General features: G+C 70.2%; 108 protein-coding genes, 1 tRNA gene and 4 pseudogenes (1 of these 113 only partly in view). 45 read left to right on the top strand and 68 right to left on the bottom strand.

The window, feature by feature from the left end; all coding sequences use genetic code 11:
- Window positions 1-233 precede the first annotated feature (233 nt).
- Window positions 234-431: pseudogene (locus tag CES90_RS51965) on the top strand (hypothetical protein); the annotation flags it as partial.
- 168 nt (window positions 432-599) lie between these two features.
- Here CES90_RS51965 and CES90_RS16140 read toward each other — a convergent pair.
- The 9 genes from CES90_RS16140 to CES90_RS16100 all read right to left on the bottom strand — a co-directional run bounded on the left by CES90_RS16140 (window position 600) and on the right by CES90_RS16100 (window position 5,182).
- Window positions 600-1,007: a gas vesicle protein K gene (locus CES90_RS16140; RefSeq protein WP_189783295.1), complete on the bottom strand. Its 408-nt coding sequence runs from the start codon at window positions 1,005-1,007 to the stop codon at window positions 600-602.
- Window positions 988-1,278, bottom strand: a complete 291-nt coding sequence (locus CES90_RS16135; protein WP_189783414.1) for a gas vesicle protein — start codon at window positions 1,276-1,278, stop codon at window positions 988-990. Before CES90_RS16135 ends, CES90_RS16140 begins: the two co-directional genes overlap by 20 nt.
- 2 nt (window positions 1,279-1,280) lie before the next feature.
- Complete coding sequence (locus CES90_RS16130) at window positions 1,281-1,739, bottom strand: gas vesicle protein (protein WP_189783294.1); 459 nt, start codon at window positions 1,737-1,739, stop codon at window positions 1,281-1,283.
- On the bottom strand, window positions 1,736-2,776 hold the full coding sequence (locus CES90_RS16125; protein ID WP_189783293.1) for an SRPBCC family protein: 1,041 nt from the start codon (window positions 2,774-2,776) through the stop codon (window positions 1,736-1,738). The genes CES90_RS16130 and CES90_RS16125 overlap by 4 nt, the downstream gene beginning before the upstream one ends.
- Entirely contained in the window at window positions 2,769-3,254 is a 486-nt protein-coding gene (locus tag CES90_RS16120) for a hypothetical protein (protein WP_229913841.1), read from the bottom strand. The genes CES90_RS16125 and CES90_RS16120 overlap by 8 nt, the downstream gene beginning before the upstream one ends.
- A 70-nt stretch (window positions 3,255-3,324) precedes the next feature.
- Complete coding sequence (locus tag CES90_RS16115) at window positions 3,325-3,576, bottom strand: gas vesicle protein GvpG (RefSeq protein ID WP_229913840.1); 252 nt, start codon at window positions 3,574-3,576, stop codon at window positions 3,325-3,327.
- A gap of 29 nt (window positions 3,577-3,605) precedes the next feature.
- A complete protein-coding gene (locus CES90_RS16110) occupies window positions 3,606-4,331 on the bottom strand; it encodes a GvpL/GvpF family gas vesicle protein (protein ID WP_229913839.1) in 726 nt (241 codons plus the stop codon).
- Window positions 4,332-4,334: 3 nt separating this feature from the next.
- Window positions 4,335-4,802, bottom strand: coding sequence for a gas vesicle structural protein GvpA (locus tag CES90_RS16105; RefSeq protein ID WP_229913838.1), 468 nt, complete (start codon window positions 4,800-4,802; stop codon window positions 4,335-4,337).
- A gap of 41 nt (window positions 4,803-4,843) precedes the next feature.
- Window positions 4,844-5,182, bottom strand: coding sequence for a gas vesicle protein GvpO (locus CES90_RS16100; RefSeq protein ID WP_229913837.1), 339 nt, complete (start codon window positions 5,180-5,182; stop codon window positions 4,844-4,846).
- Window positions 5,183-5,367: 185 nt separating this feature from the next.
- Here CES90_RS16100 and CES90_RS16095 point away from each other — a divergent pair, with 185 nt between their 5' ends.
- Window positions 5,368-6,063 (top strand): RNA polymerase sigma factor, encoded by a 696-nt coding sequence (locus CES90_RS16095; protein ID WP_189783291.1) that lies wholly within the window; start codon window positions 5,368-5,370, stop codon window positions 6,061-6,063.
- Window positions 6,060-7,217, top strand: a complete 1,158-nt coding sequence (locus CES90_RS16090; protein ID WP_189783290.1) for a CU044_5270 family protein — start codon at window positions 6,060-6,062, stop codon at window positions 7,215-7,217. The genes CES90_RS16095 and CES90_RS16090 overlap by 4 nt, the downstream gene beginning before the upstream one ends.
- 46 nt (window positions 7,218-7,263) lie before the next feature.
- Here CES90_RS16090 and CES90_RS16085 read toward each other — a convergent pair whose 3' ends face one another.
- On the bottom strand, window positions 7,264-8,247 hold the full coding sequence (locus tag CES90_RS16085) for a quinone oxidoreductase family protein (RefSeq protein WP_189783289.1): 984 nt from the start codon (window positions 8,245-8,247) through the stop codon (window positions 7,264-7,266).
- 96 nt (window positions 8,248-8,343) lie between these two features.
- On the opposite strand from CES90_RS16085, the gene CES90_RS16080 reads away from it, so the two are divergent.
- The gene (locus CES90_RS16080) at window positions 8,344-8,685 is read left to right on the top strand and encodes an ArsR/SmtB family transcription factor (protein ID WP_189783288.1); all 342 of its coding nucleotides are present in this window, start codon (window positions 8,344-8,346) and stop codon (window positions 8,683-8,685) included.
- A gap of 119 nt (window positions 8,686-8,804) precedes the next feature.
- Here CES90_RS16080 and ppc read toward each other — a convergent pair whose 3' ends face one another.
- Window positions 8,805-11,537, bottom strand: a complete 2,733-nt coding sequence (gene ppc, locus CES90_RS16075) for a phosphoenolpyruvate carboxylase (protein ID WP_189782787.1) — start codon at window positions 11,535-11,537, stop codon at window positions 8,805-8,807.
- A gap of 406 nt (window positions 11,538-11,943) precedes the next feature.
- Between ppc and CES90_RS16070 the strand changes: the two genes are divergently transcribed.
- Entirely contained in the window at window positions 11,944-12,984 is a 1,041-nt protein-coding gene (locus tag CES90_RS16070; RefSeq protein WP_189782788.1) for an acyl-CoA desaturase, read from the top strand.
- Window positions 12,981-13,658, top strand: coding sequence for a TetR/AcrR family transcriptional regulator (locus tag CES90_RS16065; RefSeq protein WP_189782789.1), 678 nt, complete (start codon window positions 12,981-12,983; stop codon window positions 13,656-13,658). The genes CES90_RS16070 and CES90_RS16065 overlap by 4 nt, the downstream gene beginning before the upstream one ends.
- Before the next feature lie 206 nt (window positions 13,659-13,864).
- Here CES90_RS16065 and CES90_RS16060 read toward each other — a convergent pair whose 3' ends face one another.
- The 5 genes from CES90_RS16060 to CES90_RS16040 form a co-directional block, all read right to left on the bottom strand.
- Window positions 13,865-15,937, bottom strand: a complete 2,073-nt coding sequence (locus CES90_RS16060) for a glycosyltransferase family 4 protein (protein WP_189782790.1) — start codon at window positions 15,935-15,937, stop codon at window positions 13,865-13,867.
- 470 nt (window positions 15,938-16,407) lie between these two features.
- The gene (locus CES90_RS16055; RefSeq protein ID WP_189782791.1) at window positions 16,408-17,256 is read right to left on the bottom strand and encodes a PaaX family transcriptional regulator; all 849 of its coding nucleotides are present in this window, start codon (window positions 17,254-17,256) and stop codon (window positions 16,408-16,410) included.
- Window positions 17,257-17,313: 57 nt separating this feature from the next.
- The gene (locus CES90_RS16050; RefSeq protein ID WP_229913784.1) at window positions 17,314-18,693 is read right to left on the bottom strand and encodes an MFS transporter; all 1,380 of its coding nucleotides are present in this window, start codon (window positions 18,691-18,693) and stop codon (window positions 17,314-17,316) included.
- 113 nt (window positions 18,694-18,806) lie between these two features.
- Window positions 18,807-19,166, bottom strand: coding sequence for a VOC family protein (locus CES90_RS16045; protein ID WP_189782792.1), 360 nt, complete (start codon window positions 19,164-19,166; stop codon window positions 18,807-18,809).
- Complete coding sequence (locus CES90_RS16040) at window positions 19,163-19,978, bottom strand: trans-aconitate 2-methyltransferase (protein WP_189782793.1); 816 nt, start codon at window positions 19,976-19,978, stop codon at window positions 19,163-19,165. Before CES90_RS16040 ends, CES90_RS16045 begins: the two co-directional genes overlap by 4 nt.
- A gap of 131 nt (window positions 19,979-20,109) precedes the next feature.
- Between CES90_RS16040 and tamR the strand changes: the two genes are divergently transcribed.
- Complete coding sequence (gene tamR, locus CES90_RS16035; protein WP_189782794.1) at window positions 20,110-20,607, top strand: MarR family transcriptional regulator TamR; 498 nt, start codon at window positions 20,110-20,112, stop codon at window positions 20,605-20,607.
- Here the strand turns inward: tamR and CES90_RS16030 are convergent.
- Window positions 20,566-21,363 carry a LuxR C-terminal-related transcriptional regulator gene (locus CES90_RS16030; RefSeq protein WP_189782795.1) on the bottom strand — a complete coding sequence of 266 codons (798 nt, stop codon included), beginning with the start codon at window positions 21,361-21,363 and terminating at the stop codon, window positions 20,566-20,568. The genes tamR and CES90_RS16030 overlap by 42 nt on opposite strands.
- Window positions 21,364-21,626: 263 nt before the next feature.
- Here CES90_RS16030 and CES90_RS16025 point away from each other — a divergent pair, with 263 nt between their 5' ends.
- Window positions 21,627-22,070 carry a GNAT family N-acetyltransferase gene (locus CES90_RS16025; protein ID WP_189782796.1) on the top strand — a complete coding sequence of 148 codons (444 nt, stop codon included), beginning with the start codon at window positions 21,627-21,629 and terminating at the stop codon, window positions 22,068-22,070.
- 15 nt (window positions 22,071-22,085) lie between these two features.
- Here the strand turns inward: CES90_RS16025 and galK are convergent, their stop codons facing one another.
- From galK to galT, 3 genes are all read right to left on the bottom strand, one after another.
- Window positions 22,086-23,249 carry a galactokinase gene (gene galK / locus CES90_RS16020; protein ID WP_208921423.1) on the bottom strand — a complete coding sequence of 388 codons (1,164 nt, stop codon included), beginning with the start codon at window positions 23,247-23,249 and terminating at the stop codon, window positions 22,086-22,088.
- Window positions 23,250-23,332: 83 nt separating this feature from the next.
- Entirely contained in the window at window positions 23,333-24,295 is a 963-nt protein-coding gene (gene galE, locus CES90_RS16015) for a UDP-glucose 4-epimerase GalE (protein ID WP_189782797.1), read from the bottom strand.
- The gene (gene galT / locus CES90_RS16010) at window positions 24,292-25,353 is read right to left on the bottom strand and encodes a galactose-1-phosphate uridylyltransferase (RefSeq protein ID WP_189782798.1); all 1,062 of its coding nucleotides are present in this window, start codon (window positions 25,351-25,353) and stop codon (window positions 24,292-24,294) included. The genes galE and galT overlap by 4 nt, the downstream gene beginning before the upstream one ends.
- Before the next feature lie 137 nt (window positions 25,354-25,490).
- Here galT and CES90_RS16005 point away from each other — a divergent pair, with 137 nt between their 5' ends.
- The 3 genes from CES90_RS16005 (at window position 25,491) to CES90_RS15995 (ending at window position 28,153) form a co-directional block, all read left to right on the top strand.
- Window positions 25,491-27,170 carry a sodium:solute symporter family protein gene (locus CES90_RS16005; protein ID WP_189782799.1) on the top strand — a complete coding sequence of 560 codons (1,680 nt, stop codon included), beginning with the start codon at window positions 25,491-25,493 and terminating at the stop codon, window positions 27,168-27,170.
- A gap of 33 nt (window positions 27,171-27,203) precedes the next feature.
- Window positions 27,204-27,515, top strand: coding sequence for a hypothetical protein (locus tag CES90_RS16000; RefSeq protein WP_189782800.1), 312 nt, complete (start codon window positions 27,204-27,206; stop codon window positions 27,513-27,515).
- A 95-nt stretch (window positions 27,516-27,610) separates the two neighbouring features.
- The gene (locus CES90_RS15995; protein WP_189782801.1) at window positions 27,611-28,153 is read left to right on the top strand and encodes an MOSC domain-containing protein; all 543 of its coding nucleotides are present in this window, start codon (window positions 27,611-27,613) and stop codon (window positions 28,151-28,153) included.
- Window positions 28,154-28,205: 52 nt separating this feature from the next.
- On the opposite strand, the gene CES90_RS15990 is transcribed toward CES90_RS15995, so the two are convergent.
- Together CES90_RS15990 and CES90_RS15985 are read right to left on the bottom strand one after the other, a co-directional pair.
- Complete coding sequence (locus tag CES90_RS15990; protein ID WP_189782802.1) at window positions 28,206-29,090, bottom strand: hypothetical protein; 885 nt, start codon at window positions 29,088-29,090, stop codon at window positions 28,206-28,208.
- Window positions 29,091-29,122: 32 nt separating this feature from the next.
- Window positions 29,123-29,548, bottom strand: a complete 426-nt coding sequence (locus CES90_RS15985; RefSeq protein WP_189782803.1) for an ATP-binding protein — start codon at window positions 29,546-29,548, stop codon at window positions 29,123-29,125.
- Between the two features lie 233 nt (window positions 29,549-29,781).
- Between CES90_RS15985 and CES90_RS15980 the strand changes: the two genes are divergently transcribed.
- The 4 genes from CES90_RS15980 (at window position 29,782) to CES90_RS15965 (ending at window position 32,306) form a co-directional block, all read left to right on the top strand.
- The gene (locus CES90_RS15980; RefSeq protein WP_189782804.1) at window positions 29,782-30,633 is read left to right on the top strand and encodes a helix-turn-helix domain-containing protein; all 852 of its coding nucleotides are present in this window, start codon (window positions 29,782-29,784) and stop codon (window positions 30,631-30,633) included.
- Window positions 30,634-30,641: 8 nt separating this feature from the next.
- The gene (locus tag CES90_RS15975) at window positions 30,642-30,848 is read left to right on the top strand and encodes a DUF397 domain-containing protein (RefSeq protein ID WP_189782805.1); all 207 of its coding nucleotides are present in this window, start codon (window positions 30,642-30,644) and stop codon (window positions 30,846-30,848) included.
- 10 nt (window positions 30,849-30,858) lie between these two features.
- Window positions 30,859-31,047: a DUF397 domain-containing protein gene (locus CES90_RS15970; RefSeq protein ID WP_189782806.1), complete on the top strand. Its 189-nt coding sequence runs from the start codon at window positions 30,859-30,861 to the stop codon at window positions 31,045-31,047.
- A gap of 71 nt (window positions 31,048-31,118) precedes the next feature.
- Window positions 31,119-32,306 (top strand): serine hydrolase domain-containing protein, encoded by a 1,188-nt coding sequence (locus tag CES90_RS15965; RefSeq protein WP_229913785.1) that lies wholly within the window; start codon window positions 31,119-31,121, stop codon window positions 32,304-32,306.
- Between the two features lie 157 nt (window positions 32,307-32,463).
- On the opposite strand, the gene CES90_RS15960 is transcribed toward CES90_RS15965, so the two are convergent.
- The 5 genes from CES90_RS15960 to CES90_RS15940 form a co-directional block, all read right to left on the bottom strand.
- Entirely contained in the window at window positions 32,464-33,159 is a 696-nt protein-coding gene (locus CES90_RS15960; protein WP_189782807.1) for a helix-turn-helix transcriptional regulator, read from the bottom strand.
- A 282-nt stretch (window positions 33,160-33,441) separates the two neighbouring features.
- Complete coding sequence (locus CES90_RS15955) at window positions 33,442-35,325, bottom strand: outer membrane protein assembly factor BamB family protein (protein WP_189782808.1); 1,884 nt, start codon at window positions 35,323-35,325, stop codon at window positions 33,442-33,444.
- Between the two features lie 60 nt (window positions 35,326-35,385).
- Entirely contained in the window at window positions 35,386-37,137 is a 1,752-nt protein-coding gene (locus CES90_RS15950; protein ID WP_189782809.1) for an outer membrane protein assembly factor BamB family protein, read from the bottom strand.
- Between the two features lie 369 nt (window positions 37,138-37,506).
- Window positions 37,507-39,318 (bottom strand): ABC-F family ATP-binding cassette domain-containing protein, encoded by a 1,812-nt coding sequence (locus CES90_RS15945; protein WP_189782810.1) that lies wholly within the window; start codon window positions 39,316-39,318, stop codon window positions 37,507-37,509.
- Complete coding sequence (locus tag CES90_RS15940; protein ID WP_229913786.1) at window positions 39,318-39,893, bottom strand: DUF2269 domain-containing protein; 576 nt, start codon at window positions 39,891-39,893, stop codon at window positions 39,318-39,320. The genes CES90_RS15945 and CES90_RS15940 overlap by 1 nt, the downstream gene beginning before the upstream one ends.
- A gap of 246 nt (window positions 39,894-40,139) precedes the next feature.
- Between CES90_RS15940 and CES90_RS15935 the strand changes: the two are divergent.
- A pseudogene (locus tag CES90_RS15935) lies at window positions 40,140-40,886 on the top strand (S8 family serine peptidase); the annotation flags it as partial.
- Between the two features lie 75 nt (window positions 40,887-40,961).
- On the opposite strand, the gene CES90_RS15930 reads toward CES90_RS15935, so the two are convergent.
- The 7 genes from CES90_RS15930 to rsmI form a co-directional block, all read right to left on the bottom strand.
- Complete coding sequence (locus CES90_RS15930; protein WP_189782812.1) at window positions 40,962-42,332, bottom strand: acyltransferase family protein; 1,371 nt, start codon at window positions 42,330-42,332, stop codon at window positions 40,962-40,964.
- Window positions 42,333-42,399: 67 nt separating this feature from the next.
- Entirely contained in the window at window positions 42,400-43,329 is a 930-nt protein-coding gene (locus tag CES90_RS15925; RefSeq protein ID WP_189782813.1) for a 4-(cytidine 5'-diphospho)-2-C-methyl-D-erythritol kinase, read from the bottom strand.
- Window positions 43,326-44,255 (bottom strand): 16S rRNA (adenine(1518)-N(6)/adenine(1519)-N(6))-dimethyltransferase RsmA, encoded by a 930-nt coding sequence (gene rsmA / locus CES90_RS15920; RefSeq protein ID WP_189782814.1) that lies wholly within the window; start codon window positions 44,253-44,255, stop codon window positions 43,326-43,328. Before rsmA ends, CES90_RS15925 begins: the two co-directional genes overlap by 4 nt.
- Before the next feature lie 110 nt (window positions 44,256-44,365).
- Window positions 44,366-45,790, bottom strand: a complete 1,425-nt coding sequence (locus tag CES90_RS15915; RefSeq protein ID WP_189782815.1) for a resuscitation-promoting factor — start codon at window positions 45,788-45,790, stop codon at window positions 44,366-44,368.
- 153 nt (window positions 45,791-45,943) lie between these two features.
- Window positions 45,944-46,819 carry a TatD family hydrolase gene (locus CES90_RS15910; RefSeq protein ID WP_189782816.1) on the bottom strand — a complete coding sequence of 292 codons (876 nt, stop codon included), beginning with the start codon at window positions 46,817-46,819 and terminating at the stop codon, window positions 45,944-45,946.
- Between the two features lie 52 nt (window positions 46,820-46,871).
- Entirely contained in the window at window positions 46,872-47,273 is a 402-nt protein-coding gene (locus tag CES90_RS15905; protein WP_189782817.1) for a hypothetical protein, read from the bottom strand.
- 359 nt (window positions 47,274-47,632) lie between these two features.
- On the bottom strand, window positions 47,633-48,481 hold the full coding sequence (gene rsmI / locus CES90_RS15900; RefSeq protein WP_189782818.1) for a 16S rRNA (cytidine(1402)-2'-O)-methyltransferase: 849 nt from the start codon (window positions 48,479-48,481) through the stop codon (window positions 47,633-47,635).
- Between the two features lie 102 nt (window positions 48,482-48,583).
- Between rsmI and CES90_RS15895 the strand changes: the two genes are divergently transcribed.
- Both CES90_RS15895 and CES90_RS15890 read left to right on the top strand, forming a co-directional pair.
- On the top strand, window positions 48,584-50,320 hold the full coding sequence (locus tag CES90_RS15895) for a dolichyl-phosphate-mannose--protein mannosyltransferase (protein WP_189782819.1): 1,737 nt from the start codon (window positions 48,584-48,586) through the stop codon (window positions 50,318-50,320).
- Window positions 50,321-50,459: 139 nt separating this feature from the next.
- Complete coding sequence (locus CES90_RS15890; protein WP_189782820.1) at window positions 50,460-52,094, top strand: penicillin-binding transpeptidase domain-containing protein; 1,635 nt, start codon at window positions 50,460-50,462, stop codon at window positions 52,092-52,094.
- Window positions 52,095-52,270: 176 nt separating this feature from the next.
- Here the strand turns inward: CES90_RS15890 and CES90_RS15885 are convergent.
- Window positions 52,271-52,381 (bottom strand): annotated as a pseudogene (locus CES90_RS15885) (PrpF domain-containing protein); the annotation flags it as partial.
- Between the two features lie 277 nt (window positions 52,382-52,658).
- Between CES90_RS15885 and CES90_RS15880 the strand changes: the two are divergent.
- The gene (locus CES90_RS15880; RefSeq protein ID WP_189782821.1) at window positions 52,659-54,371 is read left to right on the top strand and encodes a penicillin-binding transpeptidase domain-containing protein; all 1,713 of its coding nucleotides are present in this window, start codon (window positions 52,659-52,661) and stop codon (window positions 54,369-54,371) included.
- Window positions 54,372-54,383: 12 nt separating this feature from the next.
- Here CES90_RS15880 and CES90_RS15875 read toward each other — a convergent pair whose 3' ends face one another.
- Window positions 54,384-55,019 carry an RBBP9/YdeN family alpha/beta hydrolase gene (locus CES90_RS15875; protein ID WP_189782822.1) on the bottom strand — a complete coding sequence of 212 codons (636 nt, stop codon included), beginning with the start codon at window positions 55,017-55,019 and terminating at the stop codon, window positions 54,384-54,386.
- A 413-nt stretch (window positions 55,020-55,432) separates the two neighbouring features.
- On the opposite strand from CES90_RS15875, the gene CES90_RS15870 reads away from it, so the two are divergent.
- The 3 genes from CES90_RS15870 to CES90_RS15860 all read left to right on the top strand — a co-directional run bounded on the left by CES90_RS15870 (window position 55,433) and on the right by CES90_RS15860 (window position 57,221).
- Window positions 55,433-55,948 carry a YbaK/EbsC family protein gene (locus CES90_RS15870; protein ID WP_189782823.1) on the top strand — a complete coding sequence of 172 codons (516 nt, stop codon included), beginning with the start codon at window positions 55,433-55,435 and terminating at the stop codon, window positions 55,946-55,948.
- The gene (locus CES90_RS15865; protein WP_189782824.1) at window positions 55,945-56,790 is read left to right on the top strand and encodes a DMT family transporter; all 846 of its coding nucleotides are present in this window, start codon (window positions 55,945-55,947) and stop codon (window positions 56,788-56,790) included. The genes CES90_RS15870 and CES90_RS15865 overlap by 4 nt, the downstream gene beginning before the upstream one ends.
- A gap of 155 nt (window positions 56,791-56,945) precedes the next feature.
- Entirely contained in the window at window positions 56,946-57,221 is a 276-nt protein-coding gene (locus tag CES90_RS15860; protein ID WP_189782825.1) for a DUF1876 domain-containing protein, read from the top strand.
- A gap of 298 nt (window positions 57,222-57,519) precedes the next feature.
- On the opposite strand, the gene CES90_RS15855 is transcribed toward CES90_RS15860, so the two are convergent.
- The 5 genes from CES90_RS15855 to CES90_RS15835 form a co-directional block, all read right to left on the bottom strand.
- Window positions 57,520-58,698: a serine hydrolase domain-containing protein gene (locus tag CES90_RS15855; RefSeq protein WP_189782826.1), complete on the bottom strand. Its 1,179-nt coding sequence runs from the start codon at window positions 58,696-58,698 to the stop codon at window positions 57,520-57,522.
- A 103-nt stretch (window positions 58,699-58,801) separates the two neighbouring features.
- Entirely contained in the window at window positions 58,802-59,263 is a 462-nt protein-coding gene (locus tag CES90_RS15850; RefSeq protein WP_189782827.1) for an organic hydroperoxide resistance protein, read from the bottom strand.
- Window positions 59,264-59,370: 107 nt separating this feature from the next.
- Complete coding sequence (locus tag CES90_RS15845) at window positions 59,371-60,174, bottom strand: energy-coupling factor ABC transporter ATP-binding protein (protein ID WP_229913787.1); 804 nt, start codon at window positions 60,172-60,174, stop codon at window positions 59,371-59,373.
- Window positions 60,162-60,923 (bottom strand): cobalt ECF transporter T component CbiQ, encoded by a 762-nt coding sequence (gene cbiQ / locus CES90_RS15840; protein ID WP_189782828.1) that lies wholly within the window; start codon window positions 60,921-60,923, stop codon window positions 60,162-60,164. Before cbiQ ends, CES90_RS15845 begins: the two co-directional genes overlap by 13 nt.
- Window position 60,924: 1 nt before the next feature.
- The gene (locus CES90_RS15835; protein ID WP_189782829.1) at window positions 60,925-61,983 is read right to left on the bottom strand and encodes an energy-coupling factor ABC transporter permease; all 1,059 of its coding nucleotides are present in this window, start codon (window positions 61,981-61,983) and stop codon (window positions 60,925-60,927) included.
- Between the two features lie 218 nt (window positions 61,984-62,201).
- Between CES90_RS15835 and CES90_RS15830 the strand changes: the two genes are divergently transcribed.
- Window positions 62,202-62,552 (top strand): SsgA family sporulation/cell division regulator, encoded by a 351-nt coding sequence (locus tag CES90_RS15830; RefSeq protein WP_189782830.1) that lies wholly within the window; start codon window positions 62,202-62,204, stop codon window positions 62,550-62,552.
- A 111-nt stretch (window positions 62,553-62,663) separates the two neighbouring features.
- Complete coding sequence (locus tag CES90_RS15825) at window positions 62,664-63,407, top strand: histidine phosphatase family protein (RefSeq protein WP_189782831.1); 744 nt, start codon at window positions 62,664-62,666, stop codon at window positions 63,405-63,407.
- A 109-nt stretch (window positions 63,408-63,516) separates the two neighbouring features.
- Here CES90_RS15825 and CES90_RS15820 read toward each other — a convergent pair whose 3' ends face one another.
- Complete coding sequence (locus tag CES90_RS15820; protein WP_229913788.1) at window positions 63,517-65,529, bottom strand: RICIN domain-containing protein; 2,013 nt, start codon at window positions 65,527-65,529, stop codon at window positions 63,517-63,519.
- A gap of 348 nt (window positions 65,530-65,877) precedes the next feature.
- Here CES90_RS15820 and pdxR point away from each other — a divergent pair, with 348 nt between their 5' ends.
- A complete protein-coding gene (gene pdxR / locus CES90_RS15815) occupies window positions 65,878-67,302 on the top strand; it encodes a MocR-like pyridoxine biosynthesis transcription factor PdxR (protein ID WP_189782832.1) in 1,425 nt (474 codons plus the stop codon).
- Window positions 67,303-67,305: 3 nt separating this feature from the next.
- Here pdxR and CES90_RS51245 read toward each other — a convergent pair whose 3' ends face one another.
- Complete coding sequence (locus tag CES90_RS51245; RefSeq protein ID WP_268257019.1) at window positions 67,306-67,428, bottom strand: hypothetical protein; 123 nt, start codon at window positions 67,426-67,428, stop codon at window positions 67,306-67,308.
- A 72-nt stretch (window positions 67,429-67,500) separates the two neighbouring features.
- Here CES90_RS51245 and CES90_RS15810 point away from each other — a divergent pair, with 72 nt between their 5' ends.
- The 4 genes from CES90_RS15810 to CES90_RS15795 all read left to right on the top strand — a co-directional run bounded on the left by CES90_RS15810 (window position 67,501) and on the right by CES90_RS15795 (window position 69,702).
- On the top strand, window positions 67,501-67,761 hold the full coding sequence (locus CES90_RS15810) for a hypothetical protein (RefSeq protein ID WP_189782833.1): 261 nt from the start codon (window positions 67,501-67,503) through the stop codon (window positions 67,759-67,761).
- Between the two features lie 372 nt (window positions 67,762-68,133).
- Entirely contained in the window at window positions 68,134-69,024 is an 891-nt protein-coding gene (locus CES90_RS15805) for a helix-turn-helix domain-containing protein (RefSeq protein ID WP_229913789.1), read from the top strand.
- Between the two features lie 76 nt (window positions 69,025-69,100).
- Window positions 69,101-69,448, top strand: coding sequence for a hypothetical protein (locus CES90_RS15800; protein WP_189782835.1), 348 nt, complete (start codon window positions 69,101-69,103; stop codon window positions 69,446-69,448).
- Complete coding sequence (locus CES90_RS15795; RefSeq protein ID WP_189782836.1) at window positions 69,445-69,702, top strand: cupredoxin domain-containing protein; 258 nt, start codon at window positions 69,445-69,447, stop codon at window positions 69,700-69,702. Before CES90_RS15800 ends, CES90_RS15795 begins: the two co-directional genes overlap by 4 nt.
- 409 nt (window positions 69,703-70,111) lie before the next feature.
- Here the strand turns inward: CES90_RS15795 and CES90_RS15790 are convergent, their stop codons facing one another.
- From CES90_RS15790 to CES90_RS15780, 3 genes are all read right to left on the bottom strand, one after another.
- On the bottom strand, window positions 70,112-70,987 hold the full coding sequence (locus CES90_RS15790; RefSeq protein ID WP_189782837.1) for an LLM class flavin-dependent oxidoreductase: 876 nt from the start codon (window positions 70,985-70,987) through the stop codon (window positions 70,112-70,114).
- A gap of 136 nt (window positions 70,988-71,123) precedes the next feature.
- The gene (locus CES90_RS15785; RefSeq protein WP_189782838.1) at window positions 71,124-73,397 is read right to left on the bottom strand and encodes an MMPL family transporter; all 2,274 of its coding nucleotides are present in this window, start codon (window positions 73,395-73,397) and stop codon (window positions 71,124-71,126) included.
- A 187-nt stretch (window positions 73,398-73,584) separates the two neighbouring features.
- Window positions 73,585-74,190, bottom strand: coding sequence for a TetR/AcrR family transcriptional regulator (locus CES90_RS15780; protein WP_189782839.1), 606 nt, complete (start codon window positions 74,188-74,190; stop codon window positions 73,585-73,587).
- 285 nt (window positions 74,191-74,475) lie between these two features.
- Here CES90_RS15780 and CES90_RS15775 point away from each other — a divergent pair, with 285 nt between their 5' ends.
- Window positions 74,476-77,895, top strand: a complete 3,420-nt coding sequence (locus tag CES90_RS15775) for a S41 family peptidase (RefSeq protein WP_189782840.1) — start codon at window positions 74,476-74,478, stop codon at window positions 77,893-77,895.
- A 169-nt stretch (window positions 77,896-78,064) separates the two neighbouring features.
- Here CES90_RS15775 and CES90_RS15770 read toward each other — a convergent pair whose 3' ends face one another.
- From CES90_RS15770 to CES90_RS15755, 4 genes are all read right to left on the bottom strand, one after another.
- Window positions 78,065-78,304: a hypothetical protein gene (locus CES90_RS15770; protein ID WP_189782841.1), complete on the bottom strand. Its 240-nt coding sequence runs from the start codon at window positions 78,302-78,304 to the stop codon at window positions 78,065-78,067.
- Window positions 78,305-78,381: 77 nt separating this feature from the next.
- Complete coding sequence (locus CES90_RS15765) at window positions 78,382-79,314, bottom strand: SDR family oxidoreductase (protein WP_189782842.1); 933 nt, start codon at window positions 79,312-79,314, stop codon at window positions 78,382-78,384.
- Entirely contained in the window at window positions 79,311-80,258 is a 948-nt protein-coding gene (locus tag CES90_RS15760) for an alpha/beta fold hydrolase (RefSeq protein ID WP_189782843.1), read from the bottom strand. Before CES90_RS15760 ends, CES90_RS15765 begins: the two co-directional genes overlap by 4 nt.
- Window positions 80,255-81,835 (bottom strand): flavin-containing monooxygenase, encoded by a 1,581-nt coding sequence (locus CES90_RS15755; protein WP_189782844.1) that lies wholly within the window; start codon window positions 81,833-81,835, stop codon window positions 80,255-80,257. Before CES90_RS15755 ends, CES90_RS15760 begins: the two co-directional genes overlap by 4 nt.
- Before the next feature lie 163 nt (window positions 81,836-81,998).
- Between CES90_RS15755 and CES90_RS15750 the strand changes: the two genes are divergently transcribed.
- Window positions 81,999-82,658: a MerR family transcriptional regulator gene (locus tag CES90_RS15750; protein WP_189782845.1), complete on the top strand. Its 660-nt coding sequence runs from the start codon at window positions 81,999-82,001 to the stop codon at window positions 82,656-82,658.
- On the opposite strand, the gene CES90_RS15745 is transcribed toward CES90_RS15750, so the two are convergent.
- Window positions 82,646-83,440: an exodeoxyribonuclease III gene (locus CES90_RS15745; protein WP_189782916.1), complete on the bottom strand. Its 795-nt coding sequence runs from the start codon at window positions 83,438-83,440 to the stop codon at window positions 82,646-82,648. The two genes, CES90_RS15750 and CES90_RS15745, sit on opposite strands and share 13 nt — an antisense overlap.
- Window positions 83,441-83,567: 127 nt before the next feature.
- Here CES90_RS15745 and CES90_RS15740 point away from each other — a divergent pair, with 127 nt between their 5' ends.
- Together CES90_RS15740 and CES90_RS15735 are read left to right on the top strand one after the other, a co-directional pair.
- Window positions 83,568-84,044, top strand: coding sequence for a GNAT family N-acetyltransferase (locus CES90_RS15740; RefSeq protein ID WP_189782846.1), 477 nt, complete (start codon window positions 83,568-83,570; stop codon window positions 84,042-84,044).
- Between the two features lie 67 nt (window positions 84,045-84,111).
- Window positions 84,112-84,489, top strand: a complete 378-nt coding sequence (locus CES90_RS15735) for a hypothetical protein (RefSeq protein ID WP_229913790.1) — start codon at window positions 84,112-84,114, stop codon at window positions 84,487-84,489.
- Window positions 84,490-84,540: 51 nt separating this feature from the next.
- On the opposite strand, the gene CES90_RS15730 is transcribed toward CES90_RS15735, so the two are convergent.
- The 7 genes from CES90_RS15730 to galU all read right to left on the bottom strand — a co-directional run bounded on the left by CES90_RS15730 (window position 84,541) and on the right by galU (window position 90,200).
- Window positions 84,541-84,614, bottom strand: a tRNA-Ala gene (locus tag CES90_RS15730).
- A 93-nt stretch (window positions 84,615-84,707) separates the two neighbouring features.
- Window positions 84,708-85,961: a divisome protein SepX/GlpR gene (gene sepX, locus CES90_RS15725; RefSeq protein WP_189782848.1), complete on the bottom strand. Its 1,254-nt coding sequence runs from the start codon at window positions 85,959-85,961 to the stop codon at window positions 84,708-84,710.
- A 223-nt stretch (window positions 85,962-86,184) separates the two neighbouring features.
- Entirely contained in the window at window positions 86,185-86,823 is a 639-nt protein-coding gene (locus CES90_RS15720; protein WP_189782849.1) for a GNAT family N-acetyltransferase, read from the bottom strand.
- Between the two features lie 20 nt (window positions 86,824-86,843).
- Window positions 86,844-87,371, bottom strand: coding sequence for a MogA/MoaB family molybdenum cofactor biosynthesis protein (locus CES90_RS15715; protein WP_189782850.1), 528 nt, complete (start codon window positions 87,369-87,371; stop codon window positions 86,844-86,846).
- The gene (gene moaC, locus CES90_RS15710; RefSeq protein ID WP_189782917.1) at window positions 87,368-87,850 is read right to left on the bottom strand and encodes a cyclic pyranopterin monophosphate synthase MoaC; all 483 of its coding nucleotides are present in this window, start codon (window positions 87,848-87,850) and stop codon (window positions 87,368-87,370) included. Before moaC ends, CES90_RS15715 begins: the two co-directional genes overlap by 4 nt.
- 119 nt (window positions 87,851-87,969) lie before the next feature.
- Window positions 87,970-89,292: a molybdotransferase-like divisome protein Glp gene (glp, locus tag CES90_RS15705; protein WP_189782851.1), complete on the bottom strand. Its 1,323-nt coding sequence runs from the start codon at window positions 89,290-89,292 to the stop codon at window positions 87,970-87,972.
- A 5-nt stretch (window positions 89,293-89,297) separates the two neighbouring features.
- Complete coding sequence (gene galU, locus CES90_RS15700) at window positions 89,298-90,200, bottom strand: UTP--glucose-1-phosphate uridylyltransferase GalU (protein WP_189782852.1); 903 nt, start codon at window positions 90,198-90,200, stop codon at window positions 89,298-89,300.
- Between the two features lie 133 nt (window positions 90,201-90,333).
- Between galU and CES90_RS15695 the strand changes: the two genes are divergently transcribed.
- A complete protein-coding gene (locus CES90_RS15695) occupies window positions 90,334-90,912 on the top strand; it encodes a 5-formyltetrahydrofolate cyclo-ligase (RefSeq protein WP_229913791.1) in 579 nt (192 codons plus the stop codon).
- A gap of 56 nt (window positions 90,913-90,968) precedes the next feature.
- On the opposite strand, the gene CES90_RS15690 is transcribed toward CES90_RS15695, so the two are convergent.
- Window positions 90,969-93,794, bottom strand: a complete 2,826-nt coding sequence (locus tag CES90_RS15690; RefSeq protein ID WP_189782853.1) for a penicillin acylase family protein — start codon at window positions 93,792-93,794, stop codon at window positions 90,969-90,971.
- Between the two features lie 231 nt (window positions 93,795-94,025).
- Here CES90_RS15690 and CES90_RS15685 point away from each other — a divergent pair, with 231 nt between their 5' ends.
- From CES90_RS15685 to mscL, 6 genes are all read left to right on the top strand, one after another.
- Window positions 94,026-95,582, top strand: coding sequence for a potassium/proton antiporter (locus CES90_RS15685; RefSeq protein WP_189782919.1), 1,557 nt, complete (start codon window positions 94,026-94,028; stop codon window positions 95,580-95,582).
- A 396-nt stretch (window positions 95,583-95,978) separates the two neighbouring features.
- Complete coding sequence (locus tag CES90_RS15680) at window positions 95,979-97,259, top strand: MFS transporter (RefSeq protein ID WP_189782854.1); 1,281 nt, start codon at window positions 95,979-95,981, stop codon at window positions 97,257-97,259.
- A gap of 69 nt (window positions 97,260-97,328) precedes the next feature.
- Window positions 97,329-97,658: an FmdB family zinc ribbon protein gene (locus CES90_RS15675; protein ID WP_189782855.1), complete on the top strand. Its 330-nt coding sequence runs from the start codon at window positions 97,329-97,331 to the stop codon at window positions 97,656-97,658.
- 109 nt (window positions 97,659-97,767) lie between these two features.
- Window positions 97,768-98,664, top strand: a complete 897-nt coding sequence (locus tag CES90_RS15670; protein WP_229913792.1) for an S-methyl-5'-thioadenosine phosphorylase — start codon at window positions 97,768-97,770, stop codon at window positions 98,662-98,664.
- Between the two features lie 210 nt (window positions 98,665-98,874).
- Window positions 98,875-99,495: a hypothetical protein gene (locus tag CES90_RS49555; protein WP_229913793.1), complete on the top strand. Its 621-nt coding sequence runs from the start codon at window positions 98,875-98,877 to the stop codon at window positions 99,493-99,495.
- 138 nt (window positions 99,496-99,633) lie between these two features.
- The gene (gene mscL / locus CES90_RS15660) at window positions 99,634-100,110 is read left to right on the top strand and encodes a large conductance mechanosensitive channel protein MscL (RefSeq protein ID WP_189782857.1); all 477 of its coding nucleotides are present in this window, start codon (window positions 99,634-99,636) and stop codon (window positions 100,108-100,110) included.
- Window positions 100,111-100,135: 25 nt separating this feature from the next.
- Here mscL and CES90_RS15655 read toward each other — a convergent pair whose 3' ends face one another.
- Entirely contained in the window at window positions 100,136-100,318 is a 183-nt protein-coding gene (locus CES90_RS15655) for a hypothetical protein (RefSeq protein WP_189782858.1), read from the bottom strand.
- Window positions 100,319-100,533: 215 nt separating this feature from the next.
- Here CES90_RS15655 and CES90_RS15650 point away from each other — a divergent pair, with 215 nt between their 5' ends.
- The gene (locus CES90_RS15650; RefSeq protein ID WP_189782859.1) at window positions 100,534-101,577 is read left to right on the top strand and encodes a P1 family peptidase; all 1,044 of its coding nucleotides are present in this window, start codon (window positions 100,534-100,536) and stop codon (window positions 101,575-101,577) included.
- Window positions 101,578-101,658: 81 nt separating this feature from the next.
- Here the strand turns inward: CES90_RS15650 and CES90_RS49550 are convergent.
- A pseudogene (locus CES90_RS49550) lies at window positions 101,659-101,808 on the bottom strand (IS110 family transposase); the annotation flags it as partial.
- 174 nt (window positions 101,809-101,982) lie between these two features.
- On the opposite strand from CES90_RS49550, the gene CES90_RS15645 reads away from it, so the two are divergent.
- Window positions 101,983-103,200, top strand: coding sequence for a L,D-transpeptidase (locus tag CES90_RS15645; RefSeq protein ID WP_189782921.1), 1,218 nt, complete (start codon window positions 101,983-101,985; stop codon window positions 103,198-103,200).
- Window positions 103,201-103,444: 244 nt separating this feature from the next.
- Window positions 103,445-104,203, top strand: coding sequence for a DUF6227 family protein (locus CES90_RS15640; protein ID WP_189782860.1), 759 nt, complete (start codon window positions 103,445-103,447; stop codon window positions 104,201-104,203).
- An 8-nt stretch (window positions 104,204-104,211) separates the two neighbouring features.
- Here the strand turns inward: CES90_RS15640 and CES90_RS15635 are convergent, their stop codons facing one another.
- From CES90_RS15635 to CES90_RS15620, 4 genes are all read right to left on the bottom strand, one after another.
- A complete protein-coding gene (locus CES90_RS15635) occupies window positions 104,212-104,490 on the bottom strand; it encodes a hypothetical protein (protein ID WP_189782861.1) in 279 nt (92 codons plus the stop codon).
- Window positions 104,491-104,727: 237 nt separating this feature from the next.
- Entirely contained in the window at window positions 104,728-106,848 is a 2,121-nt protein-coding gene (locus tag CES90_RS15630; protein WP_189782862.1) for a fructose-specific PTS transporter subunit EIIC, read from the bottom strand.
- 198 nt (window positions 106,849-107,046) lie between these two features.
- Window positions 107,047-107,994: a 1-phosphofructokinase gene (pfkB, locus tag CES90_RS15625; protein WP_189782922.1), complete on the bottom strand. Its 948-nt coding sequence runs from the start codon at window positions 107,992-107,994 to the stop codon at window positions 107,047-107,049.
- Window positions 107,995-108,005: 11 nt separating this feature from the next.
- The gene (locus CES90_RS15620) at window positions 108,006-108,767 is read right to left on the bottom strand and encodes a DeoR/GlpR family DNA-binding transcription regulator (protein WP_189782863.1); all 762 of its coding nucleotides are present in this window, start codon (window positions 108,765-108,767) and stop codon (window positions 108,006-108,008) included.
- A gap of 221 nt (window positions 108,768-108,988) precedes the next feature.
- Here CES90_RS15620 and CES90_RS15615 point away from each other — a divergent pair, with 221 nt between their 5' ends.
- A complete protein-coding gene (locus tag CES90_RS15615) occupies window positions 108,989-109,969 on the top strand; it encodes a helix-turn-helix transcriptional regulator (RefSeq protein ID WP_189782864.1) in 981 nt (326 codons plus the stop codon).
- 383 nt (window positions 109,970-110,352) lie between these two features.
- Here the strand turns inward: CES90_RS15615 and CES90_RS15610 are convergent, their stop codons facing one another.
- Window positions 110,353-111,351 carry a sigma-70 family RNA polymerase sigma factor gene (locus tag CES90_RS15610; protein WP_189782865.1) on the bottom strand — a complete coding sequence of 333 codons (999 nt, stop codon included), beginning with the start codon at window positions 111,349-111,351 and terminating at the stop codon, window positions 110,353-110,355.
- Between the two features lie 202 nt (window positions 111,352-111,553).
- On the opposite strand from CES90_RS15610, the gene CES90_RS15605 reads away from it, so the two are divergent.
- Complete coding sequence (locus CES90_RS15605; protein WP_189782866.1) at window positions 111,554-112,072, top strand: GNAT family N-acetyltransferase; 519 nt, start codon at window positions 111,554-111,556, stop codon at window positions 112,070-112,072.
- 24 nt (window positions 112,073-112,096) lie between these two features.
- On the opposite strand, the gene CES90_RS15600 is transcribed toward CES90_RS15605, so the two are convergent.
- A complete protein-coding gene (locus CES90_RS15600; RefSeq protein ID WP_189782867.1) occupies window positions 112,097-112,447 on the bottom strand; it encodes a DUF1330 domain-containing protein in 351 nt (116 codons plus the stop codon).
- Window positions 112,448-112,598: 151 nt separating this feature from the next.
- Window positions 112,599-112,757 carry the end of an SRPBCC family protein gene (locus tag CES90_RS15595; protein ID WP_189782868.1) on the bottom strand. It continues 339 nt past the right edge of the window, so the window shows 159 of its 498 coding nt (coding positions 340-498); the start codon falls outside the window, past its right edge; it ends in the stop codon at window positions 112,599-112,601.

The following is a 112,757-nucleotide window of genomic DNA, read 5'->3' as shown; positions in this document are numbered from 1 at the left end:
GTCGGGTCGCTTCCTTCCATCAGACGATCGCTCAGCTGCGCGCAGCCGGCTTCGGGACGGTGGCCGGCATGGCACTGGCAGAGGCGGGCCGGCGGCGCGCCACCTCCACGCTCCCGCTCCTGCTCTCACCGGTACGTCTGGGGAACGCGGACACGGTCCTGGTCCTGAAGGGTGTCTGCGCCCGACGGGAGGATCAGATCGAAGAGGCCGCGCGGCACCTGGCACAGGCCGGTATGCGCCAGGAGGCGGACATCGTACGGGTCGCTGCTGTCGCTGTCGGCTCGGACGGTGGATGGGGACACGAAGCGTGGTTCGGCGACGCACCACGAGCCCGGCACGAGCGCCCTCGGACGGACACCGTGCTCACCACCCGGGTCCGCATCAACATCCCGGGTTCCCGACCCCAGCCGCCCATCGTGGTGCGCAAGCCGAAGCCGAACGGATAAGTGGTTGTCGGCGCTGCGTATCGTGCCGGCCGATGACGATCCGACAGCGGCGAGGACGGGGGCACGGGGCAGGGCGACGGCACCCGACACCGGGATGTCCGGCTTCGGCGGTACGTGACCGCCGCACGGTCCGGTGGGTGTCAGGGCTGGGTGTCAGGGCGGTAGCAGCGTGCCCAGGGGGCCGAGGTCGAGGTTGAGGTCCTCCAGGGTGAGGCCGTAGCGGTCGCACAGTTCGGTCATGCGGTCGTGGAGGACCATCAGGGTCATGCCGAGCCGCTCTTCCTGCTCCTCGGTCAGATCGCCCTGGTCGACCCGGTGCAGGGCCTGCCGCTCCATCAGCTGGCGCAACAACTCCACGATGGTGAGGACCAGCCGGACAAGATCCCGCTCCACCGTGTCGGGATCGGTGCGCAGACGACGCGCGGCGGCCTCGCCGCGGCCGGTGGGCGGCGGGGTGACGTCCTCCGGCCGGGCGGGCAGCAACGAGAACGCCCGGCTCGCGGCATCGGACACCTCGCGGAGCCGGTCGATGTGCGGACCGTCAGACGGGGGCGTCGCCACGGCCGACCTCACCCGGAGACGCCCGCTCGGGCAGGATCGGTGCCCACTGCTCCGCCATCTGCTCGCGGACGGAGACGATCACCGCGCGCAGCGAGATCCGCACCAGGTCGATGTCCGCGATGCTCAGGACGAGATCCCCGGTGAGTACGACACCACCGCTCAGCAGCCGGTCGAGCAGATCGATCAGCGCCACCTGCCGCCCGCTGATCGGGCGGTCGTAGTCGTCGATCGGGCGGTCGTGGTCGTCGTAGTCGTAGTCGTACGGGCTCATCGTCATCGGCTCTCGTCCTCGTCGGCCGCGGCCTTGCGCCGCTTGCGTTCGGGGCTACGGGGCCGACGGCGCTCGGTCGATTCGGGCGCGGACAGCTCCGCTCGGGAGGCCGAGCCCGCGACGCGGCTGCGGAGTTCCTTCACCTCGGCGCGCAGGCGCTCGTTCTGCTCTTCGAGGGAGCGGCGGCCGTCGGGGCGGGACGCGCGGGACGAGAGGGCGGGATCGTGCTCCCACCAGTCGATGCCGATCTCCTTGGCCTTGTCGACGGAAGCCACCAGGAGGCGCAGCTTGATCGTGAGGAGCTCGATGTCGAGCAGGTTGACCTTGATGTCGCCGACGATCACGATGCCCTTGTCGAGCACCCGTTCAAGGATGTCGGCGAGGTTCGCGCTCGATCCCTGACCGCCGTACGGAGTGAAGGCTCGCGACGGCGTCGGAACGGGGGCGTCGGACTGGCTCACGGTTCGTCCTCTCCATCCTCTTCGTCCTCCTCCTCGTAGGGCTCGTCCTCCTCCTCGTTCTCGTCGTCGTACCGGTCCTCCGCCTCTTCCGCGTCCTCGGGCTCTTCCGCGTCCTCGGGCTCTTCCGCGTCCTCGGGCTCCTCCGCGTCCTCCGCCTCTTCCGCGTCCTCGGGCTCCTCCTTGTCGGCCTCGGCCTCCTCGTCGGACGCCTCCGGCTCGCTGACCTCTCCCTCGTGGATCTCCCCGCGCATCATGACGAACGTGCGGTAGAGCTTCAGGTCGAGGTGGGCGCGGCGGCCCTGGGCGCGCACCAGGCTCCCCGCCTTCTCGACCACGCCCCTGGGGAAGTACTCGAGGGCGAGCAGCACCTTGGTGAGGTTCTCGCCGAGCGGGTGGAAGGTGACGACGCCCTTGGTGGTGGCCTTGTCGCCCTCGGACGTCCAGGCGATGCGCTCGTCGGGTACCTGTTCGGTGATGTTCCCGCGCCAGTGCCGGCTCGCCTTGGCGATCTTGACGTGCCACTGGGTGGTGGTGTCGTCCTCCTGCTCGACGCCCTCCACACCCTTGGCGAACCGCTCGAAGTCCTGGAACCGCGTCCACTGGTCGTACGCCTCGCGCACCGGGACACCCACGTCGATGTCCTCGACGATGGTGAGCCCCCGGCCGGTGCCGCCCTCGGGTTCCTTGCCGTGCCTCTTGCTGGTGACGTCCTTCGCCTTCTCGGTGACGTCCCTGGCCTTGCCCGTGACGCCCTTCGTCGCCTTCTCCGTGACGCCCTTCGCCTTGTCCATCAGCGCGTCCTTGGCGTGGGACGCGGTCGACGTCAGTCCCGCCGCGCGGGCCTCGCTCAACTTGCGCGCACTCTCGCCCAGCCCGTGGCCCACACCCTGCAACATCAGCGCCAGCCGGGCCTCGATGTAGTCCTCCAGCTCCTCCTTCAGCCGGACCGTGGCGGGGTTGTGCCGTGTCTCCTCAAGCACCTTGCTGAGGGTGCCGGTACCGGCCGAGCCGCCTCTCGCCGCCTTGCCCTCAGCCATCGTCCTGCCCCTGCCTCCTCGACCGTGTGGAGCTGTCGCTCTTCGAGCGGCTCCCGGCGGCGGTTTTCTTCCTCGGGCTCCTCTGACGGGATTCCTTCTCGTCTTCCCGCTCCGGCTCCCGTTCCTCCTCTCGCTCTGCCTCCCCTTCCTGCTCTGCCTCTTCCTCCCGCTCTGCCTCTCCCTCCCCCTGCGCCCGCTCCCGCAGCTCCGCGGCGCGGTCGTGCAGGGTCCCGGCCAGGCTGTCGACCTTGGCCGTCAGTACGGAGCTCGCCGCCGCCTTGCTCGCGTCTGTCAGCTCGGTGCGCACCTGGTGGGTGACGTTGCTGAGGAACTGTGAGTCGAGCGCTTTGCCGAGCTGTCCGGGCCTGACCTTGGATCCGGCCAGCAGCGCGCCCACGCCGAGGGCGAGCTTGGCCTTCTTCGTCCGCCCCAGCAGATAACCGCCCAGGACGGCCGCGCCGATCGTGGCGTTGTTCATGATCCTGTCTTCTTTCCATGCCCACGTTTCCGCGTCCACGTTTCCGTGCCCACGCGCGTCACGGACCGGGTTACCCGCCCTGCTGGAGCCGGTAGGCGCTGATCTCCTGCAGCCGGTGCAGCAACTCCTCCTCGCGCCGCGCGAAATCCGCCTCGTCGATGCGTCCCTCGGTCCGCGCCGTCTCCAGGTTCACCAGCTCCTCCTGAACGGGGGCGGGGTCGTAGTACTTGTCCTCGGCCGCCTGCCGCACCTTGTCGACCACCCACCCGACGCCCCGCACGGGAGCCAACGGGAACGTCAGAATGGTCCCGACCAGTCCCACAACCGCCTCCTCACGCCGTCCGGTGACGGTCATACGAAGCTGTACGGCGGCAGCGGGCCGCGCAGCCGGAGCTCGACGCCCTCTCCCAGGCGCGCGGCCAGTTCGCCGCCGGCGCGGGTGAACTCCTCGGACCGTTCGTCCTCCACCAGGAAGGAGACGCTCACGAAGTACTGCTGGGACGGCGGGGACACCTTCTCGGCCAGCGCGAACGGCCGCAGCGCGGTGAGGACCTCCTCGGCCAGCGCCGACTGCCGGGTCTGCACCTCGCCGGCCACGAGCTCGCCGAGAGCCAGGCGGTCCTCGTACGAGCCGCCGCCCTCACGGATCGACTCGTTCAGCTCCCGGGCCCGCTCGGAGTCCGCCAGGACGGCACGCAACAGGGTGTCCTCGTCATGTACGCCCTTGATGTTGAACTCCGCGCAGCCCGTGAGCTCGTCGAGGCGCTGGGAGAACGCCTCGGCCCGCTCCTCCAGCAGGGCGCGCACGGTGTCCTCGTCCGGGGCGACGAACCCGAAGCTCAACGGCAGAATGGCGCCGTCGGCCCACAGCTGTTCCTGGACCTCGTGATGCGCCTCCAGATCGCGGCGGGCGACCGAGAGGTCCTCGGGGCTCTCGCTGATGACGGCCCTCAGGCCGCCGTTGCTGACCGTGTGCAGTTCGGCGGGCTCCTCCCCGACGCCCGTGACGTCTTCCAGGTCCAGCGGATGATCCGCCTTGGTGATCGCGTAGACGTACACCGACATCGGCTCACTCACCCCTCACGCCTCACGGTCCGCACGGTCCTTCGAGGAACGGCGGCTCGTGCCGCGCTCGGCGCGCACATGCTGCTTCTCGCGCCCGGACTCGCGGTCCTCGTCCTCCCCGCGTCCCTTCTGGAGCGACTCGGTGACGGCCTGGACCGCGCCCGTGAGCGCCCCCTTGCTCTTGCCCCGGGAGCCCGCCTCGGTGACGTCCCCGACGATGTCCGTCAGCTTGGAGGGGGCCTTGCGTCCCGATTCCAGGTCCAGCCGGTTGCACGCCTCCGCGAAGCGCAGATACGTGTCGACACTGGCCACGACCACACGGGCGTCGACCTTCAGTATCTCGATGCCGACCAGGGAAACCCGTGCGAACGCGTCGATGACCAGGCCCCGGTCGAGGACGAGTTCCAGCACGTCGTAGAGGTTCCCCGAGCCACCACCCGGACGGGCGACGGGGCCGCCCTCGCCCTGCGGCACCACAGTCACGATCTCTTCCCTTCCGGTGTCGGAAGGCCGTACGGCCGTACTCAGCGGCTGCTGCCCCTGTCGACCTGTGCGCGCGTGTACCGGCGTCCGCGCTCGTACGCCAGCAGCTTGCCCGCCGGATCCAGGACGACCTGGTAGCTGGCCATCACGCTGCTCGTCTGCGGGATGCGCTCCAGTTCCTCGACCTCGACGTTGGCCTCCCAGCCCTCTTCGGTCGGTTTCAGCGCGGAAACAGACTCGGGAGCGCGTCCCAGCAGCTCGGTGAGCTGCTCGATCGCGCTCCGCATGGCCTCGGGTGCGGAAACCCGGTCCTCGGCGGCCGCCTTCTGCCTCGACGAGGAACGGTGCTTCTCCGACTCACGACCATTCGTGGCTATCACCTTCTAGCTCTCTGTCCATCTTCGACCTCCCCGACCACACCTGCCACTCCTGGCCGTGGGCGGGCGACGAAGGTATGAGGTGTGGGCGCCACTGCGCCCTGCTTTCAGGGGCGCGGGGAACTGCGCGACCCCGTGATGTGACTCATGCCACAGAGACGATGGGCGTCGAGCGGACAGGGGAAGGCGTGGAACTTTCTTTACGCGCCCGGCTGCGGGCCGGCGATCCGCAGGCGTTCGCCCAGCTCTTCCGTGCGCACGCGAGGGCGGTGTACAGCCATGCCGCACGGCTGACGGCGGACCCGAGCGCGGCGGAGGACGTGGTGTCGCTGACCTTCCTGGAGGCGTGGCGGCTGCGCGAGAAGCTGCTGCCGGACGCCGAGCTGACCGGCATCGACGACGGCGACGGCAGCCTGCGCCCATGGCTGTTCGGCATCGCCACCAACGTGCTTCGCAACACCCGGCGCACCGCCCGGCGGCACAGCGCCGCCCTCGCCCGGCTGCCGGAGCGCCGGGCGGACCGCGAGACCGTGCCGGACTTCGCCGACGAGCTCGTCGGCCGCATGGAGGACTCCGAACGGCTCGCCGCCGCCCGCGTCGCCCTCACCAAACTCCGAAGACGGGAGCGCGAGGTCTTCGCGCTGTGCGTCTGGTCGGGGCTGAGCTACGCGGCCGCCGCCGAAGCCCTGGAGGTACCCGTCAGCACCGTACGGTCGCGCCTCGCCCGCGCCCGGCAGCGGCTGCGCGGCCTCGCGGAGGCGGAACTCGTACGGCAGTCGGCGGCGCGGCGAACAGGAACGAGACCCCTCCCGGGCAGCGGACAGGAACCAGATGGCCGCACCGAAGCGGCCCGGTCGGCACAGGCACAGGAGAGACACCGATGAACCCCGAGGAACGCGCGGAACTGGCCCGGCTGCTGCCGAGCCCGGGTGATCCGGTCCTGCCGAGCGACCGCCTGCTCCAGCTGGAGGACCACCTGATGCGAGAGATCACCGGCGAGGAAGCCCTGCGGACGGACTTCGTGGTGGAGGCCCCGCAGGCCGAGCCGGCCGGGGGCGCCACCGAGGACGTCCCGTCGTACGACGCGGCGGTGGAGATACGGCGGCCGTCGTCCGCGTCCGTCCGTCGCCCGCGGCGCCGTGGCTTCGGCCGGCCCGGAGGCCCGCGGCGTCGGACGGCGCTGATCGCGGTGCCGTTCGGCGCGGCCGCCGCTGTGGCCTCCGTGCTGGTGATGGTGGCCGTGAGCGGCCCGGACCACCCGGCCACCGACGCGGACGCCGTACGCCTGCTGGACCGCATCGCCGACGCCGCGACGGCGACGGCGGCCACCACGCCGCCCGTGCGCGACGACCAGTACATCTACACCGAGGTCCGGGGCACGATGGTCGCCCCGGTGGTGGAGGATTGGATGGAGAACCCGGAGGCCGCCGGGAAGGACTCCAAGGAGGCCGAGAGCAAGGGCACCACGGAGGCCGCCGGGAAGGAGTACCCGTACCGGCGGAGCGACTGGGTCGCCGTCGACGGCAAGCGAAACGGCCTCGCCAGGACCACCTGGCTGGACGGGCAGTACTTCCCCAAGGGGATGAAGGAAGAGGACATCAAGAAGGCCCTCGCGAACCCCACCGAGGACATGACGCTCTCAGCCGACCCGAACGGCTTCAACTACCGCGAGCTGCAGAAGATGCCCACCGACCCCGACAAGCTGTACGAGCTGGTGTGGGCCAAATCGGAGGGGCAGGGGCCGACGCATGAGTGGGCCGCGCTGGAGTACCTGGCCACGATGCTCGACACCGCGCAACTGCTGCCCGAACTCAACAGAGCCATCGTCCGTGCCGCCGCCAAGGTCCCCGGCGTGACCGTCGTCCAGAACGCGAAGGACGCCGTCGGCCGAGAAGGCATCGGCCTGTCCTTCGGCCAGGGCGAGGAGCGCGACGTCTGGGTCTTCGACAAGAAGAGCCTGAAGTACCTCGGCTCGGACAGGCAGGCCCTGCTGGAGGTGGGGGTCGTCGACAAGAAGGGGGAGGAGCCGGGCGACTGACCTCCGGTGCGAGGCGTACGGCGGCCCCTTACGCTTCGCGGCGCCCTTACCCCTCGTCGCCGCCCACCCGCAGCAACAGCTTGCCCGTGCTCTTGCGCGCCCCCATCAACCGGTGGGCCTCCGCCGCCTCCGCCAGCGCGAACTCCGCCGTCACGGGAAGCGATACGACCCCGTCGACGACCGTGGCGAACGCCCGCTCGGCGAGGGCGCGCAGCTCGGCGGGGGCCGTCTTGGCCAGCGCCAGGACGGAGAACCCGGAGACGGTCAGCCCGAGGGGGTAGAGCTCGGGCTGACCGACGGTCCACGGCTCGGCCCCGCTCGCGTTGCCGAAGGAGACGAGGCGGCCGAAGGGGGCGAGGGAGGCGAGGCCGGCGCGGAGGGTGTCGCCGCCGACCGGGTCGAGGACGAGGTCGACGCCACGGCCGCCGGTGGCTTCCCGCACCTCCTGCGTGAACCCGCCGACGAAGACCTCGTCGTACCCGTGGCCGAGCGCGTGCTTCGCCTTGGCCGCGTCCGACACGACCCCGTACACCGCCCCGGCCCCCGCCGCCTTCGCCAACTGCCCCGCCACGGTGCCGATCCCCCCGGCCGCGCCCTGTACGAGGACACGGTCGCCGGGTTGGATCCGGCCGACCGAGTGCACGAGCGCGTACGCCGTCGGCAGCACGGTGGGGAGCGTGGCGCCGGTACGGAGGCCGACGCCCTCGGGCAGCGGGAACACGGTCACCGCGTCGGCCACGACGACCTCCGCGTACGCCCCGGCGTCCGTCAGCGCGGTCACCTCCTGCCCGACCGCCAGTCCCTCCAGCCCCTCGCCGAGCGCGCGCACCCGCCCGGAGACCTCAAGCCCGGGCCGGTAGGGCAGCGCAGCCACCCGGTAGCCGTCGGAGCGGGCCTTGAGATCGGCGAAGTTCACTCCCGCGTACGCCACATCGACACTCACCTGCCCCGGCCCGGGCTCGGGGACCTCGGCCTCGACCACCTTCAGAACCTCGGGACCGCCGTACTCCTGGAACTCGATCGCGCGCATGCAGGACTCCCCGCTCGACTGTTCAATGAAAAGCGAACACTCCGGACTGTATGGTTTTCATCGAACACTAGGCAAGCCCCACCGGAGGAGCCGGTCATGACCCAGCGCGGGACCAGTCGCGGCACGAGCCATCGGGTCGCCCCCGAGCACACCCACCCCGACGACGTCACCGTCGCGACCGCCCTCGCCGCCCTCGCCGACCCCGTACGTATCGCCCTGGTGCGGGAGTTGGCGGGTTCCCCGGTCTGGACCCGCAGTTGCGGCAGCTTCGACGTACCCGTCGGCAAGGCGGCCCTCAGCCACCACTTCTCCGTACTGCGCGCCGCCGGCCTCGTCGAGCAACGCGACGAGGGTCCGAAACGCGTCAACCGCCTCAGGCGCGAGGAATTCGACACCCGCTTCCCGGGCTTGCTCGCCCTCGTCCTGCGCGAGGACTGAACGTCCTGCGTGAGGACTGAACGTCCTGCGTGAGGGCTGAACGTCCTGCGTGAGGGCTGAACGTCCTGCGTGAGGCCCCACGGTCGTACGACCGTGGGGGCACCGCTTTCTGTGAGGGGTCAGCCGGTGTTGCGGAGGCCTGCGGCGACGCCGTTGACCGTGAGGAGGAGGGCTCGGGCGAGGAGTGGGTCGGGGGTGTCGCCGGCGGCCGCGGCGTCGCGCTGGCGCTTGAGGAGGGTGACCTGGAGGTAGGAGATGGGGTCGAGGTAGGCGTCGCGGATGGAGAAGGTCTGCTGGAGGACGGGGTTGGCGTCGAGCAGCTTGTCCTCGCCGGTGATGCGCAGGACCTCGCGGACGGTCAGCTCGTGTTCGGCCTTGATGGTGTCGAAGACGTGCTTGAGCTCGTCGGGGACGAGGGTGTCGACGTAGTGCCCGGCGATCCTGAGGTCGGTCTTGGCGAGTGTCATCTCGACGTTGGAGAGGAAGTTGCGGAAGAAGTGCCACTGTTCGTGCATCTCGTCGAGCACGGTGTCGAGGGCGGCTTCGCGCAGGGCCTTCAGGCCGGAGCCGACGCCGAACCAGCCGGGCACGATCTGCCGTGACTGCGTCCAGCCGAAGACCCATGGGATGGCGCGCAGGCCGTCGAGTCCGGCGCCGGAGTCGGGGCGGCGTGAGGGCCGGGAGCCGAGGTGCAGGTCGGCGAGCTGGTCGACGGGGGTGGAGGCGAAGAAGTAGGCGGGGAGGTCGGGGTCTTCGACGAGGCGGCGGTAGGCGGCCTCGGCGGCGTTGGACACCACGTCCATGGCGGCGTCCCAGCGGGCGAGCGCCTCGACGGACTGGCGGGGAGCGGTGTGCAGGGCGGAGGCCTGCAACGTCGCCGCCACGGTCAGTTCCAGGTTCTCCCTGGCCAGCGAGGGCACGAGGTACTTGTCGGAGATGACCTCGCCCTGCTCGGTGACCTTGATCTCGCCCTCCAGGGTGCCCCAGGGCTGCGCGAGGATCGCATCGTGGGACGGCCCGCCGCCCCGGCCGACGGTGCCGCCGCGGCCGTGGAACAAGCGCAGCCGCACCCCGTAGCGGTGCGCCACGTCACGCAGGCGGCGCTGGGCGCGGTGGATCTCCCACTGACTCGTCGTGATGCCGCCGAACTTGGAGGAGTCGGAGTAGCCGAGCATGACCTCCTGGACGTCGCCGCGCAGGGCGACGAGCCGGCGGTACGACGGGTCGGCGAGCATCTCCTCCAGGATCGTGTCGGCGGCCTTGAGCTCGTCCGTGGTCTCCAGCAGCGGGACGATGCCGATCTTGGCCCAGCCGGCGTGCAGGTCGATGAGGCCTGCCTCGCGTGCCAGAACGGTGGCGGCGAAGACGTCGTCGGCGCCCTGGCACATGGAGATGATGTACGACTCGATGACTTCGGGTCCGAAGACGGCGAGGGCCTTCTTGACGGTCTCGAAGACGCCGAGGGTCTTGGCGCCGGCGGCGTCGAGCGGGGCGGGGGTGGGGGCGAGGGGCCTGCGGGACCTGAGTTCCTTGGCGAGGAGCTTGTGGCGGTACTCACGGGGCATGTCCTCGTAGCGCCAGGATTCCTCGCCGAGGCGGTCGAAGAGCTGGCCGAGGGTGTGGTGGTGGGCGTCGGCGTGTTCGCGGACGTCCATGGTGGCGAGTTGGAGACCGAAGGCGGCGAGGGTGCGGATGGTGCGGTTCATGCGGCCGTCAGCGAAGAGGCCGCCGCGGTGTTCGCGCAGGGAGGTCTGGATGAGGGTGAGGTCGCGGAGGAGCTCGGACGTGCCCAGATAGTCCCGGCCCGGCTCGTGCGGGGTGCCCTTGGCAAGGCGCTGCTTGGTGTTCTCCAGCTTCTGGCGGATGCAGGTGGCCTTGAGGCGGTAGGGCTCCTCGGCGTTGAGGCGCTTGTAGCGGGGGCTGATCTCGGGGAGGGTCTCCAGGTCGGTCTGGAGGGAGGTCAGCAGTTCCTCGGTGGCACCCGTGTAGCGGATCGAGTTCGACAGGAAGCCGCGGAGTTCGTCGATCAGTTCGAGGGCGTCGTTGATGCCGTGTTCGTGCTGGAGGATGAGGACGTCCCAGGTCACCTGGGGGGTGACGTTGGGGTTGCCGTCGCGGTCGCCGCCGATCCAGGTGCCGAAGGTGAGGGGGCGGGTGGCGTCGGGGAGGGTCACGCCGACGCGTTCGAGTTCGGCCGTGAGGTCTTCGAGGACGTCGCCGACGGCGTTGGCGTGCAGTTCGTCGAGGTAGTAGATGGCGTTGCGGGCCTCGTCGGCGGGTTCCGGGCGTACGACGCGGAGTTCGTCCGTCTGCCAGACGAGGTCGATGTTCTCGGCCAGTCGGATGTCGTAGCGGCGGCGGTCGGATTCGATGACGGGGGTTTCGAGGAGCGCGGCGATGCGCCGGAGCTTGTTGAGTACCGACCGGCGTGCGGCTTCGGTGGGGTGGGCGGTGAAGACCGGGCGGACGTTGAGGTTCTTGACGGTCTCGCGCAGGTGTTCGGGGTCGGCGTCCTTGAGGCGGTCGGCCGTACGGGCGAGGAGGCCGCCCTCGGCGGCGCGGCGGGCGCGGAGCTCGCGGCCGCGGTGGACCTGTTCGGTGACGTTGGCCAGGTGGAAGTAGGTGGAGAAGGCCCGTACGAGCTTGGCGGCGGTCTCCAGTTCGGTGCCGCGCAGCAGTTCGGCGGCGGCCTCGCCGTCCTCGCGGGTCAGGCGGCGGACGCGCTCGACCAGCTCCAGGAGTTCGGGGCCCTCTTGGCGTACGAGGGTCTCGCCCAGCAGGTCGCCCAGGCGTCGGATGTCGGCACGTAGCTCGCTGCTGACCGTTGTGCTCTGGTCGTCGGCACTGCTCACAGGTGCGGCTCCTTGCAGTGTTGAAGCTCGTCTGGGAGGGGAACCCGGGTGGGGCACGGGTGGGTGCCCGGCGGTTCGGCCGCTTGGTGGGCTTGGCATCCGGGCAGGATTCAGAGCGGACCGCGCTGTCCGACCGAGTCCAAGGATAGGTGGCCGGTGGCACGCACAGGCCGCTAGGTGTCCACTTGGCGGCACGGAGTGCCAGGTGGGCCGCTCGGTGCGGCCCGGTCGGCTCGGGTGACTCGGCCGGACGGGGGTCGGCTCTCTTGCCGCCGGGCATCGCGCTGACATACTTACGATGCCGTAGGTTACGGAACCGTAGGGAATGCCGTCAGGTACGTCCCGCACCCTGTCGCCGTAGGCACTTCCCCCCTCTCTCCACCCTCGAACCCACAGGGGACGCCCCATGACCCCAAGTTCCGATGTGATCGACGACGTCCCGAAGCCGACGAAGCCGACCGATTCCCCTGGCTCCGAAGCGGCCGGCGCCCCCACCGTCTCGGCGACGCTGGGCGGCGAGCAGAAGCGTTCCGTCGAGCAGCTCGCGCTGCTCCTGTTCATCACCGTCCCGTTCCTGGCGCTGCTCGCGGCGGTACCGCTGGCCTGGGGCTGGGGGGTGAGCTGGCTGGATCTCGGCCTGCTCGTGTTCTTCTACTACCTGGGCTGCCACGGCATCACGATCGGCTTCCACCGGCACTTCACCCATGGTTCGTTCAAGGCGAAGCGTCCGCTGAAGATCGCGCTGGCGATCGCCGGGTCGATGGCCGTCGAGGGCCCGCTGGTCCGCTGGGTGGCCGACCATCGCAAGCATCACAAGTTCTCCGACGCGGAGGGCGACCCGCACTCCCCGTGGCGGTTCGGCGAGACCCTCCCGGCCCTGATGAAGGGCCTGTGGTGGGCGCATATCGGCTGGATGTTCGACGAGGAGCAGACCCCGCAGGACAAGTACGCGCCGGACCTGATCAAGGATCCGACGCTGCGGACGATCTCCCGCCAGTTCATCTTCTGGACGGCGCTCTCGCTCGCGCTGCCTCCCCTGATCGGCGGTCTGGTGACGATGTCCTGGTGGGGCGCGTTCACGGCGTTCTTCTGGGGCTCGCTCGTCCGGGTGGCGCTGCTGCACCACGTCACCTGGTCGATCAACTCGATCTGCCACGCGGTCGGCAAGCGCCCCTTCAAGTCCCGCGACCGCTCGGGCAACGTGTGGTGGCTGGCGGTGCTGTCGTGCGGCGAGTCATGGCACAACCTCCACCACGCCGACCCCACGTCCGCGCGGCACGGCGTCGAACGCGGCCAGCTGGACTCCTCCGCCCGGCTCATCCGCTGGTTCGAGCAGCTCGGTTGGGCGTACGACGTGCGCTGGCCGTCACGCTCACGTATCGATTCCCGGCGGAACACGGATGAGGTCGCCTCCCGGCACCGGAAGGCACCCGCCGAGGCGGCATGATTGACGCCGTGGCGACCGACTCCAGCAGTACCCCGAGCAACGAGAAGCCGCGGCGTACCCGCCGCACCCGGATGACGGGCGCCGAGCGCCGCGCACAACTGCTGGAGATCGGTCGCACCCTCTTCGCCGCGAAGGGCTTCGAGGCCACGTCCGTGGAGGAGATCGCCGCCAAGGCCGGGGTCTCCAAGCCGGTGGTGTACGAGCACTTCGGCGGCAAGGAGGGCCTGTACGCGGTGGTCGTGGACCGCGAGATGCGCCGTCTGCTGGACATGGTGACCAGCTCCCTGACGGCGGGCCACCCCCGCGAACTGTGCGAACAGGCGGCCTTCGCCCTCCTCGACTACATCGAGGAGTACACGGACGGTTTCCGCATCCTGGTCCGCGACTCCCCCATCCCCCAGTCGACGGGTTCCTTCGCCTCCCTCATCTCCGACATCGCCACCCAGGTGGAGGACATCCTGGGCCGCGAGTTCAAGAGCCGGGGCTTCGACCCCAAGCTCGCGCCGCTGTACGCCCAGGCCCTCGTCGGCATGGTCGCCCTCACCGGCCAGTGGTGGCTCGACGTCCGCCGCCCGAAGAAGGCGGAGGTGGCGGCGCACCTGGTGAATTTGGCGTGGCATGGGTTGGACGGCCTGGAGCAGAAGCCGCGCTTGATCGGCCACCGGAAGAGTTAGGGCGCATGGGGTGCGTTGTCGGCTGCGGGTGAGTGGGGGCTTGTCGCGCCCCGCGGCGGAGCCGCATATCGATACGGCCCCGCGCCCCTAAAAGACAAAAGCACGGGGCGCAGCCCCGGCTTTCAGGGGCGCGGGGAACTGCGCGAGCAACCCACCACAACCCGCAGCCCCCAACGCACCCCCACCCCCTACGGCGATACGGCCCTTCAGTCGACCTCGCCCACATCCTTCGCGCTGAGCGCCAGCTCATTGCCCACAGTGAAGTACGGCTTCACTCGGGTCCCGCCCCGCTCGAAGTGCTTGAAAACCTGACCCGGCACAAGATCCGTCTTACGCCGCTCCACCACATCCCCACCGATCCGCCCGACGGGCACGTCCTCCGCCCCTTCAGCCGGCACCACCACCAGATCCCACAGATCGTGCTCGACACTGCGCCGAGTCATGACCTCCCCGTACGGAACGGTGAACCGCAGCCCCCGCTCACCCACCGCCCGCACGGGCACGGTGAAGTCGTACGCCGTGTCGGTCCGGGACACGGCCCGCACCGCGGCGCTGTCCCCGAGGGAGATGTCTCCGTAGAGCGTCGCGCTCACCGTCACCGCCCCGTCGCCCACCTCGACCGTGTCGACCTCGGCGTGCGTGGCCCGCAGCCAGGTCCGCAGCGCGAGGAACCCGTCCACGGTCGGATAAGGGATCCACGCGCCGACGCCCCGCCGGTCGACGACGGGCGGCCGGCCGACCAGCGCGGCCTGTTCGACGAGCTGGACGGTGAGGCGGACCCTCTTGTTCGTGCCGCGCGGCGCGACGTAGCAGTCCCAGCGGCCCTCGGCGAGTGTGTGTTCGGTGGGCCGGAGGGTGGCGTGGGCGTCCGGGGTCGGCTGTACGGGGACGCGGACCTCGCGTTTGGCGGGGTCGCGGCGGAGTCGGGCGATGAAGTCGAGGGGGCCGGCGGGCAGCTGGGCCGGGTCGAGCAGCACGGTGACGCTGCCGTCGGCGGTGGCGCGGGCGTGCGCGGCGGGTGCGGGAGCGCTCTCCGTGGGAACAGCGGCGGCGGACGCGGGCCGGGTGGCGCGGCCGGCGCGGGTGAGCCTGCCGAGGAGGGTCGTGCCGTCCCATCTGCGGCGGCGCCGTGGCTTGGACAACTGCTCGAAGAGGTCCTCGTAGCGGCGGGCGATGACGGAGGGGACGTACGTGTCGGCCTTCTTGATCGCCGCAGCGCCGAGCCGCTCCCGCAGGACGTCGTCGGCGACGATGCGCTTGAGTGCGTCGGCGTAGGCGTCGACGTCACCGTCGAGCGGTACGAGCAGGCCGTCCTCGCCGTCGCTGATGATCTCGCCGGGCCCGTGCGGGCAGTCGGTGGCGACGACCGGGACCCCGCAGTGCATGGCTTCGACGATCGTCATGCCGAAGGACTCCATGTCGGAGGAGACGGCCGCGACGGCGCCCTTGGCCCACTCGGTCTCGATCGGGGAGACGGCGCCCATGAGGAACGCGCGGTCGTGCAGCCCGAGCCGGTCGATCTGCTGCCGCAGGTTGTCCTTCTGCGGTCCGCGGCCGTAGATCCGCAGGGTCCAGCCGGGGTATTCGGTGGCCACCTTGGCGAACGCGTCGATCAGTCGGTCGTACCGCTTGATGGGGATGAGCCGGCCGGCCGCGACGATGACCCTGGAGTCGAGGGAGGACCGTTCGACGGCCGAGGCCTGTACGCCGTTGGGGACGCACACGATGGTCGTGGTGACGTCGGGCAGGGCGGCGCGGTACTGGGCGGCGTCGGCCTCGGAGACGGTGACGTAGGCGTCGAGGCCGGCGATGGCGTTGTTCTGGTTGGTGCGCAGCGGTTCCCGGTACTGGTCGAGGCTGAGGTGCTCCTGGCCGACGCGGAGGTAGCGGCGGCGGCCGTCGCGGGCGAGGTAGCCGTTGAGGTCCGGGCGGGTGGCGATGACGACGTCGGCGTCGGTACGGGCGAGGAAGCCGCCGATGCGTTCGTCCTGGAGGGCGGTGTAGGCCATGTTCCCGGTGGCGCCGGTGTAGGGGAACATCGTGCCGGGCAGCTTGGTGAGCGGGTGGTCGCCCTCGTAGCCGGGGTTGTCCTCGCGCATCTCGATCAGCGAGGTCACGCGGACGCGCGGGTCGAAGGGGAGCGACGGTGCGTCCCGGAAGCGGTGGACGCTGACGACCTCGACGTCGTGCCGGTCGGCGAACGCGGCGGACAGGTTCGCCGTGGAGCGGATGGTGCCGCCGATGCCGTAGGCGTTGTTGATCAGGAATGCGATCTTCACGTGTGTTTCCCCCTGGAGCCCGCCCGGGCGTGGGCGGCATCGCGCCCGCGTCCCCGTCGTTCCGGTCAGGGGTTGTGCGGCGGGCACGGCGATATGCGTGGTCGGTATGTGCGGTCGTTAATTGCGAATGAATGAGGCAGCGGGAATCGACCGGCCGGGAAACACGGAAAGGGATACAAGGAAATCCCGGTCGGCCGACGGAAAGACTAAGTGACGCGCACCACAAGATTGGTGAAGCGCGCCGTGCAACCAAACAGCTACTCACCGAACCAAGATCCCCCCTGGCCACAGCCCCACTCCCCCACTTCCCCGGACGGAACGCCGAGGGCAACAAAAAGTGAACCGAGAATATAGCCCTCACAAAGGAAGGCCAAAGAACAATATCAGCCACTCCTGCACCAGAAGCCACCAAGAGGGATCAAGAAGGCACCAGAAGTCGGAATATCGGACTCCGTTTATTGGCGTAACCGTCAGGGCCGGAGCGGCGTGGTCTCCAGAAGCTCCGCCGCCATCCGACCCGCCGGTCCGGCCGTCTCCTCCGCGATGCGGCGGAACGTCTCCTGGGCCTGGCGCGCGGGCCACTCCGTCGGCAGGTGCTGTACGGGGAGGCGGGGGTCGGTGCGGATGATGCGCAGCCACTCGGCGACCAGGCGCAGCCGGGTGGCGATGGGGTCGGCGGAGGCGAGGTCCGCGGTGGTCCAGCGCTTGTCGAAGGCGACGTAGCGGGCGGCGAGGGCCTCCAGGTCCCAGCTCTCGCGGATCATCAGGCCGATGTCGGTGAACTCGTCGGCCCGCGCGTGGAACACCTTCACATGGGCGTCGAGCCCGAGTTCGGAGACGATCTCCCGGACATCCGCCCGCCCCGGCGCGATCCACAGCCCGCTGTACAGCGCCCCGAACCCGGACCAGGTGAGCCGGGAGCGCAGATCGTGCCGTTGCCGTTGCCAGGACTCGGGGAGCGAGAAGCCGAGGAGGGTCCAGGTGCCGTCCCAGTCCTCGTTGACCGCGCCGACGCTCCAGATGCGCCGGCCGCCGTCGCGCAGGATGTCGGACGCGTGCGCAGTGAGCCCGAAGAACATCTTCCGCCCCTCGCGCTGACGCCGCAGCAGCCCCCGGTTCACCATCCGGGTCAGCGTCGACCGCACCGCCTGCTCCCCCGTGCCGACCCGGCCGAGCACATCGATGATGCTCCCCGAGTAGACCCCCAGGTCGCCCTCTCCCCGGTCCAGCACGTGGTTGCCGAAGAAGGAGAGCACAAGCGACTGCGGCCGCGGCTGCGGCGCGTCAACGGCGTCGACGTCCAGGATCCGGTCCTCCACAGCGGTCAGCGTACGACGGCGCCGCGCCCCCGAAGGGGCACGGCCGAACCACCCGGCCTACGAGGAGGCCACCTCTTCCTTGGTCGCGGCCCCCTCCCGGAGGTTGGCCTCCCCCAACGAGTCCCGATGCGTCTCCCGCACGAACCACACGGTCACCGCGGTGATCGCCGCGCCCCCGCACACCAGCAGCGAAATCGGCGTACTGGAGCCTCCGTTGGCCGCCACCAGGCTCCCGGCGATCATCGGTGAGAATCCGGCACCGATCAGCGTGGCCAGCTGATACCCCAGCGAGGCCCCGGTGTAGCGGACCTTCGTGCCGAACATCTCGGTGAGCAGGGCGCCCAGCGGCCCGTACATCACGGACTGGGCGATGCCGTGGCCCAGGACGACCGCGAGGATGAGCAGCCCGGGCGACTTGGAGTCGACCAGGGCGAGGACGGGGAAGGCGAGCGCGGCGGAGGCGAGGGCTCCGCCGAGGACGACGGGGCGGCGGCCGACACGGTCGGAGAGGGCGGACGCGCACGGCAGGACGACGAGGGCGACGGACGCGGAGACGGTGAGCGCGGTGAGGACCTGCGGCCGGGGGTAACCGATACCGGTGGCGTACGCGATGAGGTAACTGGTCAGCAGGGACTGCGCGGTGAAGGCGCCGATGCCGACGCAGGCGGCGAGCATCAGGGCGCGCGGTCGGCGCAGTACGTCGACGAGCGGCATCCGGGCCTCGGCCCGGTCCCGCTTGACCTTGGCGAACAGAGGGCTCTCGACGACCTTCAGCCGGACGAACAGCCCGACGCCGAGCAGTACGACGCTGAGCAGGAACGGCACGCGCCAGCCCCAGGCCGCGAACTGGTCCCTGGGCATGGCGACGACGAGGGTGACGACGAGCGAGGAGAGCAGGGAGCCGAGCGGTGCTCCCATCTGCGTGAAGCTGGACCACAGTCCGCGCCGCTTCTCTCCGGCGTGCTCGACGACCATGAGCGTGGCGCCGCCCCACTCGCCGCCGATGGCGATGCCCTGGAGCACGCGCAGGGCGATCAGCAGGACGGGCGCCCACACGCCGATGGTGTCGTAGGTGGGCAGCAGCCCGATGAGGAAGCTGGCGCCGCCCATCAGGCCCATGGTCAGCAGCAGCATCGACTTCCGGCCGAGCCGGTCGCCGAAGTGGCCGAAGATCACGCCACCGAGGGGGCGGGCGACGTAGCCGGCGGCGAAGGTTCCGAACGCGGCGATGGTGCCGACGGCGGGGTCGGCACCCGGGAAGAAGAGCTCGCCGAAGACGAGCGCGGCGACCGTGCCGTAGACGAGGAAGTCGTAGAACTCGACGGCCGTGCCGAGCAGTCCGGAGAGCGCGACACGACGCAACTGCCGTGTACGCGCGGCCTGTTCGGCCTGCTCGGCGGGGTTGGGGAGTGCCGACGGGGAGGGGGGCGGGGGCATGCGGGTCTCCCTGGAGCGATGGGGGGACGAGGGAGTGACACCGCGAAAGTAGGCTCACTTCTATCTGCCGTCAATATTCTGCACAACATTGAGGGTCCGGACGGCGGCCCGGCTCAGCCCGGCTCCAGGAACTCCAGCCGGTTCCCCACGGAATCCTCGGAGTAGAAGCGCCGACACCCCGGAAGCCCGTCATCCCAGGTCACGGGCGCCCCGCACCGGGCGAGCCGGGCTGCGTACTCCTCGATACCCCGCACCCGCAGCCCCGGGTGGGCCTTCTTCGCGGGCCTGAAGCGCTCCTCGATCCCGAGGTGCAGAACGACCTCCCCCGCCCGGAACCAGCAACCGCCCCGCGCGGCGAGCACCGGCGGCTTGGGGATCTCGACCATGCCGAGAACACCCACGTAGTACGCCCTCAACCGCTCCTCCGACCCCGGCGGCGCGGCGAGCTGGACGTGGTCGAGTGCGGCGATCACCGGTTCGACCCCGGCCTGCGGGCGACCGCGAAGACACGGCGGAACGGGAACGGGGTGCCGTGGGCGGTGGGTGGGTAGGCCTCGCGCAGGGCCGCCCGGTACTCGGTGACGAACGGGTCGGCGTCCGGGCCGAGTTCGGAGAGGATCGGGCGCAGGCCGGTGCCCTGCACCCAGTCGAGCACCGGGTCCTCGCCCTGGAGGAGATGGATGTACGTCGTCTCCCAGGCGTCCACCTCGCAGCCGAGGTCGGCGAGCGCGGCGAGGTAGGCGGCGGGCGTGTGGACCGCGTCGTCGTGGCGGAGGGTGCCGCCGAGCCGGTCCTTCCACCGGTCGGACCGGGCGAGTTCCCGCATGAGGCGATGGCTGGGCGAGTCGAAGTTGCCGGGGACCTGGAAGGCGAACGTTCCACCGGCGGCCAGCGCGTCCACCCAGGCCGGGAACCGGTCGACATGCCCCGGGACCCACTGGAGGGTGGCGTTGCTGATGATCAGGTCGTACGGCTCCGAGGGCGCCCAGGTGCGGACGTCGGCCGGGGCGAAGTCGATACGGCCGCCACCCGGTGTGGGTCCCTCGTGATCGACGTGGGCCTTGTCGAGCATCTCGGGCGAGTTGTCATACCCGGTGATGCGCGCGGCGGGCCAGCGGTCGGCGAGCAGCCGGGTGACGTTGCCGGGGCCGCAGCCGAGGTCGGCGATCCGGAGGCGCTCCGCGGGCGGGTCGGACACATGGGCGAGCAGGTCGACGAAGGCGCGGGCACGGTGGCCGGCGTGACGCAGGTACTGCTGGGGGTCCCAGGTGGGGCTGACGGACATGACTGACTCCCGCTCCTCGCTTCTCCACTCCTGCTGCACGGATGCCCCTCACTGTCGTACCCCTGTCTCTTGATGTCAAGAGACTTGACATCAAGAGACTTCACATCGACACAACCACTACACTGATCGTCATGGAGGACGAGGTCGATCGGCTGGTCGCAGCGTGGCGCCGGGAGCGCCCCGACCTCGACGTGGAGCCGCTGGAAGTACTCAGCCGGGTGAGCAGGCTGGCCCGGCATCTGGACCGTGCGCGCAGGCTGGCGTTCGCCGAGCATCAGCTGGAGCCGTGGGAGTTCGACGTGCTGACGGCGCTGAGGCGTGCCGGAAACCCGTATCAGCTCTCTCCGGGGCAGTTGCTCACCCAGACGCTGGTGACCTCGGGCACGATGACGAACCGTATCGACCGGCTGGCGAAGAAGGGCCTGGTGGAGCGGCTGCCCGACCCGTCGGACCGGCGGGGCGTGCTCGTCCGGCTGACGGACGAGGGCCGGGACCGGGCGGACCAGGCGCTCGCCGGGCTCCTCGACCAGGAACGGGCGATCCTGAGCGAGCTGTCGAGCGCCCAGCGAGGCGAACTCGCGGGCCTGCTACGCCAGTTGACCGCCCCGTTCGACAACATCCCCGGTTAGGTCGGCGGGCCCTACACCGGCGCGGCGCGCGAGTGCGACGGCGGCGAGGGTGGAGTGCACGCCGAGCTTCCCGAGGACGTTCTGCATATGCGTGCGGACGGTGTGGGGCGACAGGAACAGGCGCTCGGCGACGGCCTTGCGCCCCAGCCCCGCGACCATGCACCGAAGCACCTCCCGCTCACGTGGAGTGAGAGATTCGACCAGCCGCTCGCTCTCCGTGCGGTGCTTGCGGGCGGCGGTCAGCTCCCGCAGTACGCCCGTGAGAAGCGCGGGCGGCAGGTGCGTCTCGTCCCGCAGCACGCCACGGATCACGGTCAGCAGCCGCGACAGCGAACAGTCCTTGGCGACCCATCCCGAGGCCCCGGCCTGGAGCGCGAGGGCGGCCCGGCGCGGATCGTCCCTCTCCGCGAGGACGACGGTCCGTACGCTCGGCTGCCCCGACCGCACGCCCGCGACGAGCGATATGCCATCGACGAGCCCGTCGTCCCCGCCTTCCTGCCCCGGCACGGCGGCGACAGGCGCGGGTACGGGTACGGCGGCCGGGCGCGCGCCGGGGGCGTGGCCCCCGAGGTCGGCGTCGACCAGCAGTACGTCGTACTTGCGGCCCTCGGCCGCCGCGCGTTCCAGGCAGCGCAGCGCGGCGGGGCCGCTGCCGGCCGCGGACACGTCGACGTCGGGCTCGGCGGCGAGGGCCGCGGCGAGCGACTCGGCGAAGATGCGGTGGTCGTCGACGACCAGGACTCGGATGCGAACCACTGAAACCCCCACTGGTCGGGGGACGACCGGCGCGGGTACGCCGCCCGGAGCGCTCCCCGGTTTACACCTGGGACGGGGTTGCCGCAGCCGCACGGCCGCCGCCGTGCTGGATCTGCTACCCCCACTCCGGGCGTCGTACCCGACTGTCTCGCCCCCTGATCAACACCGGCCCCCACCGGTGCTATTCATCAGGGTACGGCCGGGGGCCAGGAGCGGAAGCTCATTTGCAGAACTGGTTGGCCGGCGCGTTTATGGTGTGCCTCATGTTTCGTATTGAGACAGAAGTCGACAGAGAACGAAGGCAATTGCTGCATTCCCGGCTCCGCGCCACAAACACGGCGGCCTCCCCCGTCCTCCGCGCCCTCCGCGGCACCCCCGACGAACGGGAACTTCCCCTCCACGTCTGGGCCTTGGACGAGTCGGGCGAGCTGGCCGGCGGCCTGGTCGGCCACACCTGGGCGACCTGGCTCCACGTGACGTACCTCTGGGTCGACGAACCCCACCGGGGCGCGGGGCTGGGCTCCCGGTTGCTGTCGAAGGCCGAACACCTGGCCACCACCGAACGCCGCTGCCGCACCGCCCGCCTGGAGACCTGGGACTTCCAGGCCCCCGACTTCTACCGACGCCACGGCTACGAGGTGGTCTGCGTGATCCCGGACTATCCGCCCGGGATCACGGAGTACACGCTGACGAAGCGGTTGGGGTGAGGCGGGCGAACCCTTTCAGGAGATCCGCCGCGCCCCCGCCGAAGGTACCGCCACGAACACCCGCGGGGCCGTGAAGGCGGCGGCCGCGAAGGCCTCCTCCACCGCCTTGGTGACCGTGTCCGCGTCCGTGGCGTCGACCAGGACGATCGCCGAGCCACCGAAGCCGCCGCCGGTCATGCGGGCGCCGATCGCGCCGGAGGCGAGGGCCGTGTCGACGACGAGGTCGAGTTCGGGGCAGGAGATGCGGAAGTCGTCGCGGAGGGAGACGTGGCCCTCGTTCAGGACGGGGCCGATCGCCCGCGTCTCGCCCGACTCCAGGAGCGCGACCACCTTCTCCACCCGGTGGTTCTCCGTCACGATGTGGCGGACCAGGCGGCGGACCTCCTCCTCGTCGCCGAGGCGGGTCAGGGCCGCGTCCAGCTCGTCGTACGCGACGTCCCGCAAGGCGTCGACGCCCAGCAGCTCCGCGCCCTTCTCGCAGCCCGCGCGGCGCTTGCCGTACTCGCCCTCGCTGTGGGAGTGCTTGACCTGGGTGTCGACGACGAGGAGCTGCATGCCCTCGGCCGCCAGGTCGAAGGGGATCTGCTTCTGGGAGAGGTCCCGGGTGTCGAGGAACAGCGCGTGGCCCGCCTCGCAGCACGCCGACGCCGTCTGGTCCATGATCCCCGTGGGGGCGCCCACGTAGACGTTCTCCGCGCGCTGGCACAGGCGGGCCAGCTGCCAGCCCTTCAGGTCCAGCGCGAACAGGTCGTTCAGGGCCAGGGCCACGACGACTTCCAGCGCCGCCGACGACGACAGGCCGGCGCCGGTCGGGACCGTGGAGGACATGTGCACGTCGGCGCCCGTCACCGTGTGGCCGGCCTCGACCAGGGCCCAGACGACGCCCGCCGGGTACGCCGTCCACCTCCGGTCCGACTCGGGGGCCAGGGTGTCGAGCGACAGCTCCACGACCCCGCCCTCGACGTCGGACGAGTGCAGGCGCAGTACGCCGTCCTCGCGTCGCGAGACCGCCGCGACCGTGGTGTGCGGGAGGGCGAAGGGCATGACGAAACCGTCGTTGTAGTCGGTGTGCTCACCGATCAGGTTCACCCGGCCCGGCGCCGCCCACACTCCCTCCGGTGCCGCCCCGTACAGCTCCTCGAACCGCTGGGCGACAGCGACCTCTACGGCCTCGCTCATCCCTTTGTCCCTGACCTTTCGTACTTTCCGAACTGGCTGCGCCAGCAAGTTACCTGGCCCAGCCACTGGCCCAGTTGGCCCAGTTACTTGGCCCGCCGCTGCGCGAACTCCCACGCGTCGGCGACGATCCCCGCGAGGTCCGCGCGGGACGGGTTCCAGCCGAGCCGCTCGCGGGCCGCCTGCGCGGACGCGACGAGCACCGCCGGGTCGCCGCCGCGGCGCGGGGCCACGACCTCCGGGATGGGGTGGCCCGTCACCTTGCGGACGGTCTCGATGACCTCGCGGACCGAGAAGCCGTTGCCGTTGCCGAGGTTGCAGATGAGGTGTTCGCCGGGCGTGGCCGCCTCGACCGCCAGCAGGTGGGCCTCCGCGAGGTCCGCGACGTGGATGTAGTCACGGATGCAGGTGCCGTCGGGGGTCGGGTAGTCGTCACCGAAGACCGAGATCGCCTCGCGCCTGCCCTGGGCGACCTGGAGGACCAGCGGGATCAGGTGCGACTCGGGGTCATGGCGCTCGCCGCAGTCGCCGTACGCCCCCGCCACGTTGAAGTAGCGCAGAGAGACCGCTCCGAGGCCGTGGGCCGCCGCCTCACCGGTGATCATGTGGTCGACGGCGAGCTTCGACGCGCCGTAGGGGTTGGTCGGCCGGGTGGGCGCCGACTCCACGATGGGGGTCGTCTCCGGCTCGCCGTACGTCGCCGCCGTGGACGAGAAGACGAGCTTGCGGACGCCCGCCTCGCGCATCGCGGCCAGCAGGGCCATGGTGCCGCCGACGTTGTTGTCCCAGTACTTCTCGGGCTTGACGACCGACTCGCCGACCTGCGAGAACGCGGCGAAGTGGAGCACGGCGTCGAAGGAGGGGTCCAGCCACTTGGCGGCGTCCCTGATGTCGCCCTCGACGAAGGACGCCCCCGCCGGCACGCCCTCGCGGAAGCCCGTCGAAAGGTTGTCGAGGACGACGACCTCGTGGCCCGCCTCCAGCAGATGCCGGGCGACCACGCTGCCGACGTAACCCGCGCCACCTGTGACCAGGTACTTACCGCTCATGAACTCGCTACCTCTCGCAGTCGCTCGGCCGCGCGCTCCGGCGGCACGTCGTTGATGAACACGTTCATGCCGGATTCGGAACCCGCGAGGAACTTCAGCTTGCCGGAGGTTCGGCGGATGGTGAAAAGCTCGAGGTGGAGTGCGAAGTCGTCACGACTCACCCCGTCGAACTCCTCCAGTGTGCCGAACGGGGCCTGGTGCCAGGCCGCGATGTACGGCGTCGGAGGCTCGCCCTCACCGAAGATCCGGTCGAAGCGCCTCAAGAGTTCCAGATAGACCTGGGGGAATTCTGTGCGCGCGTCCTCGTCGAGGGCCAGCAGGTCCGGCACCCGGCGGCGAGGGTAGAGGTGGACTTCGTACGGCCAGTGCGCCGCGAACGGCACGAAGGCGACCCAGTGCTCGGTCTCCAGGACCACCCGTTCGCCCGCCAGTTCGCTCTCCAGTACGGCGTCGAAGAGGTTCTCGCCGCCGGTGGCGTCCTTGTGGGCCGCGAGCGAGCGCAGCATCAGGGCGGTACGGGGAGTGGTGAAGGGGTACGCGTAGATCTGGCCGTGCGGGTGACCGAGCGTCACGCCGATCTCGGCGCCGCGGTTCTCGAAGCAGAAGACCTGCTCCACGGAGGGGAGATGCGACAGCTCGGCCGTACGGTCCGTCCACGCCTCCAGGACCAGGCGCGCCTGCTCCTCGGTGAGGTCGGCGAAGGACGCGTTGTGGTCCGAGGTGAAGCAGACGACCTCGCAACGGCCGGAGTCACCGGCCAGCGACGGGAAACGGTTCTCGAACACGACGACGTCGTACGACGAGTCCGGTATCTCGCTGAGCCGGTCGCCCTCGGAGGGGCAGAGCGGGCACTCGTTCGCCGGCGGGTGGTAGGTACGGCCCTGGCGGTGCGAGGCGATCGCCACCGAGTCGCCGAGCAGCGGGTCCCGGCGTACCTCCGAAGTGGTGACGGTGCGCTCCAGGGGCCGCCTGTCCACCGCGTCGCGCACGTTGTCGTCGCGCAGGTCGTAGTAGATCAGCTCACGACCGTCGGCCAACCGGGTCGAGGTCTTCTTCACTGCGAGCTCCCCATCCGTACCGCTTCAAGCGATCAAGCCAGCTTGTACCAAACAGAACCGAACACATCAAAGCACAAGCTCCCCCGCCCGTCACCACCACAATCAAACAAAGAACACCAAAGTGGAGTGAGCGCCGCATGCAGACCCCCACCTACACGGCCGCCGAGCTACGGCTCCCCACCGACTGGCTGGACTACACGATCCTGGCGATCTACTTCGTCGTGGTCCTCGGCATCGGTTTCGCCGCCCGGCGGTCGGTGAAGACGAGCCTCGACTTCTTCCTCTCCGGACGCTCGCTGCCCGCGTGGGTGACCGGCCTCGCGTTCATCGCGGCCAACCTGGGCGCCACCGAGATCCTCGGGATGGCCGCCAACAGCGCGCAGTACGGCGTCTACACCACCCACTGGTACTGGATCGGCGCCATCCCGGCCATGGTCTTCCTCGGCCTGGTGATGATGCCGTTCTACTACGGCAGCAAGGTCCGCTCCGTCCCCGAGTTCCTGCTGCTGCGCTTCGACCGGGGCGCGCATCTGCTGAGCTCGATCCTGTTCGCCTTCGCCGCGATCCTCATCGCCGGGGTGAACCTGTACGCCCTCGCCATCGTCGTCGAGGCACTGCTGGGCTGGCCGGAGTGGGTGTCGATCGTCGTCGCGGGCTTCTTCGTGCTGGCGTACATCACCCTCGGCGGTCTCTCCTCGGCGATCTACAACGAGGTGCTGCAGTTCTTCGTGATCCTCGCCGCCCTGATCCCGATCGCCGTGCTCGGCCTGAAGAAGGTCGGCGGCTGGGACGGCCTGTCCGACTCGCTGGCCGAGAGCCGCGGCCCCGACTTCGTGACGGCCTGGGGCGGCACCGGCATCGGCAGCGACAACCCGCTCGGCGCGAACTGGCTGACCATCGTCCTCGGCCTCGGCTTCGTGCTCTCCTTCGGCTACTGGACGACGAACTTCGCGGAGGTCCAGCGTGCCCTGTCCGCCAGGAACCTCTCGGCCGCCCAGCGCACGCCCCTCATCGCCGCCTTCCCGAAGATCTTCATCGTCTTTCTGGTGATGATCCCGGGGCTGGTCGCGGCGGTGCTGGTCCCGAAGTTCGGCACCGCCGAGTCGGGCTACCAGTACAACGACGCGATCCCGTATCTGATGGAGGATCTGCTCCCGAACGGCGTCCTCGGCATCGCCGTGACGGGCCTGCTGGCCGCCTTCATGGCGGGCATGGCGGCGAACGTCTCGTCCTTCAACACCGTGTTCACGAACGACATCTGGGCGAAGTACGTGGTGCGGGGCCGCGAGGACGCGTACTACGTCCGCTTCGGCCGCCTGATCACCGCGATCGGAGTCCTGGCCTCCATCGGCACGGCCTTCCTGGCGTCCTCCTTCTCCAACATCATGAGCTACCTCCAGACGCTGTTCTCCTTCTTCAACGTGCCGATGTTCGTCGTCTTCATCGTCGGCATGTTCTGGCGGCGGGCGTCGATGAAGTCCGGCTTCTGGGGCCTGCTGGCGGGCACGACGGCCGCGATGATCAACTACTTCGTCCTCTACAAGCAGGACGTCATCGCCATCCCCTCCGACCAGGGCGCCAACTTCGTCTCCGCGATCGCGGGCTTCGTGGCGGGCGCGGTGGTGATGGTGGCGGTCTCCCTCTTCACCGCGCCGAAGCCGGAGGAGGACCTCCAGGGCCTGGTCTACGGCACCCGCTCACCCGGCATGGAGGAGCCGCCCGCCGCGGGCGACGACGCCTGGTACCGCCGGCCGGCCCTGCTGGGCTGGGGCGCGGTCGTGCTGGCCGCGGCCTGCTACATCCCGTTCTCGTTCTGACCGCATCTCGTTCCGGCCGCTGGAGGGTCCACCATGTCCGAGTACTCCGAGCGCGACGTCCAACGCGAAGTCACCGAACTGGAGGGCAAGTCCGCGACCGCGGCCCGCCTCTTCGACATCCGCCGCATCATCGGCGGCCTCTTCGTCGTCTACGGCATCATCATCACCCTCACCGGCCTCACCGCCTCCGACGCCGAGATCGACAAGGCGGAGGGCGTCAACATCAACCTCTGGACGGGGTTGGGGATGCTGGGGTTGGGGGTTTTCTTCTTGGCGTGGCTGTGGCTGCGGCCGGTGGCTCCGCCGGTGGATGTGGAGCGGCTTGCGGAAGAGGACTCCGAGTAACACGGTGGATGAGGGCCGGAGTTCGCTCTGGCCCCCGTGTGTGGGCCCGAGGCTAGGGTTGGCTGATCATTGTCGCTGAGGAGGGGGATCCGAGAATGAGCGGGACAGTCACGGCGGTCAGCAGCAACGGCCAGTACTCGTTCACCAAGCCGAACCGGGACAGCATCACGCTGCTCGCCGGGCTCGGTGTGGAGGGTGACGTACATGCCGGGGTGACGGTCAAGCACCGCTCGCGGGTCGCGCAGGACCCCACCCGGCCGAACCTGCGCCAGGTCCACCTGATTCATGAAGAGCTCTTCGCCGAGGTCGGTGCGGAGGGGTTCAAGGTGGTGCCCGGTGACCTCGGCGAGAACATCACCACCCGTGGCATTGATCTGCTCGGCCTGCCCGTCGGCACGCTGCTGCGCATCGGGGACGATGCGGTGCTGGAGGTGACCGGCCTGCGCAATCCCTGCCTGCAGATCGACAACTTCCAGGGCGGGCTGCTGAAGCGGGTTGTCGGCCGCGACGAGGCCGGCGACATCGTGCTCAAGGCGGGAATCATGAGCATCGTGAAGGAGGGCGGCGTGGTGCGGCCGGGCGCCCCGATCAGAGCGGAGCTGCCGAGCGGGCCGCACCGGCGCCTGGAGCGGGTCTGACCTTCGGCGAGCCCTGTACGCACCAGCCCGACGGCAATCGCGGGCCGGCCTGTCAGTCGTCTTCGAACAGATCGGCCGCGACGGTGACGTCGTAGGCGCGGTCCACCCAGATCTGGAGCAGGTCGGGATCGGTGCAGCCGCGCACGCGCTGCCGGACGGAGTCCGGTACCTCGATGTGACGCCGGTCCAGGGTGCGCAGGATGCCCGCGATTCGCTCCGCGATTCGCTCTTCCACCCGCCCCTCCTCTCGCAGCTTCACCGCGACCGGGTTCTTGAAGAAGTAGTTCACCGGCATCATCAGCTCCCTCCAGACCTTCTTCGCCTGGTCGTCCACCAAGCCTGACTCGACAAGCTCCGCGAACACCATCGCAGTGTCAGTGTCCACGGTCTTCAGAACCGCTGCGAGTGGTTCCAGTATCGCAGCGGCATTCCGACCAGTACCATGCGTGATCGCCGAAAACACCGCGAGGGTGACGTCCCGCGCCGCCTCCGCCTCGTCCGCGATCACCGGCACGTTGTCCGGCCCGAGGACGAGCGGCCGTACGACCATCGAGGACCAGCTCGGCAGGCCCAACCGGATGGGCTGGGCGGCCCACCGGGCGGTGGCGCGGCTCTGGGACATGACGATCAGCACCGGTTGGCAGCGGTACTTCTCGTGGAGGTACGAGAGGTAGTACGGCCAGCTCCCCCGCTTCCTCTCGTCCTTCTTTCCCTGCGATTCAAGGATCAGCAGGAAGGCGCCCTCATCGGTGTCCACCCGCACCAGGCTGTCCACCCGGCGCTCCACCGGAGCGATCTCCGTCAGGTCCGTGTTGACCACGGAGATCGCTCGAGGTTCCGGAAACGGCACGTGGAACAGCCTCCGGAAGCTGCGGATCATGCCCTCGGTGTCCTTCTGACAGATCTGATGCAGCGCCTCGTGCGGCGAGCTGACCATCGGATCTCCTTTCTGTCGGGATGCCTAACGAGCTACGCGGCCATCAGTTCGCACCACACGTATTTGCCTGGGTGCCCGAACCGTGACGACGGCTGCCAGCCCCACACGGGGGTGTTGGCCCGCACCAGGGCCAGGCCGCGGCCCTCCTCCGCGTCGGCCGGTTCCGACAACCGTCCGGTCGGTCGGGGTGGCTCCGGGTCGGTGTCCCATGCGCCGAGCCACAACGCGCCGCTCCGCCGGCGGACGCGCAGGGCGGCCGGGCCCTTGGTATGCCGTACGGCGTTGGACACCAGCTCAGTCGCGAGCAGTTCGGCGGTGTCCAGGAGGGCGGTCAGGCCGTGCATCGTCAGGATCAGACGGAGGGTGTGACGGCTGGTGGTGACGGCTCGGGGGTCGTTGGGGATGTGGAGGGTGTAGTCCCAGTCTTCGTTCGGGTCGGTGGGGTCGTTTGCGGGCATGGGTGACTCCGTTCAGGAGTGAGGAGTTGGGGAGAGTGAGGAGCGTCGGGCGGTGGCATTGCCTCAGCCGCCATGGCACGGCGGAGTGGTGCGCTTCCGGGGCCCCGGCGTTTCGCAGCGTGTGCGGCGCGTCACTGACGGTATGCCTAAAATTTATGACCCTGCAAGTCGTTCGCGTAACCTGACCCCCGAACGGGCCACCCTGGACGGCAAGTTGAAGCACGGAGCTGGGCATGGCAACGAGGCGAAACCCCACCGCACGGCAGGTGCGTCTGGGCACCGAGTTGCGCAAGATGCGTGACGCCGCAGGTCTGAAGGCCACCCAGGCAGCGGCTCTGCTGGGGGTGAGCTCTGCCCAGATCAGCCAGATCGAGTCCGGTATCGCAGGAGTGAGCGAGGAGCGCCTACGCCGCCTCGCCGCCCACTACGCCTGCACGGACCAGGAGTTTATTGACGCCCTGGTCGCGATGGCGACCGAGCGGACGCAGGGCTGGTGGGAAAAGTACCGGAGGCTGTTGCCCGCGTCGTTCCTGGACCTCGCCGAGTTGGAACACCACGCCACGTATCGGCACAACGTGGAGTGCCTGTACATCCCCGGTCTGCTCCAGACCGAGCAGTACGCCCGCGCGATCTTCTCGTACCGGGTCCCGGAACTTCCCTACGGGGAGCTTGAGTTGCGCGTACGACACCGGATGGACCGGAAGGTCGCCATCGAGGGGCCCGACGCAGTCCCGTACAAGGCAGTGATCCATGAGTCGGCACTGCGCATCAGGGTTGGAGACCGAGCCGCGTCGCGCGCTCAACTCGCCCGCGTCCTGGAACTGTCCGAGGCGGACCACATCACCGTGCGCGTCATCCCCTTCGATCTGGACGGCTTCGCCGGGGCCGCGAGCGCCATGACGTACACAGGCGGGGCGGTACCCAAGCTGGACACGGCATTGCGCGACACCCCGCACGGCACGGCATTCATCGACGCCGAAGCCCAACTCGACACACTTCGAACACTTTTCCGTAGAGTAGAAGCTGTGTCACTGGAACCCGAGCGTTCGCGTGACTTCATCTTCAGGCTGATGAAGGAGCTGTGAGGCAGCCCATGACGCCCCCCGAGCACTGGCAGAAGTCGTCCTTCTCGGGCTTCGGTGACGGCAACGACTGCGTCGAACTGGCCGCCATATCGCCCCACATGGTCGGCCTCCGCGAATCCGACACCCCCGCCACCATCCTCACCACCACCCCGACCCCCGTCACCCACCTCCTCCACGCCATAACCACCGGCAGGTTCCGTGTGCCCCGCGCGTGATCACACCCCGATGGACCACGCCCCCCACTGGCAGAAGTCAACGTTCTCCGACGGCGGCGACGGCAATACGTGCGTCGAACTGGCCGCCATATCCCTCCACCTGGTCGGCCTCCGCGAATCCGACACCCCCGCCACTGTCCTCGCCACCACCCACACCTCCGTCACTCACCTCCTCCACCACATAAAGGCCGCACGCTGAGGCAACCCCCCGGCGGCAAACGGGGGTTCGCCGGATGGTGGGCCCTGAGTGGGCGTTCCTACGGTGGGGCCATGTCTATGACCATCCCCCACACCGCCCGCCGCACAGCCGCAGTCGCCGCCCTCGCCCTCACCCTGCTGGCCGGCCTCTCCCCCACCCACGCCCACGCCGAGCAGCCGGCCGACGCCCTGCAACGTGACGCCGATGCCCTGCGCGACGCCGGTGTCACCGGGGTGTCGGTGCGGCTGGACGGACCCCACGGCACCCGGACCGCCCTCAGCGGCGTAGGTGACCTCGACACCGGGGCGCCCGTGCCCCGCGACGAGTACATCCGTATCGGCAGCACCACCAAGACGTACGTCGCCACCGTTGCCCTTCAACTCGTCGGTGAGGGGCGGTTGTCCCTGGACGACAGCGTCGAGCGGTGGCTGCCGGGGGTGGTCCGGGGGCACGGCAACGACGGGCGGCGGGTCACCGTTCGCCACATCCTCCAGCACACCAGCGGGCTGCCCGACTACATCGCGGATGTGCTGCCGGAGATGAGCGCGGCCGGATATCTCAAGCACCGCTCGACGACGTACAGCTCACGGCAGCGCATCGCGTTCGCCATGACGCATCCGCCGGTCTTCGAGCCGGGGAAGCGCTGGGAGTACTCCAACACCAACTACGTCCTGGCCGGCATGGTGATCGAGGCCGTCACCGGGCGGTCCTGGGACCAGGAGGTGGAGGCACGGATCCTGCGCCCGCTGGGGCTCTCACGTACGTTCAACCCGGGCGACGACCCACGTCTCCCCCGGCCGCACGCCCGTAACTACCAGCAGTTCGAGCAGGCCGGGCCGTTCACCGACACCACCCTCGGCTATCTCCCCTTCGACGGCGACGCCGACGGGGGGATCATCAGTACGGCCGCCGAGACCAACCGCTTCTTCTCCGCCCTCCTCGGCGGCAAGCTCCTCGCCCCGGCCCAGCTCGCCGAGATGCGGCGCACGGTGGCCGTACCCGACGCCCCCGAAAACGTGCCGGGCAGGCGTTACGGGCTGGGCATCTCGTGGACGCCGCTGACCTGCGGCGGCGGCTACTGGGGCCACAGCGGCAGCGGCTTCGGCTATCTGGCCTGGCCCGCGACCACACCCGACGGCCGCACCTCGGTCACCGTCGCCGTCCACAGCCGCCCCGCCGACGAGGACACCGCCGTACGCCACATCCGGGCCACCACGGAGCTGGTCGACCACGCCCTGTGCGACCGGGCCCAGCAGTAACCGTTGGCGAATCCCCCAGGCGCTCGGCAATTGGCAGATCAGTCTCACTGATACGCGCCATGTGCGGCGTATCGGTGAGACGAATCTGCCAATTGGCGCCCTGCGACCCGGGCTTCGCCAACAGTGACGTGACCATCACCGTCGAGGCCGGTCCCCCTTACAGATCCGGCGGCGGCGGAGAGTGCGGTACCGGGCCCGCGCGGTCCAGCAGCCCCGTGCGGGCCGCGAGCGCCGCCGCCTCCAGGCGCGAACCGACGCCCAGCTTCATCAGCACCCGCTGGACGTGCGTGCGGGCAGTCGAAGGCGCGATTCCCATGCCTGCCGCGATCAGACGGGTGTCCTCGCCCTCCGCGACCCGGACCAGGACCTCGACCTCGCGAGGGGTCAGCATCTGGAGCAACCGCTGGCCCTCGTCGTCCGGTTGGGCCGCCGGGTTGAGGAGTTCGCTGAAGGCGCCCTGGAGTAGTTGGGGCGCCACGGCCGCCTCGCCCGCGCGGGCCTTCATGATGGCCCGCTCGACGCCCTCGATGCGTTCGTCATGGCGTACGTAGCCCGAGGCGCCCGCCGCGAAGGCCGCGGCGATGCCGCGGGGGTTCGGGACCGGGCCCAGGACCAGGACCGCCACCTGCGGGCGCTCGCGCTTGATCTTCACCACCGGGTCGAAGATGCCCGGCTCGGCCGGTGTCGCCGTGCCGAGGAGGCACACCTCGGGTGCCCTGGTGATCACCAGCTCCGCCGCCCCCGCGGCCGGTGCCGCCGCTGCCAGCACCCGGTGCCCCCGCAGCTTCAACGCCGAGGCCAGCGCCTCGGCCAGCAATCGGTGGTCGTCGACCACCATGAGCCGCACTCCCATCGAGCCACCCCACCCCCCGGTCCCCCCATTGGTCGCCAACTATGGCCGCCCACTGGTCCGCACGGACAGAAGCCCCCCGGCTCCCCCGCCTGCTCCCCCGCTCTTCATGCCCCCGGAAGCTACACGCTTGTTCGACGTTGCGCTTCCCCTATAGGCGAGAAGTGCCCCGGAATATCAAAATCCCTCCCATTCGAGCGTGATGAGGGATACGTGCACGGCCCCGCCCCTGAGCAGGGACGGGACCGTGAGAAGAGGCGGAAGGAGAGCCGGGGGCGCGTGGAATTACTTCGCCCCGAAGCCGAGCGCCGTGTACTCCTTCTCGCCCTTGGAGTACGGCTTGCTGACGAGATCCTGGCCGAGGAAGAACCGCCCGTTGGTGTAGAGCAGTTCAGCCAGGCTCGGCGACATGGAGCTGATCGCGCGCAGGACCGACTCGGAGGCCGGGGTCTCCAGGAGGACGGTCTGCTTGAGCGTCTTGCCGTCGACGGAGATGACCTGGGCGCCCTTGTCGTACGGGCCGTCCTTGAAGGCGATGATGTTCGGCCCGTCCATGCGGATCGGGAACAGCTCGTAGTCGTTGCCCGCGTCCACGCGGTCGCCGGTCGACTTACCGGTGGCCAGCGAGAAGGAGACGATCTCGTTGGTCTGGCTGTACCTGGTGCCGGAGCCGTCGTGGTTCTCGGTCGGCATGTACACCTTGTCGTTGCCGACATAGATGCCTCGGCAGGCCCAGACGCCGCGGACCGGGCAGTCGTAGTTGTACTTCTTGTCCGGGATCGAGATCTTCGCGCGCAGCTTGCCGTTCTCGTCGAGGGAGAAGATGTCGCTGGTGCCGGTCATCGGGATGTCGTTGCCGGTCACCACACCGAAGACCACCGGCTGAGTGGAGATGATCTTGGCTCGGTCGATGCCGGAGGGCAGCTTGTACGACCACTTCACGCTGCCCGTCTTCGGGTCGAGCAGCTGGATCTCGAAGGTCTCCTCGCCGTAGTCGCCGCACTTGCGGACCGCGACGAGCTGGGCGCCACCGGCGTAGCCCTCGTCCGTGCACTCGCCGACCTTCGGCGACCACAGCACCTTGCCGGTGTTGACGTCGAAGGCGGCGCCACCGGAGTAGCCACCGGCCGCGGCGACCGTCGTACCGGAGATGGTGACCTCGCCGAACGGCACCTTGCTGCCGCTGAGTTCGGCGCTCTGGGCCCACACCTGCTTGCCCGTCTCGACGTTGAACGCGATGACCTGGGTGCACGGCGGACGCTCGTCCTTGGCGCGCTTGGCCTCCTCGGTCACCACGATCGCGATCTTCTCCGTGGTGATCTCACGGGAGGCCGCGCAGGTCTGACCGGGCAGGTCCAGCGTCCACTTGGCCTTGCCGCTGTCCGGCTCGTAGCCGACGATCTTGTTGAGGGCGGACTTGGCGTACGTCGTGTCCGTGAGCCAGGAGCCCTTGACGCTGTCGATGTCCTTCTCGTTCGCGACCTCGTGCGCGGGCACCTGGAAGAGGATCTGCGCGGCGGTGCTGGACGGCACCTTCTCCTGCGCCTCGGTCGGCACCTCGACACCGCCGGAGGACGAGCCGCCACCGGACGACGTGCCGCCGTCACCGTTCTTGGTGTCGTCCTCGCCGCCGGTCGTCCCCTCCGAACTGGCGGTTTCCTTCTTGGTGTTGTCCTCGCCCTTGGAGGTGGCGACGTAGACGCCGCCGCCGACGATGAGCGCGATGGCCGCGACCGCCGCGGTGATGATGATCGCCGTGGAGTTGACCTTCTTCTTGCCGCCGGGAGCGCCCGGGGCGCCCGCGACGTGCGGCTGCATCGGCACGGTCGGCGGCGCGTAGCCGTACGGCTGCTGCTGGCCGGGCTGGCCGTAGGGCTGCTGACCGTACGGGCCGGGCTGCTGCTGCGGTTGGCCGTACGGGCCCGGCTGGCCGGGCTGGCCGGGGTAGCCGTAGCCGGGCTGCGGCGGGGGCGTCTGCGGGTAGCCGTAGCCGGCCGGGGCGGCGGGCGGGCCCTGCGGCGGGGGCGTCGGGGCGCCGAAGCCCCCGGCCGGCGGGGGCGTGGGCGCGCCGAAGCCGCCCTGTGGCGGGGTGTCCTGCGGCGGCTGGGCGGGCGGCTGGTTGGGGGGCGGGCCCGGCGGCTGGTTCGGCGGGGGCGGCGGCTGGGTCATGACGTGGATACCTCGGAGCGGATCTTGGAGGACGGGTGAGGGACGAGTACGGATGTCATGTCACTTGCCGTAGGCCAGCATCAACTTCTCCTTCGACTCGTCACTGCCCGTCAGTAGGGTGGTGGAGAGATAGAAGCGCCCGCCCACGTAGTCGATGGCCTTCGAGTAGAAGTCGCCCTCGATCTTCGCGGCGCTCGCCGGCATCTGCAGGAGCTTCGTCGCCTTGCGGTTCGCGCCGGTGACCGGGATGGACACGATCTGGCCGCCGGAGTCGGACGACGGGGACACATACGCGACGAGCTTCGAACCCTCGACCTTGATCGGCTCCATCGTCACGTTCGCCGGCGCCTTGACGCGCCACTTCTCCTTGCCGGCCGCGAGGTTCAGGGCGACGATCTCGTTCGTGCCGTTCTTCTTCTCAGTCGGCAGGTACAGGGTGTCCGCGGCCACCGTGACGCCCTCGCAGGCGTCCAGGTTGCGCTCCAGCATGAAGTTGCACTCGGGCTCGAACGTCTTGCCCACCTCGATGCGGGAACGGGGCTTGCCGGTCTTCGCGTCGAGCGTGGAGATGTTCCAGGCGTTCCCTTCCTCGTTGGTGAGGTAGAGCACGACCGGGTCCACCGAGAAGGCCCGCTCGACCTTCCAGCCCTTGGGGATCTTCTGCGTCCACTTGGCCTTGCCGGTCTTCGCGTCGAGTTCCTGCACCTCGTCGTGCTGGTTCTCGGTGGTGACCGCGCAGGAGGAGACCACGATCAGCCGCGCGCCGCCCATGGCTCCGGTGGGGTAACAGGACTGGCCGTACTGCTTCTTCTCCCACAGCCTCTTGCCGGTCCTCACATCGAGGGCCACGCCGGACTCGGAGCGGCCCGCGAGCAGGGTGTCGCCGCTGATGGTCAGCGAGAGGCCGTAGGTGCCGTCGAGGAATTTGCCCTCTTCCAGCTCCGTGGACCAGCCCTTCTCACCGGTGTTCAGGTCGATCTGCTGGAGCTGGTTGCAGCGGGTGCTCTTCTCCGAGGTGCCGTCCTGGTAGGCGACGACGATCTTCTCGTCGCTGGTCGTCTCCCCGGTGACCGCGCAGATCTTGTTGCCGAACTCGATGGCGTCCCAAGCGGGGTCGCCGTCACCGACGTTGAACGCGAGGAGCTGCTTGTACACCGCCTTCACCGCGACCTTGTCGGTGACCCAGAGCCCGAGGGCGCTCGCGCCGGAACCGGGGGCGTCGGGCGCGCTCTTGTACCAGAGCACCTTCGCCTCGCCCGCCTTGCGGTCCGCGTTGAGGTCGGAGATGTCGAGGTCCTCGCCGCCGTCACCGCTGCCGTCACCACGGTTGACGGGCGCGGACGGTGACGAGGAGGGCTTGTCGTCCTCGCTCGGGCCGGCGCTCTCCTTGGCGACCGGCTTCTTCTCACCGCCGTCGTCACCAAGGCCTGTCACCGCGAACACCGTGCCGCCGATCACGAGCAGCGCGGCCACCGCGGCGCCGATGACCATCGCGGGCTTCCCCTTGAAGGGGTTCTTGGAGCCGCCGCCCGCCGGCGGCGGAGTGGGCCCGCCCGCGTACTGCGCCTGCGGGTACCCGTAACCGGCCTGCGGCGGCGGGGTGTAGGGGCCGGGCTGGGCGTAAGGACCGGGCTGGGCGTAGGGGCCGGGCTGGGCGTAGGAACCGGGCTGCTGCGGATACCCGTAGCCGGGGGCAGGCGCGGGCGGGCCCTGCGGCGGGGGTGTCTGCGGATAGCCGTACGGCTGTTGGGGAGGTGTCTGCGGAGCTCCGAAACCGCCGCCCTGGGGCGGCTGGTCGGGTGGCTGAGTCATCAGCGCGATTCCCCCTGTTCGCTGCTTTCGAGCCACCCGTGGTCACGCGTGGTATCGCTTTTCAGACGGCCTTTCTATCACTGCGAACCTGCCACACACGGCCCCGGTCGCTCCCCTGTTCCCAAGGGAGAACCGCCCCGTGATGCCCTCGTTACGCTCCTTCACGCCCCCTTCACGGGACGTACGCCCCATGCCCCATACGGCTTTTGAGGGGGTGAAGGTCATGGGGCGCCTGGTAGCCGCCGGCTGAGACAGGGGCGCGGGGCTGTGTCTACTGGCGGCTCCGCCGCGGGGCGCGACCAGCCACACACCACCCGCACCCGGCATCGCACAACAGCCCCAACGGCGAGAAGCCCAACGGCGCTTCCGCTACACGTCATCCGCGAGTTCAAGCCACTGCATCTCCAGCTCTTCCCGCTCCCCCGCCAACGCCCGCAACTCCGCGTCCAGTTCCCCCACCTTGGCAAAGTCCGTCGCGTTCGCGGCGATCTGATCGTGCAGCTTGGTCTCCTTCTCGGAGATCTTGTCCAACTGCCGCTCGATCTTCTGCAGTTCCTTCTTGGCGGCCCGAACATCCGCCGCGCTCTTCTGCGGGACCTCGCCGGCAGCCTTCGCGGCGAGCGGCGAAGCCGAAGCCGCCGCCGCCTCCATCGCGTGCCGCCGCTCGATGTACTCGTCGATCCCTCGCGGCAGCATCCGCAACGCCCCGTCACCCAGCAGCGCGAACACCCTGTCCGTCGTCCGCTCGACGAAGAACCGGTCGTGGGAGATGACGATCATCGACCCGGGCCACCCGTCGAGCAGGTCCTCCAACTGCGTGAGGGTCTCGATGTCGAGGTCGTTGGTCGGCTCGTCGAGGAAAAGAACGTTCGGCTCGTCCATCAGCAGCCGCAGCAGCTGCAACCGCCGCCGCTCACCACCGCTGAGGTCGCCCACCGGCGTCCACTGCTTCTCCTTGTTGAACCCGAAGGTCTCGCAGAGCTGCCCGGCGGTCATCTCGCGCCCCTTGCCGAGGTCGACGCGGTCACGGACCTGCTGTACGGCCTGGAGCACCCGCCAGTCGGGGTCGAGCTCGGCGACCTCCTGGGACAGGTACGCGAGCTTGACGGTCTTGCCGGTGACGACGCGCCCGGCGACCGGCTGCCGCTCCCCGTCGCTGAACGCGGCCTCGGCCATGGCCCGCAACAGCGAGGTCTTTCCCGCCCCGTTGACGCCGACGAGGCCGATCCGGTCCCCCGGCCCGAGCTGCCACGTCAGATGCTTCAGCAGCACCTTCGGCCCGGCCTGGACCGTGACGTTCTCCAGGTCGAACACGGTCTTGCCCAGCCGGGAGGACGCGAACTTCATCAGCTCGCTCTTGTCGCGCGGCGGCGGTACGTCCTTGATCAGCTCGTTCGCGGCCTCGACGCGGAACCGCGGCTTCGACGTACGCGCGGGCGCACCGCGCCGCAGCCAGGCCAGCTCCTTGCGGACGAGGTTCTGCCGCTTGGTCTCCTCGGTGGCGGCGATCCGCTCCCGCTCGGCCCGGGCGAAGACGTAGTCGGAGTAGCCGCCCTCGTACTCGTAGACCGTGCCCTTCTGCACGTCCCACATCCGTGTGCAGACCTGGTCGAGGAACCAGCGGTCGTGGGTGACGCACACGAGCGCGGACCGCCGCTCGCGCAGATGATTCGCGAGCCACGAGATGCCCTCGACATCCAGGTGGTTGGTGGGCTCGTCGAGGACGATCAGGTCCTGCTCCTCGATGAGCAGCTTGGCGAGCGCGATACGCCGCCGCTCGCCACCGGAGAGCGGGCCGATGACGGTGTCGAGCCCCTGCGGGAAGCCGGGCAGGTCGAGGCCGCCGAACAGCCCGGTCAGTACGTCCCGGATCTTGGCGTTGCCCGCCCACTCGTGGTCCGCCATGTCCCGGATGACCTCGTGCCGGACGGTGGCGGCCGGGTCCAGGGAGTCGTGCTGGGTGAGCACGCCGATGTGGAGGCCGCCGGAGTGGGTGACCCGCCCCGAGTCGGCCTCCTCCAGCTTGGCGAGCATGCGGATGAGGGTGGTCTTGCCGTCGCCGTTCCGCCCTACGACGCCGATCCGGTCGCCTTCGGAGACGCCGAGGGAGACTCCGTCGAGCAGGGCGCGGGTGCCGTAGACCTTGCTGACGTTCTCGACATTGACCAGGTTGACGGCCATTACTCTCCTGCCACGGGGACGATCGACCCTCCAGGGTAGTCGGCGGGGCGGGACGGTGTGACGGGGCGCTCGCCCCGGACCCGTGCGGCGGCGCGCAGCCTGCGGCCGCGCCGGGTGAGTCCCCAGGGCTTGAGGACCGAGATCACGGTCATGAAGACGTACGCGGTGAGGGACACGATCGGTCCCATCAGCACGTCACCACGGTCGGGAAGCGCTCCACTCCCGGCGGCGGTGACGACCTCACCCATACCGGGCCGCAACACCAGCGTGGTGGCGGTGAGGGTGGCCAGGGTCAGCCAGAACTTGACGTAGACCCAGCGGTGCCGGGCCAGCCCCCACTGGGTGCCGAGGGACAGCACGAGCCCGCTCACGAACGTCAGTGCCCCGACGGGGATCAGCAGCCAGTCGGCGAAGAGCTTCATGCCCCGGACGGACGCCTCGGTGACGGCCTCCGACCCGGTGGTGACGGCGGTGATCGCCAACGCCAGCAGCCCGAGCGTGAGCCCGGGCCAGCAGGCGGAGGCGGTGACATGGACGACGAGGAAGGCACGGCGAACGGGTCGGCTTGTCTTCATGCGCACCACCGTGCCGGGCGGGCGACGCGTGGTCGTCTGCTCGCGGGAGTATCCACGAGTACTGGGCTCGGCGTATGGCGGCTGCGGGTGAGTGGGGGGCTGGTCACGCCCACGCGGCGGAGCCGCATATCGAGACAGCCCCGTGCCCCTGGAAGATGGGGTTCCCCCCATCACCGTATGTGACCAGGACGACGCCCCCCACATGGTCAGTCCGCGCAAGTCTTCACGAGAGGGGAACCACCCCCAATTCGTGCAGCACTCCCCCGCCCCCACGCCCCCGGTCGCCGCAGACGCGGCACGATCGCCGCGCTGGTCTCCGCCGCGGCGCTGTTCACCGTCGGTGCCGCGACCGCCGCCCCCGCGGCCGCGGCACCGGCACCGGCACCGGCACCGGCACCGGCCAAGGGCAAGGGCAAGGGCAAGGGCAAGGCGGTGGCCACCCGGAACGGGGCCGAGGTGGAGCAGACGTACAAGAAGGCGCTCAACGGCTACGCCACCGAGATGACCGAGGCGGAGGTGAAGCAGCTCGCCGCCGACCCGGCCGTCGCCTCGGTCGCCACCGGCAAGACCGTCCACACTCGTCGTACACCTACCCGTCCAGCGCGGGCGCCGGCGTGACCGCGTACATCATCGGCACGGGCGTCAGGATCAGCCACTCCGACTTCGGCGGACGGGCGTCCTACGGCTACGACGCCGTCGACGACGACGACTCCAGCGCCGACGACGGCAACGGGCACGGCACGCACGTCGCCGGCACCGTCGCGGGCACGACCTACGGTGTCGCCAAGGCCGGGGACATCGTCGCCGTCCGTGTGCTGGACGACGACGGCTCCGGCACGACCGCCGGTGTGGTCGCGGGCATCGACTGGGTGACCGACAACGCCCAGTTCCCGGCCGTCGCCTCGGTCGCTCGGCGGCAGCGCCGACTCCACCCTCGACGCGACCGTCAGCAACTCCATCGCGGTCGGCATCACCTACGCCGTCGCGGCGGGACGCGGACAAAGGCCGTGCGCCCCGGGACACCACCGCCCGAGGCGCACGGGGATCTTGTGGGATCCCTCTCGACGGTCATTCCTGCGTGGTAGGGACCCCGCGCCCACTCCGCTCCACCAGCAGCCACCCCACGAGCGTCATCGCCACCGCCGCCGGCGCGGTCACATGGACGGCGATCAGCAGGGCCGAACGCCCCTCGAACAGTCCGCCGAAACCGACCATGGACAGCCCGAGCACACCGAAGAGGCAGAGGGTCACGCCGAAGGCGGCGGCGGGACCCGCATACGCCCCCGACCTGCCCGAACTCCCCTGAGCGCGCCCGGCGGTGGGCCGCTCGAAGCCCCGGAAGGCCGCTACGAGGGCGGCGGTCACGGCGCCCGCCAGCACAATCCGCAGGGGCAGTTGGGCCCACCAAAAACCCGACGCCGGCGCGGGCAGCGGTACGTCCAGCGCGAGCAGCGCCCCGTAGACGCCGAGCATGGCCGAAAGGTGCCACAGGAACGCGGTCATCGAGATCCCGTTGGCCGCCACGACCGCCCGCCACACCTTCGGCCGCTGCAGCCACCGGGCGACCGGCCCGCGCAGCCACTCCACCGCGCCGACCAGCCACAGCCCGTGGCACAGCAGCGCGAAGGTCGGCGGCGCCATGTTCGAGATCTCCTCGCCCGGCATCCCCACCATCGACAGCGGATACGGCCCGTACGCCACCAGTAGCGCGGCCCCCGCGAGCCCGACCCCCGCGAGGAGGTACGGCCGTGTCAGCCGCCCGTCGGCCCGCAGGAACCCGAGCTGGTGGATCGCGAGCCAGACGAAGGCGAAGTTGAGGAACTCGACGAAGGGCACGTCGAACACGAACCGCAGCAGGTCGACGAGCCCGGCGGCCGCGACGAGCCCTCCGAACGCGCCCCACCCCCAACGCTCATGCAGCCTCAACAGCGGCGGAGTGAAGGCGACCATCGCGAGATAGATCCCGATGAACCACAGCGGCTGCGCGACGAGCCGCAGCGCGACGTCGAGCAGCCCACCGCCTTCACCCGTGAGTTGGAGGAGGACGGCGGCAGCACTCCACACCCCTGTGAACACCATGGTGGGCCGCAGCAGCCGCTGGAGCCGGGCGCGCAGGAAGGCGGGGTAGAGGCCGGCGCCCGTGTCGTCGGCCTTGCGGCTGAGCGAACGGTAGGAGAGGGCGTGCGAGAAGCCGCCGACGAAGAAGAACACCGGCATGATCTGCAGCGCCCAGGTGAGGATCTGCAGCCGCGGCTCCACGGCGAGCAGGTTGCCCACCTCGACGCCGCCATCGCCGCCCGTGGTCACGGCCGCCATCAGCCAGTGGCCGAGGACGACCGTGCCGAGGGAGGCGACCCGCAGCAGGTCGACGTATCGGTCGCGGCTGGACGGGGTGGCGGCGGCGAGCTCGCTCGCACTCACGCTTGCGGTCACGGTCATGCGAGTACGGTCGCGCCGACGCCCGGTCGAACATCAGCGCTGCCGTACTCAACTCACGTCTGAGTACCTAGGCCGTGTCGTCCTGGCCCTGGGAGCTCTGGACCACGGTCGCCCCCGGCGCGGGTGAGTCGGCCACGCGGGCCGTCCTGCATGTGCCGGACGCGAGGAGGCCCTCGGCGATGGTCTGCGCCGACTCGGCGTCCCGGGCGAGGAAGGCCGTGGTCGGCCCCGACCCGGAGACGAGCGCGGCGAGCGCACCGGCAGCCTCGCCCTCGGAGAGAGTGTCGGCCAGCTTCGGGAACAGCGAGAGCGCGGCGGGCTGGAGGCCGTTGGAGCCCGGCAGGAAGGCGGCGAGGGCCTCGACGTCCCCCTTGGCGAGCGCGTCGAACAGCGCCTGGGAGGCGACAGGCTCGGGCACCTCGGCGCCCTCGTGGAGCCGGTCGAACTCGCGGTAGACGGCGGGCGTGGAGAGCCCTCCGTCGGCGACGGCGAAGACCCAGTGGAAGGTGCCGCCCACATCCAGCGGCTGAAGCCGCTCCCCTCGCCCGGTGCCGAGGGCGGCACCCCCCACCAGGCTGAACGGCACATCGCTGCCCAACTCGGCGCAGATGTCGAGGAGTTCCGCACCGGAGGCGTTCGTACCCCACAGCGTGTCGCAGGCGAGGAGCGCCCCGGCCGCGTCCGCGCTGCCGCCCGCCATGCCGCCCGCGACGGGGATGTCCTTGGCGATGTGCAGATGGACGGCGGCCTCGATGCCGTGCCGTTCGGCGAGGGCGAGGGCGGCGCGGGCGGCGAGGTTCGTACGGTCCAGAGGGACCTGGTCGGCGCCGGGTCCCGCGCAGGTGACGGTCAGTTCGTCGGCGGGGGTGGCGGTGACCTCGTCGTACAGCCCGACGGCGAGGAAGACGTTGGCCAGGTCGTGGAAGCCGTCTGGGCGGGCGCCGCCTACCGCGAGCTGGACGTTGACCTTGGCGGGGACGCGGACGGTGACGCTCACGACCGGGTGGACTCCTCGTTGTCGGCGTTGTCGGCGTTGTCGGCGACTGCGTTCTCGGCGTTGTCGGCGACTGCGTTCTCGGCGATGGCGGCGAACTCCTCGACCGTCAGGGACTCGCCGCGCGCCTGCGGGGAGACCCCGGCGGCGACGAGCGCGGCCTCGGCGGCGGCCGCGGATCCGGCCCACCCGGCGAGGGCGGCGCGCAGCGTCTTCCGGCGCTGGGCGAAGGCCGCGTCGACGACGGCGAACACCTCGTCCCTGCTCGCGGTCGTCTTGACCGGCTCGGCGCGGCGGACGAGCGAGACGAGGCCGCTGTCGACGTTCGGTGCGGGCCAGAACACGTTCCGCCCGATCGCCCCGGCCCGCTTGACCTCCGCGTACCAGTTGGCCTTCACCGACGGCACGCCGTACACCTTCGAGCCCGGGCCCGCGGCGAGGCGGTCGGCGACCTCCGACTGGACCATCACGAGGGTGCGTTCGATGGTCGGGAACGTGGCGAGCATGTGCAGCAGCACGGGGACGGCGACGTTGTACGGGAGGTTCGCGACGAGGGCGGTCGGGGCGGGGCCCGGGAGCTCCGTGACGTGCATGGCGTCGGAGTGCACCAGGGCGAAGCGGTCGGCCCGATCCGGCATGCGGGCGGCGATCGTCGCGGGCAGCGCGGCGGCGAGTACGTCGTCGATCTCGACCGCCGTGACGCGGTCGGCGACTTCGAGGAGGGCGAGGGTGAGGGAGCCGAGGCCCGGGCCGACCTCCACGACGACGTCCTCGGGGCGGACCTCCGCCGTCCGCACGATCCTCCGCACCGTGTTCGCGTCGATCACGAAGTTCTGGCCGCGCTGTTTGGTGGGGCGTACGCCGAGCGCCGCCGCGAGTTCGCGGACGTCTGCGGGGCTCAGAAGGGCGTCGGAGGCGGGGCTGGTCACGGCAACAAGGGTACGGGCAGCATGGTCGCGCGGTTCCCCGCGCCCCTGAAGGGGTGCGGGGAACCGCGCGAGCAACCCAGTACAGGGGCCGGGGGCGAAACACGGCCCCGTCAGCTGCGGAGACGGGCCCCGCAGTGGGGCCAAGGACTCGCCCCCCGCTGGACGTACAGCTTCTTCGCCCGAAACGTCTGCTCGGCAGCCGACGCGTCCTGGGGCCGCCCCCGCCCCCCCAGGCTCTGCCAGGTACGGGTGTCGAATTGGTACAGCCCCCCATACGTCCCCGAGGGATCGACCGCGTCGGGCCGCCCACCCGACTCACACTCCGCCAGCCCCGCCCAGTTCAGCCCATCGGCCCCCCGCACGGACGCCGGCATCGCCTTGATCCCCACCTTCACGATCTGGTCCCGCGGCTCGCGCACCACCTCGGCCCGCACCCGCCGCGGCCGCTCCTTGACCCCGTTGACGGCCCGCACCGCATACGTGACCCGCCGCACCCCCGGCCGCCCGGCCCTTTCGACGACCTCCGTGCCCCGGAACAGCGAAGCGTCCTCGGTCCGCCACACCCGGAACGGAATCGGCTCCTCCCGAACCTCCTTGGACCCGGTCACCCGCAACACGGTCACGGTCTGCCCGTCCCGGGGGAAGCTCGACTGCGCGACGGAGGTCGTGTCCTGCCCCCGCAGCGTGATCCCGGCCTGCTCCACGGCCTCCCGGACGGTCGCCGCGTTGGTGCGGATAGTCCGGGTCCGCCCGTCCGCCATGACCGTGACGGCCCGCTCCGTACGGACGTCCAGCTCCAGCCCCTCCCGCCCGATCCGCCGGGAGCGGGAAGTCGACACGTACGCGCCCTCCGCACGCACCCCGAGCTGCCGGAGCGCCCCGTCGACCGTACGGGCGGTCGTCCAGACCTTGCGCCGGTGACCGTCGAGGGTGAGGGCGACGGGCCGACCGTAGTGCACGGCGACCTCGTCACCGCTGGTCAGCGCGGTGCCCGGGGCGGGGGCGACGACGTCATGGGCGCCGAAGGGGACGCCTTGGTCGGAGAGGAGTTCGGTGACGTCGTCGGCGAACGTGTGCAGCGTGCGCGGCTTGCCGTCGACGGTCAGCTCGATCGCCTTGTCCTTCGCCACGAACGCGGAGGTCCCGCCCGCGAGGAACGCAACGACCAGCGCCTGCGGCACCAGCCGCCGCAACGGAGTGGCCCGCTCTGCGGCCCGTCTGCGCCGCACGCCACGCCGGGCACCGGCCCGACCACCGGCCTGCCGGGGAGGACGTCCGGGTGGCGCGGGCGCGGAGGCGGCCTCGTAGGCGGGCCGGTACGTGTCCTCGTACATCCCGTACGGCAACGTCTCGTATGCCTCGTACGCGTCGTAAGGCTCTTGGGTGTCGCATGCCTCGTATGCACTGTGGCTCTCGTAGGCCCCGAAGCTCTCGTAAGCTCCGGAGGTCGTGTAGAACTCGCAGGTCCCGTATGTCCCGTAGGTCTGGCGGGTCGCGTACGGCGGGGGCTGCGACGACGGCTTCACGTTGCTCACGACGACACGCTCCAGAGGGGGTTCCGGGTCCGCGGGCGACGTGAACCTAGCGGACCGCGGTCACCCTCCCAAGCAACGTGGTTACGCAGTGTCGCGAAAGAGGTCGCTGATCAGCTTTTCGCGCCCCCCGAACGGCTGACGTAGCGTGATCCGTCAGTAATCAAACGCCCTCGCCGTGTTCGCCGCGATCGCCGTCGCCAGCGCGTCTTCGCCGATGCCCCGCACCGCGGCCATGGCACGAACCGTGATCGGAATGAGATACGGCGCGTTGGGCCGTCCGCGGTACGGCGCCGGGGTCAGGAAGGGCGCGTCGGTCTCGACGAGGACGAGTTCGAGGGGGGCGACGGCGAGGGCGTCGCGCAGCGGCTGGGCGTTCTTGAAGGTCATGTTCCCGGCGAAGGACATGAAGTAGCCGTGCGCGGCGCACACCGCCGCCATGTCGGCGTCGCCGGAGTAGCAGTGGAAGACGGTCCGCTCGGGCGCGCCCTCCTCCTTCAGGATCCGCAACACGTCGTCGTGGGCGTCGCGGTCGTGGATGACCAGCGCCTTGCCGTGCCGCTTGGCGATCTCGATGTGCGCGCGGAACGACCGCTCCTGGGCGGCCTTGCCCTCCGGCCCGGTCCGGAAGTAGTCGAGCCCCGTCTCCCCGACGCCCTTGACCTGCGGGAGCGCGGCCAGCCGGTCGATCTCGGCGAGGGCCTCGTCCAGCGCGGCGTCCCCACCCGCCGCCCGCGCTCCCTGTCGCGACCAGCCGTCGGGGTCCCCGTGCACGATCCGCGGGGCCTCGTTGGGGTGCAGCGCGACAGTCGCGTGGACGGCGTCGTACGCGGCGGCCGTCTCGGCGGCCCACCGCGAGCCCTTGATGTCGCAGCCGACCTGCACGACCGTCGTCACCCCCACCGAGGCGGCCTTCGCGAGGCCCTCCCCGACCGTGCCGGACTGCATGTCCAGATGGGTGTGCGAGTCGGCGACGGGCACCCGGAGGGGTTCGGGGAGCGGCGGCGCGGCGTTCTTGTCGTTCGAGGGCATGCCCCGATCCTACGAACGGGGCATGCCCTCGGTGGCGGCGGAGGGGGAGGACTCAGCTCGCCTTGCGGTGGAACGGGTGCAGCAGGTCGGACAGGTGCCAGTGGTGGTGCTCCCGGGGCTCCGTCGCGTCCGGTGCGGCGGCGTCCACCGCGCGGGGCTTCGGCAGGTGCCGTCGCCGTTCGACGTCCTGCACCGACGACACCTGGCCCGCCCGCATGATCCGTACGACATGACCGTCGCAGTTCTGGCAGGTGGGCCTGGAGAGCGGGGACGGCACGGCTCGGCCGTCGGCCACGTACGTCACGACGTCATGTCCTTGGGCGTCATTGTGGTGCTCTATCTCGAACGACTGCTCCCAGCCGTGCCCGCAGCGCATGCAGGCGAACGCATACGACTCGTGAACGACGGCGGTGGCGGTGTCCCGCAGTACGGCCCGCTCTGCGATCTCGGTCATGCCAGCCAGCTCCTCTTGTTCCGCTGGACAAGGACGAGCGCGTCCTCTTCATCCAGTGGACGCCTCGGCCGGCCCGAATGGCACCCAACCTGCCTACTGTTGAAGCCGATTTGGGCTGCCCTTGTGGGAAGGCCGTCTGTGCGAGGGCTGTGCTTTGCGCTGCTTTACCGGGGCATGGGGTGGGTGCCGGGTCGCGCCGTAGGGGTTGAGGATTCGTTGCCGGGTGCGGGTTGTGGTGGGTTGCTCGCGCAGTTCCCCGCGCCCCTAAAAACTCGGGGGTGCCCCCTGGCTTTTAAAGGGCGCGGGGAACTGCGCGATCAGCCCCCACCCACCCGCACCCGGCAACGAATCCTCAACCCCTACGGGGCTCCCCGCTTAAAAGCCACCACCGCGTCGAAGACCTCCCTCTTCGGCACCCCCGCCTCCACGGCAACCGCCGCGATCGCCTCCTTGCGCCGCTCCCCGGCGTCCTCCCGCGCCCGCACCCGCCGCACCAGCTCCTCCGCGTCGAATTCCTCGGGCGCCTTCTCCGGCGCACCCTCCACCACCACGGTGATCTCCCCCCGAACACCGGCGGCGGCCCACTCGGCCAACTCCCCGAGAGGGCCCCGCTTGACCTCCTCGTACGTCTTCGTCAGCTCGCGGCAGACGGCCGCACGGCGCTGCTCCCCGAACACCGACGCCATCGCTTCGAGGGTCACGGCGAGCCGGTGCGGAGCCTCGAAGTAGACGAGCGTGCGGCGCTCTTCCGCGATCTCCCGCAGCCGCCCCAGCCGCTCCCCCGCCTTGCGTGGCAGGAACCCCTCGAAGCAGAAGCGGTCGACCGGCAGCCCGGACAGCGCGAGCGCGGTCAGTACGGCGGACGGGCCCGGGACGGCGGTCACCCGGATGTCCTTCTCCACGGCCGCCGCGACCAGCCGGTACCCGGGGTCGGAGACCGACGGCATCCCCGCGTCCGTGACCAACAACACCCGCGCACCCCCCACCAGCTCCTCGACGAGCTCCGGCGTACGCGCCGCCTCATTCCCCTCGAAGTACGACACGACACGCCCACCCGGCTGCACTCCGAGCGCCTGCGTGAGCCGCCGCAGCCGCCGAGTGTCCTCGGCCGCGATGACATCCGCCCCGGCCAGTTCCTCGACAAGCCGAGGCGGCGCGTCCGAGACATCGCCGATGGGGGTACCTGCCAAAACAAGGGTTCCAGTCACCCCCTCATCCTCGCAGGGGGCGAAGCCCCTGCGAGGATGGGCGCCGGGGCCCACATTCCGAACGCACGGCACTCCCACAGCCGCGTTCCCTACGATGGCGCGGTGACCAGTACCGCGCCCTCCACGGACACCCGGCAAAGCCAGGGCACCGACCCTCGGCCGTCGTGGCAGCAGCGGCTGCGCCGTTTCGGCTACGCGGCGTCGCCGAGAAGCGACGTCCGCGCCCGTCTGGTGCCCCCGTACACCCGGCCCGGTCCGGGCGTCTGGGCGACGCTCGGCGTGCGCGAAGGCCTCGCCGTACGCATCACGCGCTGGTCGGCGTGGGGCGGTCCGCTGCTGGTGACGCTGGTCGCCGGGGTGATGCGGTTCTGGAACCTGAGCAGCCCGAAGGCGGTGATATTCGACGAGACGTACTACGCCAAGGACGCGTGGGCGATCGTCCACCGCGGGTACGAGGTCAACTGGGCCAAGAACGCCAACGAGCTGATCCTCCAGAACAACGGGAACGTACCGATCCCGACGGAAGCGGCGTACGTCGTGCATCCGCCCGTCGGCAAGTACATCATCGGCCTGGGCGAGCTGATGTTCGGGTTCAACCCGTTCGGCTGGCGCTTCATGACGGCCGTGCTCGGCACGCTCTCCGTCCTGATCCTCTGCCGGATCGGCCGCCGGATCTTCCGCTCGACGTTCCTGGGCTGCCTGGCGGGCGCGCTGATGGCGGTCGACGGCCTGCACTTCGTGATGAGCCGCACGGCACTGCTGGACCAGGTGCTGATGTTCTTCGTGCTGGCGGCGTTCGGCTGTCTGGTCATCGACCGCGACAAGGCGCGAGAACGCCTGGCGGCGGCCCTGCCCCCGGACGGCGACGGAGTCGTACGCCCACACCCCCTGATCGCCGAGACGACCCGCCTCGGCCTGCGCCCGTACCGCTTGCTGGCCGGGCTCTGTCTGGGCCTGGCCTTCGGCACCAAGTGGAACGCCCTGTACTTCCTGGTGTTCTTCGGCGTCATGACGGTGCTCTGGGACTACTCGGCCCGCAAGGTCGCCGGTGCCCGCCAGCCGCTGATCGCGATGCTCCAGCGTGACCTGGGTTTCGCCTTTCTCTCCACGGTCCCCGTGGTGATCGTCACCTACCTGGCCTCCTGGACCGGCTGGATCCTCTCCCCGGACGACGGCACGGGCGGCTACTACCGCAACTGGGCGGCGACCGAGGGCAAGGGCGGTTGGTTCTCCTGGCTGCCGGACTGGCTGCGCAGCCTGTGGCACTACGAGCACGCCGTCTACGAGTTCCACGTCGGCCTCTCCTCGCCGCACACGTATCAGTCGAACCCGTGGAGCTGGATCGTCGACGGCCGCCCGGTCTCGTACTTCTACGAGTCCCCGTCGCCCGGCAACGACGGCTGCCCCGCCGACACGGTCGACAAGTGCGCCCGCGAGGTCCTCGCCATCGGCACGCCCCTCCTCTGGTGGGCCGCCGCCTTCGCCCTGCTCTACGTCCTGTGGCGCTGGTTCTTCCGCCGCGACTGGCGCGCCGGCGCGATCGCCTGCGGCATCGCCGCCGGCTACCTCCCCTGGTTCATTTACCAGGAACGCACGATCTTCTTCTTCTACGCCGTCGTCTTCCTCCCCTTCCTCTGCCTGGCCGTGGCCATGCTGATCGGCGCCGTCCTCGGCCCTCCCGGCGCCACAGAACGCCGCCGCGTGGCAGGCGCCGCCGGCGCCGGCGTCCTCGTCCTGCTCATCGCCTGGAACTTCATCTACTTCTGGCCCATCCACACCGCCCAGCCCATCCCCATCGACAGCTGGCGCTCCCGCATGTGGCTGGACACCTGGGTCTAACAATCAGGGCACGCACGCCCCGCCCGTCACGGCCGACGCATAAAGTAGGCCCCCAGCAAGCGGTTTCTGAACGCGTTCAAAGCGCGGGGAAGTCGGTTGCAAGGCACCACAAGTGCAGCAAACGGGGAGGAATCGCGTCATGCGTCAGGGGGCCAAGGTCGCCATAGTCGGCGGGGTGTTCGTCGTGATGGTGGGCGGTGCGGGCTACGGGGCGTACAACTTCTTCGGGGCGCTCAACGAGAGCGGTACGGGGACGGAGAAGCGGAGTGGGCCGCCCAGTGGGGACGAGGTCGCGGAGACCACCGAGAAGTTCTTCGCGGCCTGGGAGAAGGGGGATTCGGCCGCCGCGTCGTCGTACACGAACAACGCCCAGGTCGCGGGGAAGCTGTTCACGTCCTACCTCGACACCGCTCGCATCGACGGCGTGAAGATCACGCCGGGGAAGCCGACCGGGGCCGGCGGGCGGACCGTTCCGTTCTCCGTCGAGGCGACCGTGTCGTACGAGGGGAAGAGCGAGAAGCTCGCGTACGACAGTGAACTGACCGTGGTGCGGGGGAAGACGACCGGGCAGGCGCTGGTCGACTGGGAGCCGTCGGTCGTGCACCCCGAGCTGAAGGACGGGGACGAGTTGGTCACCGGGGAGGCGGATGCGCCGCCCATCGTGGCCGTGGACCGTGACGGCAGGGTGCTGACCAAGGAGAAGTACCCCTCCCTCGGGCCGATCCTCGACACCCTGCGTCAGCGTTACGGCGACCAGGCGGGCGGCACGGCCGGCATCGAGCTGGCGATCCGGCACACCGCCACGAACGCCGGTGACACGCCCCTGCTGACCCTCTCCGAGGGCAAGGCCGGCAGGCTGGAGACGACGATCAGCGCGGGTGTGCAGGCGGCGGCCGAGAAGGCGGTCAAGCAGTACGCCGAGTCGTCCGTCGTCGCCGTCAAGCCGAGCACCGGCGAGGTGCTGGCCGTGGCCAACCATCGTGAGGACGCCTTCAACGCGGCTTTCGAGGGCCAGGTCCCGCCCGGCTCCACCATGAAGATCATCACCGCCGCCACGCTCATCGACAACGGCGTGACCTCCATGAACGGTCCCGCGCCCTGCCCCGACACGGCCACCTGGAAGAGCCAGACCTTCAAGAACCTCCCGGGCCTGACGGCCGACGAGTCGTCGAACGCCACACTTGCCAACGCGTTCATGCGGTCCTGCAACACGGCCTTCATCAAGCTCATCGACGAGGAGCCGATGGACGACTCCTCGCTGACCCAGGAGGCCCAGGAACGCTTCGGGCTCGGGAAGGGCGACTGGAAGACCGGGATCGTCTCCACCGACGGCAGCGTGCCGGCGTCCACCGGGCCGAACCGCGCGGCCAACGCGATCGGGCAGGGCGACGTCCAGATGAACCCGCTGAACATGGCGTCGGTGACGGCCACAGCGATCACGGGCACGTTCCGGCAGCCGTACCTCGTCTCGCCGGAGCTCGACGATCGTGAGCTGGCCACCGCGAGGGGCTTGAAGGCGAGCACCGCACAGCAGTTGAAACAGATGATGAGGCTGACCGCGACACAGGGGACTGCGGCGGAGGTCATGCGGCCGTTGAGCGGCGACATCGGAGCGAAGACCGGCTCCGCGGAGGCCGACGGGCGGGAGGTCGCCGACAGTTGGTTCACCGGCTTCCGGGGGGATGTGGCCGCCGCGGCCATGGTTCAGAAGGGCGGACGCGGAGGTGAGGCCGCCGGGCCGATCGTCGTGTCTGTGCTCGGGGCGGGTGGGTGAGTTTCGGGAAGTGCTGTAGGGGTTGGCAACTGTTCGCCGAGGAGTGCGCATGAGGCCGCCTTAACTCGATCGTGTGATGGTCAGCTCGCAGGCTTGCTTGCAGCACCGTGGGGCCAGTTGGGTTGGCGTTGCCGTGCGATCTGGGACTCCGGTACGGCGCCGGCGTGCGGGGCCCCCGGGACCATTCCTTTGCTCACCGCGTACAGGGCGACGCCGGTGGCGCAGTTGCCGCAGTTGCTCGTCCACTCCACCGTGCCCGTCCCGATGCCGACCTGGGCGAACAGGTACGCGGGGAACTGCGCGACAAGCCCCCACCCACCCGCAGTCGCCCGACAACCGCACCCGGCACCCCGCACCCCGCACCCGGCACCCCGCACCCCGCACCCGGCACCCCGCACCCCGCACCCCGCACCCCGCACCCCGCACCCGATATGGCGCACATCTCCCCGCCCGCACTGTGAGACAAGACTGAAGGAAGTCACCCATGTTGGTGCGGAGCCCTAGGGTGGTGGTTCTCGTTGTTGAGAGACGAGAGGCAGCCGGGGGCAGCGGAAGGTCGGGAGCGTGGGTAAGAGAAGGCGTGTCGACGAGCGCAAGGCCGTGAGGTCCGCGGCGGCGCGGCGCCCTGTCGTGCTGGGCGGAATGGCGGCCGTGGCCCTCGGCGGCGGGGCGTTCGCCGTGTACGCGGTGTTCGGCGGCGGCGCCGCCGCCGAGGACGGCTCCGCGTCGGGCGACGCCAAGGCCGTGAAGACCGGCCCCCTGTCCGCCACCGAGGTCCGCACGGCCGCCACCACCTTCCTCACCGCCTGGCAGAAGGGCTCCGTCGCCAAGGCCGCCGCCGCCACGGACGACTCGGCGGCCGCGAAGACCGCGCTCACCGGCTTCACCAAGGACGCCCACATCAAGGACGTCACCCTCACCCCCGGCAAGCGCACGGGCGACAAGTTCGCCTTCTCGGTGAAGGGCACCGTCTCCTACAAGAGCACGAGCAAGCCTCTCGCCTACAAGTCCTCCCTCACCGTCGTACGGGCCGAGAAGGACGGCGAACCGGTCGTCGGCTGGCAGCCCTCCGTCGTCCACCCCGACCTCGGCGAGGGCGACCGGCTGGTCACCGGCGAGGCCGGCACACCCCCGGTGAAGGCCCTCGACCGGGACGGCAACGAGCTGACGACCAAGAAGTACCCCTCCCTCGGCACGGTGTTGGACGGCCTGAGGGAGAAGTACGGCGAGAAGGCGGGTGGCAAGGCGGGCGTAGAGCTCCGGGTCGTCCGCGCCGCATCCGAAACGGATGGGAAGGAAGAGCAGAAGGCCGAAGAGCAGAAGGCCGCCGACAAGACGCTGCTGGAGTTGAGCGAGGGCACGCCGGGCGAGGTGAAGACCACGCTCAGCCCGTCCCTCCAGGCCGCCGCCGAGGAGCAGGTGGCGTCCACCGAGCGGGCCTCGGTCGTCCTGATGCGCCCCTCGACCGGCGAGATCCTCGCCGTGGCGAACTCCAACCACGGCTTCAACGTGGCCTTCCAGGGCTCCCTCGCCCCCGGCTCCACAATGAAGATCGTGTCCTCCGCACTCCTCATCGACAAGGGCCTCGCCTCGGCGAACAAGGTCCACCCCTGCCCCAAGTTCTCGTCGTACGGCGGCTGGAAGTTCCAGAACGACGACAAGTTCCAGATCCCCGGCGGTACGTTCAAGGCGAGCTTCGCCCGCTCCTGCAACACCGCCTTCATCTCCCAGGCGAAGAAGCTCGACGACAACTCCCTGACCCAGGAGGCCCAGCAGGTCTTCGGCCTGGGCCTGAACAACTGGGCGATCGGGGTGTCCAGCTTCGACGGTGCGGTGCCGGTGCAGAGCGACGCCCCGATGGCCGCCTCTCTCATCGGTCAGGGCGGGGTGCGGATGAACCCCCTGAACATGGCCTCGGTCGTCTCCACCGCGAAGACGGGCGTCTTCAAGCAGCCGTATCTCGTCTCCCCGTCGGTCGACAACCGCACCCTCGCCACCGCGTCCCGCCCCATGTCCGAGACCGTCCGCGCCCAGCTCCGCGAACTCCTCCAGTACACCGCCGCGGCCGGTACGGCGGCCGAGGCGATGGCGGGCCTCGGCCCCGACTACGGCGCGAAGACCGGCTCCGCCGAGGTCGACGGCCAGAAGCAGCCCAACGGCTGGTTCACCGCCTGGAAGGGCGACCTCGCCTCCGCCGGAGTCGTCCAGGAGGGCGGTCACGGCAGCGAGTCGGCGGGCCCGATCGTGGCGGCCCTGCTCAAGGCGGGCAGCAGCTGACGCCGCTGACGCTCAGCGGCGCGCGAGGGGCGTCTTCTCGTACGACTCCGGCGACGGGTCCAGGCACCAGTCGAGCATCGACGGCCAGGAACCGTAGCCCGAGTCGGGGTTGAGGTGGGCCTCGCCCGTGAGTACGTCGGCGGGCAGGGCGAGCGGTTCGGCGTACGCCGTGGTCGCGCCCTGTGGGCAGTACGGGTCGTTGTCACTGCTGACGAGCCGGGTGTACGAGGCGGCCGCGGCCAGCCGCTCGGGCGCGAGCGGCGGCGGGGCGAACTCGGCGATCTCCTCGTGCTCCCGGGCGAACTCCGGGGACGGCGGGGCGACGAGAAGAACCCGGTCCACGGGGTCGGACAGTACGTCGTCCCGGGCCACCGCGTGCAGCCACAGCAGACAGGCCAGGCTGTGGCAGACGACGGTGACCCGTCTTCCCGCCAACTCCCCCAGCAGCGCGTCCAGTTCCGCCAGCCAGCGCTCCAGGTCCGGGTCGTCCGGCTCCGGCAACTGCGGGTACGCGACCTCGTGGCCCAGGTCGGTGAGGCGATCGGCGAGCCAGTACTGCCAGTGACCGACGGGACGATGATTCTGCCAGCCGTGCAGAATCAAGAAGGCACGGCCGTTTTCTGCCGATCTCGGCGAAGTCTCTGTCATCCCCCGATCGTCAACGAAACCGATCACACGGGTCCAGTGCCGTCTCTGTACCTGGAAGCTTTCTCGCCCCCGCCGCCCCTACCCGTCCCATCCCCAGGGGCTGCTGCCCCTTCGACCCCGCTTCGCCTAAGAGCTCGGGGGTGCGGGTTGTATGGCGGGTGCGGGTTGTCGTTGGTTGCTCGCGCAGTTCCCCGCGCCCCTGAAGGGGCGCGGGGCTGTGACATCTGCGGCTCCGCCGCGTGGGCGCGACAAGCCCCCACCCACCCGCAGTCGCCAACGCACCGACTGGACAGAGCTCTTTCGCGGGGGTTGAAGGGGCGCAGGCGCAGCCCCTGGGGGATGAGACGGGTAGGGGCGGCGGGGGCGGGACAATCTGGTCGCGTGGGCCGTACACACACCGCTAGCGTGCCCGCATGACGAACGCCGCGCAGGACACCGACGGTTCCGGAGCCCACCCCCGTTTCGCCGAGGCACTCGCCACGCTGGGCCTCGCCGAACTGCACGCCGAGATCCGCCGCTTCCCGGAAGCGACCCGCACCGCCGCCGAGGCCGCCGCAGCGCTCGGCTGCGAGCTGAGCGAGATCTGCAAGTCCCTGATCTTCGCCGCGGACGGCGTTCCCGTACTGGTCCTCATGGACGGCGCGTCCAGGGTCGACGTAGAGCTGGTCCGGCAGGAACTGGGCGCTGAGAAGGTCACCCGGGCCAAGGCCGACGTCGTACGGGAGACCACGGGGTACGCCATCGGCGGCGTCCCGCCCTTCGGGCACCGGACCAGGACGCGCGTACTCGCCGACCGTTCCCTGCTCGACCACACCATCGTCTGGGCCGCGGCCGGCACGCCGTACACCGTCTTCCCCATGGACCCCAAGACGCTGATCGCCCACGCCGGCGCCACCCTGGTGGACGTGCGCGAGCAGGGCGGCGTGTGACGCCGCTGGTCACCGTGGCGGTGCTGCTCGCCGCGGTCACCCACGCCAGCTGGAACGCGATAGCCCACAAGATCACGGACAAGCTGGTCGGTTTCACGCTGATATCCGGCGGCGGCGCGCTGATCGGTTTCGCGGCGCTGCCGTTCGTACCGGTCCCGCATCCCGACGCGTGGCCGTACCTGATCGCCTCGGTGGTGATCCATCTCCTCTACTACGTACTGCTGATGACGTCCTTCAAGCTGGGCGACTTCGGCCAGGCGTACCCGCTCGCACGCGGCTCCGCCCCCCTCGTCGTCACCGTCCTCGCCGCCGTCTTCGCACATGAGGTGCCGAACGGCTGGGCGGCGGCCGGCATCCTGCTGAGCTGCGCCGGGCTGACCGGGGTCGCACTGTGGGGCCTGCGCGGAAGCCGGCCGCACTGGGCGGCGATCGGGGCGGCGCTGGCCACGGGCCTGTCGATCGCGGCGTACACGGTGGTGGACGGCCTGGGCGTAAGGGCCTCGGGGTCCTCGTTGGGCTACATCGCCTGGCTGATGGCGGTGCAGGGGGTGGTGCTCCCGGCGTACGCGATCTGGCGCTGGCGCGGGCAGACGGTCCCGCTGCTCCGCCCGTACGCCGGCCTGGGTCTGCTGGGCGCCATGCTGTCCGTGGCCGCGTACGGCGGGGTCCTGTGGGCCCAGACGAAGGCGGAACTGGCGCCGATCGCGGCGCTGCGGGAGTCGTCGATCATCGTCGGGGCGGCGATCGGGGCGGTGTTCTTCAAGGAGCGGTTCGGGACCCCACGCATGGTGGCGGCGGGGCTGCTGGTGGTGGGGATCGGGCTGATGCTGCGGACCGGATAGGGGCCACCCTGGCGCGGCGCTACGGCGACCCAACTGTCATTTCATGACGATCGCGATCGGCGGAGCCGGTTCTCTCCTGGGCCAGTTCGGCTCAGGCCGTGCATCGGCGGGCGTGGAGGAGCACTCTGGAAGCAGCGGTTCCGGAGGTGATCGTCATGATGCACACCGCTGTCGGATGGCATGTAGAGCTGGAATTCCAGGAGGACGATCAGCGCACACGGGCGGCGGCCCTCGTACGGCTCCCCGACGGGAAAGAGGTACGGGCCAACGGCTACGCCAGCCGCCACCACACCGACTCGAATCAGCCCCGGGTCGGCGAGGAAATAGCAGGTGCCCGGGCCTTGAACGAGCTCGCCATGAAGCTCCTCACCAAGGCCCACGACGAAATAGACGAGGCATCGGGCCGCACGTCCCACCCGATAGCCCTCTGAGTCAGGTCCCGGCTGTCACGACCGCCCGCCGCACCAACCCAGCTGCGGGCAGTCGTGCCACTGGAGCAGCAGCCCTCCCACCCGACGCAGCCGCGGCCAGCCACACCGCCGGGGCGGCAGCCCACCCACCCGTCGTAGCTGCGGGCAATCGTGCCGCTGGGGCGGCACGGGTGGGCGCAGCGGCACCCTGCTCGCGCCGGAGACCCCGCCCTGACCGGCACGGGCTCCGGGTGCCCTTCGCTCCGCGGGTGCTCGCGCAGTTCGCCGCGCCCCTCAAAAGCCTCGGGCGGACCCCCGGTCAAGGGCGCAACGCACCTCGTACCGCCCGTACCAGCGCCTGTGCCCTCGGGTCCGCCGTCACCGTTTTGCGGTAGCCGTTCGTCATGTACGCGAACGCGATGCCGGACTCGGGGTCGGCGAAGCCGAGGGGGCCGCCTCGGCCGGGGTGGCCGAAGGAGCCGGGGGCCAGGAGAGGTGACGCGGTGCCGTGGAGCATGTAGCCGAGGCCGAAGCGGGTGTTGATGACGAGGGTGCGGTCGGGGCCCGCCGACTCCTCCGCCCGGGCCGCCTCCATGGTCGCCGGACCGAACAGCCTCACCCCGTCGACCTCCCCGATCAGCGCCGCGTAGAAGCGGGCCAGGCCGTTCGCCGTGGCGATGCCGTTCGTCGCGGGGAGGGCGGACGCGCGGTACGCGGGGTCGTTCTGCTCGGGGAACGGACTGATCGCGGCGAAGGCGCGGCGGGTGAGGGAGTCGGGGTTGTCGTAGGCCTCGGTGACGGAGCGCTTGGCGCGGACGCGCAGCGCCCCGGCGGGCTCGGGCGCCGCCTCCAGACGCCCCGCGCGCCCCACCCTGCCCTCCGCCGCGACGGCCTCCGGCAGCCCCAGCCACAGGTCGAGACCCAGCGGGGCGGCGATCTCCGCCGCGATCCACTCCCCCGTGCCCCGGCCCGTCACGCGCCGCACCAACTCGTCCAGCATCCAGCCGTACGTCAGCGGGTGGTAGCCGTGGTCGGTGCCGGGCTCCCACGCGGGGGCCTGCGCGGCGACGGCCTCGGGGCCCCGGCGCGGGTCGAGCGCCTCGTCGGGAGTGAGAGGGCGGTCGAGGACCGGGAGCCCGGCCCGGTGGTTCAGCACATGCCTCACCAGCACCCGGTCCTTGCCGTGCGCCTTGAACTCCGGCCAGTACCGGCCCACCGGCGCGTCCAGGTCCAGCTCGCCGCGCTCGGCCAGCATCAGCGGGACGGCGGCGGCGACGCCTTTCGTGGCCGAGCGCATGATCTGGGCGGTGCCGTGCCGCCAGGGCTGGTCCCCGTCCGTGCCGTCGACGTCCTGGGTGCCGGCCCAGAGGTCGACGACCTTGCGGCCGTGCCGGTGGACGACGACCGCCGCGCCCCGCTCGCCGAGCGTGTCGAAGTTGCGTACGAACGCCTCCCTGACCGGCTCGAAGCCCTCGGCCACCACGCCGTTCACGTCCACGCCCGCGCTCCCTGTTCGTTCATCCACCGCCGCTTACGGCCATGGGTGCAACGCGCGGCCGAAGGCAGGGATTCCTCAGCCCGGCAGGATCAGCCCAGCAGGATCAGCCCAGCAGGATCGAGACGTCGATGTTGTTCCGGGTCGCGTTCGAGTACGGGCAGACCTGGTGGGCCGCGTCCACCAGCCTGGTCGCGATGGCCTGGTCGACGACCGGGAGGGAGACGCTGAGGGCGACCGCGAGGCCGTAGCCACGCTGCTTGTTGGGGCCGATGCCGACCTTGGCGGCGACGGTGGAGCCGGTGAGGTCGTAGCCCTCACGGCGGCCGACGAGCACGAGCGCGTTGTGGAAGCAGGAGCTGTACCCGGCGGCGAACAGCTGCTCGGGATTGGTGCCGTCACCGTCGCCGCCCAGCTGGGGTGGCATCGCGACCTTGAGGTCGATCTGACCGTCCTGGCTGGTGATGTACCCGTCCCGGCCGCCGTGCGCGGTGGCCTCGGCGACGTACATGATCTTCGTAGGTCGAGTGTCAGCAGCGGCCGTGTCGTCTGCGGCGTCGTCGGTCATGAAGCGGCCTCCCCCATATCAAGTGCGCACGAATACATCGCGCACAAGATACCGGTCGGTAGGAACTCCCCGGTTACCGAGGGGTAGCAACCATAGGTAACCCAAGGTCACCGCTCGACCGCCGGGACGGATCGCGGGTCGAACCCGAAGGGCAGCTCCAGCCGGTGGGCCCGCATCAACTCGTCGTCCCCCAGCAGCGCGCCGGTCGCCCCGTCGGCCGCGATCACCCCCTCGCTCAGGATCAGCGAACGCGGGCACAGCTCCAGGGCGTACGGCAGGTCGTGCGTGACCATGAGGACGGTGACGTCCAACGACCGCAGGATGTCGGCGAGTTCGCGCCGCGAGGCGGGGTCGAGGTTGGAGGACGGCTCGTCGAGGACGAGGATCTCCGGCTCCATGGCGAGCACGGTGGCCACGGCGACGCGACGCCGCTGGCCGAAGGAGAGGTGGTGCGGCGGCCGTTCCTTGAACTCCGCCATGCCGACCTGTTCGAGGGCCTTGTCCACCCGGGCCGCCAGTTCGGCGCCCTTGATCCCCGCCGCGGCCGGTCCGAAGGCGACGTCCTCGCGCACCGTCGGCATGAAGAGCTGGTCGTCGGGGTCCTGGAAGACGATGCCGACCTTGCGCCGGATCTCGGCCATGTGCCGCTTGCCGACCGGCAGTCCGGCGACGGTGACGGTCCCGGCGCCCCCGGTGAGGATGCCGTTGAGGTGCAGCACGAGGGTGGTTTTGCCGGCGCCGTTCGGCCCGAGCAGCGCGACCCGCTCGCCCCGGCCGATGCTGAAGTCGACGCCGAAGAGGGCCTGGTGGCCGTCGGGGTAGGCGAAGGCGAGCCCGGCGACTTCGAGTGACGGGGCCGCAGTATCCGTAGCGGAGCCCACAGGGTCCATGGAGGTGGTCACAGTTTCCATCCCAGCAGACATACGACGAGCGCGGCGAACGGGAGCACGAAGGCGTACGACCACTGCGCCCGGGACGCGGTCACCTCGTCGATGACGGGCATACTGCCCGCGTACCCCCGGCTGATCATGGCCAGATGGACGCGCTCGCCCCGCTCGTAGGAGCGGATGAAGAGCGCCCCGGCGGACTTGGCGAGCACACCCCAGTGCCGTACGCCGCTCGCCTCGAACCCACGCGACTCCCGCGCGATCCGCATCCGCCGCATCTCCTCGGTGATGACGTCCCCGTACCGGATCATGAAGGAGGCGATCTGGACGAGCAGCGGCGGGAGTTTGAGCCGTTGCAGGCCCAGCAGAAGCTCCCGCAGCTCGGTGGTGGCGGCGAGGAGGACGGAGGCGGCGACGCCGAGCGTGCCCTTGGCGAGGACGTTCCAGGCGCCCCACAGCCCGCTGACGCTCAGTGACATCCCCAGAACCTCGACCCGTTCGCCCTGCGCCACGAACGGCATCAGCACGGCGAACGCGACGAACGGGATCTCGATCAGCAGCCGCCGCAGCACAAACCCGGCGGGCACGCGGGCCACGGACGCGACCACGCCGAGCAGCACGGCGTACAGCCCGAACGCCCACATCGCCTCCCGTGGCGTCGACACCACGACCACCACGAAGGCGAAGACGGCCGCGAGTTTGGTGTGCGGCGGCAGGGCGTGCACGGGCGAGTGCGCGTGCCGGTAGAGCTTGTGGGCGTGGCCGGCGCCCATGTCAGACCTTCTCGGGAACGGACGTGGGGGAGCAGTCCTCGCCGGTACGCCGCTTGCGTACGGCCCAGAAGACACCGGTCCCGGCGACGACCGTGACGCCGACACCGATCACGCCCGCGAGACCGCCGGAGAGACGGGCGTTGGTGAGGCCCTCGACGCCGTAGTCGGCGAGCGGGGAGTCCGCGGCGGCGTGGTCCTCGACCTTGGCGTCGATGCCCTTGTCGGCGGCGACCTTCTCCAGACCGTCCGGGTCGGCGGAGGCGTAGAAGCTGACGACGCCGGCGAGGAGGAGGGAGACGCCGAGCCCGGCGAGGACGAACTTGCGGGGCGAGCCGGCGGCGACGGCCACCGGCTCCGGCTGGGCGGCGGGCGCGTCGACGAGCTCGCCGTTCACGCGGAGCTTCAGCGGAGCGGTCAGGCCGCGGGCCCCGTACACCAGATCCGGGCGTACGGCGATGACGGCGCCGACGGTGAGGGCGGTGATCGCGGCCTCGCCCATGCCGATGAGGGTGTGGACGCCGACCATGGCGGTGAGGACCGAGCCGATCGGTACGTCGGTGGTGCCGCCGATCGCGTAGGCCAGGGTGAAGACGGCGGCCGCGGTGGGCACGGAGATCAGGGCGGCGACGAAGGCGGAGGCGGTCACGGAGGGCCGCTTCTTCGGCAGCACCTTCACGAGCCCCCGGAACACGGCGTACGCGACGACGACCGTCACGACCGCCATGATGCTGATGTTCACACCGAGGGCGGTGAGGCCGCCGTCCGCGAAGAGGATGCCCTGCATCAGCAGCACCACGGACACGCACAGGACCCCTGTGTAGGGGCCCACGAGTATCGCGGCCAGCGCCCCGCCGAGCAGATGTCCGCTGGTCCCGGCGGCGACGGGGAAGTTCAGCATCTGCACGGCGAAGATGAACGCGGCGACGAGCCCGGCGAGCGGCGCCGTCCTCTCGTCCAGCTCACGCCGGGCCCCACGCAGGCTGACGGCGACCGCACCGGCGGCGACGACTCCGGCGACCGCCGAGACGGGGGCGTTGATGAATCCGTCGGGGACGTGCATACGAGGGCTCGCCTTCGGTACGCGGATGGCTGGAACCTTACGATGATAGAGCCTTATTGCGACCCTCTTGCAAGAGCGTCTCTCGGCCGATTAGCGAACGGGCCGATTAGCGAAGAGGTTGCCCCAGTGCGCGACACACGAAATGTGCGACATTGGAGAGGCAGTGGACAGTGGATTCACAGCTTCCGTTTCGGTTACTCGACGTGAGGAGTCGACCGATGTCTGTCACCGTGGAGCAGTTCGCCCGGGCTCATGTCGTCACCGACTCCCCCGAGGACCGGGACACCGTGCCGGTCCTCCTCCGCTACGACCCCGACGACGCCCCGTCCGCCGTCCACGTCGATCTCCCCGGCCCGCACGAGTGGACCTTCCCCCGCGACCTCCTCGAACGCGGCCTGCGCGCCCCCTCCAGCGCCGGACCCGTGAGCATCTGGCCCTGCGGTCGCGTCCAGGCCGTCATGGAGTTCCACTCCGCCCAGGGTGTCGAGGTGATGCAGTTCGACACGAAGGCGCTGATGCGGTTCCTGCGGCGGACGTATACGGCGACGGGGGCGCCGGTGGCGCGCTGAGTGCTGCCGTCCTGCCGTCCTGCCGTCCTGAGTGCTGCCGTCCTGCCGTCCTGAGTGCTGCCGTCCTGCCGTCCTGAGTACCGTCCGTGATCGCTGGGCAGGCTGTCACGTATGACTTCCGAGGCCGGGCTGGTGCCCTCGTGTTCCCTCGCCCGGATGTGGGTGGTGCGACACGGGCAGAGCACCGCGAACGTCGCCTACGAGGAGGCCGAGCGCAACGGCTCGACGGTGCCGTTGCCGGGCCGGGGCGGTGATGTGCCGCTGTCGCCACTGGGGCGCAGACAGGCCGAGGCGTTGGGAGGCTGGCTCGCCGGCTTCGGCTCCGGCTCCGGCTCCGGCTCCGGCTCCGGCTCCGGCTCCGGCTCCGCGAACGGCCCCGACCTGGTGATCTGTTCGCCGTACGTACGAGCCCGGCAGACCTGGGAGTCGATGGCCGGGCATCCCGGTGTGGTCCCGCCTCCGCTCCTCGTCGACGAGCGGTTGCGGGACCGGGAGATGGGGATCTTCGAGATGCACCCGCCGGGCGCACTGCGGGCCCGCTCCCCCGAGGAGGCGGCGCGGCGCGCCCGGCTGGGCGACTGGTACTACCGTCCGCCGGGCGGCGAGGCGCTGACCGATGTGGTGCTGCGGGTACGGGACCTCGTCACCGAGCTGGACCGGGCCGTCCCCGGACGGCGCGTACTGCTGGTCGCCCATGACGCGATCGCCGTCGCCGTCCGGCTCGTACTGGCCGGGCTGGGCGCGACGTCCCCCGGCGACCTGCCCCCTGTCCCCAACGCCTCGGTCTCGCGCTGGGACAGCGACGGGGGGCGGCTGCGGCTGGCGCGGTGGGGCGACACGGCGCACCTCGGCTGATCCGTCCACACCCATCTGCATGGCCGACGCCGACCGAGAAGTCCTCAGCCCGACGAAGGGGGACGAATGCGGCCCCATCCAAGAGCTGGGGCCGCATTCACGCCTCCGCCTACCTGAGCGCTGTACCGCCCGAGTTGTGATACGCGATCGTCTTGCGGATCAGGTTTCCGCCGTCGGTCTCGGGCGTCGTCTGCTCCGTCCACCCCGCCCCGAACAGCAGGCCGGCGATGTGGGCGTCCGCCACCTGGTCCATGTGGGCGAAGAACCAGTCCACCTTGTCGTCCTTGAAATGGCCGGGCGTGTTGTTCTGCGCCATATTGCCCACGGGGATCTGCCACAGGACCACCGGCTTGCCCACGGACTCGGCCATCGTCTTCCAGAACTTCAGGTGGGCGGCGGCCTTCTGGTCGTTCCAGAAAGTGTCACGGCTGCCGTGGGCCGGCAGTGCGTACCAGCCCGCGTCGCGGTCGGACACATCGGTGACCAGGAAGTCGGCGTTCCGTGCCCCGAGGTCCGCGTAGTCCTTGACGCACTTCTGGATGTTGTGTTCCCAGTCGAAGCAGGAAAGGTGCAGCCCCACGGCGGCGTTCGGCGCGTACTTGTGCGCCATGTCAACCAGGCAGCGGGCGAGTCCGGCGGCGCTGTTCTCGTGCGATCCGCAATCCGTCGGATTGGCGCCCGAGACCTGCGCGGGAACCTGGTGCAGATTGCCGAGCGACCGGGCGAAGCCCCAGAAGTCGGGCTCAAGGTCGATCATGTCGTGCGACTTGCCGATCTTCTGGAGGAAGAAACGGTAGTCCTTCAGGTACCGGGTGAGCAGGTCGCGTCTGTTGATGGCCTTGACCTCGCCCGGGCCGTCGCCCTCGCCTGCCGCGTCCCCGAGGTCGCGCAGTGAGTACCAGGTCCACAGATACTTCTGCGGACGCGGCTTGCCCTGGTACGTCGCCTTGGCCGCCTGGGCGTCCCCCCAGGTCACCTGATGGCCGGGCGCCGTGGTGCTGCCGCCCCAGCAGCCCCACCAGTTCGACCACTCATCCTTGCAACGCGATGCCGTATAGGCGGCATCCGAGGGCGCGGGCTGGCTGTGTATATAGGCGTATCGCGCGTCGAACGGCGCGGCGTTCGCCGAGGCCTCAGTCATCGAGCCGCCGATGAACACCTTGTTGCTGCCCATGAAACGGGTCATCGAGCTGCCGTTGGTGGCGGTCGGAGACGCCGACGTCGACGCCGGGCTCGGAGCCTGGCTCGCCGGAGTGCTGGCGCTGGGCGTGGGCGTGGTGCCGGAGTTCCCGGGGTTCTTGGTGCCGCCGACGCTACCGGCCGCGACGAGCTTCCACTGCTGGTTGGCGCGGCCCCGGTCGCGGTTCTGGACGATGTCGCCCCCGTTGGCCTTGGTGGCGTTCTGGACACCCACAGCCATGCCACTGAAGCGATTGACCAAACGCACGTAGCCGTCCGACGACTTGGCCAGTTTGAACTGCTGGTTGGTGGCGTTCAGGTCTTTCCACTGCACGATGGCTGAGCCGGCCTTCTTCGACCAGCCGAAATCGTCCAGGACCTTGCCGGAGTTCTGGTTCTGCAGCCGGTAGTACCCGTCACCCGATTTGATGAAGCGCCACCGCTGGTTGGTCCCGCCGGTGCGCGCCCACTGCACCACCGCCGCGCCATCGTTCTTGGCGAAGGCGCGGTCGTCCAGCACCTTGCCGCTGTTGCGGTTGACCAGCACGTACCACTTCTTCAGATCCAGGGGCGTTTCCGCCGATGCCTGGTTGACCACGACAGCGGAGCCGGCCACAACGACCGTGCCGATGGCCGCCCAGAAACCCCGACGCGCGAGCAACCGACGGCCCCGATGCTTCGGGCGACCATCGCGGGCGTGGCCGCCGGCGCGGGACGCCACCGATGACGCGGGTGGGCCAGCGGCATGTCCGTGCTCTCGTTCAAGGGGCATGTCTGTGCTCTCTTTCAGCCGTTGCGTCTTACCGGACCACCCGGCCGGACAACACTGAGTGGTCCGAGAGGCCGAAAAGGTTGCCGCGAAGATCCACAGGTTTTTCTCCGCCGGTAGCGGGGCCATGCTCGCGCCGGCCAGCAGTCTGATCATGCGGCGGCGGGCGAACATGGGGATGCTTTCCGAACGTTCCCGTCATGGTGTGCGCGTGATGCTGTGAGCGATTCCTGTGCGCTTGACAGGTATCCACCACGGGTGCCTTGTCAGACGGTCACGGGTGCCCGGGGCTGCTGTCCGGGGCTCGTCCGGTACGACCGGCGCGTCCGGCAGCGCCGACAGGGCATCGGCCTTGCCGAGCCATTCGTCGAACACACCACGGAAAAGCTGGTGGTGGTCCCGGGTCGACAGTGAACGCCGCACGGTAGCCATGACATCCCCTTCTCAGGTCTTGTCGCTCGCAGTTCAGGTCCTACCGAACCGAAGCTACTGAGGATTGGCCCGCTGCTACTGTCCAATTCCATGCGGGAATCACAGACCAATCCACCGACCAATCTGTCGGGAGATCTCCTGCTCCACCTGGACGACCGACCCGGCGGAGGACCGCTGCACGAGCGGGTGAAGCGGGCGCTGCGCAGGGCGATCAGGGAGGGTCGTATCGAGGTCGGCACCGCCCTGCCCCCCAGCCGCCAACTCGCCGCCGAACTCGGCTGTTCACGCTGGGCGGTGACCGAGGCGTACAGCCAGCTCGTGGCGGAGGGATACCTGGAGGCCCGGACGGGCTCCGCGACCCGCGTGCGCTGGTCGAACACTCCCGAGGCCGACGCCCGACGCCGTGCGACACACTCCGCCCCCGAGGCCCGCTTCGACCTCGCGCCGGGCCTGCCGGACCTGCGGGCGTTTCCCCGCCGCCGCTGGGCGGACGCCGTCCGCGCGCAGGTGACGACGGCGGCGTTCACGGAGTTCGACTACCCGCCGCCCGGCGGTCACGTCCGCCTCAGACGCCTGCTGGTCGAGTACCTGGCCCGCTCCCGGGACGTCTCCGTCACCGCACAGGACATCACGATGTGTACGAGCGTGACGGACGGAGTACGACGCGTCTGCCACGCCCTGCGCGCCCAGGGCATCACGGAGGTCGGATGCGAGGAGCCCGGCTGGACACGCCTGCGCGATGTCATCCGCGCCGCGGGCCTGACCCCGGTCCCCATCCGCACGGACGAAGGCGGCCTGCGCACCGACGACCTGGCCGGACACGTCGGCCTACGGGCCGTACTGACCACCCCGGCGCACCAGTTCCCCCTCGGCACGGTCCTGGTCCCCGAGCGACGCGCCGCCCTGCTGCACTGGGCCCGCCAGGTGGACGGCGTCGTACTGGAAGACGACTACGACGCGGAGTTCCGTTACGACCGCCGCCCGGTCGCGGCGATCCAGGGCATGGACCCGTCCCGGGTCATCCTCTTCAAATCGCTCAGCAAGATCCTCTCCCCCGCCCTCGGCATCGGCTGGATCGTCGCCCCACCTCGCTGGACCAACCACCTCCACGAAACCGACCAGGCGGCGACCCAGCCGTCGACGATCGACCAACTGGCCTTCGCCACGCTGCTGGAATCCGGCGGGTACGACCGCCACCTGCGGGCCTGCCGCCAGCGTTACCGCAACCGCCGCGACACCCTGGTCCAGGCCCTGGCCGCCGAGCTGGGCGATGGCATGATCTCCGGCATCGCAGCCGGCCTCCACCTCATCCTCCGCCTGCCCCCGACGGTGAACCCCGCGGCCGTGGTCACCGCGGCAGCCACCCGCTCGGTACGCGTAGCCGACCTCGCGGCCTATCACGCCACCGACGACCACACCGATCACGGCCTGGTCCTCGGCTACGGCAACTTGGCCGACGGCATGGTGAGTGAGGCGGTACGGCAGCTCTGCGAGGCGATCAAGGAGAGTCGATAGCGGTCACGACGCGGCCAACAGCATCACGATCAGAAACAGCACGGCAGGCGCACCGAGCATCGTGGCCAGGTGGGCGAGCAGAGTCCGGCCCATACGCAGCACCGAGAACAGCACCGGCCCGCCCACGAGCCAGTAACCGTAGAACTGACATCCCAGGGCCTGGGCACCGCACCGGCCGCCGACACGTGGAGGAACCTCGTGACCGACCTCTCCTTCTTCACGTCACCTCTCTCCCAGGAAATCCGGGCCGAGGGCCGGGCCGAGGGCATCGTCAAGACGAAGATCAAGGACATCCTGATGCTCCTCGACGGCCGTGGCGTCCCCGTATCCGACACCGACCGCCACCGCATCACATCCTGCGACGACCTCGACACCCTCGACCGCTGGTTCGCCCGCGCCATCACCGCCACCTCGATCTCCGAGGTACTCGACGCCGACCAGCCCGACACCGAGCGCTGACCACACTCGAAGCCCGAACAACCGGGTCGCGGAAAGTCCCGACCCGGTGATCCGCGACCCGGCCGGTCACGCGCCTAAAAGCTTTTAAATCCCGGGGGAAATCCACCCGACCAAACCCCACCAGCCTCCCCGCAGGCCGCCGTCACTCCATGGAGTGACATATGCCAACTCGGCTGGATTTCCGACGTGTTCGTCGCCCTATGCTCACCCGGCAGGCAACACACAACCGCACACATGCTTCGGCCCCCGGCCGGGACTAGCGATCCCGATCGAGGGCCTGGCCACCTAGGAAGCAGCCCTTCCCTGATGGATGCCCAGCAGCCTAGCGCGCCCCCGTGCGCGCCGCCGCCGAATCCGCGCGGCATCACCCACATGAGGTCCCGGCCCACCTCGCACTACACGGTCGTCGGCAACCACCTCGCCCAGCACGGCCAATTGAGCCTGGTCGCGATCGGTCTCGCCGTTCACATCCAGTCCGTGAAGAGCGGCACCGTCGTCACGATCAAGACGCTCGCCGACCGCTTCCCCGAGGGCGAGACCCGCATCGCCTCCGCGCTGCGCGAACTGGAACACCACGGCTACCTCTCCCGCACACGAGAACGCCTCCCCAACGGCCGCGTGATCACCCAGGCGGTGTCGTACGACGTACCTCGCCACGCCGCCAAAGCCCTCCCCGACCCCCGAACGGCCCCTCGCCCGAGGCGAAGCCCCACCGTCCCCGAAAGCGGGGCCTCAGTCCCCAAACCGCCATCACCCCCGGAACCCCCACCGGCCCCGGTGCGCCCCCGGGCACCCGAACCCAATCAACCCCCCGCACCCCCCAAGCCACCCCGCGCGCCCCTCCCCGAACCCGAGGTCCACGACCTGAAGGCCCACCGGCGGGCCACCACCCTCCTCGCTTCCCTCCACGGCGACGACCCCCGCCTCCTGCTCGCGGAACGCGACGTTCGCCGACTCGCCCCGGCCGTCGCCGCCTGGTTCGAACGCGGCGCCGCCCCCGAATCCGTACGCAACATCCTGACCGCGAACCTCCCCACCGAGCCTCTCCACCACCCGGCCGCCTTCCTCACCCACCGCCTCACAGCCCTCCTGCCGGCCCCGACCCCCCAGAGCCCACCACCATCCGTGGCGTCATCGCCGGCAGCGGCCCGCCCCCACCGCGCCTTCCAGACATCGTGCGAGGGCTGCGACCGCGCATTCCGGACACCCCAACCCGGTGGCCGCTGCCGCGACTGCCGGACCGATCTTCAGGGAGCCGCCTGACATGAGCGCAGACCATCGGTACCGAGCGCGGCCGCCTAGGACGGATACCCTGCCCAGGGCACCCCTGGAGGACATCATGCGCACACGGTCCGGCCACGGAGACGAGCTGATCCCCCGCCCCGAACAGACCCCTGACGCCCTGCGCGCGGCTCTCGCCGTCGTCGCTCCCGATCGCCTGGCGGAAATGCAGGCGGAGAAGGACGAAGCATTCGCCAAGGCTGTGGAGTGGCAGTCCCTGAGCCCTGTGCGGAGCTGGGTTCTGATCTGGGCCAGGGAGATCGAAATCGCCCGCCGCCCCGATCTGTCCGCCCGCTACGGCAACGCGAAGAGCAACCTTGAACACGAGGACCCGGTCATCGCCCGGGATGCCCTACGGGCGCTGAGTGCCGTACTGGACGAAGCCATGAAGGCAGTCCGCGGGTGAGCTGGAAGTGGGAGTACGCCTTCGGCGCGGAGGAAGCCGCGCGCACCGCTCCCGCTGAGTTCCTGGCGCAGGTGAAAAGAAAGGCAGACGAACTGGTCAGAGCAGCCGAAGCCCTCCACATCCATGGCCGAACTCATGAGGGGATCGACCCGGAGGGTGGCGACGTCATCGTCCCCGGCGGCATGTTCACGTACCAGGTCGTCGTGCGCAGCGAACGCGTCTACGTCGTCCAGATCACCTGTCTGGCATTCTGAGTTGGGGGACATGAGCACCGCGTCGAGCGTTCGCCGTACTGCGCATAACGGCAAAGGCACCGTCCTCACCGGCATCTGACCTACTCCTTGACCTCGCCGCCCCCGCCTGATCGGCTACGGCCATGCCGCCCACAGACCCGAACGAGTACGAAAAGGCCGTGCCCCTGATCAGGGCGCATCTGGCGAAGCTGGAGCGGGCGGTCGATCGGACGCGGGCCTTGTACAGCGGGCAGCCGTACGACGTCGTACGTCCGGCTCTCGTCGAGGCGCTGGGGGAGGAGGATGTCCAGAACGCCGACCCCCAGGTCGTCGACGAACTCGCCCGACAGATCTCCGAGGGACGGCAGGAGCCCAAAGCAACCTCACCCGCACCCTCCAGACCGCCCAAGCCCATCGACCCCCCACCCTCTCAAGCCACCAACCCCCGAACCTCCTCCCCCGCAAACCGCACGAACCCCTCAGGATCCGGCTCGTCCCCCGTCGGCTGAAGGATCACCGTGTCCGCGCCGGCCTCGGCCAACCGCTGTACGGCCTTGGCGACAGCCCCGGCATCGCCGGCGACGCCGAGATCCGGGACGGAGTCGAGCCCCTCGGCAACCAACTCGGCGCGCAGCCGGGTCGCGGCGTCCGGGCCGGTGGCTGTGAGGAGGTAGACGACCACCTCGTGCGGGTCGGTGCGGCCGGCCGACTCCCGGCCCTCGTCGATCAGTTGACGTGCCTTGCGCACACCATCCGGCGAAGTCCCCGCGTGCAGGATCGTGCCGTCCGCCGCCTCCCCTGACAGGCGCAACGTACGCGGACCGGTGGCACCGGCGAGTACCGGTACGGCAGCCTCCGGGCGCCAGTCCAAGGCGACGTCGTCGAGCTTGACGTACCGGCCGTCGACCGTGAGCCGCTCGCCGCGCAGCAGGGCACGTAGCGCCGCCAGATGTTCGCGGAGCAGGGTCAGCGGGGACTCGACCCGCGCGCCCACCTGGCCCATCCAGTCCTGCACGCCATGCCCGACGCCGACGATGGCGCGGCCGCCCGGGAACATGCGGTGGAGGGTGGCCACCTCCATCGCGGTGATGGCGACGTTGCGGAGCGGGACCGGCAGGAGGCCTACGCCGATCCGTACCCGTTCGGTCCAGGCGAGGGCGGCGGCCGCCGTCGAGAGGCCGCCTTCTCTGAAGCAGTCCTCCCACAGCCAGAGTTCTTCCAGGCCCGACTCGTCCGCGAGGCGGGCGACCTCGCGCAGGCGCTCGGGGGGCAGTTGGGGGCGGAACACGGCACCGAGTCCAGTCATGGGGACTTCCTATCCGGCGGATGGGCGGGGCATACACGCCCGCCGGGCGGGAAGTCCCTCACTTCACGCAGAAGGCCGGTGAGGGCTCCCGTCCCCACGGGCCCTCACCGGCCGGTCCTACCCGGAAACGGTCGCGTCAGGCACGTACCAGCTCCTTGTCCTCACCCGCTTCGTCCGCCTTCTCGGGCTTGTCGTCCTGCGTGCGCAGGCCCTCGCCCTCGACGTCGACGTTCGGCAGGGCGCGGTCCAGCCACTTCGGCAGCCACCAGGCCTTGTCGCCGAGGAGGGCGAGTACGGCGGGGACGATGGCCATGCGGACCACGAACGCGTCGAAGAAGACGGCGATCGCGAGGCCGAAGCCGATCATCTTCACCATCGACTCGCTGGAGGTGATGAAGCCCGCGAAGACCGCCATCATGATGATCGCCGCGGCCGTCACGACTCGGGCGCCGTGCCTGAAGCCGGTCACGACGGCCTGGGTGGGCTTCTCCCCGTGGACGTACGCCTCGCGCATGCGGGTGACGAGGAAGACCTCGTAGTCCATCGCCAGGCCGAACACGACGCCCACCAGGAAGATCGGCATCACCGACATGATCGGGCCGGTCTCCTCGACGCCGATCAGGCCGGACAGCCATCCCCACTGGAAGACCGCGACGACGGCGCCCAGCGCGGCGAGCACGCTCAGCAGGAAGCCGAGGGCCGCCTTCAGGGGGACCAGGATCGAGCGGAAGACCAGGATGAGGAGGAGGAAGGCGAGGCCGACGACGAGACCCAGGTACGGGATCAACGCGTCGTTCATCTTCTGCGAGAAGTCGATGTTCATCGCCGTGGTGCCGGTGACCAGCACCTCGGCGTCCGTGTCGGCCTTGATGTCGGTGCCGGCGTCACGGATGGAGTGGACCAGGTCCTCGGTCTGCGTCGAGGAGGGCTTGGAGTCCGGGATGACGGTGATGATGAACGTGTCCCCGGCCTTGTTGGGCGTCGCCGGGGTCACCGTCACGACGTCCTTCAGACCCTTGATCTCGTCGCCCACCTTGGTGGCGGCCGCCTGCGGGTCGGCGCTGGCGTCGGCGTCGACCACGACCATCAAGGGGCCGTTGAAGCCGGGGCCGAAGCCCTCCGACAGGAGGTCGTAGGCGCGGCGCTGCGTGGTGGACGTGGGCTGCGAGCCGTCGTCGGGCAGGCCCAGTTCCAGCGAGGTGGCCGGGACGGCGACGGCGCCGAGGCCGACGACGCCGAGGAGCAGTACGGCGACGGGGCGACGGACGACGAAGCTCGCCCAGCGCGTGCCCATGTTGGGCTTGGCCTGCTGCTCCCGCTGCTTCTGGCCCTGCTGCCCCTGGCTCTCCGGGGCCGTCGCCTTCCCGCGTCCGCCGCGCCCGAACCGCTTGCTCTTCGCACCCGTCGGCTGGACCTTCTTGCCCGCGTAGCCGAGCAGGGCCGGGATCATGGTCAGGGCGATCAGGACGGCGATGACGACCGTGCCCGCCGCCGCGACGCCCATCTTGGTCAGCATCGGGACACCGACGACCGAGAGGCCGGCCAGGGCGATCACGACCGTCAGGCCGGCGAAGACCACCGCGGAGCCCGCTGTGCCGGTGGCCCGTCCGACCGCCTCCTCGCGGTCGCGGCCCTCGGCCAGTTCGGCCCGGTAGCGGGAGACGATGAAGAGGGCGTAGTCGATGCCGACCGCGAGGCCGAGCATCGCCGCCAGCGTGGACGTGGTGGAGCCCAGATCCAGGGCGTTGGCGAGGGCGGTGATGGTGGCGACGCCGATGCCCACGCCGATGATCGCCGTCAGCAGCGGCAGTCCGGCCGCGACCAGCGAGCCCAGGGTGATCACGAGGACGACCGCGGCGATGGCGATACCGATGATCTCGCCGACCCCGGCCTCCGCCGCCGCCTGGAGCGCGTCACCGCCGGCGTCGACGGTCAGTCCGTCGTCCCGCGCGTGCTGCACGGCCTCCTCCAGGGCCTCCCGCGACGACTCCTTCAGCTCCATGCCGGGGACGTCGTAACTCACCTGCAGGTAGGCGACCGTGCCGTCCTGGGAGACGGCCCGCGTCTGGTACGGGTCGGTGACGGAGGCGACCTCGGAGCCGGTGCCCAGCTCCTTGACAGTCTCCTCGACCGTCGCCTTGTTGGCGGCGTCGGTCATCTTCTCGCCCTCGGGGGCCTTGAAGACGACCCGGGCGGTGCCGCCGTCGGCGCCCCTGCCGGGGAAGCGCTCGTCCAGCAGGTCGAAGGCCTTCTGCGCCTCGGTGCCGGGGATGGAGAAGGAGGTCGAGCCCGCAGAGGGCGCGGTGGCGGCGCCGACGCCCGCGAGCGTCAGCAGCGCCACCCAGAGGAGGGCGACGAAGTGTCGTCGCCGGAAGGCGAGACGGCCCAGTTTGTAGAGGAATGTGGCCACGGGGCGTACTCCCGTTCAGGTCGTGGACGTGCAGGAGGGCAGGACGGATCAGCCCATGCCGAAGGCGGGGATGGGAAAGAGAGGCAGGGGTGATCAGCCCGACGACGATGGGGGTCCCCCGGCCCGAGCGGAGCCGAGGGCTGGGGGAGGTGGCGTCAGGTGCGGGTACTTGCCAACTGCGGGGAAATTACGGGGTGGTGGACACGCCGAGGGCAGGGAGGACCACGGCGTCCAGGTACGAACGGAGGAAGCTCTGCGTCGGCGGCTGATCGTCGATCATGCCCCGTGCGACGAAGGCGCCGACGAACATGTGCAGCACATACTCGACGGCGGGGTTGTCCTGACGGACCTCACCCCGGTCGACGGCGCGCTGCACCACTCGGCGGATCTCCATCATCTCCGGCTCGATGATCAGCTCACGGAAGGCCTTCAACAGGTCGGGATTGCTGTGGACCGCCATGGCCAGACCCCGCATCAGCGCGTTGTTCTGTTCCATGGCGGAGTCATCGGTACTACTCACCAGGGTGTGCAGATCACCCCGCAGGGATCCGGTGTCGACGTCGGCGATGTTGGTGTGCGGCTTGTTGCTCCGCATCGCCTTCGCCACCAGCTCGGCCTTGCCGCCCCACTGGCGGTAGAGCGTGGCCTTGCTGGACCGGGTGCGTGCGGCCACGGCGTCCATGGTCAGGGCGTCGTAGCCGACCTCCCGGAGCAGGTCGAGGACGGCCGCGTAGAGCTCGGCCTCACGCTCGGGCGTAAGTCGACTGCGGCGCACCGTCGCGGTCTCAGTCATCCCACTCCCCTTACTCCGGCTGCACGTTCGAGACGACAAGGCTACCGGCCGCGCACACCATGGCACGGGCCGAACAACCCCGCTTACGAACGAAACGGTTTCGTACACTTACGAAGATACCCCGAGACCCAGGAAAACGAAACCGTTTCGTACGAGCCCTGGATCACGAGCCCTGGATCACGAGCCCTGGATCACGAGCCCTGGATCACGAGCCCTGGATCACGAGCCCTTGGTCATCCGTTCGCACAAGTTGCCGCGTCCCCCCACCCGGAAAAGCATGGGGAGGTGAGCGACTCCTACGAGCACGAGAGCGGCCTGGACGCCCCCGGCTACCTCCGCTTCCCCCACCTCAGCGGCGACCTCCTCTGCTTCGTCGCCGAGGACGACCTCTGGCTGACCCGGCTCGACGGCTCGGACCGGGCCTGGCGGCTCACCGTCGACCGTACGAAGGTCACCACCCCGCGCTTCTCGCCCGACGGCCGGCACATCGCGTACACGAGCTGGCGCAGCATCGTCCCGGAGATCCATCTGGCCCCGGTGGACGGCGGCCGCCCCGCCCGCCGGCTCACCCACTGGGGCAGCCCCGACACGGCGGTCCGCGGTTGGACCCCGCCCGACGAGCAGGGCCACTCGGACATCCTGGCCGTCGCCTCCCACGGCGAGCCCTTCTCGCACTTCACCTGGGCGTACAAGGTCCGCCCTGACGGCGACCCCGGCCGCAAGCTCCCCTGGGGCCCGGTCTCCGACATCCAGGTCGCCGAGATCGACGGTGAGCGCAGGACCCTGCTCCTCACGGGCACCCCACCCCACGAACCGGCCTCCTGGAAGCGCTACCGGGGTGGCGCCATGGGCCGCCTCTGGCTGCACGGCGAGCGGCTGCTGGACGACCTCGGCGGCCACCTCCACTCCCCCATGTTCGTGGGCGGCCGGATCGCCTTCCTCTCCGACCACGAGGGCGTCGGCAACCTCTACTCCTGCGCGTACGACGGCTCCGACCTGCGCCGCCACACCGACCACGACGCCTTCTACGCCCGGCATGCGGCGAGCGACGGCACGCGGGTGGTGTACCAGTGCGCGGGCGACCTGTGGATCGTGGACGACCCCTCCCCGGCCTCGCTCCCCCGCCGACTCGATGTACGGCTCGGCGGGTCGCGCACCGGCCGACGGCCGTACCAGGTGCCGGCCGCGCAGCACGTCGACGGCATCTCGGTCGACGACACGGGCCGGGCGAGCGCGGTCGTCGTACGCGGCAGCCTGTACTGGCTGACCCACCGCGACGGCCCCGCCCGGACCCTCACCGACACCCCCGGCGTACGCGTCCGGCTGCCCGAGATGCTCGGCTCCGGCGGTCAGGTGGCGTACGTGACGGACGCGGAGGGCGAGGACGCGATCGAGATCGCCCACCTCCCCCGGGCCACCGGCGCCCGCCCACCCCGCCGCCTCGCCTCCGGCCTGCTGGGCCGCGTACTGGAAATGGTCACGGACCCGCAGGGCGAACGCCTCGCCATCGCCTCGAACGACGGCCGCCTGCTCCTCGTCGACGTGCCGCAGGAGCCGAGCGAAGAAGCGGGCGAAGAAGCGGGTGAAGAAGCGCGCGAAGAAGCGGGCGAAGAACCGAGAGAAGAAGCGCGCGAAGAAGCGGGCGAAGAACCCGACGAAACACCGAAGGAAGAAGCGGTCCAGGAAACGGGCCCCGAAGTCACCGAACTCATCACCTCCGTCAACGGCCCCGTCCGCGACCTGGCCTTCTCCCCGGACGGCGCCTGGCTGACCTGGTCGCACCCGGGCATCGGCCGCACGCTCCGCCAGATCAAGATGGCGCGGATAAAGGACCGTTACATCGTCGACGTCACCAACGGCCGCTTCGAGGACGAGAACCCGGTGTTCACCAGCGACGGCCGCTACCTCGCCTTCCTCTCCTGGCGCGGCTTCGACCCGGTCTACGACGTCCACACGGGCGACCTCTCCTTCCCGCTCGGCTGCCGCCCCTACCTCGCCCCGCTCTCCTCGGCCACCCCCTCCCCCTTCGCCCTGAACCCGGACGGCCGCCCGGTGGCCGGGGGCATGGACCCGACGGAGGAGGAGGACACCGGCGGCGCGGTGACGGTCGAGATCGAGGGTCTGGAGAACCGGGTCACCCCCTTCCCGGTCACCGCCTCCAAGTACTCGGCGCTGCATCCGGTCGCGGGCGGCGGTCTGGTCTGGCTGCGCTGGCCGATCTCCGGCGCGCTGGGCGAGACCTTCGCCAACCCGGACGACCTGACAGGCCGCCCGACCCTCGAATACTTCAACATCACCAAGGCGAAGAGGTCCGAACTCGTCGACCACCTCGACTGGTTCGCGGTCAGCGGAGACGGCTCACGCCTCGTGGTCGTCGACGAGGGCGACCTGCGAGCCGTCCCCTCCACCGAGTCCGGGGACGGCGATACGACCGTCTGGATCGACCTGCGCCGCATCTTCCACGAGGTCGACCCGGCGGCGGAGTGGCGCCAGTCGTACGCCGAGGCCGGCCGCCTGATCCGCGCGTACTTCTGGGACCCGGGCATGAGCGGCATCGACTGGGACGGCGTCCTCGACCAGTACCGCCCGCTGGTGGAACGGGTGTCGTCCCCCGACGAGTTCGCGGATCTGCTCCGCGAGGTCCTCGGCGAACTGGGCACCTCCCACGCGTACGTCTCCCCCGCCCGCCGCAACGAGGGCCCGCCCCACTACCAGCGCCGCCAGGGCCTGCTGGGCGCCAACTTCGTCCACAGGGACGAGGGGTGGATGATCCGCCGCGTCCTCCCCGGCGACTCCTCCGACTCCAAGGCCCGCTCACCGCTGGCCGGCACGGGAATCAGGGAGGGCGCGGTACTCACCCATGTCGACGGCCGCCCGGTGGACCCGACGACGGGGCCGTATCCGCTCCTCGCGGGCGCGGGCGGTCTGACGGTGGAGCTGACGTTCGAACCCCCGGCGGGCGAAGGCGGTTCCCGTCGTGTCGCCGTCGTCCCCCTCCTCGACGAACGGCCTCTGCGCTACCAGGACTGGGTGGTCAAACGCCGCGAAGTCGTCCGCGAACTGAGCGGCGGCCACTGCGGCTACCTCCACATCCCCGACATGGGCGGCTCGGGCTGGGCCCAGTTCAACCGCGACCTGCGCATGGAGGTGTCCCGCCCCGCCCTGATCGTCGACGTACGCGGCAACGCGGGCGGACACATCAGCGAACTGGTCGTGGAGAAACTCACCCGCACGATCCTCGGCTGGGACCTCACCCGCAACGCCCAGCCGGTGTCCTACGCCTCCAGGGCCCCCCGAGGCCCCGTGGTCGCCCTGACCGACGAGGCGACGTCGTCGGACGGCGACATGATCACGGCAGCCTTCAAACTCCTCGAGCTCGGCCCGGTGGTGGGCCTGCGCACCTGGGGCGGAGTGGTCGGCATGACCGGCCGCCACCAACTCGGCGACGGCACCGTCATCACGGTCCCCATGAACGCCGCCTGGTTCGACGCCTACGGCTGGTCCGTCGAGAACCAGGGCGTAACCCCCGACCTGGAGATCGACCGCACCCCCCTGGACTGGGCAGAAGGCCGCCACCCCCAACTCCAAGCAGCGGTGACCCTGGCAATGAACCTCCTGGCCACCACGCCGGCGGCCACACCCCCCGACTACACAAACGTCCCCACCCGCACCCGCCCCACCCTCCCACCCCGGACCCCGGCGTAAGGGGCGCGGGGAACTGCGCGACAAGCCACAACGAACCCGCACCCGCCGAACAACGAATCCCCCCGAACCATCAGGCGGCCAAGAGCTCAACAAAAGAGTGGGGCACCCTCACAACCAAGGGCACCCCACTCCACACCAGCCAGCGCAGCGCTACCGCGGCGAAGCCGACCTAGATGTCGTAGTCCTGCTGCAACCGCTCCTCGGCCTCACGCTGCTCCCGCTCACGCTCGGTCTCCGGCTGCCGCCGCTGCCCACCCTGCTGCCCGCCCTGGCGCTCGCGCCGCTCCCGCTCCGCCTGGGAACGCCCACGCGACTCCTCGGGCGACTGCCCGGCCTGCCCGGCCTTCCGCTTCGCCTGCTGCTGCCGAAGCTGCTCGGCCTTGTCCTGGAACTGGTCCTTCATGCCCATGTGGTTTCACTCCCGTATTGGGTGAGGGGATCGGGCCTCCACCAGACAAACACGGGCCAACTACGCACGCATGTCGATCACTCACGCTCAGTCACATCCACAGGCACAGCGACATCGACATCGACATCGACAGCGCCCCTTCGCTCCCGCTCATCCGCAGCCCCACCGGCCCCCACAAGCCCTCTACGCACCCCACTCAACCGCCCCTCGACGCGCCGCACTTCCCGCGGAGCGAACGTCCCGATGATCCCCGGCAGATACCCCCGCACGCCCTGCATCCCCCGCAGCCACCACTGCCCGTACACATGCCCGGCCCGCCGCTCGATCCCGGCGACGATCCGGTCGACGGCCGGCCCCAGTGGATACGTCTTCCCCGCGGGCCCGGGCAACCGCTGCCGCAACACCCGCATCCCGTCGTCCTGATCGGCCCCGCGCACCATGTCCGTGTCGGTCCAGGACAGATACCCGACCCCGACCGCGACCCCCTTGTGCCCGACCTCGGCCCGCAGGCAGTGCGCGTACGCCTCGACACCCGACTTGGACGCGCAGTACGCGGTCATCATCGGCGCCGGAGTGATCGCGGCGAGGGAGGCGATCTGCAACAAGTACCCCCGGCTCTCGATCAGCGCCGGCAGGAACACCCTCCCGGTCACCGCGGACCCGACGAGGTTGACCTCGATCACCCGCCGCCAGGCGTCCGGATCGGAGTCCACGAGCGGACCACCGATCGCCACACCGGCGTTGGCGACGACGATGTCGACCCGCCCGAAGCGCTCCTTGACCTCCTCGGCGACCCGGGCCATGGCCTCGTGGTCGGTGACGTCGGCGTGCCAGTACGCGCTCTCGCCGTACAACCGCTCCGACACCCGCTTGAGTTCGTCCGGCTCCAGCCCGACGAGCGCGACCTTCACCCCCCGCACGGAGAGCTTCCGGGCCAGGAGTTCCCCGACACCCCGCGCGGCCCCGGTGACGACCGCGACCCGCCCCTCCAGCACATTGCCCCTGCTCATGCCCCCGCCTCCTCCAACTCGTCCCGCAACTCGTCCCGCTGCGTCCGTACGTACTCCGCCGCGAGCCCGCGTATCCGCGCGGTGACCACGTCCGGCGCCTCCACCGGCGCCATGTGCCCGACACCCGTCAGCTCGGTCACCCCCACACAGTCCGGCAGCGCGGCGGCCAGCGCCCGCGCGTGCACGGGCGGCGTCATCCGGTCCGCCGTGCCGACGACGACGGCCGTGGGCACCGTCAACTCCCGCACACCGTGGTCGAGATCGAGCGAGTCGAGGACGTGCGACCAGGCGTACCGCACCCGCGTGGGACAGGCGTGCACGATCCGCGCGCACGCCTCGACCATCACCGGAGCCGAACCGGGGCCCATGGTCGCGTACTTGAGGATCCGCCGGGCGACCGGCGTGACCGGCCCGAGCGGCGCCCGCGACCCGAGGATCTTCCGGGTGAGCCAGGTGCGTACCCGACCGGGCCGCCCGGGTACGACGAGCGCCTCGGCGACCAGACGCGAACTGCCCGTGCTGCACAGCAGTACCGCCGCCGCGTGCTCCCGGAAGCCGGCCCGCGCCGAGGCCGCCATCAGCGTCATCCCGCCCATGGAGTGCCCGGCCAGCACCGCCTTCTCGCCCGGCGCGAGCGTCGCCGCGAGCACCGCCTCCAGGTCGTCGGCGAGGGCGTCCGTGGTACAGGCGGCGGAGGCGGGACTGCGTCCGTGGCCGCGCTGGTCGTAGGCGATGACCCGGTGGTCGACGGCGAGGTCCCGTATCTGCGCCGCCCAGTAAGCGGTCGAACAGGTCCAGCCGTGCACCAACACCACAGTGGGTGAACCCTCGGGCCCATGCACCTCGACGTGCAGCCGGGCCCCGTCGGCTGACACGGCCGTCAACTCCCGTACAGGGACGGGCGGGGCGTACGGGCCACGCTTCACGTGCATCAGTCGGGTCACGCTCCGGCCTCCACCTTGTCGGTCGTACGGGACTTGACAGCGGCCGGAGCACTCGGTGGCCGCAGCACACGGTACTCACTCAGATCGACCCGCCGTGTGGCGCCGCGGAACTCCGACGTCGTCCCCGGCCAGATGGTCGTGTTGCGGCCGTGCGCGTCGAGGTACCAGCTGGTGCAGCCGCCGGTGTTCCAGACCGTGCGCTTCATCCGCTCCTGGACCCGGTGGTTCCAGGCGCGTACGGCCTCGGGGCGGGCGTCGAGCGCGACGCGGCCACCGAGGACGTCCAACTGCCGTACGAAGTCGGCCATGTAATTCAGCTGGGACTCGATGATCAGGATCATGCTGGAGTTCCCGAGGCCGGTGTTGGGCCCGATGATCGTCATCCAGTTCGGGAAGCCGGCGGCGGAGGCCCCGCGCAGCGACTTCATGCCGCTGTCCGTCCAGGCCTGCGCGAGCGTCCTGCCCTCGGCGCCCACGACCCGGTCGGCGATGGGCAGGTCGGTGACATGGAAGCCGGTGCCGAAGACGATCGCGTCGACCTCCGCGGTGCTCCCGTCGGCGGCGACGAGCGTGGAGCCGTCGACCCCGGCCAGTCCCGAGGCGACCACGTCGACGTTCGGCCTGGTGAGCGCCGGGTAGTACGTGTTCGACAGCAGGATCCGCTTGCAGCCGATGCGGTAGTCGGGCGTGAGCCTGGCCCGCAGCGCCGGGTCCTCGACGGCCCGGGCCATGTGCCGCTTGGCCAGCCCTTCCAACAGGCCCAGTTCGTTCGGGTGCTTGGTGAAGGCCTGGACCTGCAACTCCCGGATGCCCCACAGCAGTCCGCGCCGGGCCTTCGCGGTGACGGGCAGCCGCCGGTGCAGCCACCGCTCGACGCCGCTGATGTCCCGGTCGACTCGGGGCAGCACCCACGGCGGGGTCCGCTGGAAGAGGGTCAGCCGGCCGACCTCGGGCTGGATCGCCGGCACGATCTGGATCGCCGACGCCCCCGTCCCGATCATCGCGACCCGCTTGCCGCGCAGGTCGTAGCCGTGGTCCCAGCGGGCGGAGTGGAACACCTTGCCGGGGAAGGAGTCGAGCCCCGGCAGCTCGGCCGGGATCCTCGGGTCGGAGAGCGGCCCGGTGGCGGAGACGACGAAGTCGGCGCGGAGCCGCCCGCCGCTGGTCTCGATCTCCCAGCACAGCCGCTCCCCGTCCCAGGTCATCCGCTGGACCTCGGAGTTGAGCCGGATGTGCGGCCGGAGCCGGAAGGCGTCCGCCACCTGCTCCAGATACGCCCGGATGTGCGCCTGCCCGGAGAAGGTGCGCGGCCAGTCGGGGTTGGGCGCGAACGAGAACGAGTAGAGATGGGACGGCACGTCACAGGCACACCCCGGGTACTCGTTGTCCCGCCAGGTGCCGCCGACGGAACCGGCCCGCTCCAGGACAACGAAGTCGGTGATGCCTTCGCGCCGCAGCCGTACGGCCGCTCCGAGCCCGCCGAAACCGGACCCGATCACCGCCACCCGTACGTGCTCGCGTTCGGGTACGCCCTCAGGCCCCTGCACATCCTCAGGCTCCTGCTCGCGTCCGGTCATCCCGGCACCTCCACGCCTCGTCGCGTCATTCGGTCGTACCACGGTCACGCCTCATGTCCACGCCAGTAATCACTGGCGCAGTGGGAGCGTAGGGCAGGGCCGTACCGATGGGTAGGGGTCGGGGGAGACTGAAGTTACCGGCGGTACAACATAGGCTTCCGCCGTGGCAGAAGACGGCGAGCGACGCGAGTACCGCATGGAGGAGCTGGCCAGGGAGGCCGGCATCACCGTACGCACCCTGCGCTTCTACCGGGAGCGCAAACTGATCCCGCCGCCCCGCCGCGAGGGCCGTATCGCCTGGTACGACGGCACACACCTGGCCCGCCTCCGTACGATCGCGGCCCTCCTCGAACGCGGCCACACCCTCAGCGGCATCGCCGAGCTGGCCGAGGCCTTCGACCACGGCCGCAACGTGGGCGAGCTGCTGGGCCTCGGCGCCCCCACCGAGGAGACCCCGGTCCGCCTCACCCCCGAGGCACTCGCCGACCACTTCGGCGGCCAGGCGACCTCGGAGAACCTCGCCGCCGCCCTCGACCTCGGCTACGTCGCCACCGACGGCGCCGACATCATCCACATCAGCCGCCGCCTGCTGGACGCCTCGGCCGCCCTGGTCCGCGCGGGCATCCCCCTCGCCGACGTCCTGGCGGCCGGCCGCCACGTACGCGAACACGCCGACGCCCTGGCGGAGTTGTTCACCGATCTGATCCTCGCCCGGGGCGAACGCACGACGGAGGACCTGCGGCGGTTGCGTCCGCTCGCGAAGAGCGTGGCGGAGGCGGAGCTGTCGATGGCCCTGGACCGCCGCCTGGGTCAGTGGTCGTAGACGACGGTCACCGGCGCATGGTCCGACCACCGCTCCGCGTGCGTGGCCGCCCGCTCCACAAACCCTTTGACCGCCTTGCCGGCCAGCCCGGCCGTGGCGACCTGGTAGTCGATGCGCCATCCGCTGTCGTTGTCGAAGGCCCGTCCGCGGTAGGACCACCAGGTGTAGGGCCCCTCGACGTCGGGATGCAGGGCGCGCATGACATCGACGTACGCCCCGTCCGCCGCGTCGAAGACCTGTCCCAGCCACTCCCGCTCCTCCGGCAGGAACCCGGAGTTCTTGACGTTCCCCCGCCAGTTCTTGAGGTCGGCCTCGCGGTGGGCGATGTTCCAGTCGCCGCACACGACGACCTCACGCCCGTCGGCGGCGGCGCGCTCCCGCAGCCCCTTGAGATAGGCGAGGAACTCCCCCATGAACCGGACCTTCTCGTCCTGCCGCTCGGTCCCGACCTCGCCGGAGGGCAGATAGAGGCTGGCCACGGTCACCCCGGGCAGATCGACCTCGACGTACCGTCCACTGCCGTCGAACTCGGCCGATCCGAAACCGACCTGGATCCGGTCGGGTTCGCGGCGGCTGTACAGCGAGACGCCCGCGCGCCCCTTGGCGACGGCCGGAGCGTGCACGACATGCCACCCGTCGGGCTGCCGCACCTCCTCGGGCAGCTGCTGCGGTTCGGCCCGCACCTCCTGCAGGCAGATCACGTCCGCGGGGGTCTCGGCGAGCCACTCCACGAAGCCCTTTTTCGCGGCGGCACGCAGCCCGTTCACATTCACCGTGGTCACTGTCAGCACCAGGGCACGATACCGGCACCTTGGACGCACCTTGGACAGTGTCCAGATTCCGACGAAGATCCCATGGGATCACAGCAGGATCACACCAGCGAATACGCATACGTGTACGATTCACCACATGCTCATCCGCCCCGTGCCGTACGACCACCCCGACGCCGTCAAGCTGGACACCGAGGTCCAGGTCGAGTACCAGGTCCGCTACGGCGACGGCGGCGACGCCACCTTCGTGGACCCCGCGCACTTCGCCCCGCCGGCCGGGCTGTACCTGATCGCGTACGACGAGCACGGCAGGCCGCTCGCCACGGGTGGCTGGCGCTCCCAGGAGGCGGGCGACGAGGGCTATCTGGACGGTGACGCCGAGCTCAAGCGCATGTACGTCATCCCCGAGGCCCGCGGCCTGGGCCTGGCCCGCCGCATCCTCGCCCGACTGGAGTCGGACGCCCGCACGGCCGGCCGTACCCGCATGGTCCTCGAAACCGGCTCCAAGCAACCCGAGGCCGTCGCCCTCTACACCTCCAGCGGCTACGAACCCTGCGCCAAGTTCGGCTACTACCGCTTCCACGAACTGAGCCTGTGCTTCGCGAAGCCGCTCTGACCCCGGGCACTCCTGGGGCACGTAAATCCCCGGGCACCCAAGGATGTTGCCCGCCTACGGTTCCGTCGTGCGAAAAAACCACCGCCTGCGCCGCCTCGTCGTCGGCGACACGACCTGGCACTGGACGGTCCGCCAACGCTCCCGCGTCGCCTACGACCACTGCCATCTGAAGCTGACCCTCTACCCGGAGGGCCCCCGACGCCGCCGTCTGGTCCTGCGCTTCTCCCCGGCCGAGAACCGCGCCGTCTCGAACTGCTACTTCGACGCCGGCGCCCTGGTCCGCCTCCCGGACCACACCTACCTCAACCTCTACAAGCCCAGCACGGTCCGCCGTCTCCTGGACGCCGCCGCCCCGTCCCTGGACCGCGCCCCCTCGGCCCACACGGTCGAGCTGGACGGCTGGCCGTACTTCGACGCGATCACCGAACCGGCGGCAAGCGCCTGACAACACGTCAGAGCCCCCAGTGGTGATCACCACTGGGGGCTCTGAGCTGCGTGGACCTGAGGGGATTTGAACCCCTGGCCCCCTCGATGCGAACGAGGTGCGCTACCGGACTGCGCCACAGGCCCTTGCAACGAGTGAAACTCTAGCATCCCCGTCCGGGTGCTTGGAAATCCGTTCCCGAGCGGTCACGGACCGGCTCCCCGGCTGGTCAGAGGAGGTCACTCGTTGGCCGCCCGGGGGCGGTCGCCGTCCTCGTACTGGTCGAAGAGCGGGGTGCGGCCGCGTTCGCGGGAGCGGCGGGCGGACTTGGCGCGGCGGGCGTCGGAGCGGCCGCCGTCGGGGGCGTCGGCAGCCGGAGGCTCATCGGCAGCGGCTTCCGGCTCGGGCTCCGGATCACGCGCCGGCACGTTCGACGAGGCGTGCGGGTCGGCGGCGCTGGAGCGCGCGGAGCTCCACGCGTCCGGTGCGCCGAGGTCGACGCCGGACGTGGCCCGGGGCGCCACCGGCGCGGTGACGTACGTCGGGAGCGGCACGGGGACCGGGTCCCAGCTGTCGCCCTGAGCGGGCCGCCGCTGGCGCTCGCGCTGCTGGTCGACCCACTCGGCGTGGTCGGTCTGCTCGACGAGGGCGCGCCGGTCGGCCGCGAGCGCGGTCAGGTCGGGCCTGGTCTCCTCGTCGTTCTCTGGGTTCCCTGGGTTCCCTGGGTTCCCTGGCCCGTCCTCCGGCTCGTCGGCGTCCGCCGCGTCGGGCACCGGCCGCCGCCGGGGCTGCCGCTCCCGCAGTCGCTGCGCCGCCGCCTCGGCCTGCCGCCGGTCCATCGTGTACGCGAACCGCTTCCGCTCCTGGCGGCGCAGATGCGCGATGTACGCGCTCAGCAGCACCGCCGGTACGGCCGGCGCCCACAGGAAGGCGAGTCCGCCGACCGCCGCGACGACCGCTCCGAGCGTGAAGGCGACGAAGAGCATCACGGTCGTACGCCGCCGGCGCGCGAGCACCTTCGAGCGCCGGGCCCGCGCCACGGCCTCCGGCGAGGTGTCCCTGCGCGCGGCCCTCGCCTGCTTGACCGAGGGCTTGGCACGGGAGGAGGCGCCGGGCGCCGCCTGCTGCTGCGGTTTCCCCGCCTGCTGCTGCGGTTTTTGTTGCGACTGCTGCGGTGACTCACCCCGCTCCACCGGCAGTTGGGCCTTCGTGTGCTCCCGCTGCGGGGGCATGGCGAAGGCCCGGACGTCCACCGAGTCGGTGACGTCGCCCGGGTCGGCGTGGAACTCCCCCTCTTCGGCGGAGCGCGCCCGCAGGTCCTTGGCGTATCGGCGCTCCATGCCCGCCCGTCCGGAAAGCAGCCGGATGGCGGTGCTGAAGCGTTCCGTCGGACGGGCTTCGTTCAGCTCGTCCTGCCTACGGAGCCACATCGGCACCAAGTAGGCGGCCCAGGCCCCGACGATGACTGCGTAGATGAGGCCGCTGCTGCTCACGCCTCACACGGTAGAGGGGTTTGCGTGAGGCCATCTGCCAATTGAGCCGGTGTGTCGCACGATCTGGCTGATATTTCGAGCTTTTTTTGTGAACGATGCGATCAGCAGACCGCTGCGGGAGGGAAATTAACGCACCGAGAACGCTTCGACTCGGTCATCCCGATCGCCGGTCGATCCATGGTGGACCCATGGGCGATCTCTTTTTTTCGAACACTCATTTCATTTATTGAGGCTGTCCGGGCTTGCCCGCGTCGGAGCCGGCGTTTCGCGTCCGTTGCTGCTGGTCCCGCCGCCAGCGGCCGAGCAGACCCTCCGGGACCTCTTCGGCGGTGAGCGCGAAGACGAGATGGTCCCGCCAGGCGCCGTCGATGTGAAGATATCGTGGACGCAGGCCTTCCTCGCGGAATCCGAGTTTCTCCACGACCCGCCGACTGGGCCGGTTCTCGGGGCGAATACAGACCTCGATGCGGTGCAGCCCCACGGTCCGGAAGCAGTGGTCGACGACGAGTGCCACCGCCGTCGGCATCACGCCCCGACCGGCGACCGATTCGTCGACCCAGTAGCCGACGTGCCCGGAGCACATCGATCCCCAGGTGATCCCGGCGACCGTCAACTGCCCGACGAGCCGCCCCTGGTACTCGATCACGAAGGGCAGCATCCGGCCCGCGTTCGCCTCCGCCCGCAGATGGCGGACCATCTGACGGTACGTCGGCCGGTGTGCGATGGGCCCGCTGGGGGTGGGCGGCGGAATGGTCGCCTCCCAGGGGCGCAGCCAGTCCCGGTTGCGCCGGTTGACCTCGCGCCAGGCCCGTTGGTCGCGCATCCTTATGGGCCGGAGGACGACATCTCCGTCCGCCAGCACGACTGGCCAGGATGGGCTGTTCAGCTCGCACCCCCGTGGCTGGGTCTGGGGTGGTCGCCACCGCGGAGCTGGTCGACGGCGTGGGTCAGCAGCGGTTCCAGTACGGCCAGGCCGTCCCGTACGCCGCCGGTGGAGCCCGGCAGGTTGACGATCAGGGTCCGGCCCGCGACTCCGGCGAGGCCCCGGGAGAGCGCCGCCGTGGGCACCTTGTCCCGGCCGTACGCCCGGATCGCCTCGGGGATGCCGGGCACCTCGTGGTCGAGGACCGCGCGGGTGGCCTCGGGGGTGCGGTCGGTGGGCGAGATGCCCGTACCGCCGGTGGTCACGATCACGTCGTACCCGGTGTCGACGCCCGCCCGCAGCGCGGCCTCCACGGGGTCGCCGTCCGGGACGACCTGAGGGCCGTCGACGGCGAAGCCGAACCCCGCGAGCGCCTCGGCGATCAGGGGGCCGCCCTTGTCCTCGTAGACCCCGGCGGCGGCCCGGTTGGATGCGGTCACGACGAGGGCGCGGTACGACACGACGGGGGCGGGGCCGACGCTTGTCATGACCGGCTCCAGTCGCCCGACTTACCGCCCGTCTTCTCCTCCACACGCACGTCCGTGATGACCGCCCCCTTGTCGACCGCCTTGACCATGTCGATCACGGTGAGCGCGGCGACGGAGACCGCGGTGAGGGCCTCCATCTCGACGCCCGTACGGTCCGTGGTCTTCACCGTGGCCCGGATCTCCACGGCGTCGTCCGCGACCGACAGATCCACTTTGACACCGGCCACTGACAACGGGTGACAGAGCGGGATGAGGTCGGGAGTGCGTTTGGCGCCCATGATGCCGGCGATGCGCGCGGTGGCGAGGGCATCGCCCTTGGGCATGCCCTCGCCACGCAGCAGTTCGACCACCTGCGGCGAGACCAGGACCCGGCCGCTGGCGCGGGCGGTGCGCGCGGTCACGTCCTTCCCGGAGACGTCGACCATGCGGGCTGCCCCCGCCTCGTCGATGTGGGTCAGTCGGTCCTGCGGCGTGGTCATGGTGGTGTGGCGCTCCCGGTCGGGGCCCGTCGCGGTGCGGCGCGCGGCCTGTTCGTGCGCGACACGGTACGCCACCCCCGGCGGTTCGGCAGAGGTGGGCGGCCCGCTCCCCGGACCGGTCAGCCGAGCAGGACGACCTCGACCTCCGTGCCGGGCTCGACCGACTCGACGTCCTCGGGGATCACGATCAGCGCGTCCGCGTGCGCGAGGGCCGCGATCAGGTGCGATCCGGCACCCCCTACGGGGGTGACCTCGCCGTCGGCGTACGTCCCGCGCAGGAACTGTCGGCGCCCCGCGGGTGAGGTCAGCGCCTTGGACACCTGGAGGGTCGCCGTGGTCGTGGGCCGGTGCACGTCCTCCAGGCCCATCAGGGTGCGGATGGCGGGCCGGACGAACAGTTCGAAGGAGACGTACGACGACACCGGGTTGCCCGGGAGGGCGAGCAGCGGGGTGTGGTCGGGGCCGATGGTGCCGAAGCCCTGGGGCTTGCCGGGCTGCATGGCGAGCTTGCGGAACTCGATGCCGGCGCCCTCCTCGTCCTCGTCGCCGACGGACTCCAGGGCCTCCTTGACGACGTCGTACGCCCCCACGCTGACCCCGCCGGTGGTGACCATCAGGTCGGCGCGGACGAGTTGGTCCTCGATGGTGGAGCGCAGGGTCTCGGCGTCGTCGGCGACGGCGCCCACGCGGTAGGCGATCGCGCCCGCGTCCCGGGCGGCGGCCGTGAGGGCGAAGCTGTTGGAGTCGTAGATCTGGCCGGTGCCGAGCGGCTCGCCCGGCGGGATCAGCTCGCTGCCGGTGGAGAGCACCACCACGCGCGGGCGCGGGCGCACGCGTACGGTGGCGCGGCCGATGGCGGCGAGCAGGGCGAGCTGCGGCGGGCCGAGGACGGTGCCGGCCGCGAGGGCGCGCTCGCCGGCCTTCACGTCGCTGCCCTTCGCGCGTACGTGCGCGCGTGCCTCGGCGGGGCGGTGCACGGCGACCTGGCCGGTGGCGTCCTCGGGGCTCGCGCTGCGGGCGCGCATCCCGGAGACGGGTCCCTCGCCGAGGCCGCCGTCGGTCCACTCCACGGGGACGACCGTCTCGGCGCCGGGCGGCAGCGGGGCGCCGGTCATGATGCGGGCGGCCTCTCCGGGGCCCACCTGGGGCTGCTCGGCCGCGCCCGCCGCCACGTCCCCGATCACCGTCAGGACAGCCGGGTACTCCTCGCTCGCGCCCGCGACGTCCGCGACCCGTACCGCGTACCCGTCCATCGAGCTGTTGTCGAACGGCGGCAGCGACAGCGGCACCGTGACGTCCTCGACCAGGACACAGCCCTGGGCGTCGAGGAGTTGCAGCTCGATGGGTTCCAGGGGGCGGACGGTGGCGAGGATGTCCTCCAGGTGCTCGGTCACCGACCAGAACTGGTCCCGGCCGGTGGTGCGGGTCGCGGCGCTGCTCAAAGTGGCTACATCTCCTCGGCTACGTAACTGCGAAGCCAGGTCCGGAAGTCCGGGCCCAGGTCTTCACGTTCGCACGCGAGCCTGACAATGGCACGCAGATAGTCGCCGCGGTCGCCGGTGTCATAGCGTCGGCCCTTGAAGACGACGCCGTGCACGGGTCCGCCGACCTTCTCGTCGGCGGCGAGCTGCTGGAGGGCGTCGGTGAGCTGGATCTCGCCGCCGCGGCCCGGCTCGGTCTTGCGCAGGACCTCGAAGATCTGCGGGGCGAGGACGTAGCGGCCGATGATCGCGTAGTTCGACGGGGCGTCGGCCGGGTCCGGCTTCTCGACCATGCCCGTCACCTTGACGACGTCGCCGTCCTCGGTGGCCTCCACGGCCGCACAGCCGTAGAGGTGGATCTGCTCGGGTGCGACCTCCATGAGCGCGATGACGCTGCCGCCGTGCTGCTCCTGGACCTCGACCATGCGCTTGAGGAGGGGGTCGCGCGGGTCGATCAGGTCGTCGCCGAGGAGGACCGCGAAGGGCTCGTTGCCCACGTGCGGGGCGGCGCACAGGACGGCGTGACCGAGGCCCTTGGGGTCGCCCTGGCGGACGTAGTGGATGGTCGCGAGGTCGCTGGACTCCTGGACCTTGGACAGCCGGCCGGCGTCGCCCTTCTTCTGCAGGGCCGACTCCAGCTCGTAGTTCCGGTCGAAGTGGTCCTCGAGGGGGCGCTTGTTGCGGCCGGTGATCATCAGGACGTCGTCGAGCCCCGCCGATGCGGCCTCTTCGACCACGTACTGGATCGCCGGCTTGTCCACGACCGGCAACATCTCCTTGGGAGTGGCCTTGGTCGCCGGCAGGAAGCGGGTTCCGAGACCCGCGGCGGGGATGACAGCCTTGCTGATCCTGGGGTTCACCTCAGTCATGGCGGCAACCATATCCGGTGCCTTTGAGGGGAATCTGTGGCTCCAATTAATTCGCTCTCATATGAGCCGATTACGAACTGTACTGGAGCAACCTGTGAGCAGGATGAGGCGCGAACCGGAGTCTGCCAAGCGAATGTTGCGGCGAGAGTTCCTCCTGGTGAGGAAAGGGTTGACACAGGATGACGTCCGGAAAACGACGGAGGCCCTTGCCGCCCGGGCCCTGGATCTGCCCGAGCTGGCGCACGCGCGCTCGGTCGCCGCGTACGTCGCCGTGGGGAGCGAACCGGGCACCCTCGCGCTCCTCGACGCGCTCCGCGCACGCGGGGTGCGCGTCCTGCTCCCGGTCCTGCTGCCCGACAACGATCTGGACTGGGGCGTATACGACGGCGAGGGCTCCCTCGCGCGCGTGCAACACGGCGGCGGCCGCATGACCCTGCTGGAGCCCGTGGGCGAGCGCCTCGGCCCCGACGCCGTGACCGGCGCCGACGTCGTGCTGCTGCCGGGCCTCGCCGTCGACGCGCGCGGCATGCGCCTCGGCCGCGGCGGCGGCTCCTACGACCGCGTCCTCGCCCGCCTGGAGCGCGCGGGCGCCGATCCGGCCCTGGTGGTGCTCCTGTACGACTCGGAGGTCGTCGAGCGGGTCCCGGAGGAGGAACACGACCGGCCGGTGCACGCGGTGGTGACCCCTTCGGGGGTGCGCCGCTTCGTCTGACCACGAGAACGGCCTCCACGCGTGCGCGTGGAGGCCGTTTTGTCGCTAGCCGGGGATCACGGTTTGAGCAGCAGCGTGTCGCTGGCGTTGTCGCCGACCGCCTTGTCCGAGAAGTACCAGGTCAGCAGCTCGCCCTTGGCCCACTTGTCGGTCTGGTCGGTGTAGTGGGGGCTGTAGGCGTGTCCGGAGGCGCCGGTGAGGTTGATCCACTTGGACTTGTCGAGGTCCCCGAGGTTCACCACCATGCGCATCGAGGGCACCCAGACGACCCCGTAGCCGCCGGCCGCGTTCCAGCCGGTCGCGTTGGCCGTGGCCTCGCCGCCGCCGAGCTTCCAGGGGCCGCGGTTGAGCATGTACTGCAGGAAACCGGGGCCTTCGGTGCCGAGGGTCTGGTTCTTCAGGAACAGGCGGTGCAGCCGGCCCCAGCTCCAGGTGTCGATGTCCTTGCCGAGCTTGGCGGTCAGCTCCCAACGGGCGTCCCGCATGGCGCGCTTGAACAGCTCGTCACGGGAGTCCACGGCCTTCTGGGTGCGCGTCTTCTCGGTCGACCACCAGGCGTTGTCCTGGTCGTCGATGATCCGGCGGACCACCTCGAACCAGCGGTCACCACCGTCCGGCTGCGCCTGGTCGGCCTCGCGCTGGCCACACTCGCGCACCTTCTGGTCCTCGTCCGCCGGTCCGGTGGTGTCGACCGGCTCGACCGACAGGCACTGGCCCTCGACCCGAAGCTCCTTGGGCAGCTTGTTGCCGAAGGCGAGCTTGAGGATGTTGCGCCAGACCGAGTTGAAGTACGCGGCGGCCGCCGAGTCGGCGTCCTGGGTGTAGTCCCAGCCCTCCAGGAGCTTCTGCGCCTCGCGGACGTGCTTGTCGTCGACGTCGATCTTGAGCAGCAGCGGCACGAGCAGCTTGGCGATCTCGCTGCTGTTGTCCATCTGCATCTGCCGCATGTCCTCGGTGGAGATCTTCCCGCCGCCCTTGATCTTCGACTCGATGAGGCTGGTGATGCGCTGCGCGCGCGTGCCGTAGCCCCAGTCGGTGGTGAGCGTGTACGGGTAGTCCTTGCCGACGACGGCCTGGTTGGCGGTGACGATGTAGCCGCGGGACGGGTTGTACTCGTAGGGCAGCTCGTCCTGCTTGAGGTAGTCGTCCCTCTTGTTGTCCTTGGTGCCTTCGGGCCCCCAGCTGTACTTGGGGTCCCAGCCCGGCGCCGGGACGGAGCCGTCATGGCCCTCCGCGCGCGCGGGGATCTTGCCGGGCAGCGTGTAGCCGATGTTGCCCTTGGTGTCGGCGTAGACCAGGTTCTGCGAGGGGACGTCGAACAGGGCGGCGGCCTTGCGGAAGTCCTTCCAGTTCGCGGCCCTGTTCACCGCGAAGACGGCGTCCATGGTGGTGCCGGCGTCGAGCGCGGTCCAGCGCAGGGCGATGCCGTAGCCGTCGCCGCGGTCGGGGGCGTTCTGGTCGACGCCGGCCTTCTTGCCGACCTGGACGAGCTCGTCGTCGCGGTCGGACAGCAGGGGGCCGTTGTTGGTGGTGCGGACGACGATCTTCTTGGACGTGCCGCCGGCGACCTCGATGGTCTCCTCGCGGGTGTCGAAGGGCTTGACCTTGCCGTCGTACTCGTAGCCGTCGCCGGTGAGCTTCTCCAGGTAGAGGTCGGTGACGTCGACACCGGAGTTGGTCATGCCCCAGGCGATGTCCGCGTTGTGGCCGATCACCACGCCGGGCATGCCCGAGAAGGTGTAGCCGGCCACGTCGTACCGGCACTTCTCGGAGACCGACTTGCAGTGCAGGCCCATCTGGTACCAGACCGACGGCAGCTGGGCCGACAGGTGCGGGTCGTTGGCGAGCAGCGGCTTGCCGGTGATGGTGTGGTCGCCGGAGACGACCCAGGAATTGGAGCCGATGCCGTTGCCGTTCACACCGACGGCCTCGGGCAGGTCCTCAAGGGCGTCGTAGAGGCCCGTCAGCTGGGTCTGGAGCGCCCCGGAGTCCGTGGAGGCACCAGCAGCTGTGCCCGTGCCCGTTCCCGTGCCGCCGGTGCCCTGCGTGGAGCCGTCGGTGCTCTGCGACGACTGGGACTGGGACGAGTGCGAGTCGTCGGACCAGACCTTGTTGATCTCGTCGTACGCACCCTCCTGCACGATCACCTTGTTGCGGGCGTACGGGTACTGCGGGTACAGGTCGGCGATCTGCTGCGGGCCGAGGCGGCTGGTCATCAGGGCACGGTCGATCTCGTCCTGCATATTGCCGCGCAGGTCCCAGGCCATCGCCTTCAGCCAGGCGACCGAGTCGACCGGGGTCCACTCCTCGGGCCTGTAGTCGTTCTCGAAGCCGAGGGCCGCGTACTCCAGGGAGATCTCCTCGCCGCTCTTGCCGGCGAGGTAGGCGTTGACACCCTTGGCGTACGCGTCGAGGTACTTCTTCGTCTCGGCGGACAGGACGCTCTTGTACTCCTCCTCGGCGATCCGGTGCCAGCCGAGGGTGCGCAGGAACTCGTCGATGTCGACCTGGTCCTCGCCGAACATCTCCGAGAGGCGGCCGGCCGTCATGTGGCGGCGCACGTCCATCTCGTAGAACCGGTCCTGCGCCTGGACATAGCCCTGCGCCATGAAGAGGTCCTCGTCGGAGGAGGCGTAGATCTGCGGGATCCCGTGGCTGTCGCGCTTGACGTCCACCGGACCGGCGAGGCCGTCCAGGGTTATCGAGCCCTTGGTCTGCGGGAAGGAGGCACGGACCGTGCTGACGGACCAGAACGCCCCGTATCCGACGCCTCCGATGATGGCCAGGACCAGGACGATCAGGAGAAGACGGGCTTTGCGCCCCTTCTTCCTGCCGGACTTGCCGGACTGCTGGCCGGAGGAGGCGGTGGTGTTGGGGGGCATCGCTGTCCTTGCTGTCCTAACACGAGCGGCAGGTCGGGCTGTGCTTTGTACTGAACGCTGGAGCAACCATAGGCGCAGGGCCCGACACGACTTGACGCGGAGTCGGGAACTGGCGCGGCCGGACGTTCGATCATGCACCGGAAAGCGTCAAGAAATCGTCAAGAGTTAGGTAAGGTAACGAAGTACTTGCCGTGCTCTGTCCGAGAAACGTCGGAGAGTACGGGTACTGCCCTGATCGGCGAGAAAGGTGCGGCCCCCCTGACTGTCCACGACCTCAACCAGCTCCTGCTCGTCTGCTCGCTCGTCCTGCTCATCGCGGTCGCCGCGGTCCGGATCTCGTCGCGCAGCGGGCTCCCCAGCCTGCTCGTCTACCTGGGCATCGGCGTCGCCATGGGCCAGGACGGCATCGGCGACATCCACTTCAACAACGCCGAGCTGACCCAGGTCATCGGCTACGCGGCCCTCGTCGTGATCCTGGCGGAGGGCGGCCTAGGCACGAAGTGGAAGGAAGTCAAGCCGGCACTGTCGGCTGCCGCCTCGCTGGCACTGGTCGGCGTCGCGGTGAGCGTCGGCGTCACGGCGGCGGGCGCGCACTACCTGATCGGGCTGGAGTGGCGTCAGGCACTCATCATCGGCGCGGTGGTGTCCTCCACGGACGCGGCGGCCGTCTTCTCGGTGCTGCGCAGAATCCCCCTCCCCGCGCGCTTGATGGGCACTTTGGAGGCCGAGTCCGGCTTCAACGACGCCCCGGTGGTCATCCTCGTCGTCGCGCTCTCCGCGTCCGGTCCTGTCGAACACTGGTACGTCCTGATCGGCGTCATAGCCCTGGAGCTGGCCATAGGCGCGGCCATCGGCCTCGCCTCGGGCTGGCTCGGCGCGTACGGCCTGCGGCACGTGGCACTGCCCGCCTCCGGCCTCTACCCGATCGCCGTCATGGCCATCGCCGTCACCGCGTACGCGGCCGGCGCGCTCGCCCACGGCAGCGGCTTCCTCGCCGTCTACCTGGCCTCCGTGGTCCTCGGCAACTCCAAGCTGCCGCACTGGCCAGCCACCCGCGGCTTCGCCGAAGGGGTCGGCTGGATCGCCCAGATCGGCATGTTCGTCCTGCTCGGCCTGCTCGTCACCCCGCACGAGATGGGCGACGACATCTGGCCCGCGCTCGTCATCGGCCTGGTGCTCACCATGGTTGCCCGACCGCTGAGCGTCGTCGTCGCGCTGACGCCGTTCCGCATCCCCTGGCGGGAACAGACACTGCTGTCCTGGGCCGGACTGCGCGGCGCGGTGCCCATCATCCTGGCGACGATCCCCATGGTGAGCGAGATCGAGGGCAGCCGCCGGATCTTCAACATCGTCTTCGTCCTGGTCGTGGTCTACACGCTCGTCCAGGGGCCGACCCTGCCCTGGCTGGCCCGCACACTGCGCCTCGGTGGCGCCGGCGACGAGGCCGCCGACCTCGGCATCGAGTCGGCGCCCCTGGAGCGGCTGCGCGGCCATCTGCTGTCCGTCGCCATCCCGGAGAAGTCCCGTATGCACGGCGTCGAGGTCAACGAACTGCGGCTGCCCGCGGGCGCCGCCGTCACCCTCGTCGTCCGCGACGGCAAGTCCTTCGTGCCGCTCCCGACGACGGTGCTGCGGCGCGGCGACGAACTCCTCGTCGTCGCCACGGACCCCGTCCGCGACAGCGCGGAACGCCGCCTCAGGGCCGTCGGCCAGGGCGGCAAGCTGGCCGGGTGGCTGGGGGCGGGGAACAACGGGAACGGGCGAGGTCATCAACGGGGAGGTCGTTGACGCGAAGGTCGTTGACGCGAAGGTCGTTGACGCGAAGGTCGTTGACGGGAAGGTCGTTGACGCGAAGGTCGTTGACGCGAAGGTCGTTGACGGGAAGGTCGTTGATGCGAAGGTCGTTAAGGGAGTGTTTCATAGTGTTCACACCCTCTGGAATCACAGGCATGGCCGCCCATGGTGCTTATTTTCACAGGTCACCCGACTGCTGGCCCTGTACGATGAAGGCGCAACTTGATCGGACCAACTCTGTCTGAAGCAGAGCTGGCGCGACCGTATGGCGGTCGGGACGCCCCTCGCAGCGGGCGCCGGCATCTACCGCAGTAGCGCAAGAGGACAGCTCTCGGCGCCCGATCCCCAGGCACCGGGGACCGCGCTACCAGGCGGCGGAAAGGCACGGCCGTGGCATCCACGGTCACCTCGAACACCTCGAAGACGTCCCGCCCGGGCTACAGGCAACTGCTGCGCACCCGTGGCGCCTGGACGTTCCTCCTCCCCGGCTTCGCGGCCCGCCAGCCGTTCGCGATGCTGACGCTCTCCATCGTGCTGCTGGTGCAGCACACCACCGGCTCGTACGGGGCGGCCGGCGCCGTCGCCGCCGTCACCGGTGTCTCCATGGCGCTGTTCGCCCCCTACAGCGGCCGTCTGGCCGACCGCTATGGTCAGCGCGCCGTCCTGATCCCGGGCGTCTTCGTGCACGGGGTGGCGGGCCTGTCCCTGACGGCGCTGGCGCTCGCGGGCGCCCCCCTGTGGGCGCTGTTCGCCGCCGCCGTGCCGACGGGCGCTTCAGTGCCGCAGGTCGGGCCCATGGTGCGGGCCCGCTGGGGCGTCAAGCTCCAGGACTCGCCCCTGATGACTACCGCCGCGGCCTTCGAGTCCGTCACCGACGAGCTGACCTTCGTACTCGGCCCGCTGCTCGCGACCGCGCTGTGCACCGCCGTGCACCCCGCCGCCGGACTGCTCACGGAGGCCGCGCTCACCCTGATCGGCGGCCTGCTGTTCGCGGCCCGGCGAAGCACCCAGCCCAAGGTCGTCTCGACGGCCCACGCGCGCGTGGAGCACGCCTCCGCCCTGTCCGTCCCCGGGGTGCGCGTCCTGATCGTCACCTTCCTGGGCATCGGCTCCGTCTTCGGCGGCATGCAGGTCTCGCTCGCCGCCTTCTCCCAGTCGATCGGCGAACCCGGCCTGAACGGCGTCCTGTACGGCGTCTTCGCCGCCGGCAACATGCTCTCCGGCCTCGTCTGCGGCGCGATCGCCTGGAAGGTGGCTCCGCAGCGGCGCCTGATCGTCGGATACGCGGCCCTCGCACTGGTGGCCTCCGCCCTGTGGACCGCCGACTCCGCGCTCGTCCTCGCCGCACTCGGCCTCGCGGTCGGCATGTGCATCGCCCCCGCCCTGATCACCGGCTACACCCTGGTCGAAGGTCTGGTCCCGGCGGGCGCCCGCACCGAGGCCTTCACCTGGCTCACCGGCGCGGTCGCACTCGGCCAGGCGGCCGCCGTCACGGCCGCCGGACAGCTGGAGGACCGGCTGTGGGACGGCGCCGGATTCCTGGTCCCGATGGCCGGTACGGCACTGGCGCTGGCGACCCTCGTTGCCCTGCGCTCGCGCCTCGCGACGCGGCCCCGGAGCCGTACGGTCGCACGTGTCATCGGTCACCGAGTGCCGCTGACAGTGGACTGATCCCCGGGGAATAGGTCACTATGGACCGTCGTTAGCACTCATCGAGTGAGAGTGCCAGGAGGAAGACCAGTGCCGACGTACCAGTACCAGTGCACCGAATGCGGTGAGGGCCTCGAAGCGGTGCAGAAGTTCACCGACGACGCCCTGACCGAGTGCCCCAGCTGCAATGGCCGCCTCAAGAAGGTGTTCTCCGCGGTCGGCATCGTCTTCAAGGGCTCCGGCTTCTACCGGAACGACAGCCGCGGCTCGTCGTCCAGCAGCAGCCCGGCGTCGAAGTCGTCTTCGTCCTCGTCGGACTCGAAGACCTCCTCGTCGTCGACCTCGACTTCGTCCTCGTCGTCCGACTCGAAGTCGTCGTCCTCCGGCTCCTCCTCCACCAGCAGCAGCTCCGCCGCGTAGGTCGTCTTTCGTCTTTCGTCCGGGCCCTGTCGTCGTCGCACGCCGGCAGGGTCTTCGGCATTTCCGGGGCCGGGCCGGGGTGGGGGCGTGACCCGGCTAGGGTGCGGGCATGGCGAACACGGAGCACGTGAAGAACGTGAAAAGCGTGGAAGACGTGGCGGAATCGGCACCGGCAGGCGCGGCCGAGATCGGTGTCATCGGCGGTTCGGGGTTCTACTCCTTCCTCGACGACGTGACCGAGATACAGGTGGACACCCCCTACGGATCGCCCAGCGACTCCCTCTTCCTCGGCGAGATCGCCGGCCGCCGGGTCGCCTTCCTGCCCCGCCACGGCCGTGGCCACCACCTGCCACCGCACCGCATCAACTACCGGGCCAACCTGTGGGCCCTGCGCTCCGTCGGGGCGCGCCAGGTCCTCGGCCCCTGCGCGGTGGGCGGTCTGCGACCGGAGTACGGCCCGGGCACGCTGCTCGTGCCGGACCAGTTGGTGGACCGTACGAAATCCCGGGACCAGACGTACTTCGACGGCCTCCCGCGGCACGACGGCACGATCCCCAACGTCGTCCACGTCTCGCTCGCCGACCCTTACTGCCCGGTCGGCCGCAAGGCCGCCCTCGAAGCCGCGCGCGGCCGTGACTGGGAACCGGTGGACGGCGGCACCCTGGTCGTGGTCGAGGGCCCCCGCTTCTCGACCCGCGCCGAGTCCCTGTGGCACCAGGCCCAGGGCTGGTCCGTCGTCGGCATGACCGGCCATCCCGAGGCGATCCTCGCCCGCGAACTCGAGCTCTGCTACACCTCCCTGACCCTCGTCACCGACCTCGACGCCGGCGCGGAGACCGGCGAGGGCGTCTCCCACGAGGAAGTCCTCGAAGTCTTCGCCGCCAACATCGACCGCCTGCGCGGAGTCCTCTTCGACACGGTCGCCGCACTACCGCCCAGCGAGACCCGGGACTGCCTGTGCACGAAGGCCCTGGGCGGCATGAACCCGGGGTTCGCCCTGCCGTGACGGGGTGACGCCTTCAGCCCGTCCGGCGTTTGAGGACGAGCTCGGAGGGCGTTTCACGGGAGGGATGGGTGAGGGCGGCGGGGGCGGAACTCCTCGTTCGAGTGCCGGAGTTTTCCACAACCTGTCGGCGGTCCACAGCCCCCAGCAGGCTCCGCCGCGATGCCTCATCGTGGGACCGCAAGCCGATCCCGCACAGCAGGTGGTGACCCCATGTCCCGTCCCTCGTCCGTCCCCTCGTCCATCCCCTCGTCCATCCCCTCCCCCGCGCCCGTATCCGCCCGCCCTTCACACCCCACACGCACCCCTTCCTGGGCCGCCGGCCCACCCGGCACCGACGCCCCACCCACCTGCGAAGTCCCCCACTTCGCCCCACTCCGCGTACGCGGCGGCGCACACCGACTGCGACGTCTGGCCCGCTGCCGAAGGCGAGCCATGGCGGCAGGCCTGGCAGTGACGGCAGCCGCCCTGCTGGCGACGGGAGCGGGACCGGGGGAAGCCGAACGGGTCCGGGGCCACCCCGTGGCCGACCCCGTACCCAAGCAAAGCGCCAACGTGGCGAAGGTGGCCGCCCCGGTACGGATCGCCGACGGCGCGACGGTACGACTACTGCGCCCCGGCAACCGGGTCGACGTGATCGCGGCCGAGGAGTCCGCGACGGGCACGGGCGTCGGCGCCGCCCGCGTGGTCGCCCGCGGCGCCCGCGTGACCAAGGTGCCGACCGCCGGCGCCACCGAGAGCGGCGCCCTGGTCGTCCTGTCGGTGCCCCGCCCCACGGCGGCACGGCTGGCGGGCGCGGGCGCCACGTCCCGACTGGCGGTGACGCTGTGGTGAGCCCGCTGTCAACGCCCTCGTTGGAGGGACCCAAGTGCACACGTCGGTCAACCCCTGCCGTAGGTTGCGGAGTCGTTTGTTCCACAACGAGCTGTCGCACAACCAGCCGTTCCACAACCAGCGCAGAGAGGCCTCGTGGTGAGCGAGAAGAAGGAGCCGAGCATCTGGGAGGGCTTCAAGGCCTTCCTGATGCGGGGGAACGTCGTCGACCTGGCGGTCGCCGTGGTCATCGGCGCGGCCTTCACCAACATCGTCAACTCGGTCGTGAAGGGGGTCATCAGCCCGTTGGTCGGGGCGTTCGGCACCCAGAACCTCGACCAGTACAGCTTGTGTCTGAAGGACCCGTGCAAGGTGGCGGCGGACGGTACGGTCAACGACGGCGTCGCGATCCTGTGGGGCTCGGTGCTGAACGCGACCCTCACCTTTCTCATCACCGCAGCCGTCGTCTACTTCCTGATGGTCCTTCCCATGGCCAAGTACCTGGCCCGCCAGGAGGCCCGCCGCAAGGCGAAGGAGGACACCCACGAGGTCATCGAGGTGACCGAGCTGGAGGTGCTCAAGGAGATCCGCGACGCCATGGTGGCCCAGCGCGGCTCGGGACACGACCGCGGGTAGTCGGGGCGCTGACCGCCCTCGGCCGTCAGAGGTGGTGGGGCGGCTTCTCGTCGAGGAAGCGCCTGAGGTCGGCCGCGCTGTCGCCGCCGTCGCCGGGCCGCTCGCCCCACCCGTGGTCCGTGTCGTCCGACGACGGTCGGCTCAGCGGGTCGTCGAAGACCAGCGCGGCCTTGGGGTCACGCGGTTCGGAGGCGGGAGCGGTACTCATGCCCCCAGGGTACGGCCCCGCCGATGGTGAGCACCCGGCTCGCTACAAGATGGCGGCGGGCATCGTGTCAGCCGTGACGGTGGCGGCCGGTGTCACGCCTGACCGCCCGCCGGGGCGGAAGAGGGGAGGCGACGGCGGAGACGGCGACCGTGGCTGCGGCTCTTTGCCGCCTCGACACCCTTGCCTGGCGGATGACACGAACGAGACTGATCACCATGACAGTTGATGCTCTGACGGATGTTCTGGGCCTGCGGGTCGGTCACGCCACCCGGGCAGAAGACGGTTGGCTCACCGGTACCACGGTCGTACTGGCTCCGGAGGGCGGCGCGACCGCGGCCGTCGACGTACGCGGGGGCGGGCCCGGCACGAAGGAGACGGACGCGCTGGACCCGCGGAACCTGGTGCAGAAGGTCGAGGCGGTGGTGCTGACCGGGGGCAGCGCGTACGGGCTGGACTCCGCGTCGGGAGTGATGGCCTGGCTGGAGGAGCACGGACGCGGCGTACGGGTCGGCCCCGACCCGGCGCATGTCGTGCCGGTGGTGCCCGCCGCCTGTGTCTTCGACCTGGGCCGCGGTGGCGACTTCCGGGCCAGACCGGACGCGGCCACCGGCCGGGCGGCGGTGGAGGCGGCCGCCGCGACCGGGCCCGGTGCCCCGGTCGCGGAGGGGTGCGTGGGCGCCGGGACGGGGGCGACGGTCGGGCTGCTCAAGGGCGGCATCGGCACCGCGAGCACCGTGCTCGGCTCGGGGATCACGGTGGCCGCACTGGTGGTGGCCAACGCGGCGGGATCGGCGATGGATCCGGGGACGGGGGTGCTGTACGGGGAACTGTTCGAGGGACGTGTGACGTATCCGGCGCCCGATATCCACGAGGTCGCGCTCCGGCGCCTCGCCGAAGCCGCCGCGAAAAGCCCGCCTCCTCCGCTGAACACCACTCTGGCCGTCGTCGCCACCGATGCCGACCTGACCCGAGCCCAGGCCCAGAAGCTCGCCGGCACCGCCCACGACGGCATCGCCCGTGCCGTACGCCCCGTCCACCTGCTCAACGACGGCGACACGGTCTTCACCCTGGCGACGGGCACACACACCCTGCCACCCGGGTCCGGCCCCCTCGCCCTGAACGAACTGCTCGCAGCGGGCGCGGACTTGGTGACCCGGGCGATCGTACGGGCGGTACGGGCGGCGGAGTCGGTGGACGGGCCGGGTGGGATGTGGCCGTCCTATGGGGAGTTGTACGGCGAGTTCCAGGGAGGGGCGTGACACAGCGCGCGTGAGGCGTGCCTTGGGTGGGGAGAGCCGTTTCGGCGGCGTGGGCGGCGGGGGGGTGCCCCTATGTCTTGGTCAAGGGAAAACGGGGGTGGGTGGGTCGGCGAGCCGGGCCAAGAGGACGTCGGCCCGGCGTCTGGCGAGGCAGAGCAGGGCTTGGGTGTGGTGTTTGCCCTGGGCGATCTTCTTGTCGTAGTAGGCCCGTGATGCCGGAGGCCCCATTGCGGAGCCGCGAAAAAGGTAACGGGGAGGGGGAGGGGCCCCACCGGTAGGCGATTGTCCCGGTTCTGTCACGTGATGCTGTGGATCGCGGTCGGTGGGAACCTCACCCGACCGGAGGACGCTCTTCGTCCACGTACTGGAGGGGATCGCGTGGACGCGTGGGAGTTGGAGCAGATCGTGACGAGGCCGAAGAGTGCTGTGCGGCGTGTGGTGGGGGCCTGTGCCGTGCTGGTGGTCGGGGCGTTGACGCTCACCGGGTGTGGTGGGGACGCCAAGGCCGACAACAAGAGCGGTGGCAAGGAGACGTCGGCCAAGGACTCGGCGGCGACGATCACGATCTCGGCCAAGGACGGTTCGACGGGGGCGTCGATCAACGCGACCGGTGTGAAGGTCAGCGACGGCAAGCTGACCGAGGTGACGATGACAGCGACGGAGAGCGGCACGGACGTACCGGGTGAGATCGCGGCGGACGGGCTGTCCTGGAAGCCGAAGGAGCAGTTGGAGCGCGGGACGAAGTACCGGATCTCGGCGACCGCGAAGAACGCCGAGGGAAAGACGTCGGCGGCCAACTCCATCTTCACCACCGTCTCCTCGGCCAACAGCTTCATCGGGACATACACGCCCGACAACGGCACCACGGTCGGGGTGGGGATGCCGGTGTCGTTCACGTTCGACAAGGCGATCACCGACCAGAAGGCCGTGCAGTCCCACATCACCGTGACGTCGAGCAGTGGGCAGGAGGTGGTCGGGCACTGGTTCGGGTCGCAGCGGCTCGACTTCCGGCCTGAGGAGTACTGGAAGGCCGGGTCCAAGGTCACGATGAAGATCGACCTGGACGGTGTCGAGGGCGCGAACGGCGTCTACGGGGTGCAGGACAAGACGGTCACCTTCACCGTCGGGCGTTCTCAGGTCTCCACGGTCGACGTCAACACGCAGACCATGACGGTCGTACGGGACGGCAAGACGATCAAGACGGTGCCGATCTCGGCCGGTAGTGCGGACAACCCGACCTACAACGGGCAGATGGTGATCTCGGAGAAGTTCACGCAGACGCGGATGAACGGATCCACGGTCGGCTTCGGCGGGGAGTACGACATCCCGGACGTGCCGCACGCGATGCGGCTGACGACGTCGGGCACGTTCGTCCACGGCAACTACTGGTACAGCAGGTCCAACCCGCCCTTCGGCCGGCAGGGCACCAGCCACGGCTGCGTCGGGCTCGCGGACGTCCAGGGGGCGAACGGGGACACGGTCGGCAAGTGGTTCTTCGACAACTCGCTGATCGGGGACGTGGTGGTCGTCAAGAACTCCCCCGACGACACGGTCGCCCCGGACAACGGTCTCAACGGCTGGAACATGTCCTGGAGCGCCTGGACGGCGGGCAGCGCAGGCTGAGCCGAAGCGTCGGCGCCATCCGGCCATAGTTCGGGGCCGTCCGGACCCGGTCCGGCACCGTCCGATCGAGGACGGGACCCCATCTGACCAAGTACTTCCGGGAGTTCGTCGGGCCGCGCGGGAACCAGCCGCGCGGCTCCGTCGTTTTATGGACGTACGTTTTCTCGGTTCCCGGACATGATGTCCGACCGAGGGGCTACGGTATGCACCCACAAGGTGACATGCAGCAACGCCGGGAGAAACCTTGAGCGTTCCGTACGAGACGGCAGCGTACGAGCCACCCGAGTCGCCGGAGTCTCCGGAGGAGCACCTCGCGCGACTTCTCGGTCGTGCCCTGAACTCCTTCGAGCTGCCCGACGAGACGATACGGCGGCTGGACTGCGCCCTCGCGCACGACAGCTCGCTGCACTCCGCGCACTACAGTTCGGGGCTGCACCGGGCGACGTACCGGCACACCTGGCTGCTCGCCGACGGATCCGCTGTCACGCTGTGGGAGCTCGTGCACAACACCGTGCCGGGCAGCGAGACCCAGCACGAGGTGTACACGGACGACGAGGAGCTGCGGGCCGCCACCGCGCGCCTGCCACTGCCCCCGGACGCCCCCGACTTCGAGCTGCCCGCCATGGTGGAGCTGACGGCGTTCCCCGAGCCGCGCCACGAGTACATACCCGACGACTCGGCGGACCACGCCCGACGACTGCTGCGGCGCGCGGAGAACCCGGATCCTCCCGGGGACGAGCTCGCCACCCTGCTGCTGCGGACCGCGTTCGCGCACGAGATCACCCAGGCCTTCGGCCGCCCGAAGCGGCCCCGTCGGCGCGGTCGGCCGGGGCTGAGTTTCTCGCTCTACGAGCACGCGTTCCTGCTCACCGACGGGCAGGAGATCTCCCTGTGGGAGGTCGAGCACACGGCCACGCCGGACGGACGCCATATGTGCGAGGTGTACGCGACGGAGGACGCGGCCCGGGACGCGATGGAGCGACGGGCGGGGAGCCTCGGGTAAGGCAGGGCTCAGGCGGGGCGGTCGTCGGTGAACTGGCGGGCCAGGAACGCGAAGGCGTCCTGTTCCGCCGGGGTCAGCTCGACATGTTCGACGTGCGGGCCCTTCCTGCGCTGGTGGGGCAGGGCCCGCAGGCGGTGACCACGGCGCCGGGCCACCTCGGCGAAGCGGACACGGTGCACCTCACGGTCCCGGCGCAGCACACGGACCAGCACGGCGACCCAGATGACCGCCGCGAGGGCGAGGGCGGCCACGCCCACCAACTGGAGGATCGACACGTGCTCAGGCATGCCCACCAGTAGACACCACCGGACGGGACTTTGAGCTCGGACCGTGACGTATCTCGCAGGTACGGCGTACAGCTCACAGGGGTTGTAAAGGCGTCCAAAGGGGCGCGCGGGGTGTCCGAACCGCGCACGAACGCGTGCGGCCGCAGCCCCGGGGAGGGGGCTGCGGCCGGCGTACGGTCACGGATTCCGGTTCCGCGACCGGGATTTGCCACAGTTGTCGATCAGGGCAGACGGCACTCAGGCCGCGACCGGCTCCTTCGTCTTGGTCTTCGCGGCGGCCGGAGCGGACTCGGCCGCGACGCCCGGCTGGGTCTTGCGCATGCCCTTCAGGACGATGACCAGGCTGGCCGTGATCGCCGTACCGACCGCGATGGCCAGCAGGTACAGGAGCGGCTTGCCGATCAGCGGGGTGACCCAGATGCCGCCGTGCGGGGCGCGCAGGGTCGAACCGAAGGCCATGGTCAGCGCGCCGGTGACCGCGCCGCCCGCCATGGAGGCGGGGATGACCCGCAGCGGGTCGGCGGCGGCGAACGGGATCGCGCCCTCGGAGATGAAGGAGGCGCCGAGCACCCAGGCCGCCTTGCCGTTCTCGCGCTCGGCGGTGGTGAATAGCTTCTTGCGGATGGTGGTGGCGAGGGCCATGCCGAGCGGCGGGACCATACCGGCGGCCATCACGGCGGCCATGACCTTCATCGCGGCGGGGCTCGGGTCCTGCGCGGTGATACCGGCGGTGGCGAAGGCGTACGCGACCTTGTTGACCGGGCCGCCCAGGTCGAAGCACATCATCAGGCCGAGCAGGATGCCGAGCAGGACGGCGTTGGAGCCGGAGAGGCCGCCCAGCCAGTCGGTCATGCCCTTCTGGGCCTCGGCGATGGGCTTGCCGATCACCACCAGCATCAGGAAGCCGACGACCATCGACGAGACCAGCGGGATCACCACCACCGGCATGACGCCGCGCAGCACCGGCGGGATCTTGATCCGCTGGATGGCGAGGACCACCGCACCGGCCAGCAGACCGGCGACCAGACCGCCGAGGAAGCCGGCGGCGATGTTGGAGGCGATCATGCCGCCGACGAAGCCGGGAACGAGACCGGGGCGGTCCGCCATGCCGTATGCGATGTAGCCGGCGAGGACGGGGATCAGGAAGCCGAAGGCGACGACGCCGATCTGGAACAGCAGGGCGGCCCAGCTGTCGACCTGGAGCCAGACGAAGTGTTCGGTGACCGGCTTGGCCTCGTTGATCTGGTAGCCGCCGATCGCGAAGCCCAGCGCGATCAGCAGACCGCCCGCCGCGACGAACGGGACCATGTAACTGACGCCGGACATCAGCCACTTGCGGAGCTTGGTGCCGTAGCCCTCGCCGGGCTCGCCGGCCCGCTCGACGGGTGTGCCGCCGGGCTTGGCGGCGGCGGTGACCTCTCCGCGCGCGGCCTTCTCCCGCACCTCGGTGATCAGCTGGGCGGGGCGGTTGATGCCCGCCTTCACGCCGACGTCGACCGTGGGCTTTCCGGCGAACCGGTCCTTCTCCCGTACGGGTACGTCGTGGGCGAAGATCACGCCGTCGGCGGCGGCGATGACCGCCGGGTCGAGCCGGGTGAAGCCGGCCGAGCCCTGCGTCTCGACGACGATCTCGACGTCACCGGCGTCCCGGCCGGCGTTCTCCAGCGACTCGGCGGCCATGTAGGTGTGCGCGATGCCGGTGGGGCAGGAGGTGACGGCGACGATACGGAACGGGCGACCTCCGTCGGCCGTGGGCTCGTCCGTGGGCTCGGCCGTGGGCTCGGCCGTGGGCTCGGCCGTGGGCTCGGCCGTGGTGGTGCTGACCGCGGCGGAGTCGGGGGAGGCCGTTCCGCCCGACGCCGCCGCGGAGTCTGTGGTGCCCGTGTTGTCCGTGGTGTCCGCCGAGGCTTCCGTCTCCTCGTCGCCCCGGATGAGCGCGGCGGCGCGGGCCGCGTCGCCGACCGAGCGCAGCGCGTCCGTGAACTCGGCGGTCATCAGCTGACGGGCGAGGGAGGACAGGATCGTGAGGTGGGCGTCGTCCGCGCCCGCCGGGGCGGCGATCAGGAAGATCAGGTCGGCGGGTCCGTCGGCCGCGCCGAAGTCGATGCCGGCCGCGCTGCGGCCGAAGGCCAGGGTCGGCTCGGTGACGTGCTCGCTGCGGCAGTGCGGGATACCGATGCCGCCGTCGAGGCCGGTCGGCATCTGCGCCTCACGGGCGGCCACGTCGGCGAGGAAGCCGTCCAGGTCGGTGACCCGGCCCTTCGCGACCATGCGCTCGGCGAGGGCACGTGCCGCCGCTTCCTTGGTGTCGGCGGACAGGTCGAGGTCGACCAGGTCCGCGGTGATCATCTCGCTCATCGCGGGCTCCTTCGCACGCGTATCGCCCGGGGAATGTGGTGGGCGGGGTGGGGACGGGGGTGTGGGGGGCGCGGGCCGCGAGGGCCGACAGGGGGCGGCGGGTGGTGGTGGTCGAGGTGGGTAACGCAGAACGAGGGTTCGCTCGCGGAGCACCCACGCCGCCTGGCTCAGAACGAAGGTTCGTTGCCGCTCCCGCGCTCATGTCACCGGCTCCTTCAGCATCCGGTCCACGGGTACCTCCGCCGTGACGGTCACCGCCGCCGGGTCGAGGTCGGCCGGTGTCGGCATGACGCTGCCCGGCAGTTGTACGGCCGCGGCGCCGTGGGCGACGGCGGAGGCGAGGGCTTCCGGGCCGTCGCCGCCCGCGATCAGGAAACCGGCGAGGGAGGAGTCGCCGGCGCCCACGTTGCTGCGTACGGCGTCGACGCGGGCGCTGCCGAACCAGGCGCCCGAGGCGTTCACCAGCAGTTGCCCGTCGGCGCCGAGGCTGGCGAGTACCGCGTCGGCGCCCATCTCGCGGAGCTCCTCCGCGGCCTTGACGGCGTCGCCGACGGTGGCGAGCGGGCGGCCCACGGCCTCGGCGAGTTCCTCGGCGTTGGGCTTGACGACGTCCGGGCGCTCGCGCAGCGCGGCCAGCAGGGCCGGGCCCGAGGTGTCCAGCGCGATCCGGGCGCCCGCAGCGTGGGCGCGGGCGACGAGTTCGGCGTACCAGGACGGGGCGAGACCAGGCGGGAGGCTGCCGCAGCAGGCGATCCAGGAGGCGTCGACGGACTGGGCGCGGACGGTCTCCAGGAGGAGTTCCTCCTCGGCGGCCGACAGTTCCGGGCCCGGTGCGTTGATCTTCGTCAGGACGCCGTCCGACTCGGCGAGGGCGATGTTGGAACGGGTCGCCCCGGCCACCGGCACCCGTGCGACCTCGATGCCCTGGGCGTCGAGCAGGTCCGCGACCAGCGCGCCCGGTGCACCGCCCAGCGGCAGTACGGCCACGGTGCGCTGCCCGGCGGCGGCGACCGCCCGGGAGACGTTGACGCCCTTGCCGCCCGGGTCCATGCGCTCGCCGGTGGCCCGGATGACCTCGCCGCGGTCGAGGGAGGGGACCTCGTAGGTGCGGTCGAGGGAGGGGTTCGGGGTGACGGTGAGGATCATGTGCACTCGTTTCATACACACAGCACTTCCGTGCCGCCGCGCTCGATGGTGAGGGCGTCTTCGGGGCTCAGCCCCTTGTCGGTGATCAGCAGGTCCACGTCGCTGAGGTCGCCGAAGCGGGCGAAGTGTTCCTGGCCGTGCTTGGAGGAGTCGGCGAGCAGTACGACGCGGCGGGCGGCGGCCACCGCCGCCCGCTTCACAGCGGCCTCGGCGAGGTCGGGGGTGGTCAGGCCGTGCTCGGTGGAGAAGCCGTTGGCCGCCACGAAAAGTACATCAGCGCGGATTTCGCCGTAAGCGCGGAGTGCCCAGGCGTCCACGGCGGCGCGCGTACGGTGGCGGACGCGGCCGCCGACCAGGTGGAGCTGGATGCCCGGGTGGTCGGCGAGGCGGGCCGCGATCGGCAGGCTGTGCGTGACCGCGGTGAGCGTGGCCTCCAGCGGGATGGCGGCGGCGAGGCGTGCGACCGTGGTACCGGCGTCGAGGACGACCGTGCCGTCGGTCGGCAGTTCAGCGAGGGCGGCCTGCGCGATACGGTCCTTCTGGTCGGCCGCCGTGCCCTCGCGCTCGGCGAGGTCGGGCTCGAAGTCCAGCCGCCCGGCCGGGATGGCACCGCCGTGCACCCGCTGGACGAGGCCGGCGCGGTCCAGGGCCTTCAGGTCGCGGCGGATCGTCTCGGCCGTGACCTGGAACTCCTCCGCCAGCGACACCACGTCCACCCGGCCGCCGTCACGCGCGAGCCGGAGGATCTCCTGCTGCCGCTCCGGTGCGTACATGTCCGTTCGCCTCCGACTGATCCGGATCCGATGCCCGATTCTGTGGGTTCGCTCGGAGGCTACGCCCGGATTTCCGAAAAGTAAACAGGTTCGGGCATGAGGCAGGCATGAACGGGCAAGTCCAGCTTCAGGGCGGAGAGCCAGAAGCGAAGTAGGCCAGATCTCGTCCTCTATATCCGGCAGCCTCGACCCATGACGACGACAACAAGCAGGGGGCCCTCATGACCACCGACACCCCCGCCCGGCTCCTCCAGCTCCTCTCCCTCCTCCAGACGCCCCGGGAGTGGCCGGGGGGTGAGTTGGCCGATCGGCTCGGGGTTTCACGGCGTACCGTCCGGCGGGACATCGACCGGCTGCGCGAGCTCGGCTATCCGGTGCAGGCGACCAAGGGTGCCGACGGGGGGTATCGGCTGATCGCGGGGAAGGCGATGCCTCCGCTTGTGCTCGATGACGAAGAAGCCGTGGCGATCGCGGTGGGGCTGCGGGCCGGGGCCGGGCATGCCGTGGAGGGGGTGGACGAGGCGTCCGTGCGGGCGCTTGCCAAGCTCGAACAGGTGCTTCCTTCGCGGCTGCGTCACCGGGTTTCCACGCTGCAGGCCGCCACCACCCCGCTGACCAGCGGCGACGGGGCGACCGTGGCACCCGAGACGCTGACCGTGATGGCGTCGGCGGTGGCGGGACAGGAGCGTCTCCGCTTCGCCTACCGCTCCGGCGACGGCACGGACTCGCGCCGCCACTGCGAGCCGTACCGGCTGGTCTCGACCGGCCGCCGCTGGTATCTCGTCGCGTACGACCTCGACCGCGCCGACTGGCGCACCTTCCGCGTCGACCGGGTCGCCGAACCCTTCGCCACGGGCGCCCGGTTCACGCCGCGCGAGCTGCCCGCGGGGAGTGCGGAGGAGTACCTGAAGCAGTCGATGTACCGCCGGCAGGAGTCGTACGAGTTCTACGTCACCTTCGCCGCGCCCGTGGAGTTCATCGCGGCCCGGCTCCCGCGCTGGTTCGGCACTCCGGAGCCCATCGACGAACACAGCTGTCGGCTGCGGGGCTCCTCCGGCGACTCCGTGGAATGGCTGGCGGTGCGGCTCGCCGTCCTCGACTGCGAGTTCACGGTGCATGAGCCGCCGGAACTGGTCGGGTACGTACGGGAGTTGGGTTCCCGTCTGGCGCGGGCGACGGGCGGCACGACTGACGTGCGCTGACAAACACTGACAATGCTGACGACGCTGACGACGCTGACGACCAAAAGGAGCCGGGCTCCGGCGCCAGGGGGGGGAGGCGCCGAAGCCCGGCTCTGGGAGAGTCCCGGCGCTGGGGGGAGAGCGTCGGGACTCGGCTTCGGTTGGCTCAGGAGCCTTGAGTTACGGCATACGACGGCACTGGCTGCGTTGCGGCGCCCTCGACTCCCTCGGACTCCGGGTCCCGGGCCGGTCGGCTCCGGGCCCGGTGAAGTCTTGGGCTCGGAAGTCTTGTGCCCCGGGATCGGGGGGTTGAAGCGGCGTAGTACGGCCAAGGTGTGGCCGACGTACGGCGGTACGCCGGCGCACGCCCCTGACCGGACTCACCGCGTCGGGTCGGAATCGGGTCAGGCGGCCGCGTCGAACCCCGTGTCCCGGGCGAGCTTCTTCAGTTCGAGCAGCGCGTGCTTCTCGATCTGGCGGATCCGCTCGCGGGTGAGCCCGTGCTCCTTGCCGACCTCCGTGAGGGTGCGCTCGCGGCCGTCCTCGATGCCGTACCGCATCTTGATGATGGAGGCCGTGCGCTGGTCGAGCCGCCCGATGAGGCTGTCGAGCTCCTCGCTGCGCAGCAGCGTGAGCACGGACTGCTCGGGCGAGACGGCCGAGGTGTCCTCCAGCAGGTCGCCGAACTGGGTCTCGCCCTCGTCGTCGACGGACATGTTGAGGGAGACCGGGTCGCGGGCCCAGTCGAGTACGTCACTGACGCGCTCCGGGGTGGAGCCGAGCTCGGCGGCGATCTCCTGGGGCTCGGGCTCGCGTCCGTGTTCACGGTTGAACTCGCGCTGCACGCGCCGGATCCGCCCGAGCTCCTCGACCAGATGGACGGGCAGCCGGATGGTCCGCGACTGATCGGCTATCGAACGGGTGATGGCCTGACGGATCCACCATGTGGCGTACGTCGAGAACTTGAAGCCCTTGCGGTAGTCGAACTTCTCCACCGCGCGGACCAGGCCGGCGTTGCCCTCCTGGATGAGGTCGAGCAGGGGCAGACCGCTGCGCGGATACCGCCGGGCCACGGCCACGACGAGCCGCAGGTTCGACCGTATGAAGATGTCCTTGGCCCGCTCGCTGTCGGCGACGAGGGCCTGAAGCTCCTCGCGAGTGGCGTCCGCCCTGGCCTCCTCCTCGCCGTCGAGGATCTGCTGGGCGAACACACCCGCCTCGATGATCTGGGACAGCTCGACTTCCTTGGCGGCGTCGAGCAGCGGCGTACGCGCGATCTCGTCGAGGTACATGCCGACCAGGTCGCGGTCGGCGATCTCGCCGCCAGAGGCGCGAACGCTGCTTGCCGCGTCGCTCCCGCCGGAGGCGGACGAACGACGAGCGGCGACGGCACGGGTTGCCATGCGTGCTCCCTTGCGATGGTGGGCTGGCAGGGTCGTGTCTGGTCTACGTGGGTCTTCTGCGGCCGCGCGGACACTCTTCCGGCACTGTGCCGAGTGCCCGGCTTCCGAAGGAAACAACGACTGGAATCAGGACAGAATTCCCAACCCGTCCCACTATTTTTCTGATCTTGCAGTACCCTGTGCCGCCACACGGGGAGGCAGGATGTCATCAGAGTCCGAAGAGGTGCAGGTCAGGCCGGGAGTCGAGGCCGACCTCACCGCCCTCACCGACATCTACAACCACTACGTACTTGAGACGCCCATCACATTCGATACCGCTGTCTTCACTCCGGAAGAGCGCCGCCCTTGGCTTCTCTCCCACCTTGAAGACGGACGGCACCGCCTGATAGTTGCCAGCACGGAGAATTCTCAGCGGATTCTTGGTTACGCCACGAGCAGCGCGTTTCGCGCGAAGCCGGCGTACGGCACGTCCGTGGAGGTGTCGGTGTACCTGGCCCCGGACGCCGGCGGCCGGGGCGTGGGCACACTCCTCTACGAAGCACTGTTCGAGGCCCTCGCCGGAGAGGACCTCCACCGGGCGTACGCCGGGATAGTCCCGCCGAACGAGGCGTCGTTGCGGCTGCACGAGCGCTTCGGCTTCCGGTACGTCGGTACGTACCGGGAGGTCGGCCGGAAGTTCGGGCGGTACTGGGATGTGGCCTGGTACGAGAAGGAGCTGTGACGTCTGCTCGGACGTCTGCTCGCGTTACCCGGCGGCCTCCATCGCCTCCCTCATCGCCTTCGCGGTGGCGGCGGGGTCGTAGCCCTCGGGAACGCCTTCGACCAGGATGATGTCCCCCTTGATGTGCCGCGCTCGCAGCGGTGCGATCTCCTGGTACGCGGGCGAGTCCCACCAGTCCCGTGCCTCGACGATCCCGGGAAACGCGATCACCACAACCGCTCCCGGCCAGCTGCCCTCCTTCACCTCGTGCGGCGTGACGTGCACGAGGAAGCGACCGCCGTACGGCTCGAAGGTCGCGGGGATCCGCTCGATGTACTCCGCGATCTCCGGGTGCGGGGCGGCGTCCTGCAGATGGGCTATGGCGTAGGCGGGCATGGCGGCGTCCTTCCGGCCGGTCGGGCGATCGGGCGATCGGGCGATCGGGCGGACAGTCACTCCGTACGCCCGCCCGTGAGCCTGCCAGGCGCACAAGCGGGCGTCGATGACATGACAGGTAATGGTCGATCGGCGAAGGTCAGTCCGAGGATCAGTCCCCCGCCTTCTCGGCGAGGAAGGTGCTCAGGCTGTCGAGGAGCATGGTGCTGCCCTGCTCGGCCATGTCGCGTTCCTCGGCGGTGTCACAGGTCTGGCGGAGCACGATCTCGGTCCGGTCGCTGCCCCGATCACCGAGCTCCATGCCCATGAC

This window comes from Streptomyces capitiformicae (assembly GCF_002214185.1).
GTDB classification, from domain to species: domain Bacteria; phylum Actinomycetota; class Actinomycetes; order Streptomycetales; family Streptomycetaceae; genus Streptomyces; species Streptomyces capitiformicae.
Note: the sequence above shows the minus strand (reverse complement) of the source record. Positions and strands in the feature narration are given on the sequence as shown.

What these genes read in the sequence shown, in the direction of transcription:
- CES90_RS15740 (WP_189782846.1), top strand. Translation starts at nt 83,568, where the DNA reads ATGCTCATCCGCCCCGTGCCGTACGACCACCCCGACGCCGTCAAGCTG.
- CES90_RS15630 (WP_189782862.1), bottom strand. Translation starts at nt 106,848, where the DNA reads ATGAGCGAGATGATCACCGCGGACCTGGTCGACCTCGACCTGTCCGCC.
- CES90_RS15955 (WP_189782808.1), bottom strand. Translation starts at nt 35,325, where the DNA reads ATGACCCAGCCGCCGCCCCCGCCGAACCAGCCGCCGGGCCCGCCCCCC.
- CES90_RS15985 (WP_189782803.1), bottom strand. Translation starts at nt 29,548, where the DNA reads ATGCCCGCAAACGACCCCACCGACCCGAACGAAGACTGGGACTACACC.
- pfkB (WP_189782922.1), bottom strand. Translation starts at nt 107,994, where the DNA reads ATGATCCTCACCGTCACCCCGAACCCCTCCCTCGACCGCACCTACGAG.
- CES90_RS15695 (WP_229913791.1), top strand. Translation starts at nt 90,334, where the DNA reads ATGTTGCGGCGAGAGTTCCTCCTGGTGAGGAAAGGGTTGACACAGGAT.
- CES90_RS15770 (WP_189782841.1), bottom strand. Translation starts at nt 78,304, where the DNA reads ATGGGCATGAAGGACCAGTTCCAGGACAAGGCCGAGCAGCTTCGGCAG.
- galE (WP_189782797.1), bottom strand. Translation starts at nt 24,295, where the DNA reads ATGAGCGGTAAGTACCTGGTCACAGGTGGCGCGGGTTACGTCGGCAGC.
- CES90_RS15890 (WP_189782820.1), top strand. Translation starts at nt 50,460, where the DNA reads ATGCGTCAGGGGGCCAAGGTCGCCATAGTCGGCGGGGTGTTCGTCGTG.
- CES90_RS15765 (WP_189782842.1), bottom strand. Translation starts at nt 79,314, where the DNA reads ATGAGCAGGGGCAATGTGCTGGAGGGGCGGGTCGCGGTCGTCACCGGG.
- CES90_RS15990 (WP_189782802.1), bottom strand. Translation starts at nt 29,090, where the DNA reads ATGGTCAGCTCGCCGCACGAGGCGCTGCATCAGATCTGTCAGAAGGAC.
- CES90_RS16065 (WP_189782789.1), top strand. Translation starts at nt 12,981, where the DNA reads ATGATTGACGCCGTGGCGACCGACTCCAGCAGTACCCCGAGCAACGAG.
- CES90_RS15975 (WP_189782805.1), top strand. Translation starts at nt 30,642, where the DNA reads ATGACGCCCCCCGAGCACTGGCAGAAGTCGTCCTTCTCGGGCTTCGGT.
- CES90_RS15615 (WP_189782864.1), top strand. Translation starts at nt 108,989, where the DNA reads ATGACCACCGACACCCCCGCCCGGCTCCTCCAGCTCCTCTCCCTCCTC.
- CES90_RS15780 (WP_189782839.1), bottom strand. Translation starts at nt 74,190, where the DNA reads ATGACTGAGACCGCGACGGTGCGCCGCAGTCGACTTACGCCCGAGCGT.
- cbiQ (WP_189782828.1), bottom strand. Translation starts at nt 60,923, where the DNA reads ATGGGCGCCGGCCACGCCCACAAGCTCTACCGGCACGCGCACTCGCCC.
- galK (WP_208921423.1), bottom strand. Translation starts at nt 23,249, where the DNA reads ATGAGCGAGGCCGTAGAGGTCGCTGTCGCCCAGCGGTTCGAGGAGCTG.
- galU (WP_189782852.1), bottom strand. Translation starts at nt 90,200, where the DNA reads ATGACTGAGGTGAACCCCAGGATCAGCAAGGCTGTCATCCCCGCCGCG.
- CES90_RS15980 (WP_189782804.1), top strand. Translation starts at nt 29,782, where the DNA reads ATGGCAACGAGGCGAAACCCCACCGCACGGCAGGTGCGTCTGGGCACC.
- CES90_RS16000 (WP_189782800.1), top strand. Translation starts at nt 27,204, where the DNA reads ATGTCCGAGTACTCCGAGCGCGACGTCCAACGCGAAGTCACCGAACTG.
- CES90_RS15755 (WP_189782844.1), bottom strand. Translation starts at nt 81,835, where the DNA reads ATGACCGGACGCGAGCAGGAGCCTGAGGATGTGCAGGGGCCTGAGGGC.
- CES90_RS15945 (WP_189782810.1), bottom strand. Translation starts at nt 39,318, where the DNA reads ATGGCCGTCAACCTGGTCAATGTCGAGAACGTCAGCAAGGTCTACGGC.
- CES90_RS15850 (WP_189782827.1), bottom strand. Translation starts at nt 59,263, where the DNA reads ATGACCGACGACGCCGCAGACGACACGGCCGCTGCTGACACTCGACCT.
- CES90_RS15715 (WP_189782850.1), bottom strand. Translation starts at nt 87,371, where the DNA reads ATGACAAGCGTCGGCCCCGCCCCCGTCGTGTCGTACCGCGCCCTCGTC.
- CES90_RS15905 (WP_189782817.1), bottom strand. Translation starts at nt 47,273, where the DNA reads ATGACCGAGATCGCAGAGCGGGCCGTACTGCGGGACACCGCCACCGCC.
- CES90_RS15930 (WP_189782812.1), bottom strand. Translation starts at nt 42,332, where the DNA reads ATGACCGTGACCGCAAGCGTGAGTGCGAGCGAGCTCGCCGCCGCCACC.
- CES90_RS15620 (WP_189782863.1), bottom strand. Translation starts at nt 108,767, where the DNA reads ATGTACGCACCGGAGCGGCAGCAGGAGATCCTCCGGCTCGCGCGTGAC.
- CES90_RS15650 (WP_189782859.1), top strand. Translation starts at nt 100,534, where the DNA reads ATGACAGTTGATGCTCTGACGGATGTTCTGGGCCTGCGGGTCGGTCAC.
- CES90_RS15940 (WP_229913786.1), bottom strand. Translation starts at nt 39,893, where the DNA reads ATGAAGACAAGCCGACCCGTTCGCCGTGCCTTCCTCGTCGTCCATGTC.
- CES90_RS15820 (WP_229913788.1), bottom strand. Translation starts at nt 65,529, where the DNA reads ATGTTCGCCCGCCGCCGCATGATCAGACTGCTGGCCGGCGCGAGCATG.
- CES90_RS15845 (WP_229913787.1), bottom strand. Translation starts at nt 60,174, where the DNA reads ATGGAAACTGTGACCACCTCCATGGACCCTGTGGGCTCCGCTACGGAT.
- CES90_RS15835 (WP_189782829.1), bottom strand. Translation starts at nt 61,983, where the DNA reads ATGCACGTCCCCGACGGATTCATCAACGCCCCCGTCTCGGCGGTCGCC.
- CES90_RS15995 (WP_189782801.1), top strand. Translation starts at nt 27,611, where the DNA reads ATGAGCGGGACAGTCACGGCGGTCAGCAGCAACGGCCAGTACTCGTTC.
- CES90_RS16135 (WP_189783414.1), bottom strand. Translation starts at nt 1,278, where the DNA reads ATGAGCCCGTACGACTACGACTACGACGACCACGACCGCCCGATCGAC.
- CES90_RS15635 (WP_189782861.1), bottom strand. Translation starts at nt 104,490, where the DNA reads ATGCCTGAGCACGTGTCGATCCTCCAGTTGGTGGGCGTGGCCGCCCTC.
- CES90_RS15605 (WP_189782866.1), top strand. Translation starts at nt 111,554, where the DNA reads ATGTCATCAGAGTCCGAAGAGGTGCAGGTCAGGCCGGGAGTCGAGGCC.
- CES90_RS15825 (WP_189782831.1), top strand. Translation starts at nt 62,664, where the DNA reads ATGACTTCCGAGGCCGGGCTGGTGCCCTCGTGTTCCCTCGCCCGGATG.
- CES90_RS15670 (WP_229913792.1), top strand. Translation starts at nt 97,768, where the DNA reads ATGGCGAACACGGAGCACGTGAAGAACGTGAAAAGCGTGGAAGACGTG.
- CES90_RS15805 (WP_229913789.1), top strand. Translation starts at nt 68,134, where the DNA reads ATGAGGTCCCGGCCCACCTCGCACTACACGGTCGTCGGCAACCACCTC.
- CES90_RS15800 (WP_189782835.1), top strand. Translation starts at nt 69,101, where the DNA reads ATGCGCACACGGTCCGGCCACGGAGACGAGCTGATCCCCCGCCCCGAA.
- CES90_RS15965 (WP_229913785.1), top strand. Translation starts at nt 31,119, where the DNA reads ATGTCTATGACCATCCCCCACACCGCCCGCCGCACAGCCGCAGTCGCC.
- moaC (WP_189782917.1), bottom strand. Translation starts at nt 87,850, where the DNA reads ATGACCACGCCGCAGGACCGACTGACCCACATCGACGAGGCGGGGGCA.
- CES90_RS15655 (WP_189782858.1), bottom strand. Translation starts at nt 100,318, where the DNA reads ATGAGTACCGCTCCCGCCTCCGAACCGCGTGACCCCAAGGCCGCGCTG.
- CES90_RS15970 (WP_189782806.1), top strand. Translation starts at nt 30,859, where the DNA reads ATGGACCACGCCCCCCACTGGCAGAAGTCAACGTTCTCCGACGGCGGC.
- CES90_RS16080 (WP_189783288.1), top strand. Translation starts at nt 8,344, where the DNA reads ATGACCCAGCGCGGGACCAGTCGCGGCACGAGCCATCGGGTCGCCCCC.
- CES90_RS16090 (WP_189783290.1), top strand. Translation starts at nt 6,060, where the DNA reads ATGAACCCCGAGGAACGCGCGGAACTGGCCCGGCTGCTGCCGAGCCCG.
- CES90_RS16070 (WP_189782788.1), top strand. Translation starts at nt 11,944, where the DNA reads ATGACCCCAAGTTCCGATGTGATCGACGACGTCCCGAAGCCGACGAAG.
- CES90_RS15960 (WP_189782807.1), bottom strand. Translation starts at nt 33,159, where the DNA reads ATGGGAGTGCGGCTCATGGTGGTCGACGACCACCGATTGCTGGCCGAG.
- pdxR (WP_189782832.1), top strand. Translation starts at nt 65,878, where the DNA reads ATGCGGGAATCACAGACCAATCCACCGACCAATCTGTCGGGAGATCTC.
- CES90_RS15875 (WP_189782822.1), bottom strand. Translation starts at nt 55,019, where the DNA reads ATGACAGAGACTTCGCCGAGATCGGCAGAAAACGGCCGTGCCTTCTTG.
- CES90_RS16120 (WP_229913841.1), bottom strand. Translation starts at nt 3,254, where the DNA reads ATGAACAACGCCACGATCGGCGCGGCCGTCCTGGGCGGTTATCTGCTG.
- CES90_RS15610 (WP_189782865.1), bottom strand. Translation starts at nt 111,351, where the DNA reads ATGGCAACCCGTGCCGTCGCCGCTCGTCGTTCGTCCGCCTCCGGCGGG.
- CES90_RS15870 (WP_189782823.1), top strand. Translation starts at nt 55,433, where the DNA reads ATGACGAACGCCGCGCAGGACACCGACGGTTCCGGAGCCCACCCCCGT.
- CES90_RS16005 (WP_189782799.1), top strand. Translation starts at nt 25,491, where the DNA reads ATGCAGACCCCCACCTACACGGCCGCCGAGCTACGGCTCCCCACCGAC.
- CES90_RS49555 (WP_229913793.1), top strand. Translation starts at nt 98,875, where the DNA reads ATGTCCCGTCCCTCGTCCGTCCCCTCGTCCATCCCCTCGTCCATCCCC.
- CES90_RS15950 (WP_189782809.1), bottom strand. Translation starts at nt 37,137, where the DNA reads ATGACTCAGCCACCCGACCAGCCGCCCCAGGGCGGCGGTTTCGGAGCT.
- CES90_RS16125 (WP_189783293.1), bottom strand. Translation starts at nt 2,776, where the DNA reads ATGGCTGAGGGCAAGGCGGCGAGAGGCGGCTCGGCCGGTACCGGCACC.
- CES90_RS15860 (WP_189782825.1), top strand. Translation starts at nt 56,946, where the DNA reads ATGATGCACACCGCTGTCGGATGGCATGTAGAGCTGGAATTCCAGGAG.
- CES90_RS15830 (WP_189782830.1), top strand. Translation starts at nt 62,202, where the DNA reads ATGTCTGTCACCGTGGAGCAGTTCGCCCGGGCTCATGTCGTCACCGAC.
- CES90_RS16040 (WP_189782793.1), bottom strand. Translation starts at nt 19,978, where the DNA reads ATGTCCGTCAGCCCCACCTGGGACCCCCAGCAGTACCTGCGTCACGCC.
- CES90_RS16085 (WP_189783289.1), bottom strand. Translation starts at nt 8,247, where the DNA reads ATGCGCGCGATCGAGTTCCAGGAGTACGGCGGTCCCGAGGTTCTGAAG.
- tamR (WP_189782794.1), top strand. Translation starts at nt 20,110, where the DNA reads ATGGAGGACGAGGTCGATCGGCTGGTCGCAGCGTGGCGCCGGGAGCGC.
- CES90_RS16050 (WP_229913784.1), bottom strand. Translation starts at nt 18,693, where the DNA reads ATGCCCCCGCCCCCCTCCCCGTCGGCACTCCCCAACCCCGCCGAGCAG.
- CES90_RS15600 (WP_189782867.1), bottom strand. Translation starts at nt 112,447, where the DNA reads ATGCCCGCCTACGCCATAGCCCATCTGCAGGACGCCGCCCCGCACCCG.
- CES90_RS16025 (WP_189782796.1), top strand. Translation starts at nt 21,627, where the DNA reads ATGTTTCGTATTGAGACAGAAGTCGACAGAGAACGAAGGCAATTGCTG.
- CES90_RS15690 (WP_189782853.1), bottom strand. Translation starts at nt 93,794, where the DNA reads ATGCCCCCCAACACCACCGCCTCCTCCGGCCAGCAGTCCGGCAAGTCC.
- CES90_RS15910 (WP_189782816.1), bottom strand. Translation starts at nt 46,819, where the DNA reads ATGCCCTCGAACGACAAGAACGCCGCGCCGCCGCTCCCCGAACCCCTC.
- CES90_RS15790 (WP_189782837.1), bottom strand. Translation starts at nt 70,987, where the DNA reads ATGACTGGACTCGGTGCCGTGTTCCGCCCCCAACTGCCCCCCGAGCGC.